The sequence below is a fragment of the Pandoraea vervacti genome (assembly GCF_000934605.2).
GTDB classification, from domain to species: domain Bacteria; phylum Pseudomonadota; class Gammaproteobacteria; order Burkholderiales; family Burkholderiaceae; genus Pandoraea; species Pandoraea vervacti.
In genome coordinates this window covers 2,069,824-2,185,166 of sequence record NZ_CP010897.2, presented here as the reverse complement: position 1 = coordinate 2,185,166, position 115,343 = coordinate 2,069,824, and the positions used below count along the sequence as shown (strand labels likewise).

The window sequence follows — 115,343 nt, the reverse complement described above, 5'->3', positions numbered from 1 at the left end:
CGATCAGCGCGGTGTATTCCGTCGAGGGCTTGCTGATCCACGAGCTTCCACAGGAGTTGGGCGACAAGTTCAAAGTGTCGTTCATCGACACGCACAACAACGAGTTGGCCACCACGTCCACGCGACCGCCGTTGCCCCGCGACGTGTCTTATGAATTGCTGCTTGACCCGCCGGGACACAGCCTGGCGGTGCGCATCTACTCTTATCCCGCCGTCGGCAATTTCGTGAACAACACGCTGGTCTGGCTTATCGCCGGCTTGTCGTGCTTCGTGCTTTGGAGTTTATGGAGTCTTTGGCGCCACACCCGCCAGCGATTCGAAGCGCAACAGGCGCTGTTCAACGAGACGTCATTCCGCCGAGCGATGGAAAACTCCATCGTGATCGGCATGCGGGTGCTCGATCTTCAAGGGCATATCACGTACGTGAACCCGGCATTTTGCCGAATGACGGGTTGGGACGAACCCGATCTGATGAACCGTGCGCCGCCCTATCCTTATTGGCCCAAGGACGACATTCACGAGATGCAGCGCCGCATCGATATGACGTTGCGCGGCAAAGCACCATCGCACGGCTTCGAGATTCGCGTCCAGCGCAAGGACGGCACGATTTTCTACGCCCGCATGTTCGTCTCGCCGCTTGTGGATGCGCATGGCCGCCAGACGGGCTGGATGTCGTCACTGACCGACATCAGCGAGCCCAAGCGAGCGCGCGAGGAACTCGCCGCCGCCCATGAGCGTTTCACGACCGTGCTCGAGAGCCTTGATGCATCGGTGTCCGTGCTCGCCGTCGACAAGGCCGAGCTGCTCTTCGCCAACCGCTACTACCGGCAATTGTTCGGCACACGACCGGAAGGCCACCTCGAACTGTCGGGCGGCGGAGAGCTTTCTCCGACCTCGCTCGATCACATCGACATGGTCGACGCATTCGCCGGCCTGCCCGCCGCTTCGCTGACGGACACGGCCGCGGAAACGCAGGAAATTTACCTGCCGACGCATCAGAAATGGTTCGAAGTCCGACGCCAGTACATTCAGTGGGTGGATGGGCACCTCGCGCAATTGCAGGTTGCCACGGACATTACGGCGCGTCGTCACGCGGAAGAACTGGCGCGTCAGGAAGAAGAGCGACTGCAATTTACGGGACGTCTGACGACGATGGGCGAAATGGCGTCCTCCCTTGCTCACGAACTCAACCAGCCGCTCGCGGCGATCAATAACTATTGCATGGGCACCGCTGCGCTGGTGCGAGCGGGAAGGACATCGCCGGAAACGCTGCTACCCGCCCTCGAAAAAACGTCCCAGCAGGCGGTTCGCGCCGGCATGATCATCAAACGCATTCGCGCGTTTGTGAAACGCAGCGAACCGAAGCGTCAACCCTCGTCCATCTATGAAATCGTGGCGGACGCGGTCGGCCTGGCGGAGATTGAGGCCCGCAAACGTCGCATTCGCATCGTGACGGAACTTCCGGCAGGACTGCCACAGATCAATGTCGACCCGGTGCTGATCGAGCAAGTCCTCATGAACTTGCTCAAGAATGCTGCGGAGGCCATGCACGGGTACACGCCGCCGCCCGGTCAACGCCGTGATCCGACCGTCCGTTTACATGTAGAACGGCGTGATAAGTCTATCGAGTTCCAAGTGTCCGATCATGGACCAGGCGTCGACGAGGCAACGATCGAACGACTGTTTGAACCGTTCTTTAGCACGAAATCGGACGGCATGGGCATGGGCCTGAACATCTGCCGCTCGATCATCGAATCGCACCACGGCCGTCTGTGGGTAGAAAACAATGAAAACGACGGCGTGCGGAATGGTTGTACTTTTTGTATTCTGTTACCGTTAGAAAGCGATACGACATCCGGATCCGGGGGAGGACTATGACGACACCCAACATCAATACTGATCAAGAAACTGTCTTTGTCGTCGATGACGACGAGGCGGTCCGCGACTCGCTTCGCTGGCTTTTGGAAGCCAACGGCTATCACGTGCGAGGATTTGGCAGTGCAGACGATTTTTTGCGGTTTTGCGCTGACGTCACGCAAAGCAACCGGCCGAGCAATCTGGTGGGCTGCCTGATTCTCGACGTACGCATGCCCGGCATGAGCGGCCTGGAACTCCAGGACGCGCTGATTGAGCAAAACATCAATCTTCCGATCATTTTCGTGACGGGCCATGGCGATGTGCCGATGGCTGTCGAAACGATGAAGAAAGGCGCCATGGACTTCATCGAGAAACCTTTCGACGAAGCCGAACTGCGCCTGCAGGTCGAAAAGATGTTGTCGAAGGCTCGTCAGGAAGCGAGCAGCCATCGAGAACAACAAGCCGCAGAAGAATTGCTCAGGAAGCTCACCAGCCGCGAGCATCAGGTGCTGGAACGCATCATCGCAGGTCGATTGAATAAACAGATCGCCGACGATCTGGGCATCAGTATCAAGACGGTCGAGGCGCACCGCGCCAACATCATGGAGAAGCTGAACGTCAACACGGTCGCCGATCTGCTTCGCCTCGCGCTGTCCAAGCGCTCCAGCGGGTCGCCTCGCCCCTGAGTTTTCGGATGTGCCGTTGAGTCGGCGCTGCGCCCGTCCTTCGGCCAGCGCCCGAACCCGCCGACCGACCGGCGCAACGCCGGTCGTCTTCCTTGATAAGCGCCGAGACGCTTCGCGTCTTGCCCGCTAGGCCGGGCCTCTCCCGCGCACTTCCGCGCACCGTTATAATACGGTCTTTGCGTTCGTCACCCCGCTTGACGCGCACCGCCGCACCCGGCCCATGGCCAGCCCCCATTCTTCATACGACACCCACGCATCATGACTGCCACCCTCATCGACGGCAACGCCCTCGCCAAACGCATTCGCGCCGAAGTCGCCACCCGCGCTGCCGCCCTCACCGCTCGCGGCCATCAGCCGGGCCTCGCCGTCGTCCTTGTCGGCGATGATCCGGCCAGTCAGGTCTATGTACGCAACAAGGTCAAGGCCTGCGAGGACAACGGGCTGTATTCGTCGCTCGACCGTTATCCGGCCGACCTGACCGAAAGCGCCCTGCTCGCTCGCATCGACGAGCTCAATCGCGATCCGAAGATCAACGGCATTCTCGTGCAATTGCCGCTGCCGAAGCACATCGATAGCCACAAGGTGCTTGAGGCGATCGCCCCGGAAAAGGACGTCGACGGTTTTCACGTGTCGAACGCCGGTGCATTGATGACAGGCGCCCCGCTGTTCCGGCCCTGCACGCCGTATGGGTGCATGAAGATGCTGGAGTCGGTGCAGTTCCCGCTCCGGGGGGCCGTTGCGGTGGTGATTGGTGCGTCGAATATCGTGGGCAAACCGATGGCGATGATGCTGCTGCAAGCCGGCGCCACCGTCACGATCTGCAACAGCAAGACGCGCGATCTCGCCGCACACACACGCAACGCCGACGTGATCGTGGCCGCCGTGGGCAAACGCAATATCGTCACCGCCGACATGGTCAAACCCGGCGCTGCCGTGATCGACGTCGGGATGAACCGTGACGACGAAGGCAAACTTTGCGGCGACGTCGACTTCCAAGGTGTCAAGGAAGTCGCGGGCTTCATTACGCCGGTGCCGGGTGGCGTTGGTCCGATGACCATTACGATGCTTCTCGTCAACACGATCGAAGCCGCAGAACGCGCATTGGGCTAATCTGCCACGCATCAACTGCACGCGTTAGTTGCCGCTCGTCGAGGCGCGCACGGCCCACCGGTCGGCGCGCCTTTTTCATTCCGCAATTGCCGTGAATCTGGCCAGGGACCGACGGAAACCGCCGAGTCTGACCTCGGATCATCCCGAAAAAGGCGCCTGTGGCGAGTGACGAAACATCGCGCCGTCGCCCAGACATGGCCACATGATGTCGGCGAATGCCTTTTGCGATAAGGCAGTGCCGCGTTTCCGTCATCGCAGCAACCCATCGTTCCAGTTGAAAAAAACGACTGGAAAAATCCACAGGTTGCCCCCACACTCTTCGTAAGCCCCTTCAAGTGGATAACGAACGCATGAATACGCCGCAAACCAATCCTCTTCTCGACATCGAAGGACTCCCCCGCTTTGCCGACATCCGCCCCGAGCACGTGACGCCAGCCATTGACGTCTTGCTGGAGCAAGCGCGCGCAGCGGTGGACCGAGCAGCGGACCCGGCCACGCCGGCAACCTGGGCCAATATTCTTGACGCCGTGGAAGACGGCACCGAAGGCCTCGGGCGCGCATGGGAGATTATTGGACATCTGAACGCCGTCGCAGACACCCCAGCGCTGCGTGCCGCCTACAGTGAAAATCTGCCGCGAGTCACCGAGTTTTCGGCAAGCGTCGGGCAAAACCTGGCGCTCTTCGACAAGTACAAGGCGATTGCCGCCGGACCGGAATTTGCCGGACTTTCGGCCGCACGCAAGAAAATCCTCGACAACGAAATGCGCGGATTCCGCCTGGGTGGTGCAGAACTGCCCGAGGACAAGAAACCGCGATTCGCCGAGATTCAGGAGGAACAGGCGAGCCTCGCCAAGAATTTCTCCGACCACGTTCTCGACGCGACCAACAAGTTCTCACTCGTCGTAACGGACGAGCAGGAGATTGCCGGACTTCCTGAGGACGACAAGGCCGCAGCCCGCGCGGCGGCCGAACGCGACGGCGTCGAGGGCTGGAAATTCACGCTGCATTTCCCCTCGTATTTCCCGGTCCTTCAATACGCCGATAATCGAGCGCTTCGCGAGAAGCTTTATCGCGCCAACGTCACGCGCGCCTCGGAGTTGGGCCCTGAATTCGGTGATGGCGATCCCGGATGGGACAACACCGAGATCGTCGTAGAGCAGTTGGCACTGCGTCGTGAAGAAGCCCAGATGCTCGGTTTCAAGAACTACGCGGAAGTATCGCTTGAACCCAAAATGGCTGAATCACCGGCACAGGTCCTTGAGTTCCTAGAGGACTTAGCCCGCCGTGCGCGTCCGTACGCCGAGAAAGACTGGGAAGAGCTCCAGGCCTTCGCAGCCAAATCGCTTGGCATCGAGACACTGCAACCGTGGGATACGGCCTACGCTTCCGAAAAGCTGCGCCAGCAACGATATGCATTTTCGGAAACGGAAGTTCGCCAGTATTTCCCGCTGCCCAAGGTGCTGGAAGGTCTGTTCCGCGTGGCAGGGACATTGTTCGGCGTCACGATTGAACCGCAAGAAGCAGAAACCTGGCATCCGGACGTGCGCTTCTTCCGTATTGAGCGCGACGGCGAACTGGTGGCGCAGTTCTATATGGATCTGTTCGCGCGGGAAGGCAAACGCGGGGGTGCATGGATGGACAGCGCGCGCACGCGCAAGCGTCTTCATGACGGCAAGCTGCAAACGCCGGTGGCCTATCTTGTCTGCAACTTCCCGGCGCCGGTGGGTAACAAGCCAGCATTGCTGCCGCATGATGATGTCATCACGTTGTTCCACGAATTCGGCCACGGCCTGCACCACATGTTGACTCAGGTCGAAGATGCTGGCGTCGCGGGGATCAATGGCGTCGAGTGGGACGCTGTCGAATTGCCGTCGCAGTTCATGGAAAACTTCTGCTGGGAATGGGATGTACTCGAACACATGACGGCACACGTCGATACCGGCGCCACACTGCCACGCGCCCTGTTCGACAAAATGGTGGCTGCCCGCAATTTCCAAAGCGGCCTGATGATGTTGCGTCAGTTGGTTTTCTCCGACTTCGACATGCATCTGCATTACGACTTCGACCCGCGCGGCAAGGAGTCCGTACTGGAGGTGTCGCGTCGCATCAACGATCGTCTGCACGTCACCCCGCAGGCGGAGTTTTCGCGTTGGCCCAATACGTTCAGCCATATCTTCGCTGGCGGCTACGCAGCAGGCTATTACAGCTACAAATGGGCTGAAGTGCTGTCCGCAGACGCGTACGCCGCGTTCGAAGAGGCAGCCAAGGTAAGCGGATCCGTTCTCGATACGGCAACAGGCGCACGTTACCGTGATGAAATTCTTGCGGTGGGCGGTAGCCGCGAAGCCATGGAATCGTTCATCGCATTCCGCGGTCGCGCGCCGCAGGTCGATGCGCTGCTGCGTCATAGCGGCATGTCGGCAAGTTAGCGCCAGTCATTCGCTGACGAAAGCGGGCGTTCGACGCGAGACGGCGCCCGCATTTTGGATAGCGAGCAATACGAGAATGGGATGCGGCAGCGCGCCCCGATTCAACTGTCGCCTTCGTCGCAACCGTTTGGCCGCCACACGTAACGCTGCGTCTCCTTGTCGAGACATTTCGCGGCTTGAAAGCGAATGGTGCAACCGTTCTCGTACGTTCGAACGCATTCGCCATTAAGGCACTGCGTTCGGGTCCGGACCACCTGGCCCGTCGGGATTCGACACTGCGCCGGAGACGACTGCGCCGCTTTCGGTGGGGGTAAACGCATTCCAGGACGCTGCCCGCTATCGAACCACACTTGCACGCGTTCCAGCGAGCACGGCCCTCCCCGCTGGCACGCGATGAGCGCGTCCTGCACGGCCGCTTCCTCGGTGTCACCCAGCGCCATTCCAATTTCACCGTTACTGGCACGCACGACCGCCCAGTAGGCCGGACCGTTTCCCGCCATCAGCACCTCGCATCGGCCGCCCCGGCTACCCGACGCCAATCGGGATCTGCATCGCTCCAGGGCCGCCAACTTGGCTTGTAAGCGCCCGGCAAAGTCCGGGGTGAGCTCAATCAGGGGACAGGTGGTACCCAGTTATGCGGAAGCAATTCGGCGATCTTATCGGCCCGCTGTGTCGGCAGCCGCGTGAGGACGTCTTTCAAGTATGCGTATGGGTCGTGCCCATTGAGCTGTGCGGAACGCACCAGACTCATAATGGCCGCAGCTCGTTGACCAGCGCGTAGAGAACCTGCAAATAACCAGTTCGCCCGTCCGATTGCCCAGGGTCTAATTAGATTTTCGATTTGGTTGTTATCGATGGGCACGTGGGGATCGTCAAGATAGCGCGTGAGCGCCTGCCAACGCTTGAGGTTGTAGTCCAATGCGTTGGCGATCGCCGATCCCTCAGAGACGAGTTTGCGCTGTGCGAGCATCCAGACGTGCAACGCCTGTGCAATTGGCCGGCCTCGCTCCTCACGAATCGCTCGTCGTTGCTCAGGGTCTAAGTCGGCGGCTTCGCGCTCCACGTCGTAAAGCGCCACGAAGAATTTCAATGCCTGCTCGGCGATCTGACTCTTCTTGCTTGCATGCAGATCGAAGAACTTTCTCCGTGCGTGTGCCATGCATCCGATTTCCGTGATGCCCAGCTTAAATCCTGCTTTATAACCGCTGTAATCGTCGACGACTAGCTTGCCACGCCAATTGCCCAGGAAGGCGCGAGCATGTTCGCCAGACCTACCGTCGGCGAACTCGTACACGACCGCGCGCACCTCTGCGTACTGGGTCGAGGAGTACGCCCACAAATAGGCGCGATGTGTCTTCCCTTTGCCGGGGCTCAACATCTGCACTGGCGTTTCGTCTGCATGTAGGACGCTGTGGCGCAGTAGTTCCTCGCGAAGCGCGTCTACCAAGGGCTGCAAACGCACACCACATATGCCCACCCAGCCGCCGAGCGTCGATTGTGGAATTGCCAGGCCCGCGCGGGCGAAGATGCGTTCCTGCCGGTACAGAGGAAGGTGGTCGCCGTATTTGGCGACCAACACCTGTGCGAGCAAGCCATTCGTTGGAATCCCTTTGTCGATCACATGCGGTGGCACCGGCGCCTGGATCAACGTCTCGCACGCTTTACATGCCCACTTCCCACGGATGTGGCGCTCAACAGTGAATACGCCCGGAGCGTAGTCGAGCTTCTCGCTGATATCCTCGCCAATACGCACGCGCTGGCAGCCACAGGGGCAGTTCAACTCTGTCGGCTCGTGATGAATGTCGGTGCGGGGCAACTGGGGCGGCAACGGCAAGCGTTTGGCCTGCTTGCGAGGCTTCTCCTGCGGCGCGTCCGAACGAAGTTCATTCAACTCGGCCTCAAGCGCTGCCAAATCTTCGTCAATCGCTTCGTCGAGCAGGCTCAACTGCTCGGCAGTGAACTGTTCGCTACGTTTGCCGAATTGCAGGCGTTTGATGACCGAGAGCTCGTGGGTGAGCTGGTCAATGCGCGTTTGGCGGTAGTGCGATTCACGCGTCTTCTCGTCGACCTGAGTCATCAACTGCCGCGCGAGCGCGCGCAGTTGATCGGGGTTCAGGGCATCGAGATCAGTGGGTGAATTCATGCATCAAGTTTGCCAGCACCTGCACGCCGGGGGAATCAAAACTGTTTACGTCATTTGCTATACCACCGCGATTACGTGGTCGTGCGCCAACGTCTGCCAGGGCAGCCCGATCACGAGTGCGCGCAGTTGCTCGAGATTTAACGTCTCAGAAATATCACTATGACCATTGGCCCAAACGAAATGACCTTTGTTCAAGCGTCGTGCAGCAAGCCAGACGCCAAATCCGTCGTACACGAGGACCTTCATGCGCGTCGAGCGCTGATTGGCAAACAGATATGCATGATGTGGCCGTGCGGACCCAAATACCTTCACCACGCGAGCAAGAATGGTATCAGCGCCGGCACGCATATCGAGGGGTTCGGTCGCAAGCCAAATGGCGTCGATGCGGATCATCGCAGCACCTCCCGAACCCAAGCTGCGCTGTCACTCAAGCAAAGCTGCGGCCACAGCACTGACACCGTTGTGCCATTGCGCTGAATGTCGATACGCACGTTCGCTTGCGCCGCGTCGGGCGCTTGTGGTGTCGGCACGGTCATTGGCAACGCGACGAAGGCAGGCTTTACGTCGACAACAACCGATTTGAGTGCAGGCGGTGCAGCGTCGCTCGAATCCGCGGCATCTTTAATCCAACGCCGCAGCACATTGGGGTTCAGACCATGCGAAATCGCCACGGCTGAACATGAGACGCCGACCTGGCGACATTGTTCGATAAGCTCTGACTTGAACGAACTGCTGTAGGTGCGCCGTGTGCGCCCGGTCGGAATGTCTTGGGAAATAGTGTGCACGTGTCCGCTTCCTGATCGTGGAAACGTATGCTCTTACGCCAAAGAATAGAAAACCAGATGAGATTGCCGGGTGCTTACCTTGGCTTTCGCCATCGACGTCTGGTTCATCACAAACAGGTACTGCATCCCGCTCACCGATCGCACGCCGGCGACCGCAGATGCGGCATGACTCGATGCGCTCGCCATCGCCATCAGGCCAGCGACGCCGACGATGCAAACCGTGTGAAAAAGTCGAAACGACCGGATCATGAAGAAGTGAATGGCACGGACTCCAGAGATGGCGGGAGCGATGCCCCATCTCACCACAGTGGGATCACGCCTGAAGCGCCGAGCAAAGGGGAAATTGCCGGCCTTATGATGTCTCTCGGGCAGTGAGGCACCTTACGCGTCTCGGCATCGGTCATCTCGATACGAGTGCAGGTTCCTGCGAGAACGGGCAGCAACGGGATAAGACACGCCGAACGACCAAAACAAAACAGGCGGCGCATCTTCCGATGGCACCGCCTGAATGCGGCCTGAGGAAGGCTCCCCGGCCAATGGCGTACCCTGAAGAGGCGCGCCCGATACTTCAGACCCGGTCAGGTCCCCCGCTTGATCCAAGCCGACAGATTATGCGGGCGGAGCGTGTCGTACTCTTCGAACGGCTGATGAATCCATGGATTCGTCGGCAGGAAATCGACAGCATAGTCCGGCGCCACCTTCGAGCAGGCCTTGTGCCAGAGCACCGCCGAGCGCACGTCCGTCACCTTCGGGAAACGCTCCTTCAGATGCTTGCCAACGCGCTCGAGCGTCACGCCCGAATCGACCAGATCGTCGACCAGCAGAACGCGGCCTTCCAGCTCGCCACGCGTGATGGTGATGTACTGAGCGATGTCGAGGTCGCCACGAACGGTGCCTTCTGCCTCACGATACGAACTCGTCGCCAGAATCGCGAGCGGCACGTCGTAGATGCGCGCGAGTTGGTCACCCACACGCAAGCCACCACGGGCCAGACACAGGATCTTGTCGAACTTCCAGTTGGACTCATAGACCGCGAGCGCCAAGCGTTCAATCAGTCGATGGTACTCGTCCCACGAGACCCAGAGGTTCTTGTCGTCGTTTTGGGGCTGATTCATGGTGTGTCTTGCCAGTCCTGCTGTTTTTCAGTTCTTGAAGGGGTGACGCAAAAGGATCGTCTCGTCGCGGTCCGGACCGGTCGACACCATGTCGATCGGAATACCGCTCACTTCTTCGATCCGCTTCAGGTAGTTCTGCGCCTGGACCGGCAATTGGTCCCACGAAGTTACCCCGACGGTGCTCTGCGACCAGCCCGGGAAATCTTCGTAGACCGGCTCGCAACGAGCGACGTCCACAGCGCCGCGCGGCAGAATGTCGACCGACTTGCCGTCGATCTTGTACCCCACGCAAAGCCGCACGGTTTCAAGACCGTCGAGCACGTCGAGTTTCGTCATGCACAGGCCGGTAACACCGTTGATCTGAATCGAACGCTTGAGCGCGGCGGCATCCATCCAGCCCGTGCGACGCGGACGACCGGTCACCGAGCCGAATTCCTTGCCGACCGTCGCCAGCTGCAGGCCAATGGCTTCCTGACGCGCGGGATTGTCGGCGTCGTACAGTTCGCTCGGGAACGGACCGGCGCCAACGCGTGTGCAATAGGCCTTGGTAATGCCCAGCACATAGTGCAACTGTTGCGGACCCACGCCAGCGCCCGCCGATGCGGCGCCTGCAACGCAGTTGCTGCTGGTCACGAACGGGTACGTGCCATGGTCGATGTCGAGCAGCGTGCCTTGCGCGCCTTCGAACAGCAGCTTGCCGCCCGCAGCGTTTGCCGCATAGAGTTCTTGCGACACGTCGGCGATCATCGGACGCAGACGCTCGACGTAGCTCAGCATCTTGTCCAGCGTTTCCTGGAAATCGACAGCTTCTGCGCCCAGATACTGGGTCAGAACGAAGTTGTGATAGTCAAGATTTTCGCGCAGACGCTCAGCGAACGCCTTCGGATCGAAAAGATCCTGAACGCGCAGGGCACGGCGGCCCACCTTGTCCTCGTACGCCGGACCGATACCACGACCGGTCGTACCGATCTTGCCGGCGCCGCGACGGGCTTCGCGCGCCTGGTCGATGGCGACGTGGTACGGGAGGATCAGGGTGCAAGCTTCTGAAATACGCAGACGGCCACAGACGTTCAGGCCGGCGCTCTCGAGCTCTTCGATTTCCTTGAACAGGGCTTCGGGCGACAGCACCACACCGTTGCCGATGTAGCACGTCACATCCTTGTGCATGATGCCCGACGGAATCAGACGCAGGATGGTCTTTTTACCGCCGATGATGAGCGTATGTCCGGCATTGTGGCCCCCTTGGAAACGCACCACGCCTTGCGCATGATCGGTCAGCCAGTCGACGACCTTACCCTTACCCTCGTCGCCCCATTGGGTTCCGATAACGACGACGTTGCGTCCCTGATTCAAAGCATTGCCGGACATAACAATAGTTGGTTTGGTTAAAAACGTATTCTACCCGTGTTGGCGCAGGCGAGTGCCGCTTTTTTCAGCGAATTCACCGGGGTGTCACTACCCACTGGCCATCTTTCTCGACAAGAACGCGGTCCCCCGTGAACTCCTCGAAATCCTGAGCGTGGCCCGGCAACATCCGGATGACCACCTCGCCTGCATCGCGCAGGCTATCAATCTTGGCACGCAGCCCCGGCACGTCGTCAGCAGGCGCCAAAATCGCATTACTACGCGCTTCTACCGGCGAAATTGCAGCCAACTCACGCAAATCGAGCGAAAAACCCGTTGCCGGGCGATCTCGACCAAATGCCTGACCGACCTTGTCGTAGCGACCGCCCCGGGCGATCGCGTTCGGGATGCCATCCACGTACGCCGCGAACATGACCCCACTGTGGTACTGGTAGCCGCGCAGGTCGGCGAGGTCGATGGATAGCACCGCCGGACCAACCTTGCCCTGCGAATCTGCCAGATAGGCGAGATCGTCCAGCGCGGACTTCACGCCGGGAAGGTCCGGCAACACCTTGCGGGCACGGGCAAGCGTATCGGCGGGCTCACCATACAATGTGGTCAGACTCAGCAGCGCATCACGCACGTGCACGGGGAGATCGCGGGTGAGTTCCTGCAATTGCGGCACGTCTTTGGTCGCGAGCGCCCCGAACAGCTGGCTCTCGATGGCTTCGGCCGCCGGCACCCCCTCCAGTAGTGCTTCGAGCACGCCAGCGTGGCAGAGGTCGATACGAATTTGCTTCAGACCGGCCAGTTGCAGGCAGAACAGCAGCAATTCCTGAATCTCGAGATCGGCTTCCAGCCCGCTGTGACCGAAAATTTCGGCGCCAATCTGGAACGGCTCGCGCGTGGCTAGCAGATTGCGCGGGCGCGTGAACAGCACGCTGCCCGCGTAGCACAGACGTGTCACCCCCTTGCGGTTCAGCAAGTGAGCGTCGATACGGGCGATTTGCGGCGTGATGTCGGCGCGCAAGCCCATCGTGCGTCCCGAAAGCTGATCGACGAGCTTGAACGTGCGCAGATCGAGGTCATGGCCGGTGCCGGTGAGCAGCGACTCGACGTACTCGAGCATCGGCGGCATCACGAGTTCGTAGCCATAGGTACGGAAGCGATCGAGCATGAGACGGCGCAGATCTTCGATCTTGCGCGCCTCGGACGGCAGCACGTCGGCGATATTTTCGGGAAGTAGCCAGTTCGGCATGGGTATTTCGGGATTCAGACGGCGCGAGAAAGCGCCTTTTTTAATCGGCCAGCAGCATCAGGATCAGCCCCAGCAGGACGGCGGCCAGACCAAAGAAGCGAATCTGGCCGGACGGCATTTCCGTTATTTTACGAAAACTTTGCCGCCACCGGTCTGGCGCGACGAACGGAAACAGGCCCTCCACGATCAGCATGAGGGCAAAAGCGAGAATGATTGTGCTGCTGGTCACTGGGGGACTCGGCCAAAACGCCACCGCCCGCGTTGACGCGGGCGGTGGCAGCTACTCGGATGTCAGAGGCGTTATTTTCCCGCTTTTCCGGCTGACGCGCCAGCGCCACCGGAGCCCCGCATAAATCGGAAGAAATCGCTGTTCGGGTCGGCGATGATCACGTCTTTCTTGTCCCGGAATGTTGCCTTGTACGCTTCCAGACTCTGATAGAACTGCGCGAACTGCGGATCGCGGCCAAATGCCTGCGCATAAATGTTTGCGGCAGCGGCGTCGCCCTCACCCTTGACCTGCTGAGCCTTGGCATATGCCTCAGCCACAACCACGTCGCGCTGACGGTCCGCATCGGCACGAATTTGCTCGGCCTCGGCGGCACCGGTCGAACGCAGTTCGTTCGCCACACGCTTGCGCTCGGCAGCCATCCGGCTATACACCGAATCACTGATGCCGGCTGCCAGATCCACTCGGCGCATACGCACGTCAACGATCTCGATACCGACCTGTGCGGCCTCGTCGCCAACCTTCTGCTTGACCCACTGCATCACCTGATCACGCTGTGTCGAGACCACTTCCGTGACGGTGCGCTTAGTGAAGGCTTCCTGCAATGCCGACCGAATCTGCTGCGTCAGGCGGTCCTGAGCGAGGCGGTTATCGCCCTTGAAGCTCACATAGAACTTGCGCGGATCGATAATGCGCCACTTTACGTACGAGTCGACGATCAGGTTCTTCTTCTCAGCCGTGATGAAGCGCTCGGGCTCCGGGTTGTCGATGGTCATGATCCGCTTGTCCAGATACAACACGGTCTGGAGCGGCGGCGGCAACTTGAATTTCAGGCCTGGCTGGTTGTAGACGTCCTTGATCTCGCCCAGCGAGAACACCACGGCATAACGGCGCTGATCCACGACAAACATGGTCGAGGCGAGCACGATCAACAAGACGATCAGCGCGACGATAACGGTTCCAATACGGTTCATGCGCTTATCCCCTTAGCGTGAATCGCGGTCGCGGTTGCGCAGTGCCGCGCGCGATCGATCATGGTCGACATCGTTGTTGTCATCAGCAGCCGACGTACCCGCTGCCGCCCCCGTAGCCGCACCGGAAGCCGGTGCGGGGGTCGACGCGTCGCTACGCGAGCGCTCCATGATCTTGTCCAACGGCAGATACAACAGGCTGTTGTTCTTCGAGTCCACCATGATCTTGGTGGTACGTGAGTAGATCTGTTGCATCGTATCGAGATACATGCGCTCGCGGATCACGCCAGGCGCCTTGGCATAAGCTTCCTGCACCGACTTGAAGCGATCCGCATCACCTTGCGCTTGCGATACCACACGCGCCTTGTAACCGGCTGCCTCTTCCGTCAGACGCGACGCGGTACCCTTGGCACGCGGAATCACGTCATTGGCATAGGCCTGCGCTTCATTCTTTGCACGCTCCAGATCCTGACCGGCTTTCACGGCGTCGTCGAAGGCGGCCTGCACCTGTTCGGGCGGCTGCACGCTCTGCATGGTCACACTCGTGACGAGAATGCCCGTCTTGTAGCTGTCCAGAATGCGCTGAATCGAAGTGACGAGTTCGTTGGCGATCTCCTCACGGCCGGCATAAAGCACGAAGTCCATCTTGCTCTTGCCGACGATCTCGCGCACCGCCGTCTGCGCTGCCAGATTCACGGACGATTCGGCATCCACGTTATTGAACAGGAATTCGGTCGCGTCCTTGATGCGGTACTGCACGGCGAAGCGAACGTCGATGATGTTCTCATCGCCCGTGAGCATCGACGAGTCCTTCAGATCGGTGTCGCGAATCGTATTCGAACGACCGATTTCGACCGAGCGAATCTGCGACATGTTGACGACCTCGACCGACTGGAACGGGTACGGCAGGCGCCACTGAATGCCCGAAGTCGTCGTGTACTTGTATTTGCCGAACTGGGTCACGACACCGACCTGACCTTCCTGGACGATGAATATGCCCGTCGCCAGCCAGATCAGGAAGGCCAGCGCGACAACGACGCCGACACCGATGCCCGACCCGCGCGAGCCGCCCGAGAAATTGTTCGAGCCGCCATTACCGCCGCCACCGTTCTTGCGGCCAAAGATACGATTCAGGCGGCGATTGAAATCGCGCCATAGTTCGTCGAGATCGGGAGGGCCATCCTGCTGCGGGCCCTGCGGTCCGCGCTGCGGCTCCTTCTGATCCTGCGAATTTGGATTACTCGCACGATCCGGGCGGTTCGGCTCCTGATTGCCGGACGGCGCATCGCCGCCGCCGTCCCGCCCCCAGCGCGGGTCGTTCAGGGAGAAAATCAAGCCAACTCGTCTCATCAAAGCTCTTGGAAGCATAGGTAGAAGCGTGGTGACTGAAGCGGGTTGGGCGTTGCGATCGGCGCGCCTCGCATCGGAGCGCGCATGTTGCCGGTTCGCGCGTGGTTCCCGAATCTGGTTTGCCGATCGGCGACCGTGCCGGCCTCCGTCTAGTCTCTTGCCAGTTCGTCGCCCGAGTCGGATGGTGCTGCCGGTATTCCCCGTGGCAACCCGCCCTTCACGGTGCGACGTCTCGTGTTATCTGTCTTCTGCGCGCGGCACATCGTCCCAACGGTCGATGAGCCGGACATCGGGCGCTTCGTGCTGCGATTGTAACCCACCGGTGCCAGCCACAACCGCCTCGCTGATGGCCTCGCGCAGCAGGTCGAGGCCCTGGCCGGTACGCGCGCTTAGAAAGACACGCGTGACACGCCCGGCCTCGTCCCGTTCAATTCTCGGCCCCTGTGCGGCCAGTTCCGGCACCGCGTCGATCTTGTTCCAGACGAGAATCTGCGGGATGTCGGCCGCATCGATCTCGGCCAGTACGGCATTGACCTCGGCCATTTGCTCCTTGCGCACCTGGCTCGACGCGTCCACCACATGCAGCAACATGTCGGCGTGCACCGTCTCCTCGAGGGTCGCCCGGAATGCCGCCACCAACTGGTGAGGCAACTCGCGGATGAATCCGACAGTATCAGACAGCACGATGTTCCCCACATCGCCAAGATAAACACGACGCGAAGTCGTATCCAGCGTGGCGAACAGCTGGTCCGCGGCGTAGGCATTGGCCTTCGTCATCGCGTTGAACAACGTGGATTTGCCCGCGTTCGTGTAGCCCACGAGTGAAATCGACATCGTGCCGCTGCGCTGACGCGCGCGACGCTGCGTGTCGTGCTGACGCTGAAGCTTCTCGAGACGCGCTTTGAGCGACTTCACGCGCTCACCCAGCAAACGACGGTCGGTTTCCAGCTGCGTTTCACCCGGCCCGCGCAGGCCGATACCACCCTTTTGCCGTTCCAGGTGGGTCCAGGCGCGCACCAAACGCGTGGATAAATACTGCAACTGCGCAAGTTCGACCTGAAGCTTGCCTTCATGACTCTTCGCACGTTGGGCGAAAATATCGAGAATCAGGCTGGTACGGTCGACGACACGGCGTTGCAGAAGGTGTTCCAAATTACGCTGCTGACCCGGTGTCAGCGCATGATTGAAAATCACCAGTTCGACATCGAATTCCGCAATGGCGTCGCGCAGTTCCTCGGCCTTGCCACTGCCAATGAACAGCTTGGCGTCCGGGCTGCGGCGACGACCGGTAATGGTCACGACAGGCGTGGCGCCTGCGGATTGCGTCAGAAGGTCGAGTTCCTGGAGACTGGCTTCGAAATCGAGTTTGCCGAAATCGATACCGACGAGCGCGGCGTTGGTGGTCAAGCTACGCTGGGAATGGGTGTTGGGACTGTTGGACAAGAGCGGGCGACGGGGAGAAGAAATTCGCCCGGCCGGAGAGACTCCCGGTCGGGCGAGCCTGAATCAGGACTGCTCGGCTTCCGGATGGAAATTCACCGGACGCGCAGGAACGACCGTCGAAATGGCATGCTTGTAAACCATTTGCGTGACCGTGTTGCGCAGCAGGACGACATACTGGTCGAACGACTCGATGTTTCCCTGCAGCTTGATACCGTTGACCAGATAGATCGAGACGGGAACATGCTCCTTACGCAAGGCGTTCAGAAACGGGTCTTGTAGAAGTTGCCCTTTGTTGCTCATAAGTTACTCCATTGTATTTTTAGCAAATGACCGTAAGCCAGGGCGTGTGCGCGCTTCCCGCCCTGACCTCCACACTATAGCCGATTTTGCTAGCGTCGCCAGCAAAACCCCGCCCCGGACTGGCTTTCACTCGCCCTTGGCGTAAGGGTTCGCGCTGTTGCGGAACTCTATGCGTAATGGAGTGCCCTTCAACTTAAAAGTTTCGCGGAACCGGTTCTCGAGATACCGGCGATAGCTATCGGTCACGCCATCCAGACTATTCCCGTGGATGACGATAATCGGTGGGTTCGAGCCCCCTTGGTGTGCGTAGCGCAGCTTGGGACGCGAGAAACCGGAACGGCGCGGCTGCTGATGCTCCACCGCTTCGATGAGCGCCTTGGTCAGCTTCGGCGTGGGCAGCTTGCTCATCGCCGCCGCGTAAGCTTCGTCCACCGAACGCATCAGCGGACCAATGCCCGTGCCTTTCGCCGCCGAAATGAAGTGGAAGTTCGCAAACCCGAGGAATTTGAGCTTTCGCTCCAATTCCTGCTTGGCCTGGTCACGGGTGTACTCGTCCAGCCCGTCCCACTTGTTCACGCCCACGACGACTGCACGGCCCGACTCCAGAATGAAGCCGGCAATGTGGGCGTCCTGATCGGAAATGTCCTGGCGAGCGTCGAGCATGAGAATCACGACGTTCGCGTCAGCAATCGATTGGAGCGTTTTCACAACCGAGAACTTCTCGATCGCTTCAAACACCTTGCCGCGACGACGTAAGCCTGCCGTATCAATGAGCGTGTAATTCTTGCCCTGACGCTCGAAATCGATATGAATCGAATCGCGCGTGGTCCCCGGCATGTCGAACGCAATCACGCGCTCTTCGCCGAGCAGCGTATTGACCAATGTCGATTTGCCGACGTTCGGACGCCCGACGATGGCAATCTTTACGCGCCCGTCATGCTTGTCGTCGTCCTCATTTTCATCAGGATTCGCGTAAAACGGCGCGATCGCCTCGTCGATGACTTCCTTCACGCCGTCGCCGTGCGCAGCCGAAATCGCCAACGGATCGCCGAGGCCAAGCTCGTAGAAGTCGTTGGCGACGGTCGTGTACTTCATGCCCTCGGCCTTGTTGACCACGAGCATGATCTTGCGTCCCGTCTTGCGAAGATAGTCGGCGATGATCTGATCTTGCGGCGTGAGACCCTGACGGCCGTCCACGATATAGATCACGACGTCGGCCTCGACCACCGCCTGGCGCGTCTGCTTGGCCATCTCGTGGAAGATGCCCTCTTTGGCGACGGGTTCAAAGCCGCCGGTATCGATCACCAGATACGGATGCTCGCCAACACGCCCCTCGCCATAGTGACGGTCGCGCGTGAGCCCGGGCATGTCGGCGACGAGCGCGTCGCGCGAGCGGGTCAAACGGTTGAATAGCGTCGATTTGCCGACGTTGGGGCGCCCTACGAGCGCGATCACGGGTTTCATGAATAAGCCCTAAAAACGAATACGGCCGGCGCGCTGCCGGCCGTTCCCGGAAAATGCCCGGGTGCTTGCCGGTTACCGGTTATTCCGGACGGAAGCCATAAATATTGCCGTCGCGGGTTTGCACAACCAGCGTCTGGCCGGCGATGACCGGCTGCGCGCTGATGGCTCCGCTCAGCTTGACGCGGGCGAGGAACTCGCCGTTGTCACGCGACAGGAAATGCAGATAGCCCTGCTTGTCGCCCACCACCACAACGCGGCCGAGCGCCAGCGGCGCCGACAGGTCACGGTACTTGAGCTTGTCGTTCTGCCACAGTGTACTGCCATCGGCTGCGTTGAACGCGTACACAGCGCCGTCGGTATTCACCGCCGCCACCACACGCTCATCCTGCGACACCCCGTTCGGAGATGAGAAATCACGCGCCCACAGGCCGTTACCCGTCTGCACGTCGGCGCAGCCAACACGCCCCTGGAACGTCGCACCGCACACCTGACGCCCGAACACGACCGGCGAGCCGGTCACATCATTCACGCGCTCGACCTCGGTCACGCCCTTCGGGTACGACAGCGGCGTGACCCATTGCGGGTTGCCCGTGTTGGCGTCGAGCGCCACCAGCTTGCCGCCGGGGAAACCCGTGATCACCGAGCGATCACCCACGAACGTCATTCCCGTGCCCGTACGCAACGTGAGCGTCGTGGCCGGTTGCGAATACGACCAACGCACCGAACCGGTGCCCGCGTCAAACGCCGTCACACGGTTGTTGATGGCGCGCACCACGACCAAACCGCGCCCCACCAGCGGCGCGGTCAGCACTTCGCTGCCGGCATTCGCCTTCCACGCCGCCTTGCCATCGTGATCGAACGCGATCACGTCACCCTTGTGCGTAGCAACGACGGTCGTCTCGCCATCGCTGCCCGGGCCAGCGGTGATATTCGTATCCGCCTTGGCCGACCAGTTCGACGCTCCCGTTTCCGCATCCACGCGCACGATGCTGCCGTTTGCACCCGCCGCAAACACGGCGTTGCCCACCGCAACGGGTGCAAAGCTGTACGCCCCGGACTTGCCTACGCTCGCCGTCCAGATTTGCTTGACGGTCAAGGCCTGCTTGATCTCCGTGAGCGGCGTCGGTTCGTGCGCCGGCTTGCTGCCGAAGAGCCCGCAACCACCCAGGGTGCCGAGCACGGCGAGCGTCATCACGGCGGTGCCCGCACGCTTGAAAATGCCACGGCGCGAGACCGTCGGCGCAACCTGCACGGACTGTGACGTAGCCATCGTTTGCGGCATCGATCGACGGAAGTCGTTAAGGATCATCATGTACCCGGTTATGCGTTATGGGAGGGTAATACTTGCCAACGGAATGCCGACGCGCGTCAGGCCCCCAGCGCGTCGAGCTTGAATTGCACGAACTGACGCATGCCCGAATCCTGCTTGTCGAGTTTGTCGAGCGCAAGCTTGTAGGCGGTCTTGGCATCGGCCACCTTGCTCTGGGCGACGAGCACGTCGCCACGACGATCGGCAAACAGTCCGGCGTAGGGCGCCGGCGGGTTGTCGAGCAATTTGAGCGCCTCGTCATACGCCTTCTCGTCGAGCAGCACACCGGCCAGACGCAGCTTCGCCAGTTGCTTGTACTCGTCGTCCCTGGCGTTCGACACGGCCCATTGGAGTTGCGCCTTCGCCCCTGCGGCGTCGCCAGCATCCGCAAGCGTCTTCGCGGCGAGCAGCGCGGTCATCTGCGCGTAAGGCGTGCCGCTGAACTTGCTCTCCATGTCGGAAGCAATACGCGCAACCTTCGCCTTGTCCTTCGCATCGACGGCACTTTCCAGTTCGCCATACAGCACACCGGCTTCCACCGTCTGCTTGCGTTCGTAATAGCGCCACAGATTCCAGCCGCCATAGGCCAGCATGATGACGACGAGCGTCCAGATAACGTAATTGCCGTACTGCTTCCACCAGGCCTTTACGTTCTCGATCTGTTCCTGTTCCTCGTGATAGCTGCTCATTCGCCGGTATTCTCCGTGTCTGGCGTCTTGAATTAATGAAGGGTTTCGTTGCCCGGACCTTCGTCGCCCAGGCTTTCGTTCACGCTCTCGTCCGCGCTGGCGACGATGGCGTCGATCAGATACTCGGCAAGCCCGTCGAACGGCACGCTCGCCTGATTGTTCGTCTGATCGGCCGCACGCAGGTGCTTGACCTCGGCGGTGCCCGAAGCCACCTCGTTTTCACCGATGATGACCGCAAAGTTCGCACCGCTCGCGTTCGCGCGCTTCATCTGCGACTTGAAGCTGCTGCTCTTGCCATCCGGGCTGCAATGGAAGACGACGTTCAGACCAGCATCGCGCATACGCTCAGCGGCGATCAGCGCGGGCGCAACGGCCGACTCGCCCTGATGCACGACATAGACATCCGCGCCTTCGGCCTGCGGCACGAGATCGTCTTCGCGCAGCAGTTCGAGAATGCGTTCAACGCCCATCGCCCAGCCACACGCCGGCGTCGCATCGCCACCCAGTTGCTCGATGAGCGGATCGTAACGACCGCCACCGGCCACCGTGCCCTGCGCACCCAGTTTGTCGGTCACCCATTCGAACACGGTCAGATTGTAATAATCCAGCCCGCGCACCAGACGCGGATTGATCGTGAACGGAATGTTGTTCGCCTTGAGCAGCGACTGTACGCCTTCAAAGTGCTTGATCGACGCCTCGCCGAGATAATCGATGAGCTTCGGCGCACCTTCGACCATCGCCTGCATCGCCGGGTTCTTCGTATCGAGCACACGCAGCGGATTGGTGTACAGACGACGCTTGCCGTCCTCGTCCAGCAAATCGGCGTGCTTCTCGAGGTAAGCAATCAGATCGGCACGATGACGCGCACGCTCTTCGCCCTGCCCCAGCGAATTCAGTTGGAGATGGATGCCGGTCAGACCCAGATCGTCCCACAGGCGCTGGCACATCAGAATGATTTCGACATCGGCATCGGGCCCCGCCAGACCGAGCGCCTCGACGCCCACCTGGTGAAACTGACGATAGCGACCGCGCTGCGGCTTCTCGTGACGGAACATCGGGCCGAAGTACCACAGGCGCTTCGGGCCACCGTACAGCAGGTTATGTTCGAGCGTCGCACGAACGGCCGCTGCCGTGCCTTCGGGGCGCATCGTGAGCTGCTCGCCGTTGAGCGAATCGGTGAAGCTGTACATCTCTTTCTCGACGATGTCGGTGACCTCGCCGATGCCGCGCGTGAACAGCTGCGTGTGTTCGAGAATCGGCGTACGAATCTGTTGGTAGCCATAAGCGCGCAGCATCGCGCGCACCGATTCCTCGAAAAACTCCCACAGGGCTTCGTCCTGCGGGAGGATGTCGTTCATGCCTTTGACCCCGGCCAGTTTGGCGGGGCGATTCTTCTTTGCGTCAGTCATATTCTCTTGTGTTCTGCCCGGCTTGCAGCCCGCTAGCTGCCAGCCTCCTGCCGAATTACCGTGTTACGCGGCGACCGCGCCTTGCGTTTGACCGTAATGCGTCTTCACGTAATCGTCGACGATCTGCTGGAACTCTTCGGCGATATGATCACCGCGCAGCGTACGCACCTTTTCACCATCGACGAACACCGGTGCGGCAGGCGATTCGCCCGACCCCGGCAAGCTGATGCCGATGTTGGCGTGCTTCGACTCGCCCGGGCCATTCACGATGCAGCCCATCACGGCGACGTTCATGTTCTCGACGCCCGGATATTGAGCCTTCCACACCGGCATTTGTTCACGCAGATATTTCTGAATGCTCGCCGCCAGTTCCTGGAACACCGTGCTGGTCGTACGTCCGCAACCCGGGCAGGCGATCACCATCGGCGCAAACGCACGCAGGCCCATCGTCTGAAGGATTTCCTGCGCGACCACGACTTCGCCCGTACGCGCGCCACCTGGCTCGGGCGTCAGCGAAATACGGATGGTGTCGCCAATCCCCTCTTGCAGCAGCACCGACAGCGCAGCCGTCGATGCAACAATCCCCTTCGACCCCATGCCGGCTTCGGTCAGTCCAAGGTGAAGCGCGTAGTCGCAACGTTTGGCGAGTTCGCGATACACGGCAATCAGATCCTGGACCGCGCTCACCTTGCACGAGAGCAAAATCTTGTCGGCCGACAAACCGACGCGCTGTGCAAGCTCGGCCGATTCGAGCGCCGACGTGATCAGCGCTTCGTACATCACGCTTTGCGCGTCCCACGGCGTGGCACGTGCCGCGTTCTCATCCATGATGCGCGCCAGCAACGACTGATCCAGGCTGCCCCAGTTCACGCCGATACGCACCGGCTTGTCGTACTTGATCGCCATCTCGATCATCTGCGAGAACTGCGTGTCGCGCTTTGCGCCCTTACCGACGTTACCCGGGTTGATGCGGTACTTGGACAGTGCTTCAGCGCAGTCCGGATAGTCGGCAAGCAGCGTATGACCGTTGTAATGAAAGTCGCCGACGAGCGGCACCATCACCCCCATGCGGTCGAGCTGGTTGCGAATCTCCGGCACGGCGGCTGCCGCTTCCGGCGTATTCACCGTAATGCGCACCAACTCCGAGCCGGCTTGCGCCAGTTCCTTCACCTGGATGGCCGTGCCGATCACGTCTTCCGTATCGGTGTTGGTCATCGACTGCACGCGAATCGGCGAATCGCCACCGACCGTCACGAGCTGGCCGCCCCAGCGAATCCCGACCTTGCGGGACTGACGACGAGGCGCCGGACCACCGATGATCGGCATGCATTCTACAGAAGCCATGATTACCCTCTTTCGGTCTTACTGGAGCGTCAGACGCGCCACGTTGCCCGCATTGCGAGACTTGATCTCGACCGGTTTACCGTTGAATTCCAGCGATTCGACGCCCGCGACGTTACCCACAACGATCTTGAACGGTGCGTCGCCCGTAATATCCTGTTCGGCACCTGCGCGCATGAGCTGGGAGAACAGCACCTTGCCGTCCTTCGAACGAACTTCGACCCAGCTATCCGCCTTCAGGCGCAACGCAATCCTGCCATTGCCCGGCGCACCCACGCTCGACGCCTTCGTGTCGGCCGGCGCCACCGGCGCGGCAGCCGACGCCGTGGCGGCACTCGCGATCCCGGCGACCACGTGCGTCGGGTCAACGGCAGCGATCAGGCCAGGCCCCGCAGCCGCCGCGCTGGCCGATGCGCTATTGACTGTGCTTTCCGTGTTGCCAATGTTCGAGGCGTTCGCGACGTTCGCGCCATCCGCACCCGGCGGCGTGCCGTTGGCATCGGCGACCACCGGCTGGCTAGCCGGCTCGGCACCGTCTGCCGCTCCCTGCGCCGCAGCCGCGCTCGCCAGTTCCGCCGGCTCGGTCGCACCGCGACCGCTCTTGTGCGAATTGCCGAAGTACCAGGCGGCTGCGGCGATCACCACAAGGGCGGCCAGCGCCCACGGCCACTTCGCCTGCGATGCGGCGACCGGCGAGCGGAAACGCACCGGGCTCTTCGGAATGCTCGGCTGACCCGCCTGCGGTTGCGGAATATCGATGGCGACCGACGCCGGACCGCCGACGCGGCGCAGCGATTCGATCATCGGCTCGGGGTCTCCCCCGACCATTCGGGCATAGCTACGCACCACGCCCTGAATGAAAGGCATCTCCGGCAAGGCATCCCACTCACCGGCTTCAAGACGCTTGAGCTTTTGCACGGAGACTTTCAGGCGCGCCGACACGTCTTCGATCGACATGCCGCGCTTCTCGCGCAATGCGGCCAGTTGCGCTCCCACTTGCGCGCCCAGCTCAGCCCATCCGGCAGGTGCTCCCTGCGGCAATCCCTGGCCCTGAGCCTCGGCTTGTCCGCCTGCATCCGCCTGATTCTGGTTATCCATCGATACGCCCCCGTTCGTAAGCAGCCGCCCGCAGCGGCTGAGGATATGCTGACGACAGCTCCGCTGCCTTATCCGCCGTGCACGCGGCATGAAAATCTGCGCGGTGCATCGGAAGCGTCGACGAGGAACTGACGGAATCGCGCCGGACGAAGCACTCGCCCTGCGCAAGGAATGCTGTAGTGCAAGACTGATCCGACGAGCGGCATGGCACGCGCGGGGCCGACGGCCCTCGCCACGGTCCGCGCCCGCCCATGCGCAACGTCATACGGTACGCACCTCGACCGCGATTTTCCCGAATTTGCCACGCTGTGCAAGTCGCGTGCGATCCTGCACTTCGCCGGCAAGCTGACCACATGCGGCGTCGATATCGTCTCCGCGCGTCTTGCGCACGGTCGTGACGAGACCTGCGTCGAGCAAAATCTGCGCGAAACGCTTGATCTGCGGATCTTTCGAACGCAGCAGACCTGACTCGGGGAACGGGTTGAAGGGGATCAGATTGAATTTGCACGGCACGTCGCGCGTCAGCGCGACAAGCTCGCGCGCATGCGCTTCGGTATCGTTCACACCGTCGAGCATGCAGTACTCGAATGTAATGAAATCGCGCGGCGCCACTTCCAGGTAGCGCTCGCACGCGCCCATCAGCTCGCGTAACGGGTATTTTTTATTGAGCGGCACGAGCACATCGCGCAGTGCATCGTTCGGCGCGTGCAGCGAGACGGCCAGCGCCACGGGCAACTCCTGGCCCAGGCGATCCATCATCGGCACCACGCCGGAGGTCGACAACGTCACGCGACGACGAGACAACCCGTAAGCGTTGTCATCGAGCATGAGGCGCATGGCGCCGACCACGTTATCGAAATTGAGCAACGGTTCGCCCATGCCCATCATCACGACATTGGTGATGACTCGCTCGTTCTTGCCCTCGCGACCAAGGTCGCGGCGCAAAGCAAATTCGGCCATCCACAACTGGCCGATGATCTCGCCAAGCGACAGATTGCGCGAGAAACCCTGCTTGCCGGTCGAACAGAACCGGCAGTTGACGGCGCAGCCCGCTTGCGACGAAACGCAAAGCGTGCCACGCGTCTCCTCGGGAATGTAGACGGTCTCGACGGCATTGCCATTACCCACATCCAGCAACCATTTACGCGTGCCATCCGCCGACAGATGGTCGGTGATCGCAGCAGGCGCAACGATGTTCGCGCGCGTTTTCAACTTCTCGCGCAGCGATTTGGCCAGATCGGTCATGCCGTCGAAATCGGCGGCGCCCATCTGGTGGATCCATCGCTGGAGCTGGCGAGCACGGAACGGTTTCTCACCGAGCGTGCCGCAATAGGCGGCCAGACCGTCCGGATCGTAATCAAGCAGATTCGTGAGGTTGGTCATGGCCCTGGTCCGTCAACATCCCTTCGGTATCTTCCTGCGATTGAGCGACTATACGCGGCTTAGCGCGAGTAGACGTTCATGCCCGGGAAGAAGAAAGCCACTTCCACGGCAGCCGTTTCAGCAGCGTCCGAGCCGTGCACGGCGTTCGCGTCGATGCTGTCGGCGAAGTCGGCGCGGATCGTGCCCTTTTCCGCCTTCTTCGGATCGGTCGCACCCATCAGTTCGCGATTCTTCGCGATGGCGTTTTCACCTTCCAGCGCCTGGATCATCACCGGACCCGAGATCATGAAGTCGACCAGATCCTTGAAGAAGGGACGCTCCTTGTGCACGGCGTAGAACTGTTCGGCTTCAGCGCGCGACAGGTGCACCAGCTTGGCAGCGGCGATCTTCAGGCCGGCGGCTTCGAAACGGCTGTAAATCTGGCCGATCACGTTCTTGGCAACGGCATCGGGCTTGATAATCGACAAAGTGCGTTCGACTGCCATGAAAAACTCCAAAAAATTAAGCAGTTATATAACCAACATGAACCCGTAATTGTAGCACGAAGGCTGTTATGATGGGGATGGAACCTACAGTGCGCGTACCGCTCAAACGCAGGACGGCCGGGACTGTTCGGCTTTTCGCGAAGTGGATGCGAGACGGCGTTCCTCTTTCCTTTCCATAATGGAAGGGTTTGAGGGAGGGCAGGGATTGAAATTCGGGCGATTGCCCAGAAATTTTGAGAATCGTCCGAACGTCTTCCGGGATATCTTTCGGTATCCTCGAACTTCGACGACAAGCCGGACTAACGGCTGCGGGGGACCGACCGGCCACTGTGCCGGTCGTCGTACGCGTCATCTGGCGCCTGCCGGCCCCGCCAACAGGCACAACGACCACGGAGAACACAATATATGAACCAGGATTTCCAACGCTTCGGTTACGGCGGCACGGGCGGTGTCTCGACCGCTCAGGTGCGCAACAAGGTACTGCGCAATACGTATTGGCTGCTCGCGCTGTCGATGCTGCCGACGATTGCGGGGGCCTGGCTGGGTGTGACTTACGGCTTCGCGCTGTTCGCGGGCAGCCCGATGGTCAGCGTCATCCTGTTCCTGGCCGTCGCCTTCGGCTTCATGTTCGCGATCGAGCGATTCAAGAATAGCGGCGTCGGGGTGGCCCTGCTGCTCGGCTTTACGTTCTTCATGGGCCTGATGCTCACACGGTTGCTGAGCTTCGTGCTGGGCTTCTCGAACGGCGCGTCGCTCATCATGCTGGCATTCGGCGGCACGGCCGTGATCTTCACGGTGATGGCTTCGGTCGCCACGGTCAGCAAGCGCGACTTCAGCGGACTGGGCAAGTGGCTGTTCATGGGCGTGATCGTGATTCTGCTCGCCTCCGTCGCCAACATCTGGCTGCAACTGCCGGCATTGATGCTGACGGTGTCGGTGCTCGCCATCGCCATCTTCTCCGCGTACATCCTGTTCGATGTGCAACGGGTGGTGAACGGCGGCGAAACCAACTACGTCACGGCAACGCTCGCGATCTACCTCGACCTGTACAACATTTTTACCAACCTGCTTGCCATCCTCGGCGTGCTGGGCGGCAACCGCAACTAAGGCAGCGTTGCCCGAGCCGATCACCGGCAACGGGCAACGGGCAACGGGCAGTCGGCGACCCTTGTCCGTTAGCGCCGCCAAGTTGTCTGACACAAAAAAGCCAGTCCCTCGGGACTGGCTTTTTGCATTCGGCTTGCGATTCTGCCGAACCCTTGGGGTCGGCACGCGGGTAGTCCTTTGGCAATTACCGAGCACCAAAGCACGCAAGCCGCGCACCCATCCAACGGGATCAGGCGTCGTCGTGTATCACGCCATCGCCGCCCACCGCGCCCGCGATCGCCTCTCCACCGGCATCCCCCTCGCCACTGACGCCATCCGTTGCGTCCGACGCCGACACCCGGAGACTCGGCACCCACGGCTGGCCGATGCTCTCGTGCTCGAAGACCGCCATCGACTCCACGTGAGAGGTATGGGGGAACATGTTCACGACACCGGCAAGCGTCAGGCGGTAGCCCGCTTCGTGCACGAGCAAACCCGCATCACGCGCCAGCGTGGCCGGACTGCACGACACATAGACAATGCGCTTGGGCAGCCCCTCATACCCCTGCTGCGCCAATTCGGCCAACGCTTTCGACACGGCCAGCGCCCCCTCGCGCGGCGGATCGATCAGGTAACGGTCGAATGCGCCCAGCGCACGGATATCGTCCGCCGTGATATCGAACAGATTGCGGCACGCGAATTCGGTTCGCTCGGCAACGCCATTGCGTTGCGCATTGGCCAGGGCGCGCTCGGTCAGCGCAGTGCTGCCTTCGATACCCATGACGGTTCCGGCGCGTCGCGCCAGCGGCAAGGTGAAATTCCCGAGACCACAGAACAGGTCGAGCACGCGCTCATTCGATTGCGGCGCGAGCAAGCGCAACGCGCGATGCACCAGCACCCGGTTGATCTGATGATTGACTTGCGTGAAGTCCGTCGGCTTGAACGGCATCCGGATCTGATATTCCGGCAGCGTATAGTGAAGCTCGGGCGCCAGCGGGTAAAACGGGACTGCCGTATCGGGTCCCTTGGGCTGCACCCAGAACTGAACCTGATGGGCGTCTGCGAACGCACGAAGGATGTCTTCGTCAGCCGGCGTAAGCGGTTCAAGAATACGTAACACGAGCGCCGTCACGTCTGCACCGATCGCCAGCTCAATCTGCGGCAAACGCTCGCGAATCGACAGCGACTCCACCAGACGGCGCAGCGGCACGAGCATGTCCGACACGTGACGCGGCAGCACTTCACAGGAATCCATGTCGGCCACGTAGCTGCTCTTGCGCTCGTGGAACCCGATCAGCACCCCGCCCTTCTTCGGCACGTAACGTACCGTCAGGCGAGCCCGAAAACGATACCCCCAGTCGGGCCCCTGAATCGGGCGAAGCATCGCTTCGGCCTTCACCTTTCCAAGACGTGCCAGATTGTCTTCCAGCACACGCTGCTTGATGGCGATTTGCGCGCGCGCCTCCAGATGCTGCATCGAGCAACCGCCGCACTTCCCGAAGTGGGGGCATTGCGGTCTGGCGCGCATCGGGCTGGCGCGCAACACGCTGACCGTTTCGGCCTGCTCGAACTTGGGCTTACGGCGATAGCTCAGATACGTGACTCGTTCACCCGGCAGTGCCCCCTCGACGAAGATCACCTTGCCGGGCTTGAATTCAGGCGTACCCGGCTCACCCTCCGGCGCTGTGCGGCCAACGCCGCGCGCTTCCATGTCGAGCGATTCGATATCGATAATGCCGGGCTCGGCGCTGGGCCGATTGCGCGAGGAGTTTCGGGAGGAGCGGGTCACGTCTTTGTTCTCATGTGCGACAGCAAACCCGGCATTTTAATCGATTCGTCCGCCAGGTATGCACTCGGGAGTGTTTGCCGCCCGTTGCCGCTTTCCGAACCCGGTGAAATCTGCGCAAACTACCGCCACGCGTCGAGATATTCCTTCCAGTGCGGCGCGGATTCCTGTTCGAGCGAGCGCTTCACGAATTCAATCTCCTGCTCGTACTCAGCCTGACGCAGACCTCCGCGCATCAATTGATAGCGGCAATAGACGAGGTACGTGTTGACCACATCCGTCTCACAGTAGTTACGGATCTCTTCAAGCTTGCCGCCGCGATACGCTTCCCACACTTTGCTACCGTCCATCCCCAGCTTGCCGGGAAAACCGCATAGCCTGGCCAGATCGTCCAGGGGTGCGTTCGCGCGCGCCTGATACATCGCGAGCAAATCCATCAGATCCAGATGGCGCTGGTGATAGCGGCTGATGTAGTTATTCCATTTGAACTCGCGGTCATCCTCACCCATGTCCCAGTAGCGCGGTGCGGAAATGCCGTGGATCATCGCCCGGTAGTGCAATACCGGCAGGTCGAAACCACCGCCATTCCACGACACGAGCTGCGGCGCATACTTTTCGATGGTGCGATAGAAGCCGGAGACGAGCGCACCTTCGCCGTCTTCGAGCGTGCCAAGCGACTTCACGCGGAAACCGTCGCGATCCCGGAACACGCATGAGATGGCCGCAATGCGATGCAAATGGAGTGGCAGAAAGTCATGCCCCACTTTTTCACGACGCGCCGCAAAAGCCGCTTCGGCGACAGCGTCATCCGTCAGGCCGGCATACGCGGGCTCAAGCTTGCGCAAGCCGTCGACGTCGGGGATCGTTTCAATATCGAAGACGAGAACGGGAGATACCATGGTCAAGACCAGAAGAAAAATCAGAAAGTGACGCCATGCGACGTCAAACGGGCGCCAATCGATGCGGCAAGCGCTACGCCGACGACGACAAAACGCTACGAGAACACGATATGACCGATCAGGCCAGTCGAGCCGGTCGCGCCCATCTCAGAGCACGGCGTCCTTGCGCACGCCGTTGGACGCGAAATAGCGTTTGAGTTTGACGAGCGCCTCTTGCTGGATCTGACGTACGCGCTCGCGCGTCAGCCCCATTTCGTCGGCCAATTCTTCCAGCGTGGCGGGTTCCACGCGATTGAGGCCGAACCGGCGCTCGATGACGTAACGATGTTTGGTGGACAAGCGCGAGAGCCACAACCGCATCAGATCTTCCAACTCCCGATGTTGCACCTCGTGCTCCGGCGCCTCGCTGCGGTCGTCGGAGAGCAGGTCGAGCAAACTGCTGCCCGGATCGATCTCGAGTGGCGCATCGAGTGAGGCCACGTGCTCGTTGAGCGCAAGAATGTCGGTGATCTCTTCGGGCGTCTTCCCTGTCAGATCGGCAATATCCTCGATTTTCGCGTCGCGCTGCTCGCCGCCGTCGATATACGCGGCGCTCTTTTCCAGGTGACGCTTGGCACGCAGCACCTGATTCAGCTCGCGAATGACATGCACAGGCAGGCGCACCGTGCGCGCCTGATTCATGATGGCGCGCTCGATGCTCTGACGAATCCACCACGTGGCATAGGTCGAGAAGCGGAACCCGCGTCCCGGGTCAAACTTCTCGATGGCGTGCATCAAGCCGAGATTGCCCTCCTCGATCAGATCGAGCAACGGCACGCCGCGATTGAGATACCCCTTGGCGATGCTCACGACCAGGCGCAGATTACGCTCGATCATGACCTGCCGCGCGGCAAACTCGCCGGCTTGCGCACGCGTGGAGTAGTCGAGTTCCTCCGCCGGCGTCAGGAGCGGCTTGACGCTGATGCGGTTGAGATAATGCTGGACAGTGTCGGCCGTGAGTTCGGCCTGAAGAACGGTGCCAAAGTCGTCGCCGTCGGCGGATTTGCGCTTGCGGCCGGAGGAAGGGGCCCCCTCCTCGGCGTCGTCTCTCGCATCGGAGGATGACGCGTCATCCTCCTCCGCCTCGCGCTCGTCGAAAGCGTCGTCCACGTCCTCGTCCTGCCGGGATTGCCGATCGTCTACGTCCTGATCTGGCTCCGGGGCAGCGAGGTCTTCCTCTTGCGAAGTACGACGCTTTCTCTTGAGCATTCGACCCTGCCTAGTTTATTGAGGCGGCAAATACTTCATCGGATCCACAGGTTTACCGTCCTTGCGTACCTCGAAGTGCAGCATGACGCGATCAGCATCCGAGTTACCCATTTCGGCAATTTTCTGACCCCGCGTGACGGAGTCGCCTTCCTTGACCAACAGTTTGCTGTTGTGCGCATACGCCGTCAAGAAGGTCGCGTCGTGTTTAATGATGACGAGGTTGCCATAGCCGCGCAGGCCCGCCCCCGAGTACACCACCTTGCCAGCACCTGCGGCAAACACGTCCTGCCCCGCGCGCCCGCCAATGTTTACGCCCTTGTTCTTCGAATCGTCGAAGCGCCCGACGATATCGCCCTTAGCTGGCCACGACAGACGCAAGTCGCCGCTGGAAACCGCGGAAGGCGCTGAGGCCGCGGCGCTGGCAGGCGGCGCGACGACGGCCGCCGCGCTGTTGTTCGACGGCGCGCTGGCGACAGGTGGCGGCAATGGGGTGCCGGAATCGCCGACAGGCGGCTTCACGCGCAGCACCTGACCCACTTCGATCTGGTCAGGGTTCTGGATGTTGTTCCAGCGCGCGATATCGCGGTAGTTCTGGCCGTTCTCCAGCGCGATGCGATAGAGACGATCTCCCGGCTGAACCCGGTAATACCCTGGCGGCACCGGCGAATTGTCGACCACCGGCGCGCTCACGCCCGGCACACTGCTATCGGTCGTCGCGCCGCCTACGGTACGGTCGACGACCGGCGCCCCGACTTGTCGCGATGCGCACGCTGCCAGCATGCTCAGCAACAGGACACTGGCGACGCGTTGTTGGAAACCCGCTCGCAAATTCACTCAAATCCTCCGCAGAATAGGCCCGTCGGGCTTAGATGATGCCCGATTTTAAGGGGACGAATAACACCCTATCAAGCTGCGTCTCGCGCCATTGGCGCGCACCGATGCGCTCGATGAGGGTCAAAATTTGTTGCTCACCACCCACAGGGGCGACAAGACGCGCGCCGATCGCGAGTTGATCGACCAGCGCGTCAGGAATCTCGAGACCGGCAGCGGCGATCACAATGCCGTCAAACGGCGCCACCGCAGGCAGGCCCAGTCGTCCGTCGCCGTAATGCAGGCGAATATTGGGCACGCGCAGGGGACGCAAATTGGCTTTGGCACGCTCGTGCAAAGGCCGTACCCGCTCGATCGAATAGACATCGCGCGCCACACACGACAGCACGGCTGCCTGATAGCCGCAGCCCGTGCCGATTTCGAGCACCTTTTCGAGGGGACGTCCGCCTGAGAGCAGAAGCTCGATCATGCGCCCCACGACAGACGGCTTCGAGATCGTTTGCCCGTGACCAATGGGCAGCGCTGCGTCCTCATAAGCCTGATTGGCAAGCGCCGCGTCGACGAAACCATGACGCGGCACCGTGGCGAGCGCCGCCAGCACGCCCGGGTGTTTAACGCCCGACGCCGCCACCCGTTCAGCCATACGCGCGCGCACGCGCTCGGACGTCAGCCCAATGCCATCGGGCGAACCGCTGCCGGACGGCGCGTTCGCGCGCGTGCCGCGCGTGTCCTTCCCCATGCTGACCATGCTGACACCCACGCTCATGCTCGCGGTCGTGCCTGCGCCCGGCCCCGCGCCCGAACCTGATAACGCCTTTCCCGTCGTCACGGTACGCGCCGGGCTTCTGCCAACGGCACCGCTCGCCACTGCATGCTTTTGCACGGCACTTGTGCCTTGCGCCTTCGCGCCGGGCCTCGGCGCGCCCTTTCCTGCATGCGGCGCCGGTTGTGCGTGAGGCGTCGCCGCAGGGCGGGCCAGCCCCTTGTGCACCACGGCATGCGACGTCTGCGCACCCGCCGGGCGGGCCGAGGCGCCAGCCATCGGCGTCGACGCCGGACGCAAGTTGTTGTTTCCGCCGGACGACGTTTTCCCTTGTCCCTGATGCACCGACGAGCCGGCAGGCGTCGCCGCAGGCGCCTTGCGCGTCATCGCCGCCGGCGGCGCGCCGGCGGGACTGGCGCGCGACGCCTTGTCCAACACCGGCGCCTTGCGCTGCCGGCGGGTCATGACTTCGGCCAAAGGAAGAGGAAAACGCTTGGGCGGTGTCGTCATCGTTGGGCCACCCCTGCGCTGGCCAGCCAATCGTGCACGACGCCAAGTCGTGCGGTATGCGTCAGATCCAGTTGCAAGGGGGTGACCGAGACGTAATCGTGCGCCACGGCGTGGAAATCGGTGCCTTCGCTGCTGTCGCGTGCGTCGCCGGCGGGGCCGATCCAATAAATCGTTTCGCCGCGCGGATTCTCCTGTCGGACAACCGGCTGCGACTGATGTCGCTTCCCGAGTCGGGTCGCGAGCGCGCCCTTGAGGCGCTCATAGGGCAAATTGGGAATATTGACGTTCAACAAGAAGGGCGCGCCCAACGGCCGCTCCATATAACGTTCGACCACCTCACGCGCCACGCGCGCTGCACTATCGAGGTGATCCCAGCCCTTGTTGACCTGCGAGAACGCGAACGACGGAATCCCGAAGAGGAATCCCTCGGTGGCCGCCGCCACAGTACCGGAGTACAGCGTGTCTTCGCCCATGTTCTGGCCATTGTTGATGCCCGAGACCACGATATCGGGCCGCTCGTCGAGCAAACCAGTCAACGCCACGTGGACGCAATCGGTCGGCGTGCCGTTAATGAAGGTGAAATCATTGGCCGACGTAAAGACGGAAAGCGGCCGTTGCAGGGTCAGAGAATTGGACGCACCGCTACAGTTCTGTTCGGGCGCCACCACGGTAATGTCACCAAGCGGTGCCAGCGCCTCGTAAAGCGCGGCCAGGCCTGGCGCCTGATACCCATCGTCGTTGCTGAGCAGGATTCGCATGCGGCAATTGTAACCGAGGAAAGGTACTCGGATATGACGCCATGTCGGCATCCCTGGCGTGCCGCCCCGCTCGCTTCACAGCATTGTCATGCCTGCGACACGCCGACGGGATCGTGTCCGGCGTGCCTGCGATCCAACGTCAATTTCGCGTGAATACGTCCCGAAAAAGCAGCCTGAAAGCGTGCAGCCTGAAGCGTGGTTGACACAGAACTGGCATCCGGCGAGTGGCGCACGTCGCGCCGAGAGCGCAAACGCCGTCATGGCGGCGTTTGCGCGAACGCACCGGTTGTCGCCGCACGGGTTCACATCTTTTCGGTTTCCCCGGCCTGCGGCTGCCAGACGAGCAATCGTCGTTCTACCACCCCCACAAGGCCGTCGAGGACCAGTGCGAATGCCGTGAGGATGAGCACCCCTGCAATCACGGCATTGATGTCGAAAGTGCCTTCCGCTTGCAAGATGAGATATCCGACACCGCGCGACGAGCCCAGATACTCCCCGACGACCGCACCCACAAACGCGAGACCCACCGAATTGTGCAAGCTTGAAAACACCCAGCTCGTGGCGCTGGGCAGATACACGCGGCGCAGCAATTGGCGCTGATTCGCCCCCAGCATGCGCGCATTGGCCAGCACGACCGGACTGACTTCCTTCACGCCCTGGTAGACGTTGAAAAAGACGATAAAGAACACGAGCGTGACGCCGAGCGCCACCTTGGACCAGATGCCCAGCCCGAACCACACGCCGAAAATCGGCGCGAGGATCACACGCGGCATTGAATTGGCGGCCTTGATGTACGGATCGAGCAATGCGCCGGCGCTCGGCGACAAGGCCAGCCACAGCCCCACCCCCAACCCGAACACGGTCCCGATGGTAAATGCCAGCACCGTTTCGAGCAGCGTCACCCCCAGGTGCAGGTAAATTTCACCGCTGGCAAACCATTGCCAGATCTGGAGCAGCACCTTTTGCGGCTCCCCAAAGAAGAAAGCCGCCTTGTCGGGGCTGTCGAAATAGAACGCGGGCAGCAGCGTCGGGCTCGTGAGGACGTACCAGACGAGAAAGGCCACCACCAGCAGCAGCCATTGCCAAAGGCGCAGGTGCCGCATGATCGAACGATTACGCATGACGAACGAATTCCGGGAATATCAGACGAGCGACCGGCGGCCTCATCAGACAAGCCAGTCGAACAAGCCAAAGCCGTCCGGCAAATCGAACCAGTCCATCCAGTCCAGCCAACCCGGCCAGTTGAGCCAGCTCAGCGAGACCGTGAGAATGCCAGCGATTTGCCACATGACGATTCAGACCGCCTTTAACTGTTGGGCATAGCCCTTGAGGACTTCCTCGCGAAGCACGTCCCAAATCTGGGCGTGCAACTCGGTGAAGCGCGGATGATTCCGTATTTCCGCCACGTCACGGGGGCGCGGCAAATCGATTCGGAACTCCCCAATGGGATGCGTACCCGGGCCCGCCGCGAGCACCACGACACGGTCGGACAGTGCGATTGCCTCATCCAGATCGTGCGTGATGAACAACACGGCGCGCCGTTTGGCGGCCCACAGATCCAGCAACTCGTTTTCCATCAACTGACGCGTCTGGATATCGAGTGCCGAAAATGGCTCGTCCATCAAGATAATGTCCGGGTCGAGGATCAGCGTTTGGGCCATCGCGACGCGTTTGCGCATCCCCCCGGAGAGCTGATGCGGATAGCGATCGCCAAATCCCCCCAGCCCCACGCGCTTGAGCCACTCGTGTCCGCGCGCCTTCGCTTCCTCGGGCGCGACGCCACGGAACTCCAGCCCGGCGGTAACGTTGTCGATCGCGTTACGCCACGGCATCAGCGCTTCGGCCTGGAACATGTAGCCCGCTCGCGCATTGATGCCCTTGAGCGGTTCGCCGAACACCTTGATCGAACCGGAAGACGGCGTGAGCAACCCGGCCGCAACATTGAGCAGCGTGGATTTGCCGCACCCCGTCGGCCCGACAACCGAGACAAACTCGCCCGGCGCGATATCGAGCGTCGTATCGGCGACGGCCGTATATCGCTTCGAACGGTCGTCCCGAGCGACGAACGTACAGGTAATGCTTTCGAAACTCAGAGCCGGCGCAGTCATCATTTGTACTTGGCGTCGGCCTTTTTCGTGAATTCGTTCGTAAACGTCTTCGACAGATCGATGGGCTTGCCCTTGACCGTTTCGTCGAACGCCTGCAAGGTGCGCAGCGCCGTGGCCGGGCCATCCGCGGGGATCAGGCCATCCGGCGACATGGCTTCCTTCACGCGACTCCATGCATCGAGATAGAGCGCGCGGTCGCCCAGCAGATAGGCGTCGGGGACCGTCTTGATCAGTTCGGCCTGCCCTGCCGTCTGCAGCCAGCGCAGCGCGCGCACCATGGCGTTGGTCAGCGCCTGCGTGGTATTCGGATTCTTCTGAATGAACGATTCGTTCGTGTAGAGACAACCGGCGGGCATGTTGCCGCCAAACACCGACACGGTCTCCTTGAGCGTGCGCGTATCCGAGATCACACGAATCTCCTTGTCGCGCTCCAGCATGGTGATCACGGGGTCGAGATTGACGATGGCGTCGATATTGCCCGAGCGAATCGCGGCCAGCGCGCCGGACGAAGCGCCCACACCCACGAAAGCTACCTCGTTGGGTTTGATGCCGCCTTTGGCAAGCACGAAGTTCGCCATGATGTTCGTCGACGAACCCGGCGCGGTGACACCAATCTTCTTGCCACGCAGGTCGGCAATCGACTTGTAATTGGGCATCGTCTTGTTCGATACGCCAAAGACGATTTGCGGTGCACGACCCTGCAACACGAAGGCCCGGATGTACTGATTTTTCGCCTGCAACAGAATCGTGTGCTCGTACGCGCCCGACACCACATCGGCGCTGCCGCCGACCAGGGCCTGCAGCGCCTTGGAGCCACCGGCAAAGTCGGAGATTTCGACGTCGAGCCCTTCGTCCTTGAAGTAGTTCAGACGTTCGGCGATCGTGAGCGGCAGGTAATAAAAGAGGTTCTTTCCGCCGACCGCAATCGCGACCTTGGTCTTCTCGAGCCTGGCTTGAGCGAAGCCCGGACGCATGCCTGCGCCGATGAGGCCGGCGGCGGCCAGTGCCGTGACGAATTCACGTCTTTGCATGGTGATGTTGTCTCCGTGGTTGCAGCGTTCTTTCTTTGTTTATTCGACGTGCTTGATTGATGCGCGTAATCGACACACTTGATCCGATGCGCTTGATCCGACGCGCATCATCGACGGGCCGCAGTCACAACCGCGCCCCGTCGCGCCTCGCGCGAGTGTGCTGAGTCAGATGACACCGTTCTCGCGCAACGCTTCGATTTGCTCGGCATCATAACCCAGTTGCGCCAGCACTTCGTTCGTGTGGGCGCCCAGCTCAGGGCCGAGCCATTGGGTCTGCCCGGGGGTCTGGGAGAGTTTCGGCGAAATGTTCGGCAGGTCGATCGGCGTGCCGTCCGGGAACGTATGGCGCTGAATCATTTGACGCGCAATGAATTGCGGGTCCTTGAACATGTCGGCCACGGTGTAGATCCGGCTCGCCGGAACATCCGCCCCCTGCAACACGGCAAGCGCCTCGTCGATAGATCGCGCCTGCGTCCATTGACCGATCGCCTCATCGATTTCCTGCGTGCGCGGCACCCGCCCGTCGTTGTGAGCGAGGCCGGGGTCTTCTGCCAGATCCGCGCGGCCAATGGCCTGCATCAAACGTTTGAAGATCGGATCGCTGTTCCCCCCCACCACGATCATGCCGTCGGCGCAAGGATAGGTGTTCGACGGTACGATGCCCGGCAACGACGCCCCGGTGCGCTCACGCACCATGCCCGCCACGCTGTACTCCGGCACGACACTCTCCATCAGGTTGAAGACCGCCTCATAGAGTGCGACGTCCACGACCTGACCTCGGCCGCCATTCACATTGCGGTGGTGCAGCGCCATCATTGCGCCGATCACACCATGCAACGCGGCAATCGAGTCGCCAATGGAAATGCCGATACGCGGTGGCGGCAGGTCCGGGTACCCGGTGATGTGACGCAGCCCGCCCATCGATTCGGCGATGGCACCGAAACCCGGCCGATCCCGATACGGCCCTGTCTGACCGTATCCCGACAGACGCACCATGACCAGCCCGGGGTTTTGCGCCGACAGTTGCTCGTAACCCAACCCAAAACGCTCGAGCAGCCCGGGGCGGAAATTTTCGACGACGATGTCGGCCTGCGCCGCGAGCTTGCGCACGATTTCCTGTCCCTCGGGGGATTTCAGGTTGATCGTGACCGACTTCTTGTTTCGCGCCTGCACCGCCCACCAGAGTGAGGTGCCACCCGCATCGGGATGCAGCTTGCGCCACTTGCGCAACGGATCGCCGTGCTGCGGATCCTCGATCTTGATGACTTCGGCACCGAACTCGCCGAGCATGCGCGCGGCAAAGGGGCCGGCGATCAGCGTACCGAGTTCAAGCACTTTCACGCCGGCAAGCGCGCCGAAGCCCGGCATGCCCGACGAGGCGTTGGCGGAACCCTGAAGCGAGAGGGAGGACTGCGCGGCGGATGCCGCTGACGCCGAAGCAGAACTCTGCGGCGGCGAAGATGCGAACGGCGAGGACGACTTGGACAACGCGTGGACTCCTGAGCCTCGTCGACGGTGATCACCATCGACGCTCGAAACACCGCCATTGGGCAGCGTCTCGGCAAATGGGTGGCAAATGAAGTTCGTATAGTAATTCGACAGTCGCTATCGGCCAATAACCTCCGGGGTATTCCCGGAATCTTCCGAGAGACTTTGTCGCCCGATCCGATGCCGCCGCCTGGCGGGCCAGATGTCGCGCGATATTCCGTGCCTCACGCCGAACGCATCAGGTCTCGAACAGGTGCCGCGCACCACGCTGCGCAGCAATATAGATCGCCTCGCCGCGGTTGCGCGCCCCGAGGCGCCGATACAACGCGGATACGTGCGTCTTCGCAGTCCCTTCGGAAATCACCAACTGCTGACAGATCGTCTTGATAGAGAGACCGCGCGAGAGCAACGCCAGGATTTCATACTGACGCTGAGAAATGCCAAGCAATGCGGATTCCGCAAGCTGCGTCGCCTTGTCGCCACCCAGTGGAAAGACGGGCAGGCGCGACAGCGGCAAGGCTTCGCCCAACGCCTCCTGACGCCAAAGCACCAGCAATGCGGAGAGCGCCTCCTCGGGCACGAAGCGACCGCCCGAGAATGCAAGATCGAACACCGAACGGATACGTGCAACGGAATTCGGCCATGGCAGGCAGGCCGCCACACCGGCCTGCAACCAGCGAATGATCTCATCGGGAAAACCCGCATCGCCGACCACGATGACGGGCACCGGCGGGACACATTCGGTGGCCAGCGCGCACAAAGTATCGACCGCAGGCGTGCGCGCCACGGACTCATCGAGCACGAGCGCACGGCGCGATGGCAACTCGCGCAACCACACCCAGTCCGGCGTCGTCACATTGTCGACATGCCGCAAGACCGGTGGTGTCACGTTGGCTTCGGTTTGCAACGCGACTTGCAGGCCGCCCAGCCAGGGGGCCGCCTCACCTACGACCAGCACACGCATGATTTCCCCTGTCATTCCGGTCGGCATTCCCACGCCGCCGCCCCGCTTTTTGTCATGCTCGCCGCACCTTCGGCCTCTGTTTTTTTGCCGGTCCGTCGCATTCGCGACCGCGTGTCCGACCGGGACGAAAACCGAAGAAACCCTCCAGCGTTCGTCATGATTCACGCATCAGGCGTCACCTTGCTTTCAAGGCAGTTTATGCGCGAAGACCGCATGGTGGCGAGTCCGCACCTGTCGGAGCCCTATCCCTGTTGCCTGAGCGCGACAAACCGCAATCTGCGTAAATTATTTACTCAATTTTCGGCGATTCCGCTATTACTTTTTCCCTTCCCTTTCTCGAATCGCGCAATAGAATACAAAAGTCTGATAGGACAGTTTGCGCAGGCCGGGGGGCACGCTATGTTCAAGATCACCGTCAGTACGACGCGCAGCGCGACGCTTTGTCTTGCCGCTGTGTGCTTCGCGAGTGCCGCGCAGGCCGACATCATGGGCGCCGCCCGCCTGGGCGGCATCGCTGGCGACGCAATGCCCGCGACCGTGAGCGACGCGTTGCTCGCCAGCGCCCGCGCGGCCAATTTGCAGCAGAGCCTGGTGACACGCATGGGCAACGCCGCGCAGGTCACGATCGCCCCCGTGAATGCGACGACGACCGTCGCCAACAACGTCCGCCTGTGGGACGAAGTCATCCCACCCGCCCCGTCGCCCAAACCGACACAAGCCGCAGCGCCCGCCTCTGCACAACCGGCTGCGCTTGCGCGCACCTCGGTTGCCGTCGCGCAGATGCCGACGACGACGCCTGCCATGATGCAGACAAGCGTCAAGGTCAATGCCGCCACCAGCGTCGCCCGTACGACGCCCGGCGCACGCTGAGCGGCCCTTCCCTCAGTCTTAGCTTGCTTTACCTCAGCTTGCTTTGCCTTGGCTTGCTTTGCCTTGGCTTGCTTTGCCTTGGCTCGGCCTGTCTCGGCCTACCTATCCACAGCCTTGCAAGTCTTCCGACAGCACCCGGATCGTCCCTTCAAGGTGGCCTGACGCTTGCGTGAACCAACGAGTGCGCGCCGTCGTGCATTGACGCGCCTCGCCGTTTTCATCCATCACGCCACTCCCCCAGCGCGCCTTAGAAGGTGTACGGGAAGCGAACGCCGATCACGTAGTTGGGCGCGTCCGGCGACATGCCTGCGTTCACGTAACCGTTGACCGTCCAGTGCTTGTTGATGGCGTAGTTGATACCGAAGTTGAGCGACGCGGCGTTGGTCGTGCTGCCGGCCACGGTCGTCCAGCTCGCGCCCGGCGAAGCAGTCTTCGTGGCACGCGAGATGGCCGTCGAGTACGAGATCGACAGCGCTGTCTTGTCGTTGAGCGCCAGCGCCATGCCCGCGCCGACCTGCACGATGTCGCCGAGCTTCACCTTGGCCGGTTGCGTCGTGCCCTCGATGGTCGATATGTCGTCGAAGGACTTGGCCACGTTGTAGGTGTAAGCGACGTTGGCGAACAGCACGATCGGGTCGTACGTGCGCAGGAACGACAAACCGGCGGTGATCGCCCAGATGCCGTTACCCGTGGGCAACCGGGACGGCGTCGTCAGGTTGTTGTTCGTCGGATCGGGCGTGCCGAGCTTGATGCCGAACGGCGATGTTCCCGTCGGCGCCGTCACACGCAAGGACGCCACGATGTCCGGCCAGTTCGCATTCTCCTTGACGATCTGGTAATACAGCGACAGGTTCACGTCGCCGATATTCGCCGAGTTCTTGCTGATGTCGCTGACCGAGGAAGCCGCGCCGCCCACGCCGCCGGAGATGAAGTCCGAATTCCGATAGAGGTACGGCACGTCGAACGCCACGCTCATGCGGTCGGTAATCCCGTAGCGCGTGTTCACGTCGAACGTCCACACGTTCGCCTTGGTCTGGCCGAGATTAAGTTGACCGAGGAAGATGGCGTCCAGCGCCAGGAAGCCGCTCAACACCAACTGACGCCGGTCGTAGTAGCTGTAACTGATACCGGCATCGATGGTCAGCTTGCGGTCGAACAACGGCGCGTGCTGCGCCTGCACCACGGCCTCTTCCGCCGGCGTACGCTGCGAGTCCGTCTCGCTCTTTTGCATCTGCTGCGTCTCGCCGATGGGCGTGGCGGACAGCGGTCCGGCCGCCCCGGCGGCGCCGCCGCCGGGGGTGCCTGCCGAACCGGCGGCCGAGCCATCGCCGGGCGAGACCTGCGCGATCTGCGCGGTGTCCCATGCGGTCAGGCCGCGCCCGCGTTGCGCCATCTCGATATCCGTGAGGCGCTTCTTGAGAGAAGAAATTTCCCGCTGCTGCCGGTCGACCATGTCCATCAACATCTGGAGACGGTCATCCGGCGATGGGTTCGTATGCTCCTGAGCCTGGGCCGATAGCGTGAAAAGCAGTACCCCCAACGGAATAGCGGCAACGGGAAAAAAGCGGTGAGTGTTCATGATCCCCCCCGGGTGAAAAAGCGGACGGGCGTCCGCGCGCAATCCAACCAACACGTGAAGCCGACAACGGTTGTCCTTGCTGCTCGACTGCGGGGTGATGCGTGCGAAACCCGGATCGGGTCCTGCCGACATCACCTTCTTGTACGCCGCAAAGGTTCTGCGGCAGCGCCCCACTTCTTGTTGTTATCAATGCCGCACGGCGACCATGTTCGCCATCGCATTCTGAATGCCGAGTTGACGCAGACCGGCAGCCGTCAGCGCGTTCGTTTGCAGGTTCAGTTGCAGGGTGTTCATCACTTGTTGCGCATTGCCTGCGACCTGCACGACCTGCATGATCTGGTTCATCGCGCCGCCCGCCCCGCCGGCGATGCTCTGCCCGAGGTTGCCGTTCGGCGTGTTGAGCGAGAGCTGCATGCCCGCCGACGAAATCGCCACGCTGGCGCTCAGATTGCCGACGGTCGTCGATGAACTGCTGTTGCTCTGGTTGCTGATCGGCACGAGCGTTGCGACCACCACGCCGGGGCCGTACTGGATGATGGCCTTGTTCAATGCGTTGTTGGCGTCGCCCGCTACCTGCGTGACTTGCGCGACGCCGTTCATCAACACCTTCGCCGGGCCGCTCACGGTCTGCGTGGTCGGAGCAACCGCATTCACCACGCCGGGGATGATGGTCGTCGAGCTGCCGGTCTGTACCTGACCGTTGGTCACGCCGAGCACGCCGGTAGCCATCAGGCTGGCGCCGGTCGGCATTTGCCACTGCGACTGCATGACGAGCTGAAAGCCCGTGATCATGTTCTGTTGTGCGTACTTGCCGGTCGCGTGCGAGAGCACTTCATCGCTCACAGGCGTCCAGCTCTCGGGCACCACGCTCGACGCGAATGCCGGCGCGGCACTTGCGAACAGCGGGATGGCCAGCATCGGGACATATCGATTCATGATGGTCTGGTCTCAAAACAGGTCCGCCCGGATGATGCCGAAGTCCACCATCGGGGTCGGTGACGTCCCGGTGGCCAGCGCGCTGTCGCGCAGCTTGGACGCCAGGGATTCGTTTCCTTTGAGCAGCGGTGAATCCTCCAGAAACGGCTTGCCGATGACCGCCAGCACCAAGCCGTTCCACTGCTTGGCAAAATCGGCTTGCTCGATGATGCGATTGCCCAGCGCCGGATCGGAGACGAACACGCGCCCGTCCTTCGCTGCCTTGATGACCACAAAGTGCTGATAGCCGTTGACATCGATGAGCGCGATGACCGGGATCTTCAGGTCGTAAAGCGCGCTGACGTCAACTTTGAAGCCGCGCCCCTCGAGTCCGAGCGTCTCCACGAATTTCTTCATGTCGAGCATCGAGAAGCCGTTCTTGATGACCGTTTCCGGGTTGGAGAACGCCATCATTCGCTGAATCATTTCGGTCTCGGGAATGTCGATCCCGTAGCCATATCGCAGCAGCGTTGCCAGTGCTGCGGACCCACAACTGAAGTCGTATTCCTGCTGGACCAGATTCACGTAGTGCATCGACTTGAACGAGCGCATCTTCTTGACCGCCGGTACACCGGTCGAAGACTCCAGGTTCACCGATGCATACTGCGCGTGCCCGGCCACGCTTGCGCACGCCAGAGCGCAAACAGTAGCGATCCTCACTGCGGCACGACGCGCATCACTCATGACACACCTCATGAAAAAACCGGTCCGGGAAGATTCCCCGGACCGGTCGACTGCATCACTTGATTGCCGAGATGGCGAGGCTGTTGGCCTGAACGTTGCCGATACCGGCTGTCACGTTCACACCCACGTTGCCGCTGGCCCACTGCAACGCACCGTTGCCGAGCGAGGCGTTGGCGACGAAGTCACCCGAGGCGTGCATGCCGGCCATCTGGTCGGTTTGCGCCGTCGAGTTGGCAGCACCGCCCTTGTACCAGCCGTGTCCACCTTGCGAGACGGCCGCAGCCAGGCTGTTGCCCTGCACGTTGCCGACACCCGATGCGACGTTCACTCCAACGTTGCCGGTCGCCCCTGCGAGGGCGCCATCACCCACGCTGGCGTTGACCATGAACTGCGAGATGCTGGCCGACCCCTTGGACGACTGGTTCGCGAACACCTGCGCCGAGGCATACACCGGCTGTGCGTTGAGCGAAGCGATCGCGACGCTGTTGGCCTGAGCGTTGTCGGCACCTGCCGCCACGTTCACGCCGACGTTGCCGTTGGCGTTAGCCAGCGCGCCGTTGCCGAGCGTTGCGCCCATCGTCTGGTACTGGGCGGTGTTGAAGTGATACGTGATCGCGCCCTTCGTCCAAACCGACGACTTCGTGTAGGTGTTCGAGAAGCCCCAAAGCGCGCCGGCGGCAATCGAATCGCTCTCGATGGATGCATTCCCGTGGTTGAGCGTGGCGTGGAACGCCGCATCGAAGCTCTTCTGCGTATTCAGGAAGCCTGCTGCGAGGAAGCCCGCCGCTTGCTGCGCCTGCTGTGCGTAGGCATAGCCGCCCCATGCCGAAGCCTGACCGCCGCCTGCGTTGGCGAAGAGGTAACCGCCATACAGCGCCGCGCCGAGCGGCGGCAGCACAATCACGCCGCCACCGATGATGCCGAAGCCTGCCGCATAGTTCGAATACTGATACCCGCCACCGGTGACGAAGCCACCTGAGCCGGAGCTCGACTGCGCTGCCACATAACCCGCACCCGCCTGGAACGACTGGCTCGTGTTGAGGTGGCCGTTGGCCGTTGCGTTGACCCACGACGTGGAGTCGTCGAAGTGCGTCGTCGTCTTGCTCGCGACCAGATAAGCGCTGCCCTGATCCGTCACCGTCGTCGTCTTCGAATTCACGCCGTACGTCACATGACCCGTGACATAGTTACCGAGCAGCGGGCCCTTCAGGTTCACACCGTGTACATCGACGCTCTGATTGCTCTGCACGACGGCGTTGCCGGTGTTGTCCACCGTCACGCAACCGCGAATGCCAATCAGACCGAAGATGCCGACCAGGTTCAGAACGTTGGTCTCGTTGCCGATGAACGAGAAGCTATATTGCTGGTGATTGGGTGACGCCATGGCGGTACCCGTTGCTACCAGCAGTGCAGCCGCTGCAATTGCTTTCGTTTTCATGACCATCTCCTTGACGAGAGAGTTACCCAGTTAAAAAGATGTGCCCGCCGGGGGACGGAGCACAAAAACATTTGCGGTTACATTGCCTATCCCAGCCGACTGGTTCACTTGCAACACACCGCTCGCCCCGCGGAAGGCATCGCTCGAAATCGATGCCGTGCGGAACTGATCGTTGAGGTTGTTGTGGCCAGCCGGGCCACCCTTGGAGATCGCAGCGGATAGTGCCGTATCCGATACGCTCGCCACTCCAGACGCATCGCCACTCACAATGACGGTCGCGTTGCGTTGAAGATTGCCGGCACCGCTCGTCTGGTTGATTTGCATCAGCCCCGAGGTGCCCGAAAATGCGTTGCCCTGAATTACGGCGCTTGCCGCGCCCGTCGTCGTCGCAACGAACGCCTGTTGATTCGTGCTCGTCGCACCGGTCGTGAGTCCGCCGCCGTTGGCGACGACCGCGCTGTTGGCCTGCACGTTATTCACGCCGGCGGCCTGATTCACCCCCAGCGCTCCCGACACGCCCACGGCGACGCCGTTTTCGATGGTGGCGTGGGTGCCGGCGAGCTCACCGTTCACGATCCAAACATCCTGGGCTTGCGAGGCGCCGGCAATCGCGGCAAACGCCGTGGTGGCCGTCAGCGCGATGACGCGCCTTGCGTTGCGATGGGCGCTCATTTCGCGGCTCCTGCTGCACCGATGCTGGTGAGCGGCGCGAGCGCCGAGCTGATGACGGACGGCACCAGCGTGCCAATGCTGCCGATACCGCCACCGCCGCCCGAGCCGGCGCCGAAGCCACCGCCGACGCCGTTGGTCGTATTCAGACCGTTGCCGCCGCGCGCATTGCCGACGAGCACGCCCATGACCGGATTGATGCCCGACTGCACGGAACTCGTGATGAGCCCCGCGTTGGCGCGACCGGTGAGTTCGTTATCCGTGACCTGACTCACTGCGCCCATCGCCGTATTGAAAGGTCCGGTCGGGAACGCCGGGACGGCGATGCCGATCGGATTCTGTTCGCGAGGCAAGCCGCGATAGGCAATCTGCGGGCCGATGTTGCGCTCGATCACCAGATCGCCCGGCGTGGCCGGTTCGGCCTTCGCGTGGCCGGGCAGCATTGCCGGCGTCATCGCCACGAGCATCGTGATCAAGGCTGTCGGCGTAAAAGTGAGTTGGGTCATGTCGTTCACCGCGTGGTGTAGGTCACACGCGTCACCTGGACGTTGCCCACGCCGTACGACACTTGTTGCGGACGCGGCGTCGGCGTAATGCCGCCAGGCAGCTCGTCCCACAAGGTCACGCCATTGGCGAGCGCCATGCCAGGCGACTTGACCATCGCGGCGCCCTGAAGATTGCGCCCGCGCTGGCTCCCAAGTTGTTCGTCATCGATACGGGCTGCGGCAAGCGGCATTCCCGAGGCGCCGATGGTCTGGCTGTCACCGTTCTCGGCGATCTCGTCGGTAGCCGCTGCAGTCGATGCAGTGTCCGCCACCGGAGTTGCCGCCACGGGGGCAACGTCGGCATCGGAGATGGGCGCCGCCGACAACGTGGGCGTCTTGAACGATGCCGGCACCATCGAGCCGGTGAGCATCGCCACCTGCATGAACGGCGAGCGCGAGAGGTCCTGCGCCTGTGCCGGAGCGGCACACAGTCCGAGTGTTACGACGATGACTGCGCTCAGAGCGCCTGCGCCTTGTCGTACGCGGTACTGCATTTCGGTGGTAAGAATTCGCATCGCTTTGCCCTCCTTGCCCGGACCAATAAAGCGACTTCCGTGCCACCCGCCTTAAGTGATTGAAAACATTGGCGTTAATTTTTTCGCGCGGTGAGCACGCCCGGGCGGGGGGTCGAAAACGTTTCAGCATTGATACGTGCGGGGTGCTCGCCCCCCGACGTCATTTCATCCACGCATTGCGAAAACATTCCGAACTGCGAACGATATCGGCGTGAGCCGAGACGCGTGCGGCAAACGCCCGGTTTACAAGGGTTTCGCGTGACAGAAATGCGGCACATTGCGCGCATCGGACGAAAATGACACGCAGCCGTCACGTGCCTGGAAATTTGCGCGGACGGCGTTGCGCGCTCCGGATGTTTCATCTTTGATGTGGCCGCGGGTGAACCCTCGGCGTATGCGATGAGGGAATGCTTCGAAAGTCGAGACAACGCATTGCGTACGAAAAGCAGGCGTCCACACACGTCAACAAAATGGCCGAAATCGCCCGTCGTTATTGGCGATGGCAGAATTCGCGAAACACGTGGATATGGGAAAACGAGGGCGAAAACAGGTCAGCGAGATGACACTTTCGGTGAGATTTTTCCCTGCCGCCGAGCGCGACGCTGGCGCATTCGATTCTCGATCTTTCGCAATCCTCAGGACCCCAAAAAGAAACGACCGCCCTGCTCATCGCAGGACGGTCGCCCTCTCTTCGCCAGAAGATATCAGGCCGGCACGCCCGATTCGTCACCGCGCAGTCCGTACCGGCACATGAGGCGGTACAGCGTGATGCGCGAAATACCCAACTCTGCGGCCACGTCCGTGAGACGGTGACAGTGGCGCAGCAACGCCTGCTCGATGGCCGTTCGTTCGGCCTCCGCGCGAATTTCCTCCAGCGTGCGCACCAGCGTCGGCACCCATGGAAGCAGATCGAGATCCTTGGCCGAGATCATGCGGCTGTCGGCCATCACGATAGCGCGGCGCACACGGTTGATCAGCTCGCGCACGTTGCCCGGCCAGTGATACTCGTACATCGCCTGGACCGCACACTGCGTGAAACCGCGGATCTTGCGATGGTTGTCGCCCTTGAAGCGTTGCAGCACATGATGCGCGAGGATTTCGATGTCCTGACCGCGTGCGCGCAGCGGCGGTTCGTCCACGCGCAATACGCACAGGCGATGAAACAGGTCCATGCGGAACCGGCCCTCTTTCACCGCGGTTTCCAGATCGACGTGCGTGGCGGAAATGATGCGCACGTTGACCGGAATCACTTCATGGCCGCCCAGGCGCTCGATGGCGCCCTGCTGCAGAAAGCGCAGCAGGCTCGCCTGGCTCTCGATGGGCAGGTCGCCGATTTCGTCGAGGAAGAGCGTGCCGCCGTTGGCGGACTCGACGCGACCGATCTTGCGGGCGTTGGCCCCCGTGAAAGCACCACGTTCGTAGCCGAATAATTCGGACTGCATCAGATGTGGCGGAATCGCGCCGCAGTTGATGGCGACGAACGGCCCCTTCGCTCGCAAGGAGCGCTCGTGAATCGCTACGGCGCTCAGTTCCTTGCCGGTGCCAGATTCGCCCGAGATGAACACGGGCGCGTCGGTGTTGGCGACTTTGCGAATGGTGCGAAAAAGCTGCTGCATCGCCTCGCACGTACCGACCATCTCCTGATCGCCGCCGACTTGCGGCGTGATGATGGGGACCTCCGAGAGCGACGCCATACCCCATGCGTGCCCGATCGAATGCGCGAGCTGATCGTTGGTGCAAGGGACATTGACGTAGTCGAAGCAATAGTCGCGGATGAGCCGACGGATCGACGTCGTCGTGAGTTGTTCGGGGGTTGTTGCGGCGACCCAGCCTACCGTTGCGGGCTGCATGCAGGACTCGAATGCGCCCATCTCGCGGTCGCTGTAACCGCTTGCCAGGTCGATGAGTGCTGCGCTGGTAATCCCCGGATTGAGAATGCGACCCACGTCGCTGGCGCTCTTGGCCGGCACCACTTGCCAGCCTTGCTCTCCCAAGAACGACAGCAAACCGTCGTTGTGTTTTCGGGAAGCGTAAATCAGGGTGCGCCCGGTATCGTTAGCCATACCTTAACTCCCTGCCTAAGCAGTGCCTGCACGCAGTTTTTTTGGTCGATGACCGGTTCTGCGCGACAGGTATACGGCCCCACGCCGCCTGGGCGTTATGGTGTTCCCCCGTGTCGGTGGGTACCCAAGTCGGCAGGTTCAGTCTAGAAGACGGGGATATGCGCAGATATAGCGAATAACAGCTAATCCGATTGGATGAGAGTACCAGTACCTACGCGCAGAGGAGACCGTCGTCATGCGCGCGTCATGCTCAGAGCGTATGTCTATCGAGCACGGCTCGGGCGATGGTGCCAGCGTCCACATACTCCAGTTCGCCCCCCACCGGCACGCCTCGCGCGAGCCGGCTCACGCGCAAACCGCGCGCCTTGAGCGTCTGTCCGATGTAGTGCGCCGTGGCCTCGCCTTCGTTGGTGAAGTTCGTCGCGAGCACGACTTCCTTGACCACGCCGTCAGTGGCGCGGCGGATCAACTGCTCGAAATGGATTTCGCCCGGGCCCACGCCATCGAGCGGCGAAAGGTGCCCCATGAGGACGAAATAAAGGCCCTTGAAGGTCATCGTCTGCTCGAGCATATTCTGATCGGCGGGCGTCTCCACCACGCATAGCAGGCTCGTGTCGCGCTCGGGATCGAGGCACGTCTCGCAGATTTCCACTTCGGAAAAGGTGTTGCAGCGCGCGCAATGGCGAATCTGCTCGGCGGCATGCACCAGCGCCTCGCCCAGCCGCACGGCGCCCTTGCGGTCGCGCTGAAGCAGGTGGTAAGCGATGCGTTGTGCGGACTTCGGACCGACGCCCGGCAATGCGCGCAGGGCGTCGACGAGTTCCTGCAAGCTCGAGAGCTGGGGCTGGGGCATGCGTCGTCGTTCTGATGAGATCTGGGCGGGGATGCTCAGAACGGCATCTTGAAGCCCGGCGGCAGCGGCAGACCGGCGGTCAGGCCGCCCATCTTTTCCTGCGCGGTGGCTTCCGCCTTGCGCACGGCGTCGTTGAACGCGGCAGCCACGAGGTCTTCGAGCATATCCTTGTCATCGGCCAGCAGGCTCGGATCGATGCTCACGCGACGCACGTCGTTCTTGCAGGTCATCACAACTTTCACGAGACCGGCGCCCGACTGACCCTCGACTTCGATCTGAGCCAGCTGTTCCTGCGCCTTCTTCATGTTTTCCTGCATTTGCTGAGCCTGTTTCATCAGACCCGCGATATTTCCTTTCAGCATCATGACTCCTGTGTCAAACGTGTGGGGTGCTAGTCGCGTTGCGTAACGGGGCATACGGCAAGCCTGACGATCGTCGTCGGCCGAACGCACGCCGGGCGCATGCTAAACGCATGTTTGGGTGCCGAATTCGAAAATCCGGGTCCATTTACGAAAGCGAACTTGCTTATTGTACCGGGCGAATGCTTCCCGGAAGGATCTGGGCGTCGAATTCGTCGATCAATTCGCGCATGACGGGGTCGTTGGCAATCGCTTGCTCTGCGGCGCGCTGGCGGGCTGCGGCCGCTTGCGCGGCGAGCGACGCCGCGGTCGTGCCGACCTGCCCCAGTTCGACGTGCAACTGCACATCGGTGCCGAAGTGCTCGGAAAGCACCTGCCGCAGTTTGTCGGCCGTCGCGGCGTCTGCCAACTGGCGAAGGGGCACGCGCAAGTGCAGCGCGCGTCCCGCCACTTCCGTCAGCTCGCTCTGGAATGCCAGTTGCTGCGCCAGGCCGCGAGCCGGGAGTTCGGCCGCTAGTGCAGGCCATTCGCCGGTGAACACTGGCGCGACGCCGTCGGCTTCGCGATAGACGCAGGCGCGCGGCGGCTCGACGGGGACGGATGCACCAAGCGCGGGCGCAGATCCGGCAGGCTCGGGCTCCGGATCCGCGCCGGCCGGCGCTTCGTCCGACGCGCGTGCGGTGCTGCCGCGAGTGGCGCTCGCCGCCCCACCGGCGCGACCCGCCGCGCCCGCCGTTCCTTTGCGTCCGGCGTTGAGGGCAGCGAGCGCTGCACGTGCCGGGGACATCGGTGCGCCGTCGGTCGGTGCGCTGCTGCGGGCAGCGGGCGCGCGGCGTGCTTCGGGTTGAGCGGCCGGTGCCGAGGGTGCAGATGGTGCAGACGGCGCCGATGGTGTGGAGAACGAGGACGCTGCGCGCGGCGCCGCATCTGCCATCGGCGCACGCGACGGCGACGCAGCCGTTGTGCCGCCCGCCCCCCCAGCCGTACTGCGTGCGGCCTGCGGCGTCGGCGGCTCGGCGAGCGTTCCGCCCGCGAGCAACGGCGTGAATGCCGCCATGCGCAGGAGCGCCATCGAAAAGCCGGTGTATTCGTCCGGCGCGAGGCCGAGTTCACCGCGCGCACGCGTAGCGATCTGGTAATAGAGCTGGACCGCTTCGGGCGAGAGCGCGTCGGCCAGACGTCGAACGTCCGCCGCCTCCGGCCAGTCGTCGGACACTGCCTGCGGTGCGTACTGCGCCAGTGCGATCTTGTGCAGCAGGCTGCCAAGATCCTGCAGCCCGGCGGCGAACGAGAAGCTGCGCTCGGCCATTTCGTCGGCAATGGCCAGCAGGTCGGTGCGCGACTCGTCCTTGAGCGCGTCGAGCAAACGCACGAGCACGCTTTGATCGATCGCGCCCAGCATGCCGCGTACGGCCGTCTCGGTCAGCGGTCCGGCGGCATACGCGATCGCCTGATCGGTGAGCGAGAGCGCGTCGCGCATGCTGCCGCCCGCCGCCTTCGCGAGCAGACGCAGCGCCTGCGGTTCGTTTTCGATGCCTTCGTCGCCGAGAATGTTCGTGAGGTGCGAGACGATATGTCCGGCCGGCATCTGCTTCAGATTGAATTGCAGGCAGCGCGAAAGCACGGTCACCGGAATTTTCTGCGGGTCGGTCGTCGCGAGAATGAACTTGACGTGTGCGGGCGGCTCTTCGAGCGTCTTGAGCATGGCGTTGAACGCGTGGCCCGTGAGCATGTGCACTTCGTCGATCATATAGACCTTGAAGCGCGCATCGGCCGGCGCGTAGACCGCCTTCTCGAGCAGCGACGTCATTTCGTCGACGCCCCGGTTCGACGCCGCGTCCATCTCGACGTAGTCGACGAAGCGCCCTTCGTCGATGGCACGGCAGGCCTTGCAAACCCCGCAGGGCTCGGCGGTAATCCCCGTCTCGCAATTGAGCGCCTTGGCCAGAATGCGCGAAAGCGTCGTCTTGCCAACGCCACGCGTGCCAGTAAACAGGTAGGCGTGATGCAGGCGCTGTTGCTCGAGCGCGTGCGTCAACGCACGCACGACATGCTCCTGGCCCACCAGGGTCGAGAAGCCTTTGGGGCGCCATTTGCGCGCGAGTACTTGATAGGTCATGCCAAATTGTAACAGTTCGGCGTTGGGCTTCCGCACCGATGTCAACGCCCGATCAGGCGTCGACCGGGCATCAATTTCCTGCCGGATTCGGCTGGCTATCGATGCGATAGGAAAAAATGTTGCGCGATTCTACCAAGCCCGCCTGCCCCACGCGAGGCGCGTGCGGAGATGGCGTTCCCGATGGCCAAAACGCCAGAACGCAAGATGCCAATGTCATCGCGCCCACCGACATGGGGGTGATGCAACAACGTTTCAAGCAGTGAGAGATTTGCGCAGAACGCGCGAGAACATCGATAAAACAAGGAGGTAGGTGACGAGCCTGACCCTCGGCACTGGTAGAAAACGGCTGTGGCTGCTTCGTTCCCGACCTGACCAGATTGGCCGCGCCACCATGCGAGGAGGCCCGTCAGAAAAAGATTCTACCAGAGTCGACGCGCCAACAGAAGACCATCGCGCCAAATTCCGGCTCGCCGCACCTCGAGGGCAGCCCTTTTCCCATGAGCCGCTGGATGGGAGCAAACGCAACGGCATTGCGTCTAGCATGAAATTGCGCTGTTTGGAGAGGCCGAGCCACGCGCCTCGCCGGCAGCCTACCGGAGATAGTCCCGGACCGTCGGACGGAATCTCCGTTGCCATGAACGCCGTCGTTCCAGGACGCGGCTTCCCGATTTTCCGAAATTTGAGACGAGGCAATCTCACTATGAATAACGTCACCGCCATCCAGAATCACAAACACTTCGAGGCTTGCCTTTCCGAGTTCAGTACATTGCAGGTGGCATATTTCTATACGCCGTGGTCTAAATCGTGCCAATTGTTTGCCCAAGAATTCGTCAATGTCACGAATAAGTTCCCAGATAGCGTGCAGTTCCTCAAGATCGACATAGAGCGTTGCGAAGAGACCGCGCGCGCCCACCGCATCTGCTGTACGCCCACGTTCGTGTTCTATGTGCAGAACGAAAAGGTGGCCGAGTTCTCGGAGCCAAATGGCGAGGCGCTGACGGAACTCATCGAGCGTCACAAGAGCGAGTGAGCCAACATCCATTGCCACCGAAGACCGTCGTTTCAGAAGACGGCTTTCCCATTTTCCAGAGTTTGCGACGAGGTACCTCCTATGAGCCGCATTATCGACATAAGCGACGACGCGCACTTCAAGAGGAATGAAAACATAGCCACATTTTGCCCCCCCCGGATCGTGAGGAACTGACAAAACTCATTGAGCATTTCAAGGACTGAACCGACGGACGGTTCCTAGGCACGGCCCGAAGTCGTGCCCGCTCGCTGTTTATGGGTGCGCCGCCGTACTTGAGGTTGCCTCAGGCAAGCATTGGTAAATTCCGCTAAGATGAGCACAAACTGCATTGGCGAGGGCTATTGAAGCGCGCGATTGCAGCCTCCATATGGAGAATGCACGCCCGGGAATGCTGGGTGACATCTCCAGCGTCGGTGAAAGCAAACGGCGTATGGCGCCATTTTCATCGGACGTTTCCGAATAGTCAGACGAGGCAACAATACTCATGAGCGAATCTATCAAGTACATCTCCGACGCCAGCTTCGATGCGGACGTTCTGCAATCCGACAAGCCCGTGCTGCTCGACTTCTGGGCGGAATGGTGCGGCCCCTGCAAGATGATCGCCCCGATCCTCGACGAAGTCTCGAAGGAGTACGGCGACAAGGTGCAGATCGCCAAGATCAATGTGGACGAAAACCAGCAAGTGCCGGCCAAGTTCGGCATTCGCGGCATTCCGACCCTGATTCTGTTCAAGAACGGTGCAGTGGCTGCCCAGAAGGTCGGCGCCCTGTCGAAGTCGCAACTGACCTCGTTCCTCGACGGCAATCTGTAAGCCATCGTCGAGGCAAAGTGCCGGGGCCTTTGTCGCCACAGTGCGACACCCCGGCGCCGGGCAGGCAGCGCAGTGCTTGCGCATGACGCTGCTTGCTATATAATCCGCCCAAAAGCACCCCAAAGTTCTTCGAGCGTTCGCTCACTTTTCCCTGATCCTTCACTTGTCGTCCAGCGGACGGCACCTCCGTATGCATTTATCCGAACTAAAGTCCCAGCACGTCTCCGAGCTGCTAGAAATGGCGAACGGTCTCGAAATCGAGAACGCCAACCGTCTTCGCAAGCAGGAGCTGATGTTCGCCATTCTGAAGAAGCGCGCAAAGTCCGGCGAAACCATCTTTGGCGACGGTACGCTCGAAGTGCTGCCGGACGGCTTCGGTTTCCTGCGCTCGCCTGAAACGTCGTATCTGGCCAGCACGGACGACATCTATATCAGCCCGTCGCAGATCCGCCGCTTCAACCTGCATACCGGCGACACGATCGAAGGGGAAGTGCGTACGCCGAAGGACGGCGAGCGTTATTTCGCGCTGGTGAAGGTCGACAAAGTCAACGGTCACCCGCCCGAGGCCTCGAAACATAAGATCATGTTCGAGAACCTCACGCCGCTGCACCCGAACAAGCCGCTGCTGCTCGAGCGCGACATTCGCGGCGAAGAAAACGTGACGGGCCGCATCATCGACATGATCGCCCCGATCGGCAAGGGCCAGCGCGGTCTGCTGGTCGCCTCGCCCAAGTCCGGCAAGACGGTGATGTTGCAGCACATTGCGCACGCCATCACGGCCAACCACCCGGAAGCCAAGCTCTTCGTGCTGCTCATCGACGAGCGTCCGGAAGAAGTGACGGAAATGCAGCGCTCGGTGCGCGGCGAAGTCATCGCGTCGACGTTCGACGAACCGGCAACGCGTCACGTTCAGGTCGCGGAAATGGTGATCGAGAAGGCCAAGCGCCTGATCGAAATGAAGGAAGACGTGGTCATTCTGCTCGACTCGATCACGCGTCTGGCCCGCGCCTACAACACCGTGATCCCGGCATCGGGCAAAGTGCTCACCGGCGGGGTCGACGCCAACGCCCTGCAACGTCCGAAGCGTTTCTTCGGTGCGGCGCGTAACGTCGAAGAAGGCGGCTCGCTCACGATCATCGCTACGGCGCTGATCGAAACCGGCAGCCGCATGGACGACGTGATCTACGAAGAATTCAAGGGCACGGGCAACATGGAAGTGCACCTGGAGCGTCGCCTCGCGGAAAAGCGCGTCTATCCGTCGATCAACCTGAACAAGTCGGGCACGCGCCGCGAAGAGTTGCTCATCAAGCCGGAAATCCTCCAGAAGATCTGGGTGCTGCGCAAGCTCATCTACGATATGGACGAGGCCGAAGCCATGGAATTCCTGCTTGGCAAGATCAAGCAGACGAAGAACAACGCCGAGTTCTTCGACCTGATGCGCCGCGGCGGCTGATCTTACCGATCGCCCCCCCACGCATCACGAGAAAAAGCCGCGACAGCCCGTCGCGGCTTTTTCATTGCGCCTCATCCGAGGCCCAGCCCTCCCCCCGTCCAATCAGCGTCGCCAGCCATGTCGCGCGCACCGCACCCCGCCGTGCGCGACGCCGATTGTCACGATGCCTGTTATATGATGGGACGTTACCGGCCGCGGCAGCGCGCTATACGGTCACCCCCGACGCAGCCACCGGTACGCCTTCCCCCAAAGCGGTTCCCGAAGGAGAAATTGCAATGTCCGAGAAAGACGAATTGATGGCGGAAGCCTTCGCCCACCTGGAAGCCGGCGATCCCGAAACGGCCCTGGAAATCGGCAAACGGCTGGAGTCGATGCAGTACTCGGGCGCCTATGAGGTTCAGGCGATGGCCTACGCCGACCTGGACGACGTCGAGCAGGCCATCGCCGTGCTCGAAGCCGGCGTCGCCCATGCCCCCGGCGTCTGGCTGCTTTGGCAGTTGCTCGGCAACTACCGCTCCGATCTGGGACGCTTTCCCGCCGCCATCGAAGCCTACGAGGCTGCCGCGAACTGCGCGCCTGACGAAGACCTCGTCATCGTCGATTTCAATCACGCCAACGCCCTCGCGCGACAGGGAAATTTCGCTGCGGCACAGACCCAGCTCGACCGTACGTTCGAAAGCCCGCACCTCGCGCAAGCCGGGCGCGCCTTCATCGAGAACGCCATCGCGCTGCGCATGCATCTCTTCGTTGCACAGGGCGAGCCGAAGGCCGCCATTGCTACTTACGAGGCGCTGGCAAAGCAGGAACACGACGAAGAAGGCAGCAACGTCTCGATGGCCGACGTGCTCGCCGAACTCTCGCACGCCTACAAGCAAACGGGCGACAACGCCAAAGCCATGACCACGGCGCTGGAAGCCGTGCAGCACTACAAGTGGAGCGATGCCGCCCTGTGGGCGCTGCGCGCCGCGCGTGATGAGCAGTCGGAAACCGCGCGCGCCATGCATCTGATCGTGGAGGGCCAATGGTATGAGCCATTGGAAGACGAAGATCCGGACGGCCCCGCCCCCGAATTCGTTACCACGTACGATGTCGTCGCCGAGAACGAAGAAGAAGCGCTGCGCCTGATCGCCGAATGCGAGCCGCCGCAAGTACGCGAATCGCTGCGCATCGCCGAGACGCATCCCATCGAAAACGACGACGGCGCATCCGCCACCGCCTTCAAGGGTGTCTATGCCACTGGCGACTACCACATGTATCAACCGGGCGAGGAAGGCGACCTGCTTGACGATTGACGTATCGCCAATCCGACGCGCTCGCCGCACACGCCACGACGGAACATCGCCGCCGACTGCGCTACCGGCATCGGTGTTGTAAACGCCAAAGGGCGCCGGATCCATGAACTGCCCCCCAAGAGTTGGACATAAATCCAACCCTTGGGGGTTTTTGCATGACGAAGTACGACGAGGCGTTCAAGCGCCGTGCAGTTCGTGAATATCTAGACGGTGGGCGTGGCAGCCGGCATGTAAGCCAGAAGTACGGTGTTGGTTGTACGGTGCTACGGCGTTGGGTGAATGCTTATCGTGAGCATGGCGACGCAGGGCTTCGCAAGAAGCACGAAACCTATAGTGCCGAGTTCAAGATGTCGGTGCTCCAGCACATGTGGCATCACGAGCTGTCGTACCAGCGGACATGCGCGGTGTTCGATTTACGCGAAGGCAATAGTGTCAGCCGTTGGGAGCGCCAGTATCATGAGGGTGGTTTCGAAGCTCTCAAGCCTCGCCGTAAAGGCCGGCCACCCAAGATGTCCCAACCCAAACAGCCACCCCAGCCGACGACGCCCGGCGACGAGCGTGCGCGTGAAGACCTGCTCAAAGAAATCGAATACCTGCGCGCGGAGGTGGCGTACCTAAAAAAGTTGGACGAACTGCTCCGGGCCAAGGAGCAGACAGCGCCAAAGAAAAAGCGCAAGCGGTGAGCACATTGCGTGAGCGTCACCCGCTCGGGGCACTGTTAAAGATTGCTGGCTTAGCGCGTAGCACGTTCTATTACCAGATGACGGTGGCTAAGGCCGGAGATCGTCATAGCGAGCTCAAGGCGAAGATCGCGCAGGTCTTTGCGTACCACAAGGGTCGCTACGGCTACCGCCGCGTGACAGCCGCGCTGCGCCAGGACGGTACTTCCGTGAATCACAAGACGGTGCAACGCTTGATGGCACTACTGCGGCTCAAGTCGCTTGTGCGCCCTAAGAAGTACCGCTCCTATCGGGGAGAGATCGGGCGTATCGCGCCGAATCTACTGGCTCGTCAATTCGAGGCCAAACGACCCAACGAGAAATGGGTGACGGATGTCACGGAATTCAACGTTGACGGTAAGAAGCTATATTTGTCCCCGGTTTTAGATCTCTACAACGGCGAGATCGTAGCTTGGCAGACCAGTGAGCGGCCTGATTTTGCACTCATCCAAGGCATGCTGGACAAGGCCTTTGTGCGTTTGGCCGAGGGCCAAGCGCCAATGCTTCATTCCGACCAGGGCTGGGCTTATCAAATGCGGGCATATCGCGAACGGCTTGCCGCACGGGGCATCTCACAGAGCATGTCTCGCAAAGGCAATTGTCTGGATAATGCCGCCATGGAGAGCTTTTTCGGCACGCTCAAATCCGAGTGCTTTCGCCTGGCGCATTTTGACAGCGTTGATCAACTACGCCGAGCGATTTCCGAGTACATCCGTTATTACAACCACGATCGCATCAAGCTCAAGCTAAAAGGGCTGAGTCCCGTGCAGTACAGAACCCAGCCCTTAGCGGCATAACATACCCGTCCAACTTTGCGGGGTCACTTCACCATTCCGGCGCCCTTCGTCTTTTCTCAGCGCCACGAAGGTCATCCGCGGCCTTCGCCTTGCACCGACTTATTTGTAGCCCGCGCGGTCGAGAATGCGCTGCGCTTCCGGCAGGTTCTTGGCAATGGTGCCGATGGAGACGTCCTCCGCCTTGAACTCGCCCAGCGACGTGAGCGCCGGGTTGTCCAGCTTGGTCGTCGGCACGGCGGGCCATTCGTTGTTGCCGTTGGCGAAGTATTGCTGCGCTTCGTCGCTCGCCAGGTACTCCAGGAACTTGACCGCGTTGGCATGGTTCGGCGCATGTTTGGCGATGCCGGCGCCCGCCACGTTCACGTGCGTTCCCTTGCCCGCCTGATCCGGCCAGATGAAGCCGACCTTCGACATCAGCGCCTTGTCTTCCGGCTTGTCCGAGCGCGCCATGCGCACGTAGTAGTACGAGTTGGCCAGCGCCACGCCGCACTCGCCAGTCGCCACGGCCTTGATCTGGTCGGTATCGCCACCGCGCGGCGCACGCGCGAAGTTCGCCACCATGCCTTCGGCCCACTTCTGCGTGGCCGGCGCGCCATCGCGCGCGATCAGCGCCCCAACCAGCGAGAGCATGTACGGATGCGAGCCCGAGCGCGTGCACACCTGTCCCTTGTGCGACGGCTCGGCGAGCGACGCGTAAGTCTGAACCGTTTTCGGATCGACCTTGTCCTTGTTGTAGACGATCACGCGAGCGCGCGTGGAGAAGCCATACCAGTCGGTGCCTGCCTTCGTGTTGGCGGCGTGCAATTTGGCGGGAATACGGGAGTCGAGCGTGGCCGACTTGGTCGGCTGGAACAGGCCGGCTTCGTCAGCCTTTGCCAGACGCGCCGCATCGACCATCAGGATGACGTCGGCCGGGCTCTTCGCCCCTTCGCTCTTCAGACGCTCAAGCAGTGCGGCGTCATCGGCTTCGATGCGATTGATCTTGATACCCGTTTGCTTCGTGAACGTGCCGTAAAGCTGTTCGTCGGTCTGATAGTGACGCGCCGAATACAAGTTCAGCACGCCGTTGTCCGCCTGTGCGCCAAATGCCGCCGCCAGCGTCGAGCCGAGCACCGTCAGTCGCGCCAGTTTGCCGATCGTCTTTGCCTTCATGGGCCGTTCCCCTCGCAATCATGGTTTCGTAGAGGAGAACAGCATAATGAAAAAATCGAATTAACACAAATGATTCCCATTTGCATCAATTCAGATGTTCATTATTGAGGTCGAAGAAGCCGACGGGGGAAGGAAAGACGGGACGTGCGAGAACGCTGACGGTGAGATCGGCGCGCTGCCTGAGCGCGTCGGCGCGGCGCGGCGCTGCCCAGTGACAGCCGGTGATGCCCGATGATGCCCCATCACATCCGGTGACGCGCTCGCGTTGCGGCTGATAAGACGAGACACGTCATGAAAGGTTCCATGACAAGTTGCCGCACACTGATGACACCCTCGAAAAGTGAACTCAAGGGTGCCCGCCACGCTCCAATCGCCGTAAAATTGCGCGTCGACGCACGCGCCTGCCCGTTCCATTTCCAGGGATCCCGGGATACCGCATGCGTCTGTCCTGCCCTGCCGGAGTTTCCCCTTGTTGTCGCTGATTCGAATTCTGCGTCGCGCTGTCGCTACGACGGCCGCCGATGCCCCCGCCGTGCCCGCCGCCGCCCTGCCGCTCGCTCCGTCCATCGCGCCATCCGCCCCGTCGTGCGCCACGTCATCGGCCACGTCGTCCGTCGACCCGATCGGTCGGCGCATGGCGACGACACCCCGCAAGTCCGACAGCCCTCGTCGCTCCCGCAGCCTCATTCCATCGCTCACCTCGGTGACAACGATCTCCGCTGTGGCCGTGCTCGCCGGATGTGCAAGCGCGCCACCCATGGACTCGGGCAATGCACCGGTCACTTCATCGACGACCCCGCCGCTGGTCACGCAAACGCCAGCCGTACCTGCCGCACCGATAACACCCCCAAGGGTCGTCCGCCCGCTGAAGATCGGCCTCGCACTGGGCGGCGGCGCCGCACGCGGATTCGCGCACGTTGGCGTGATCAAGGCGCTTGAAGCGCGCGGCATTCATGCAGACATCGTTGTCGGCACCAGCGCGGGCAGTGTCGTGGGCGCCATGTACGCCTCCGGCCTGAACGGTTTTCAGCTCAACCGCCTCGCGTCGACGATGGACGAGGCGTCGATCAGCGACTGGACGATGCCTTTCCGCTCGCGCGGCATGCTGCGCGGCGAAGCGCTCCAGTCATACGTCAACAAGGTGCTCAAGGACCGCACCATCGAGCAGATGCCGCGTCAATTGGGCATTGTGGCCACCGACCTGCAAAGCGGCGCGCCCATCCTGTTCCGTCGCGGCAATACCGGGCAGGCCGTGCGTGCGTCGAGCAGCGTGCCAGGCGTGTTCGAACCCGTCCACATTGGGAATCGCGATTACGTGGACGGCGGCCTCGTCGCCCCCGTGCCGGCGGAGTATGCCCGGCAGATGGGGGCAGATTTCGTGATTGCCGTCGACATCTCGGCCAACCCGACCGCACAGGCGACACAGGGTCAGTTCGACATCCTGATGCAGACGTTCACGATCATGGGCCAGTCGATCAAGCAGTACGAACTGGAGAAAAATGCGGACGTGGTGATTCGCCCGTCGCTGGCAAAAATGGCCGCCTCGGACTTCCAGGGTCGCAACCGGGCAATTCTGGCTGGCGAGGAAGCGGTCGCAAAAGCGTGGCCGGACATCCAGCGCAAACTGGCCGAGGCCCAGACGGACGCCGCGCGTGGCGCAGCGCAGGCCGCGCGCTGAACGAAACATCGCAGCCATTCCGACGCACCAACAAAAATGCCGCCCCAAGGGCGGCATTTTTCATGGCACGGTTGCACCCGCGAGCGTTGCGGGCACCGGCCCCTTACATCGGGTGATCGTTCTTGAAGAGCTGCTCGACGCGCGTGAGTTCGGCGCTGGCCTTGAGCGTCTCGACGCGGCGTGCGCCATTGTAACGAGCCGACCAGTACGACTCGCGCAGATCTTCCACGCGAATCTTGCCGCCGGTGGCCGGCGCATGCACAAACTTGTCACCGCCAATATAGATACCGACGTGCGAGAAGCTGCGACGCATGGTGTTGAAGAACACCAGATCGCCCGGCTTCAGATCGGTCTTGGCGATACGCTCACCCACCTGGCTCATTTCTTCCGAACGGCGCGGGAGCATGAAATTGAGCGTGTCCTGGAACACATAGCGCACGAAACCGCTGCAATCCAGACCGCTATCCGGTGTATTGCCGCCGTACTTGTAACGAACGCCAATGTAGTTCAGCGCGCCGAGCACGACATCCGACGCCTTGTCGGTCACGTTCGAGAGCAGCTTTTGCGCACGTTGCACCCGCGACTCTTCGACGACCGGCGACGCGGTGTCTGCCACGGTGGCAACGTTTGCGGTGTTCTGGGAAGCATTGCTGGCCTGATTGGCCGCGGCGGCGGCACGCGCAGCAGCGGTCGGACCGTTGTTGTAGTCGTCAGCCTTCGCCGTCAACGAGGCGGTGACGAGGCCGGCGGCAGTGATCGCGAGAAGGAGGGTCTTGCGGGTGCGCGGAGGTTTCGTCGTCTGCATTGGTCGCCGGGTTGGTTGAGTCGGATGGCCGATGAGTAGCTCGTCAGTTGCAACAGGATGCTGCTGTGTTGAAGACCTTCGAGTCACGCCCGGCAGACCCACCGCCGAACTTGATCTAGGAACCGACCGATACGCGGGTCAGTTAACTCGTTGAATAATCAACTTAATTGGTACGCGATAGTAATGTGAACGTCACATGATGTCAAAAGGTAATAGAAAAAAACAATCAGCACAATCAGAAAATTTTCATTAACAATCAAGCCTTTGCGATTTGGCCGATGTTCCGCGACGTTGTGTGACGTTTCATGGCAATGTCACGCCCCTACAGCATGGCCGCCGCGACCAGCTCCCGCGTGTAGTCGTTTTGCGGATCAAAAAATACCGATTCCGTATCGCCCTGCTCCACGAGATGGCCATCCTTGAACACCAGAACCCGATGCGCCATCGCCCGCATGACCGCCAGATCGTGGCTGATGAACAGGTAGCTCAAGTTGTACTTGATCTGCAATTGCGCGAGCAGATGGAGCACTTGCTGCTGGATCGAGACGTCGAGCGCGCTGGTCGGCTCGTCCAGTACCAGAATCTGAGGATCGACCACGAGCGCGCGTGCAATCGCAATCCGTTGCCGTTGACCGCCCGAGAATTCGTGCGGGTAGCGTGACATGGCTCGCGCATCGATCCCCACTTCACGCAATACTTCCGCCACGCGTGTGCGCCGTTCGCCTTCGCTCAATTGCGGACGATGCAGCGCCAGCCCCTCGCCTACGATTTCCTCGATGGTCATGCGCGGCGACAGGGAACCGAACGGATCCTGAAATACGATCTGCATGCGCGAGCGCAACGTACGCTGTGCCGCGCCACGGTAGGACGCCAACGGCTCGCCCTGAAACTCGATCTGTCCGGCGCTGGTGTGCTGAAGTCCGAGCATGGCCATCGCGAGCGTCGTCTTGCCCGAACCCGACTCCCCCACCACGCCCAGCGTCTCGCCTTGTCGCAGCGACAAATCGACCGGATGCACGGCACGGAACCGCCCCCGCTGAAACCAGCCGCGAATACCAGGTTGCGCCGTGGCGTAGTCCACGGTCACACCGCGACCTTCGAGCAGCACCGGCGCGATCGGGAGCACCGGATGAATTTCGCGCACGGGGCGACTGTCGATCAGCTTGCGCGTGTAGGGATGCTGCGGATTCGTGAAAAGCGTCTCGGTGTCGGCGCACTCGACCAGCACGCCCTTCTCCATGACGGCGACGCGCTGCGCAAACTTGCGCACCAGATTCAGGTCGTGCGTGATGAGAAGCACCGCCATGCCGCGCTTCTCGGCGGCGTCGCGTTGCAATTCCAGCAGCAGTTCGATGATCTGTGCGCGAATGGTGACGTCGAGCGCCGTCGTCGGCTCGTCTGCGAGCAGCAGCTTAGGGCGGCAAGCGAGCGCCATCGCGATCATGGCCCGCTGACGCTGACCGCCCGACAACTCATGCGGAAAGTGCGAGACACGGCGCTCCGGCTCCGGAATGCCTGTGCGACGCAGCAGTTCGATGGCCCGCACTTTGGCGTCCTTCGCGGATAGCCCTTCATGCAGCGCCAGCGCCTCGGCAATCTGCTCGCCAATCGGATAGAGCGGATTGAGCGCGGTCATCGGCTCCTGAAAGATCATGGCGACATCGTTGCCACGCAGCCCGCGCATCTCGCGCTCGCTGACCGACGCCAGGTCCGTGCCGTCGAGCAGGATCCGCCCCCGGATATCCGCGTCCTGCAACAAGCGCAGAATCGCCAGCGCCGTCACGCTCTTGCCGGAGCCGGATTCGCCGACAAGCGCCACCCGCTCGCCCCGTTCGATGGCGAAACTCACGTTCTTCACGGCTTCGGTATCACCGAAGTTCACGCTGAGATTTTCGATACTGAGCAGCGGCGCGTTCACATCGCCCCCCCGGCCGCAGCCTGCTTGTCGGCCACACGCGTATCGAGTGCGTTGCGCAAGGCGTCTCCCATGAAGGTCAGCAACAACAGCGTGAGCACCAGCACGACGAACGTCGCCAGGGAAATCCACCACGCATCCAGATTCGCCTTGCCCTGATTGAGCAACTCGCCGAGACTCGGCGTGGGCGGCGGCACCCCGAGCCCGAGGAAGTCGAGACTCGTGAGCGCCAGAATCGCCCCGCTCATGCGAAACGGCAGGAATGTGATGACCGGCGTCATGCTGTTGGGCAGCACATGCCGTCGGATGATCTGCCAGTTCGACAGCCCCATCGCGCGCGCGGCACGCACGTAGTCGAGCTGACGATTGCGCAGGAACTCGGCGCGGACGTAATCGGACAGGCCGATCCACCCGAACAGCGACAGGAGCACGAACAGCAGCCATAGATGCGGCTCGAAGATCGACGCGAAAATGATCAGCAGATACAACTCAGGCAACGATCCCCAGATCTCGATGAGGCGTTGCAGCGTAAGGTCCACGCGTCCGCCATAAAATCCCTGTACCGCGCCGGCGAGCATGCCAAGCAGCGTGCCGGATACCGTCAACGCCAGCGCAAAGATCACGGACAACCGGAAGCCATAGAGCAGGCGTGCGAACACGTCGCGCCCGCGATCGTCCGTGCCCAGCCAGTTTTCCGACGACGGCGGCGCCGGATTCGGCACCTTCGCGAAGTAATTGATGGTCGCGTAGCTGTAGCGCACCGGCGGGTAGATCGCAAAGTTCTCGCCCGAACGGATACGGTCTTCGATGAACGGATCGAGGTAATCCGTGGGTGTCGGGAAGTCGCCGCCAAAGGTCGACTCCGGATACGTCTTCACGAGCGGGAAATACCATTGCCCCTCATAGCGCACGACCCAGGGCTTGTCGTTGGCGATGACCTCGGCAAAAAGGCTGATGCCGAACAGCACGACGAATGCGACCAGACTCCAGTAGCCCAGTCGATGACTGCGAAAGCGCCGCCATACGCGCCAGCGCGGCGAACGCGCTGCGGCGGTATACGACGACGTGTGTGGGGATGGCGTGGCGGATCGGGTCACGTCAGTGCTCCACTCGATCGAATTGAATACGCGGGTCGACCAGCACGTAGCAAAGGTCGGAGATGAGCTTGGTCACCAGCCCGATGAGCGTGAACAGATACAGCGAGCCGAGCACGACCGGATAGTCGCGACGCTGCACCGATTCATACGACAGACGGCCCAGCCCGTCGAGCGAGAACAGCGTTTCGATGAGCAGACTGCCGGCGAAAAACGCGCCGATGAATGCTGCCGGGAAGCCCGTGATGAGCGGAATGAGCGCGTTGCGGAACACATGCTTGAACAGCACCTTGCGCTCGGAAAGTCCTTTGGCACGCGCCGTGAGCACGTACTGCCGACGGATTTCGTCGAGAAACGCATTCTTCGTGAGCATGGTGATGACCGCAAAACTGCCCACGACCGACGCCGTCACGGGCAACGTGATGTGCCACAGGTAGTCGGTAATCTTTGCGGGCCACGACAGCTCGCTCCAGTTGTCCGAGACGAGCTCGCGCAGCGGGAACAACTGCCAGAACGTGCCACCGCCGAACAGCACCAGCAGCAAAACGCCAAGCACGAAGCCCGGGATTGCGTAGCCAATGAGCACGACCAGACTCGTGAGCGTGTCGAAGCGCGATCCGTTGCGCACCGCCTTGGCGATGCCCAACGGCACCGATATCAGATAGGTGAGGAAAAATGTCCAGAGCCCGAGGGAAATCGACACCGGCAGCTTGGAGACGATCAGCGACCAGACGCTCTGATGATGGAAATAGCTTTGCCCGAGATCGAAGCGAACGAAGCGTTTGAGCATCAGCCAGTAACGTTCCATCGGCGTTTTGTCGAAGCCATAGAGCGCCTTGATCTGCGCGAGTTGCTGCGCATCGATGCCGCGACGTCCGCGATAGTCGCTGCCGCCACCGCCGCCGCTCGCTTCACCGCCGCCGCCACGCCCCTTGAGTTCGAGCATCACCTGCTCGACCGGGCCGCCGGGTACGAACTGAATGACCGCAAAGGTCAGCGTGATCACACCGAGCAACGTCGGAATCATGATCAGCAATCGCTTGAGAATGTAGGACCACATGATTAACGGTCGACTCCAGTCGAAGCTGCCGGGGCCTTTTGCCCGGCCCCTGAGCGCGAATCCCACCACATCGACACCAGCCAGCCTTCGGCGGTGAAGTACTTCGGCAACGTTTGCGGGTAACGAAGTTCGCGCTTGAACGCCATGCGATGCGTCGACGAGAACCAGTGCGGCACGATGTAGTAGCCGTGCATCAGCACCCGATCGAGCGCGCGGGCGGCGGCGATCAGGTCCTCGTAGGTGTGCGCGCGCACCAGCGCCCCGAGGAGCGCGTCGACGGCGGGGTCTTTCAGACCGATGACGTTATCCGAGCCGTCCACGTTGGCGGACTGACTGCCGAAACGATCGAGCAGTTCGGTGCCGGGAATCTGCGAGTCGGGATAGCGCAGCGAGATCATGTCGAAGTCGAACGTCTCGAGACGCTTCTGATACAGGGCGAAATCGCTCGTACGGAAATTGAGCGTGATGCCGAGTTTGGCGAGATTGCGCGCGTAGGCCGATGCGACCGGGCCCATGGCGCCGCCATCGTCGAGGAATTCGAAGACGAACGGCTCGCCTTTGGCGTTGCGCAGTGCGCCGTCACGATAGGTCCACCCGGCTTGTGCCAGCAGCTCGCGCGCTTCACGCAGGTTGTCGCGCAGACTCGCGGGCGGGGTCGTCGTGGGCTGCACCACCATCGGCCCGAACACCGCCGGATCGAGCGTCTTGCGAAGCGGCTCCAGCAGCTTGAGTTCCGCCTCGCTCGGCATGCCGCGTGCGGCCAGGTCACTGTTGGTGAAGTAGCTGTAAATGCGCTGATACTGGTTGTAGAACAACTGGCGATTGAGCCATTGATAGTCCAGCGCGAGGTCCAGCGCGCGACGCACGCGCACGTCGCGGAACAGATCGCGCCGCGTATTCAGGATGAAGCCCTGCATGCCCGCGGCATTGTGATGCGCGAATTCGCGCTTGATCAGTTCGCCATCCTTGAAACGCTTGCCGACGTAGCTTCGCACCCAGCTGCGCGCGCGGTATTCGGTAATGACATCGAACTCACCCGCCTTGAATCCTTCGAGCCGCACGATGTCGTCGGAATAGAGCTTGTAGACGATGCGCTCGAAGTTGTACGTGCCGCGCCGCACCGGCAGGTTGTTGCCCCAGTACTCCGGATCGCGCCGGAAGGTGATGCGCCGTCCGCCGTCGTATGACTCGATCAGGTACGGGCCGCTCGCAACGGGCGGCTCGAACGTCAGCGCATCGAAGGCTTTGCGCTTGCCGTCCGGCCCCGCACTCCACTTCGGCGAGAACACCGGCACCGACGATACGAGCAGCGGCAGATCGGGACTCACGCGACGAAAATCGAAGCGCACCCGGCGCGGGTCGATCACCGTCACCCCCTTCACATCGGCGAGCATCACCTTGAAGCCGGGCGCCGACTGTGGACTCATCAGCGTATCGAACGAGTATTTGACGTCCTGCGCCGTGACCGGGTCGCCGTTATTGAAGCGCGCTGCCGGGTTGATGTGAAACGTGACGGAGGTGCCGTCCGGCGCCACGGCGATATCGTCGGAGAGCAGACCGTACACCGTGGCGGGTTCGTCGGCGCTGCCGATGCCCAACGTCTCGAACATGAGGCCCGAGACGCCCGGCGCGGACGTGCCGCGCAACGTGAACGGATTGAATTTGTCGAAGCTGGTGCGGCGATCGGGGTTCGCGAGCGTTAGCGTGCCGCCACGTGGCGCATCTGGGTTGACGTAGTCGAAGTGCGTGAACCCCTGGGGATACTTCGGCTCGCCGTACTGGGCGATAGCGTACTTGGCCTGGGCGACGGGCGCGGCGAGCAGGCCCGCGGCAAGCACAGCGACGATGAAATGGCGGAGCGAGCCCCGGGTCGTGTGTGGGTGCTGCCGTGTCTTGCGCGCGTTCATGCGTCTCCTGTGATGGTCGGCGAGCGCCAGCCTGTCGGGGCTCGGACGCATCCAGCCCCACCCCTTCGATCCGTGCGAAACATCTCGTAACCCGCGTCTCACGCACATTTCCCGCATGAGACTTGGCGGCGCGGCCGGACCGCGCGACAATTGTACCCAAAAGCCCGGCGTTCACCGCACTGAAAGACACATACCCGCCGGCCCGGTTCCCCCATCCCCACCCTGGAGGCCGACGTTGAGTGCTACACGATCGCCTGTGCAGAACCCTAACCGTACCCTGCCCCGCTGGCTCGCCAAATTTTTCTTTCAGTGTGTGGAAGCGGCGCAACGCAGTATTGCCCGCCACTCACTGGTAGGCGACAAGCCCATCTTCGACAACGCGCAGTTCCCATGGGTCGAAGCGATCGAGGCGCAGGGTCCGGCGATCGCGAAGGAACTCGAAGCGGTCCTCGCCAACCCCGGCCGTCTGCCGGCGTTCCACGAGATTTCGCCCGACGTTGCGACCATCACGCAAGATCATCAGTGGCAGACTTTCGTATTCCTGGGCTACGGCATGCGCGCGGAGCGAAACCTTGCCCGCTGCCCTGCGACGGCAAAGGCGCTGGATGACATTCCCGGCCTGCGCACGGCCTTCTTCTCGATTCTGTCTCCCGGCAAGAAGATTCCGCCACATCGCGGCCCGTACAACGGCGTGCTGCGGCTGCATCTCGCCCTGAAGGTGCCGCGCGAACGCGAGAAGTGCTGGATCGAGGTGGACGGTCAGCGTTATGTCTGGCAGGCCAACCGCGCCGTGATTTTCGACGACGCTTACGAGCACCAGGTGCACAACGACACAGATGAGACGCGCGTCGTGTTGTTCGTCGATTTCGAACGCCCTTGCAAGGCCCCCGTCTCGTGGCTCAACAAATTGTTGCTTTCGTTCGCGCCGCTCACGCCGGAGCTGCAGCAGGCCAAGGCGAATCACGAAAAATGGGAGCGGGATTACTACGCGACGCCAGCCGCAACGGCGAGTCCATCGGCGCCGACGTCGTCGGCTCACGCGAGCGCGACGATGGCCGATCCGGCGAAACGCGCCGAAACGGTGGAAGACGAACGCGCCCACGGATAAATGCGTCGCGCATGAAAAAACGCCAGCGAATGACGTTCGCTGGCGTTCTTTCATGTCAGGCCATGCCGGCCAACCGACAGGTCACGTCATTCGCGCGGAGCGGCCGATGTGCGGCGACCGGATTGTGCGAGCACGTCCTGCGGCGGCGGCACGAAGTTCGCAGCGAGCACGGCCACGAGCGCTGCCGCGAGCATGGCGCCGATACCAAGTGCCGCATCGCCGAAGTGCAGATACGCGAACTTCATGGCTTCGATCACCGCCACGGCCACGACGATGGTGATCATGCTGAGCATGCCCGCGACTGTCGCGCGGTTGGGGCTGTCGACGGCAAACAGCGACTGGCGATAGACCACGCCGTAGCTCAGGCCCATGCCGAAGGCGTGCAGCGTCGTACCGATCAGCAACGCCGGATAGCCGGGCGCCAGAATGGCCGTGCCGACGAGCGAGACGGCCGCGCCGATCAACATGGCGGCCACCCCTGTGGCCAGCAAGCGACCATTCGACCAGCGCCCGACCTGGCGCGCGAGCACCACGTTCCCGAGAATCAACGCCGCGAAGACCGGCACTTGCAGCATGGCGTACTGCATCTGCGACAGACCGGCACGCTCGATCAGAAACACCGGGCCAAGCGCAATCCACGTGAGCAGCGGCGTGACGGCCAACCCCGTGAGTACGGCGCCTCGCCAGAAGCGCGCGCTCGAGAGCGGGAGTTTGTAGCCCTGCCACAATTGCGTGGCGTTCAGCGCATTGCGATCATGGCGCGAGAGTTCCGGCATCGTCCGATACAGGCCGATGAACGACACCACGGCCACGATGGCAATGAGCCAGAAGATGCTGCGCCACGGCCAGAACGACACCACGGCAGCGCCGGCGAGCGGCCCGAACAACGGCGAGAGCAGCGAGACGTTCGCCATGAGCGCCATTACGCGTACCGCCGTCTTCTCTTCGAAAGCTTCATGCACGGTGGGATAACCGACGGTGAGCACGAAGCAGCAGCCCATGCCCTGCAGAAAGCGCAAGAGGATGAACTGCGGCATCGTTTGCACGTAGTGCACGGCCAGGCACGCAACGATGAACATCGCAAGCCCCGAGAGCAGCACGCGACGGCGGCCGAACCGGTCGGCGAGCGGGCCCAGCAGCCATTGCAGGCTGGCATTGCCGAGCATGGCGGCGGTGAGCGCGAGCGTGGTCGCTTCGGCGGTGGCGCCGAACTCGCGTGTGACGAGCGGCATGCCGGGCATGATCATGTCGTTCGAGATGTAGACCGCGAACTCGAAGAGCACCAGCGAGAAGGGAAACCAGAATCGTGAAACGGGGGATGCTGAGTGAGACACCTCGTAAGAACTCCTTTGTGTCGCCAAGGCTCGTGACATCGGCACACATAAAAAACAACACCCCCGGTGCCTGCGAGGCACCGGGGGTGTCTGTCGCTTCGTGCCGCGATGTGCGGCGTTCGATGCTTCAGACTTCCAACAGATCGACCTCGAAGACCAGGGTGGCGTTCGGCGGAATCACGCCGCCTGCACCGCGTGCACCGTAGCCAAGTTCGGCCGGAATAATGAGCTTGCGCTTACCGCCGACCTTCATGCCCTGGACGCCTTCGTCCCAGCCACGAATGACCATGCCGCCGCCGAGCACGAAGGCGAACGGGTCGTTGCGGTCCTTGCTGGAATCGAACTTCGTGCCGTCGGTGAGCCAGCCGGTGTAGTGCACAGTGACGGTCTGACCGGCCTTGGCTTCGGCGCCATCGCCCACTTGCAGGTCGTCGTATTGCAGGCCGGAATCGGTAGTGATGGTCGACATGGTTGTCCTCGCTCGAAGTTCGACGGAAAGATGACGGGGGTGCTACTTTACCGCATCCTGCTGCGGCTGGAAACGAATGCGGCAAAAGACCGCCTGAGATAGCTAAAAAAGAAAAGCCCCGCGAGTCCTCGAACTCGCGGGGCTTTGTCACCGCTTTTGGCGGAGACGGAGGGATTCGAACCCTCGATCCAGGTTTTGGCCCAGATGCTCCCTTAGCAGGGGAGTGCCTTCGACCTCTCGGCCACGTCTCCCAAACTTGTCGTCGCACCAGGGAGGTGATGCAACGAAGCCGTGATACTACCTACTGTTCTCGATGCCGTCAAACATTATCCGCATCGAAATCCAACTTTTTTTTGCGTACGTGTCATGCCTTCGACACGTTCAGAGGAAATTTCCCGCATCACTGCACGAATTTTCCGCTGCGCGCCGCATGCATGAAGCTCGCATGCGGCTCGTCGCCCAACCACACTGGCGACGTTCGAACGCCGCGATGGCTTACGCCTGATCCAGTTCGAATGCCTTGTGCAGCGCGCGCACGGCGAGCTCCATGTACTTCTCGTCGATCAGCACGGAGATCTTGATTTCGGACGTGGAGATCAACTGAATGTTGATGCCCTCTTCCGACAGCGTACGGAACGCCTTGCTGGCGATACCGACGTGCGAGCGCATGCCCACGCCAACGATCGACACCTTCGAAACCTTCGGATCGCCGAGCACTTCGGCAGCGCCGATATGGCCCTGCACGTCGTTTTGCAGCAGCGCCATGGCACGCTGATAGTCGCCACGCGGCACGGTGAACGTGAAGTCGGTCTTCCCATCGACGCTCAGGTTCTGGATGATCATGTCGACGTCGATGTTCGCGTCGGCAATCGGGCCGAGGATCTGGTAAGCGATGCCCGGACGATCCGGCACGCCGCGCACGGTGATCTTGGCCTCGTCACGCTGGAACGCGATACCCGAGATGATGGCCTTTTCCATTTGTTCGTCTTCCTCAAAAGTAATCAGCGTGCCCGAGCGCGCTTCTTCGTCGAGCGCGATCATCGGGTCGGTCAGGCTCGACAGCACGCGAGTCTTGACCTGGTACTTGCCGGCGAATTCCACCGAACGGATCTGCAACACCTTGGAGCCGAGGCTGGCCATTTCCAGCATCTCTTCGAAGGTGACCTTGTCGAGGCGGCGGGCTTCGTCGACCACACGCGGGTCAGTCGTGTACACGCCATCGACGTCGGTATAGATCAGGCACTCGTCGGCCTTCAGCGCAGCTGCCACCGCCACCGCCGACGTGTCCGAGCCGCCGCGACCGAGCGTGGTCACGTTGCCGTTCGGATCGATGCCCTGAAATCCGGTGATGACGACCACGCGGCCAGCATCGAGATCGGCCATGACGCGCTTGTCGTCGATTTCCGAAATGCGGGCCTTGGTGAAAGCGCTGTCGGTCTTGATCGGTACTTGCCAGCCGGCGTAGCTCACGGCGTCGACACCCGCCTCTTTGAGCGCCATCGCCAGCAGGCCGACGCTCACTTGCTCACCGGTGGCGGCAATCGCGTCGAGTTCGCGCGGATCCGGGTTCGGCGAAATCTCTTTGGCCAGGCCCAGCAGACGATTGGTTTCGCCGGACATTGCCGACGGCACCACCACCATCTTGTGACCGGCTTTATGCCACTTGGCCACGCGCTTGGCGACATTCTTGATGCGCTCCACCGAGCCCATCGACGTGCCGCCGTATTTGTGTACGATCAGAGCCATAACATTGCTAACACATTGATTTAAAACCGTTTATGAATCCTGCGCGGATGCCCTTCATTTGGCATCGGAGACGTTTCGATTCGCGGAACTTTTGATTATCGCACGAATGTATCGCGTTGGCGTCGGTTTGACGCAGATTGCACTGTCTTGGCTTCTGTACACCGCATCTGACGGCAGATTGTGCTGCGATTTGCAGAGGTTTCCTACTTTCACACCGCAGCCGAGCTATGCCTGCGCTCCGGCACTCTGCCGCTCCAGTGCTCCGGCAATCCAGCACGCCAGAGATCAAATTCCCTGCCCTCTCCTAACACCCATCGCCATCCCACTCCCCCCACCGCCCTTGACAAGCATCCGGGCAGCGGGGATTGGCAGCACTCGACTAGGCTCCACCGAAAGTCGCTACGTCCGAGCGCCACCAATCCCCGCCACTCAAACATCCGATCCCCTCCGCTACACCCCCGTGCCCACGCCACACGTCATTGCACCTCGCGGCGCCGCTTTCTTCCGCTTCCTTCCGCTTCCTTCCACTTCCTTCCGCTTTTTTCCGGTTCATCGTGGAAAACCGTGGAGGTTTTCAAGGCAATTGATAATCTGACGCCAATAGAGACGGTGTTCGGAGGAGCAATTGCTAGATCGAAAAGCGCTGGAAGCCCTCGGTTGCTGGACGGGATACCGAGTTGAGCGAGTGGAGTGGCCTTCGCAGGACAGTCGGACACTGTCGTTGTATCTGAAGCCATTAAGCCGAGTGATGCTGTGCGAGCAATGCGGCAAGCGTTGCTCGCAGATCCACGAGACGACGGTGCGCCGGGTTCGGGATCTTCCCTTGTTTGAATATCGAGTGGTGCTGCATGTGCCGCGTCGTCGGCTTTGGTGCGAGCACTGTGGTGGCCCGAGGCTGGAGAAATTGGACTGGCTCGGGCGCTACCAACGGGTCACAGCGCGCTTTGCCAAGGCCTGTGAAATTCTGCTCAAGTCGACCAATGTCCAGGCCGTTGCAGCGTTCTACGGTTTGGATTGGCATACCGTTAAAGCGATCGACAAAGCGAGTTTGCGAGCAAGCATCGCCGAGCCGGATTGGACACAGGTTCGATATTTGGCGATGGACGAATTCGCTCTGCACAAGGGCCACCGTTACGCCACGGTGGTGGTCGAGCCGCTCAGTCGGCAGGTGCTATGGATTGGGAATGGCCGTTCGCGTGAAACTGCCCGAGCCTTCTTTGACCAGCTTCCCGAGGGCGTTGCAGAGCATATCGAGGCTGTTGCCATCGATATGACAACGGCCTACGAGTTGGAAATCAAGGCGAACTGCCCGCAAGCCGAAATCGTCTACGACTTGTTCCATGTCGTTGCCAAATACGGACGCGAAGTGATCGACCGGGTCCGAGTCGATCAGGCCAACCGACTCCGAGATGACCGGCCAGCACGCAAAGTCCTCAAATCAAGCCGCTGGCTGCTCTTACGCAATCAAAAGAATCTACGGCCGGAACAGTCCGTGCACCTGAGTGAGCTGCTGCAAGCCAACCAGCCTCTGTTGTGCGTCTATTTGCTACGAGACGAACTCAAGCGACTGTGGTTCTACCGAAAGCCAGCTTGGGCGCAAAAGGCATGGGAGCAGTGGATTACTCAAGCCAACGACAGCGGTATCGCTGCGCTGAAACTATTTGCGCAGCGCCTGCAAGGCTATTGGCACGGCATCCTGGCCCGCTGCCGACACCCACTTAACACCAGCGTCGTTGAAGGCATCAACAACACCATCAAGGTCATCAAGCGCCGGGCATACGGCTACCGTGACGAGGAATATTTCTTCCTCAAAATCCGCGCAGCTTTCCCCGGCAATCCACGATGAACCTTTTTTCCGCCCCCCGTTACTATGTTCGCACCTCGATAATCGAGGTTTTGGCCAGCCAGGCCCGGCATGATTCCCGCCCCCAGTCGTAACCATGATCCGGGGGGTGTTGTCACCGGGTCTGGTGGGTGGCTGGTGATCGCTGATAGGGGTTTGGCACGGATATTCCGACGCCGTCCGTAACGTGGATGCCGAGACTTGCCACCAGGGTTCTTGCAGGCCAATTCACTTTTTGTGCCAACTGCAATGCATAACTTTCCACTTCATGACGCCGTCGATGTCTTCATCGGCGTCGACGTCGGCAAAGGCCACCACCATGCCGTCGCTCTCGATCGCAACGGCCGTCGCCTCTACAACAAGGCCCTGCCTAACGATGAGACCCAACTGCGCGCCCTCATCGATGAGTTGAAAGCCCACGGCCAGCTCCTGTTCGTCGTCGATCAGCCGGCTACCATCGGCGCACTGCCGCTGGCCGTAGCCCGCGACGCCGGTACGCTAGTCGCCTACTTGCCAGGTCTGGCTATGCGTCGCATCGCCGACCTGCACGCAGGCGAAGCCAAGACCGACGCGCGCGACGCCGCCGTCATCGCAGATGCCGCACGCACCATGCCGCATACGCTGCGCTCATTGCGTCTGGCCGATGAGCCGCTCGCCGAGCTCACTATGCTGTGTGGCTTCGACGACGACCTGGCCGCCCAAGCCAACCAAACCAGCAACCGCATTCGCGGCCTGCTCACGCAGATTCATCCCGCGCTTGAGCGCGTGCTCGGACCTCGCCTGGATCATCCCGCCGTGCTCGATCTGCTTGAGCGCTACCCCTCACCCGCAGCACTGGCGGCCGCGGGCCAAAAAACGCTGGCGAATCGCCTGATCAAGCTCGCACCACGCATTGGCAAGAGCTTGGCCGCCGACATCGCGCAGGCGCTTACCGAACAAACCGTAGTCGTGCCGGGTACTCATGCCGCCACGCTGGTGATGCCGCGTCTGGCCCAGCAACTGGCCGCCCTACGCAAGCAACGCGACGAGATCGCCGCCGAGGTCGAGCGCCTGGTGCAAAGCAACCCTCTTTGGCCGGTCCTGAGCAGCATGCCCGGAGTCGGGCTCAGGACCGCAGCGCGACTCCTGACCGAGGTGGCGCACAAGGCCTTTGCCTCGGCCGCCCACCTGGCGGCCTATGCTGGCCTAGCGCCGGTGACCCGGCGCTCTGGCGCCTCGATTCGCGGCGAACACCCCTCTCGACGTGGCAATAAGGTACTCAAACGCGCCCTGTTTCTCTCGGCCTTTGCGGCTTTGCGAGACCCGATCTCAAGGGCTTACTACAGTCGAAAAATCCAGCAGGGCAAGCGCCACAACCAGGCACTTATCGCGCTGGCTCGCCGGCGCTGCGACGTCCTTTTTGCCATGCTACGCGACGGCACTTTTTATCAACCCAAAACGGACCCCAGTGCTTGACGAACTACATAGGGGCACCCCCCTTCCGTGCTCACGCCTCGTCGCGCCACGCCATTGTCCAACGCGTGCCCCCCTCTTCGCTCTGCACGCCGCCATCCACCCCCAGTCTGGGGACGAACACGATGATGTCCTTCTGCCACACCACCGGCACATGCCGAAGCCACGCCGCCACCCCGCGACTCTGATACCAATGCTTCAGCGACCGCGAACGCCCATCCGCACGCGCACGCCATCGCTCACCACCCACCCTCGCCTTCGCCACCAATGGCCCGGCTCGCAATACGTGCTCACCGATGTCCCCCTGCGTCGGCTCGCCTTCAGGCACCGGCGTGAATACGATGCTGCCCCTCCACTGCGGCAAGCGCCACTCCCGCTCTCCCGCCCAATGCAGGACCGCGTCCGGAATCACGTCGTCCGCGCGCGCAACGTCATACACCGCCGTCCACTGCAATTCGTCTCGATACACGCGCAAGACGGCATCGCCATGCGGCAATTCCAGCGATGCCTGCGCGTGCGCGTCGCGAATCTGACGCACCCACTCGTCGAGCCGCGCCTCCGGCGGCATCGGCAACCCCCGACTTGCCGCCCAGTACCGCAGCAAGTTCGCCAGACGTGGCGCGTCCAACCCTTGCAAGCGACTGCGCTGCAAACGGTCGTCCCCTTCCTCATGGCCCGCACCCACCTCACGTGCCGCACGCGCCACACGCGCCATCTCGAAGTCTACTTGCGCCAGTTGATCGAGCAACGTCTGCGCCTGCGCCGCATGGCGCGCAAACCGCGCCAGCGTCTCGCGGTACGCGGGCACGTGCGACGCAATCGCAGGCATCACGTCATGACGTAACGCATTGCGCAGGTAATGCCGGTCCTCGTTCGAGGGATCTTCCACCCATGTCAACGAACGCGCCGTAGCGTAAGCCCGCATCGTTTCGCGCGAGACGTCGAGCAGCGGGCGCAGCAAACGCACATGGTTCGACTCACGCGCCGCCAACGGCAAATCGCCTTCGATAGCCATCGCGGCCACCCCCGGCAACCCCGCACCTCGCAGCATCTGCAACAGCACGGTCTCCGCCTGATCGTTTGCATGATGTGCGCTCAGCAGCCAGTCGACACCATGCCTCCGACAGCTCGCCGCCAACGCTTCGTAGCGCACGGCGCGCGCGGCGCCCTCGATCCCCTGACGGGCGCCGCGCGGCACACGCACGCGCTGCGCTTCGAATGCGAACCCGCGCAAGCGCGCTTCGCGCTCGCACACGGCAAGCCACTCGTCGGCATGCTCGGACAAGCCGTGATGGACATGAATGGCCAGCGGCTGCGCACCGGCGTCGCCCCGCTCGCGCCGCTTTTGCCACCAATGCGCCAGCGCATCGAGAAGCACCATCGAATCGAGACCGCCGCTCAGGGCGAGCGCCAGCCGCGGCAGGACAGACCGTGCGGAGGAAGTGGAGGAAGTGGAAGGAGCGGGGGAAGTTGCCGCAGCGTCGGCAGAGGAGACATGCGTGACATCGTGCGGCGAGACATGGGCCGTCAACGCCAGACGCAAAGCGACGTCCACATGAGCCACTGCCGCGTCGCATCGGGCAGATGCGAACGCGGCAGCAGAGGAATCGTGATGAGCCATCGGATTCGGCGTCATCGCCACGACAGACGACGACGCATCGGCAGACGCTTTACTTCGCGACGGCTTCCTTGAATTTGCCATAGCTCATCAGGCGCTCGAAACGGCGCTCCAGCAATTCCTTGTGGCTGATGCCCTGGAACTGACGCAGCGAGTCGGCCAGCGCACGCTTGAGCATGCCCGCCATGCCGAGCGGATCGCGTTGCGCGCCGCCGAGCGGTTCGTTGACGATCTTGTCGATCAGGCCAAGCGCCTTGAGGCGGTGCGCCGTCAGACCCAACGCTTCGGCAGCCTCTGGCGCTTTGGCAGCGCTCTTCCACAGAATCGACGCGCAACCTTCCGGCGAGATCACCGAGTACGTCGAGAATTGCAGCATCATGACCGTATCGGCAACCGCCACGGCCAGTGCGCCGCCCGAACCACCCTCGCCGATGATGGTGGTGATGATCGGCGTCTTCAGCTCGGCCATCACGTACAGGTTGTGACCGATGGCTTCCGACTGACCGCGCTCTTCAGCGTCGATACCGGGATAAGCGCCTGGCGTGTCGACGAACGTGAAGATCGGCAGACCGAACTTCTCAGCCATCTTCATCAGGCGCAGCGCCTTGCGATAGCCCTCGGGACGCGGCATACCAAAGTTGCGCAGCGCACGCTCTTTCGTGTCGCGGCCCTTCTGGTGGCCGATGACCATGCAGGCCTGGCCGTTGAAACGGGCCATGCCGCCCACGATGGCGTGGTCGTCCGCAAATGCGCGGTCGCCATGGAGCTCGTGGAAGTCGGTAAAGATGTCGCGAACGTAATCGAGCGTATAGGGACGCTGCGGATGACGCGAGATTTGCGAAACCTGCCAGGGCGACAGGTTCGTGTAGATGTCCTTGGTGAGCTGCTGGCTCTTTTTGGAGAGGCGCTCGATCTCTTCGGAAATGTCGACGGCGGAATCGTCCTGCACAAAGCGCAACTCTTCAATCTTCGCTTCGAGTTCGGCGATCGGCTGTTCAAAATCCAAAAAGGTGTTCTTCATCAGGTTTCCCCGGAAATGCGGCAGCGTATTGTACCGCCGGTAACGTCTACCCGAACAAGATAGGCAACTTTCATCGCCTCTCGCATCGCGATAGCTGTCAAAAATGACTGTTGAGACGGAATGGACGCGGATTATACGTCCTCGGGGATAGGGAAACCGTAAACGATCGAAATGATCGCAATGATCGTCGGCCTCCCCCAGGGACGATTCTCCGCGACCGGCATTCGGTCAGTATTCGACCGGCACCGGCTCGAGACTGCGCCACATGTACCAGGTGGCAACGGAGCGCCACGGCTCCCAGTTGGCAGCCACTTCGCGCGCCTCGCTACGCGTGACGGGTTCGCCGCTGAAGTAGTTGACGCTGATCGCGTTAATGAGACCGACGTCGTCGAGCGGCAGGACATCGGGGCGCAGCAGGTTGAACATCAGGAACATTTCAGCCGTCCACCGGCCAATGCCGCGAATGCCGGTCAGCTCGGCGATCACGGCCTCGTCGTCCATGCTCGCCCAGGCGTCCACGTGCAGCGCACCGGACTTGAAGTGGGTGGCGAGATCGAGAATGTACTCGGCCTTGCGACGCGACAACCCGCAACCCGCGAGCGCGTCGTGCCCTGCCTTGATGAACTGCGACGGCGAGAGCTTCGGACAGATCGCAACCACACGATCCCAAACGGCCTGTGCCGCCTTCACGGAAATCTGCTGGCCGACGATCGAACGCGCGAGTGTGACGAACGGCTCCCCGCGCCCGGTCAGGTGGGCCGGACCGAATTGGGGAATCAGCTTCTTGAGAATGCGATCGCGCTTCATCAGATCGGCGCATGCCTGATCCCAGAAATCGGGGCGCGACGCCCCCGGCGCGACCGGCAGCGGCACCACGCCCGTCACCGCCGCATCGACAACCTCGTGCTCGATGCGCTCAATTTCCGGGGTGACGATACGCGTCTCGCCATCGCGCTTGGCCACCACGCGACGCGTCGTCGCTGCGGCCGTTTCCGGATTGGCGGCGGGCTTGCGCGGCGCTCTCGCACCGACTTTCTCCCCGACCTTGGCACCAGCCTTCACTGCGGCCGTCTTTGCGACTTTGCGCGCCGCCTTTTCCGTCGAATCGGATCTTTCGGCCTTCTGGCTCGCCGTCTTGCGTGCAGCGCCAACCCCGGCAGTCTTCCCCGGCGCTTTCACGGCTTTCACCGGGACTTTGCCAGCCGCAGTCCTGCCTGCCGCCGCGGTCGCCGCCGCGACTGCCTTGCGAGGTGTGCGACGTGCCGCGTCATCTGACGTGGACGCAGGCCGAACGGCCTTCGTCACACCCTTTGCGGCACGCTTGCTCGCCGTGGTCTTGGTCGCGACCTTCGCGGCTACGGATTTACGAGTCACCATGAGATTTGCCTCGATGCGTCGCGCTCAGGCACGACGCCATTCGGTGGCGCCTCCGGGACGATCTTCCAGCACGATGCCTTCGGACAACAATTCGGCACGAATACGGTCAGCCTCGGCAAAATTGCGATCGCGTTTGGCCTGCGCCCGTGCTTCGATACGCGCTTCGACCGACGCCCGCAAGGCATCGCCATCGCCCGCATCGTCCGCGCCCGCCGCTCCTTGCAGGAACGACTGCGGCTCCCGGCCGAGCAGGCCCAGCGTGCCCGCCAGCCCCTGCAACTGACGCACCAGCACAGGATCACGCTGCTTGTTGATTTCGCCCGCGAGTTCGAACAACACGGAGATCGCCACCGGCGTGTTGAAGTCGTCGTTCATGGCAGCGGCAAAGCGCTGCGCGAACGGCTCGTTCCAGTCGAGCGGCGCGCCGTCGCCCGCCGCATCCTTGAGCGCCGTGTAAAGCCGCGTCAGACCGCCGCGTGCGTCGTCCAGGTGCGCATCGCTGTAATTGAGCGGGCTGCGATACTGCGCGCGCAGGATGAAAAAGCGCACGACCTCCGCATCGAACTTCGCCAGCACCTCACGGATCGTGAAGAAGTTACCCAGCGACTTGGACATCTTCTCGTTGTCCACGCGCACGAAGCCGTTATGCATCCAGTAATTGACGAACGTCTCGCCCGTCGCGCCCTCGCTCTGCGCGATTTCGTTCTCATGGTGGGGGAATTGCAGATCCGCGCCGCCGCCATGGATGTCGAAATGGTTGCCGAGCAACTGGCAGCTCATGGCCGAGCATTCGATATGCCAGCCAGGACGACCGGCGCCCCACGGCGACGCCCATTTCGACTCTTCCGGCTCGGTGTCCTTCGCGCGCTTCCACAGCACGAAGTCGAGCGGATCCTGCTTGGCCGTGTTGGCCGCCACGCGCTCGCCCGCGCGCAGGTCCTCGATGGACTTGCCGGAGAGCTGACCGTAGGTGGCGAACTTGCGCACCGCGTAGTTCACGTCGCCATCGTCGGCCTGATAGGCATAACCGTTGCGTTGCAGCGTGCCGATCATGTCCACCATTTGTGGAATGAAATCGGTTGCACGCGGCTCGTGATCGGGACGCTGTACGCCGAGCGCATCGGCGTCTTCATGCATGGCCGCAATGAAGCGCGTCGTGAGCTCGCGCATCGTCTCGCCGTTTTCGAGCGCGCGCTTGATGATCTTGTCGTCGATATCCGTGATGTTGCGCACGTACGTGACGCGATAACCCAACGTGCGCAACCAGCGCTGCACCATGTCGAACACCACCATCACGCGCGCATGACCGATGTGACAGTAGTCGTACACCGTCATCCCGCAGACATACATGCGGACTTCGCCAGCGACGAGGGGTACGAACGGCTGCTTATCTCGCGCGAGCGAGTTGTAGACACGGAGTGAATCCATAGATATGCGCTTGACCGGGCGGCAACAGCGCCGGACGCTGCGACGATATCCTCACGTGAAACGAGAGCGATATCGCGAGGCGGGCTGCGCGCCGTGCGGTAGAAAAAACGAACCTGCGAACCGCCGCCACTGCCATATCGAGAAATGGCGCGGGCCGGGCGCAGGTGTTTTGTTAGAATGCGGCCGAGTATAGCATCTCTTGTGCACCTCTCAGGTATCCCAAGCACCCACTATGACGCAACGAAGCCGGTCAATTCCGCACCCGTCCACGCGCATTTCCTCGCGCCTCGACTCTCGCCTCGCTTCTCACCTCGCCTCTCGCCTTGTCTCTCGCTTGCGCCCGGTCGCCGCTGCGGCTCGCAGCGCTCGCACCCTGGCGCGCGCATCGGTGCTCGCAGGCGCCACCCTGGGCCTGGCCGGCGCACTGTTCGCCCTGCCCGCCGGGGCGCAGGCCATCACCGATCCGCCGCCGCCCGCGCCGCTGCAAACACCGCAGCAAGCCAGCGAATCGGCCATCAACAAGCTGGTCGACGCAGGCAAATTCAGCGACGCCCTGACCAAGATCGACGAGCATCTCAAGCAGTACCCGCGCGACGCCCAGGTGCGCTTCACACGCGGCCGTGTGCTGATGGAGATGGGCCGTAACGCGGAAGCGATCGATGTTTTCACGGCGCTCACGCAAGACTTCCCGGAGTTGCCCGAACCGTTCAACAACCTCGCGGCGCTCTATGCGCAGGCAGGCGAATACGACAAGGCGCGCGCCGCCCTCGAGAGCGCAATTCGAAACAACCCCGGCTTTGCCGTCGCTTACGCCAATCTCGGCGATATTTACGCCAAGCTCGCGCAACAGGCTTATCAGAAATCCCTGAAGCTCGCGCCGACGGCACGCGTGTCGAACCGCGAGAAGATCCTGTCCGGCATGCTCGCGCCGCAGCGCGCAGCGCCGGTTGGCCAGGCGCCGTCGCCGGCCAGGACCGGCGAAAATGCCGATCTGAAAAACGTCGGCAAGTCGGGCAACTAAGCTCAGCGCTTCGACTCGAAGCGATTCCCCTTTCGTCATGGAGACACGCATGTCCTTTCCGAATCGTCTGCGCCGCGCCCTGCTCGGCGGCGTCGGCGCCGCGCTCAGCGCAGCGGCGCTCGCAGGCACGAGTCTGCCGGCCTTCGCGCAGAGCGCGCAACCGCAGGTGCAGTTCAAGACGTCGCTCGGCAACTTCGTGGTCGAAGTCAACCCGAAGGCGGCGCCCAAGACGGTCGAGAACTTCCTGCAATACGTCAACGATGGTTTCTATAACGGCACCATCTTCCATCGCGTGATCAATGGCTTCATGATCCAGGGCGGCGGTTTCACGCCGGCCATGGAGCAAAAGCCCACGCGCGCCGCGATTCCGAGCGAATCGAAGAACGGCCTGAAGAACACGATCGGCACCATCGCGATGGCTCGTACGTCGGACCCGAATTCGGCAACCGCGCAATTCTTCATCAATGTGAAGGATAATGCGTCACTGGATTACCCCAAACCGGACGGCGTCGGCTATACCGTATTCGGCAAGGTAGTGTCCGGCATGGATACCGTCGAGAAGATCAAGGGTGTGGCCACGACTCGCAAGGGCATGTATTCCGACGTGCCCGCCACGACGGTCGTGATCGAATCGGCCAGCGTCGTCAAGCGCTGATCCTCCTCCGGCCCCCCGGGACCATTTCATCAGAAGGAAAGCATCATGGTTGAACTGCACACCAATCACGGCGTCATTCGTATCGAACTCGACGAAGCCAAAGCACCGAAGACGGTCGCGAACTTCCTCGAATACGTCAAGAAAGGCTTCTATGACGGCACGGTGTTCCACCGCGTCATCAACGGTTTCATGGTTCAGGGCGGCGGCTTCGAAGTCGGCATGAAACAAAAGCAAACCGAAGCGCCGATCGAAAACGAAGCCAACAATGGCCTCAAGAACGACAAGTACACGTTGGCCATGGCGCGCACGAACGATCCGCACTCGGCCACGGCACAGTTCTTCATCAACGTGAACGACAACGAATTCCTGAACCACAGCTCGCCGACGCCGCAAGGCTGGGGCTACGCCGTGTTCGGCAAGGTCGTCGAAGGCCAGGAAGTGGTCGACGCGATCAAGGGCGTGAAGACCGGTTCGAAGGGCTTCCACCAGGACGTGCCGGTCGACGACGTCGTGATCGAAAAGGCCGTGATCGTCGCCTAAGCGCACGCACTGCGCGAACTGCGAACGGCGACACTCGATGCCAGTATCGACTGCGCGGTGCCCGCAATGCCCCGTGACACCACGGGGCGACGGGCCCGCGCTTTTCATTTCCGATCTCCACCTCTCACCGGCGCTGCCGCGTACGGTGCAGGTCTTCGAAGACTTCCTGCGCGGTCCCGCGCGTGAAGCCTCCATCCTTTTCATCCTCGGCGATCTGTTCGAATACTGGATCGGCGACGATATGCTCGACGCCGACCGCGCCGGCGCCGGCGACGACAACACGCCAGACGCTTCGCGCGCGTCGGGCGCGACCTCCCCCGCCACCGAACCGCTCGGCGCCTTTGCACGCCGCATGACGGCCGCCATGTCGGAACTCTCAGCGAGCGGTGTCCCCATCGCGGTAATGCGTGGCAATCGCGACTTCCTGCTCGGCAAACGCTTCGCCCGTGCCGCAGGCGCGGTCATGCTCGACGACCCGTGCGTGTTTTCGTTTCTCGGCCAGGCACTGGTCCTCAGTCACGGCGATCAGCTGTGCACCGACGATGTGGGCTACCAACGCTTTCGCCGCATTGCCCATTCGCCGCTCGGCAAGGCATTTTTCCTGATGCTGCCGCTGCGGGTGCGCATGGGCATTGCCGAACGCATCCGGCAACGCAGCGCGGCCAAGGGCGCGCATCGCATGGCGTATGCCGATGCCAATCCGAACGCCATCGCCGCGTTGCTCGACGCCGCCGGCGAACGCACACTCGTGCACGGGCACACGCACCGCCCGGCACGACATGCCGACGGACGACGCGTGCGTTGGGTGCTGCCCGACTGGGAGTTCGATGTGGCGCCGTCGCGCGGCGGCTATCTGCAATGGGACGCCAACGGGTTGCGCGCCATCGATCTCGCGCCTTCGGCCGACGTCACTGCCGCCCGCTGACGTCGTCGTCCCATCGACGCTTCTCGCATCACCGCCCGACCCTGGCCGCTTCACCTTGGCCGCTTCACATTCGCCGCTTCACCTTCGCCACATCACTGTCTCCCACGGCATGCAAAACGGCCCGCTCGAAAGCGGGCCGCCCCGTACGTCCGGACGTCTTCGCAGGTCACATATCCTGAATTTCCTTGCCGAGCTTGCGCAACTCGGCGGTGTCGATCTTGCTCGCACCGAGGGCTTCGAGATGCGCCCCAAGTTGATTGAGCGCCGCCACCATCACATCGATCTTGTGCGCCTGATCGGTCGCATTTTCGATCAGGCCGTGGATCGCAAGTGAGACGGGATCGTCGGCGTTCGGCGCAATGCCGTAAGCCGAGAATTCCACCTTGCGCGCGGCGCCTGCCGACTTGGCGTCAGCGCCGCCCGCCCCTTCGCGCGGCGCTTCGGCGCGCACGATCCGGGCCGGGTTGCCCACGGCCGTGCCACCGGCCGGTACCGCCTTCACGACGACAGCATTCGATCCGATCTTCGCGCCCTCGCCGACGGTGAAGCCGCCGAGCACTTTCGCGCCAGCCCCCACGATCACCCTGGCTTCGAGCGTCGGGTGACGCTTTGCGCCGCGCGCGAGCGACGTGCCGCCGAGCGTGACGCCCTGATAGATCGTGCAGTCGTCGCCGATCACCGCCGTCTCGCCAATTACCACGCCCATGCCATGGTCGATGAACACACGCCGCCCGAGCGTCGCGCCCGGATGGATTTCGATACCCGTGAGAAAGCGGGCGTACTGCGACACGTAACGGCCCAGCCACTTGAAACCCGACGTCCAGCAACGGTGGGCCACGCGATGCAGCATCACGGCATGCAAGCCGGGATAGCAGGTGAAGACCTCCCAATTGCTGCGAGCGGCGGGATCCTTTTGCCGGATGGCGGCGATATCTTCGCGAAGATGGGTGAACATAAGCCTGAATGCGGTCCTGTCGTACGTCGTCCGGCCATCTTTTTATGGGGGGATCGACGTGAATAAGGGGGATGCAAGGGCAGCGCGAGCCGATGCAAACCGGCGGGCACTGCGAGGCGGTGACGCACGCCACACGGGCGCAGCATCACGCATGTCAGCGCGGGGCTAACAACAGTGAACGTGATAAGGCAGGGAAGCCGCGCAACGCTGGCGCAAACGGTTCATATCCGCGAGAGGCTGATAAGCTTGTGACTCACGATTGTATGGGATTTTTTCCCATTCAGCGACGGGTTCGGCGCTCCAGAATGTGCTTCGCGATGCCTCGCAGAATGTTGACTTCCTCGCGCTCGAGATGACTCTTCGCGAACAGGCGGCGCAGCCGCGTCATCAACTTCTTCGGATTGTCGGGATCAAGGAAATCCAGATCGACCAGCGCCCGTTCCAGATGCGCGAGCATGCCTTCGATGTCGTCGCGCGTGGCGAGCGCCTCGTGGGGCGTGGAACCTGACGACGGCGTCGGCACGACCGCCGCGCGCTCAACGGTCTCCTGACTCGCGTCACCTGCGAAGTCGCCACGCTCATACGCCAGGCACGCCATGCGCATCTCCCACGCAATCAATTGCACTGCCTGTGAGAGATTCAGCGAGCTGTACACCGGATTGGCCGGAATATGCACGAGCGCGTTGCAGCGCTCTACGTCAGCGTTCGACAGCCCCGTGCGCTCGCTACCGAAGATGAACGCCACCGAGCCTCCCTGCCCCGCATGCTGCACGGCAATGGCCGCACTCTCGCGCGGTTCGGCATTGGGTGGCCCGTACTCGCGCGAACGTGCCGACAGCGCCACCGCCCAGCTCACGCCCTGCAACGCCGCATCGAGATCCGGCACCACGAGGGCGCTGGCCAGCACGTCATCCGCGCCGCTGGCCAGCGCAACCGCTTCGGGATCGCGCAACACGTCGGCCCCGGCACGCGGCGCGGCGAGCACCAGTCGGCCGAAGCCCATCGTCTTGATCGCACGCGCAGCAGAGCCAACATTGCCGGGGTGACTCGTTTCGTTGAGCACGAAACGCACTTGATCGAAGATGGACGGCGAGGCGGTAGCAGCAGACTGGGACATGTGACAGCGATGAGGGCAATGACAGCGATGACGGGCGACGAGGCGCGAGGCGGGCGAAGGAGATCGACGGAGAAACGTCGCTATTTTGCCTGAATCGACGTGCGCGGGGGCGCGATCGCCGCCGTCGCACCGAACGTCGGCCTCACCGGGGCCCATTGGGCACGGAAGCCGACGTAATGCCCCCGGGGTGAAAAAGGGTCAGAACATCTGGATTCCAGAGCGCGTTGCTCGCATTTTTGGTAAAATGCGCGTTTTCGTCCCTGCAAACGAGCCGCCACACTGCCAGTGTGCGTGCGCGGCGCTTGCCGGGCATCGCTCTTGCTCAATTTGTTCGCTTTGTCCGCCACGCTTGCCGGCCGGCCCAATGGGGGCCGTACGTACCGTCAGCAATGGCCTTAACAGGAATCTGTCATGCAGCATCCCATGCTCAATATCGCGGTGAAAGCCGCGCGCCGCGCCGGCAACATCATCAGCCGGGCCTCCCTCGACATCGATACCGTCAAGGTCAGCAAGAAGCAGCACAACGACTTCGTGACGGAAGTGGACAAAGCGGCTGAGCAAGCGATCATTCAGGTTCTCCTCGAAGCCTATCCCGACCACGCCATCCTCGCCGAAGAATCCGGCGAAGAACACGGTAATGCCGACTCGGAATTCCAGTGGATCATCGACCCGCTCGACGGCACCACCAACTTCATCCACGGTCTGCCCTATTACTGCACGTCGATTGCCCTCTCGCACAAGGGCATCGTCTCGCAAGCGGTGATTTACGATCCGACCCGCAACGAACTGTTTACCGCCTCGCGCGGGCGTGGCGCGTTCCTCGACGGCAAGCGCATTCGCGTCTCGCGCCGCGACCGTCTGGCCGACGGCCTGATCGGCACGGGCTTCCCGTTCCGTGACCTGCAAGGCGTAGACAACTATCTGAAGATGTTCGGCACGATGACCGAGCATTGCGCGGGCATCCGCCGCCCGGGGGCTGCCGCACTGGACCTGGCCAACGTGGCTGCCGGTCGCATGGACGGCTTCTTCGAGCAGGGTCTGAACCCGTGGGACATGGCCGCGGGCAGCCTGCTGATCAGCGAAGCCGGGGGTCTTGTCGGCAACTACACGGGCGAATCGGACTTCCTGTTCCAGGGCGAAATCCTGGCGGGCAACCCAAAAATCTACGCACAGATGGTCAAGCTGCTCGAGAGCTATTCGCTCACCAAGCGTCCGGCCGCCTCGTCCAAGGCGGGCACGACCCTCTCGCTGAACGCGGACCCGCAAGCGTAAGCCCACGCGGGCATGCATCGACCCATGCGTGCCGTGTAAAAAAACCCCGGCGATGCAGACGCATCCCGGGGTTTCTTGTTTTCGGCACCGACAGCACCGCCAAAGCGGCGCCGCAACCGCATGAAGGCGACCGTCAGGCGCCCAGACGGGCGAGTACGGTATCGCGGCCCAGCAATTCGAGCACGGCATCGATGGCCGGCGTGTGCGTGGTGCCGACCACGAGCAGGCGCACCGGCATCGCGAGTTGCGGCATCTTCATGCCATGCTGCGCGAGCGTTGCCTTGAAGGCCGGTGAAATCGCTTCCTTCTTCCATTCGGGCAGCGCGGCCAATGCCGCAGCCAGATCCTTCACGGCAGCACGTGCGGCGTCCGTCATGTGCTGCGCCACATCGTCGGCCGACGGTGCGGGCGCACGGTAGAACATCTCGGCGCTGGCCGCAATGTCCTTGACGGTATTCGCACGGTCCTTGAACAGACCGACCACACCGGCCAGCGACGGACCGCCCTCGATCGAGACACCCGCCTTTTGCAGGAACGGTTCGGTCAGACCAGCCAGACGCGCATTGTCGGCCTGCTTCAGATACTGGTTGTTCAGCCACTGAAGCTTTTCCGGGTTGTGCTGCGCCGGCGACTTGCCCAGGTGCTCCAGATCGAACCAGGCCACGAACTGCTCGCGGGAGAAGACTTCGGCGTCGCCATGTGCCCAGCCCAGACGGGCCAGGTAGTTCACGACCGCTTCGGGCAGATACCCTTCTTCGCGATACTGCACCACGCTCATGGCGCCGTTGCGCTTGGACATCTTCTCGCCCTGATCGTTGAGTACCGTGGGCAAGTGCGCGTACACCGGCGGCTGCTTGCCGAGCGCCTCGAAGATGTTGATCTGGCGCGGCGTATTGTTCACGTGATCGTCGCCGCGAATGACGTGCGTGATATCCATGTCGATGTCGTCGACGACCACGCAGAAGTTATACGTCGGCGTGCCGTCGGGACGCGCGATCACGAGATCGTCGAGTTCTTCGTTCGAGATTTCGATGCGCCCCTTCACGGCGTCTTCCCACACGACGCTGCCGCTCAGCGGGTTCTTGAAGCGCAGCACCGGCTCCACGCCGGCCGGCGGCTCGGGCAGCACCTTGCCCGACTCCGGACGCCAGCGACCGTCGTAACGCGGCTTCTCGCCGCGTGCGCGCTGCTGCTCGCGCAGCTCGTCCAGGGCTTCCATGCTCATGTAGCACGGATAGACGTGACCACCTGCCTTCAGTTGCTCGAGCACTTCGCGGTAACGATCCATGCGCTGCATCTGATAGAACGGACCTTCGTCGTAGTCGAGGCCCAGCCATTCCATGCCTTCCAGAATGACCTGCACGGCTTCCTGGGACGAACGCTCGAGATCGGTGTCTTCGATACGCAGGACGAAGGCGCCGTTGTTGTGACGCGCGAAGGCCCACGGATAGAGAGCGGAACGGATGTTGCCCAGATGGATGAATCCGGTCGGGCTAGGCGCAAAGCGGGTGCGGACAGTGGTCATGGTTTGGCTTCGGTGCATCGCGTCGGCGACAAACAAAAACGCCCGCGGCGGAAGGTCTCGCGCAGGCGGGTCGCCAACATTGGGAAGCCGTCATTATATCAGCCGAGTGCGTGCATTCGCGGCACAGTCCGAGACGGGGCTCGGAATTTCCTGCATCCTGCATCGGACGTCGCCCCCGCGTGCGTCCGATGCAGGATGCAGGAAAACAGGAAAACGGATGGCCGTCGAGCGCGCACCGCGTCGCCGGCGATGTGGCCTCAGAGCTTCGCCAGCGAGACCTCGGTGGCCTTGACCAGCGCCACGACTTCGGAGCCGACATCCAGACGCAACTCGTCGATGGAGCGCGTGGTGATGACCGACGTCACGATGCCGCTCGGCGTTTCGACGTCGACTTCGGACAGCACGGGGCCGCGCAGAATTTCGCGAATGCGTCCCTTGAACTGGTTACGGACGTTAATGGCAGTGATACCCATGGTGAACTCCTGTGTTGGCAATATCGGGTGGATCGGTTCGGAAAATTGGCGATTCGGTTCAAACGGCCCAGCGCACCGTTGCCGCCGGCCAAAGCGGCTCGGCTGCGGGGGCATGCGAGGACGGCGCGACTTCGGTTTGCAGAACGCGCGCGAGCACCTGGGCTTCGAGCCCGGCGAAGTCGGCGCTGCCCCTCGCGCGCGGGCGCGCCAGCGACACCGATTGGTCCAGCCCGAGTTGTCCCTGCTCGATGAGCACGACACGATCGGCCAGCGCCACCGCTTCCTGAACGTCGTGTGTCACGAGCAATGCGGTAAAGCCGTGAGCGCGCCAGAGCCGTTCGATCAGCGCATGCATTTCGATGCGGGTGAGCGCATCGAGCGCACCCAACGGTTCGTCGAGCAGCAGCAGGTCCGGCTGATGCACCAGCGCGCGCGCCAATGCCACACGCTGACGCTGACCGCCCGACAGTTGGCTCGGCCAGTCGTTGGCGCGCTCGGCAAGGCCCACTTCGCGCAGCACTTCAAGCGCCTGCGCATGCGAAGATTTCGGCAAACCGATGGCCACGTTCTCCAGCACCGTGCGCCACGGCAGCAAGCGCGCGTCCTGGAACATGATGCGCGTCGCGACCTTGCCCGAGGTGCCGTCCAGCGCATGGCCGTCGAGCGTGATGCGACCGGTGTCCGGCGTCTCCAGCCCGGCAATCAGACGCAACAGCGTCGACTTGCCGCAACCGCTACGCCCCACAATGGCGGCGAATCCGCCGCGTGGAATCGTCAGCGAAAAATCCGACAGCACCGAGCGTGCGCCATAACGCTTGCCAACGGCGTCGATACGCAAGCCACCGGCGGCCGCGTTGGCGACAGTCGTGTCACTCGCGGGATGCACCACTTTGAGATTCGTCCCCGGGGTCGTACGTTGCGAGCCGATGTGGCTACCCAACGGCAGCTGCGTGCCGAACGGGTCGGCGTGCGGATCGAGCGGCAATCTGCCTGAGCCTGACGTCGCGCGTTGTTCGGCCGTCCATTCGGCTTCGATATCGGCGCCCGCGACCGGGGCCAGTTGTTGTGCGCTCATGCGGCGGCTCCTCGTTGAAAGGCCGGATGCCAGCGCAACCAGCGAAATTCCAGTTCCTTGGCCAGCACGTCGGCCAGCTTGCCCAGCAGCGCGTACAGCAAAATCCCCACAAGCACGATGTCGGTTTGCAGGAACTCGCGGGCATTCATCGTCAGATAGCCGATCCCCGATTGGGCCGAGATGGTTTCCGCCACGATCAGCGTCACCCACATCAGCCCCAGGGAAAAGCGCACGCCCACGAGAATCGATGGCAGTGCCCCCGGCAAAATTACGTCGCGATACAGCGCCCAGCCACGCAGGCCGTAACTGCGCGCCATTTCGACCAGCGCGGGATCGACGGCGCGAATCCCGGCGTAGGTGTTGAGGTACATCGGGAAAAACACGCCGATCGAGACAAGGAACAGCTTGGCTTTCTCGTCGATACCGAACCACAGGATCACCAGCGGAATCAGCGCCAGATGCGGAATGTTGCGCAGCATCTGGAATGAGGAGTCCAGCGCCGTTTCCGCCACGCGCGACAGACCGGTCAGCATGCCCAGCAGCAGGCCGAGGCCGCCGCCGATGACGAAACCGATGACGGCGCGTCCCGTCGAGACGCCAATGTCGCGCCAGATCTGACCGGTGATTGCCAGTTGCCACGCGGCTTCGACGACCGCAGACGGCGCCGGCAACACACGTGTCGACAACCAGCCCGCTTCCGCAGCGAGTTGCCACAGTGCGACCAGCGCAATGGGGACGGCCCACGGCGCGAGGCGTCGTGCGAGCGTGCGCCGGTAGCGTTGCAACGTATCCGGTGCGGCGACATTACCGGCTGCGCTTGAAGCGACAGTGCCGGTGGTGTTGGCCGTGGCGTCGGTCAATGGCGTTGAAGTGGTTTGGGTCATGCAAATTCTCCCGGAGCATTCACGTGAGTCGGCCGGAGGGTTTCGTTCGAGGTGAAGTCGATGCGACGTCGAGCGGCACAGCGCAACGCGCCATGTGGCCGGCGCTCAGCTCTGCGACGCCTGCGGCACGATGTTGTTGGCCATGACCTCGCCGACGGGACCGGACAGCGGCACCTTGTCGAGGCCACCGAGCTTGCTTCGCACCCGCTCCGGCAGATGCGGAAAAACGAGTTCGGCGAAGCGATACGCTTCTTCGAGGTGCGGGTAGCCCGACAGAATGAAGGTGTCGATGCCCAGATCGGCGTACTCGCGCAGGCGCGCCGCCACCGTCGGACCATCGCCCACGAGTGCCGTGCCGGCCCCGCCGCGCACCAGCCCCACGCCGGCCCACAGGTTGGGCGCGACCACGAGCTTGTCGCGGCGTCCGCCATGCAGCGCCGCCATGCGTCGCTGCCCTTCCGAGTCCATCTTCGCGAACTGAGTCTGCACGCGCGCGATGGTCTCGTCGTCGAGTTTGCTGATGAGCGAATCGGCCGCGCGCCATGCGTCGTCTTCCGTTTCGCGAACGATCACATGCAGGCGCAGCCCGAAGCGCAGCGTGCGACCGAGTTTGGCTGCGCGTGCGCGCACATCGGCGATTTTTTCGGCGACGTCGGCCAGCGGTTCGCCCCACGTCAGGTAGACATCGAGCTGTTCTGCCGCGATCTGACGCGCCGCTTCCGACGAGCCGCCGAAGTACAGCGGCGGGTGCGGTGTCTGCACCGGCGGGTAAAGCAGCTTCGCGCCCTTCGCGCGCAGATGGTCGCCCTCGAAATCGACGCTCTCGCCCGTATGCGACTTTTCCAGGATCGCGCGCCAGATGCGCAGGAACTCGTCGGTCACTTCGTAACGTTCGGCGTGGTCGGCGAAGAAGCCGTCGCCTTCGAGCTCGCCGGCGTCACCTCCTGTCACGACGTTGATCAACAGTCTGCCCCCCGACAGACGATCGAACGTCGAAGCCATGCGCGCCGTCAGCGCGGGCGATGCGATTCCCGGGCGGATGGCGACGAGAAACTTCAGGTCTCGCGTGGCGCCGATCAGGCTCGACGCCGTGACCCAGGCATCTTCGCAAGACCGCCCCGTGGGCAGCAGCACCCCTTCGTAGCCGAGCGAGTCGACGGCGCTGGCGATCTGACGGGCGTAATCGAAATCGAACAGGCGTCCACCGTCGGAGGTACCGAGATAGCGCGTGTCGCCGTGCGTCGGAATGAACCAGAAAACTTGCATACGAACTCCGGCGATCAGGCAGCGAGCGTGGCGCGGTTTGCGCTACGTGCATTGCGAATGCCCTCGGCCGTCTTCGCAGGCCACTGACGAATCACCTCGCGCTCATGCAGCCATTGCGAGAGTTGATCGACGGTCGCGCCGAGTCGCTCGGCGATGGTCGCGTCCAGCGTGGCGCCCTCTTCTTTCGGCACCTGCTGATCGACCGCGAACACCCCTCGCAGAATGTGTTGCGCGCCGAGCGCGGAGAGCACCGGCTTGAGCGCATAGTCGAGGGCGAGCAAATGCGCGGGGCTACCGCCCGTGGCAAAGGGGGCGACGAGCTTGTCGGCCAGGCCGTCTTGCGGCAATACGTCGAGGAATGCCTTGAGCAGACCGCTGTAGGCGGCCTTATAGACCGGGGTGGCGACGACCACGGCTTGCGCCCCGGCCACTTGCGCCAGCGCGTAGCGCAGGTCGTCGTGCGACGTATCGGCCGCGAGCAGCGCCGCAGGCGACAAGGCGCGAATGTCGATGCGACGAACCTCGATACCGGCCTCGACCAGTTCGGATTCGACGAAACGCAGCAACCGGGCGCTGCGCGAGGCGGCCGACGGGCTGCCCGAGATCGTAACGGCGTATGTCATACTTCCCTGCCAAAGACGGGCCGCAGGCCCGGAGGAATCGAAGCGCATCGCGCTCACGGCGGGCGGTTGCCTGCGCTGGCGCGACGCCGGCCGGGGGTCTCCGGCCACTGGAGAACCAGTGTAGCGATCCGTTCTGCGAGGTCGAACCAATCAATCCGGGATAGCTTTGCGCGTTTTCTCATAACCTGAAGTCATGCACCTCTCCCGCCTTATTCCCCTGAATGGTGCTAACGTCCGATTTCCTGACGATTTCTCCGATTTCTCCGATATCTCCGATATCTCCGCTTCTGCCCCTTAGCCGACGTCTTATGGCCGCCCCCGCCCCGATTCTCGAACTGCGCGAGTACCGTCCCACCGACAGCACCGACACACACGACTTTCATCAGGTCGTCATCGGTTTGTCCGGGCGCATGTCGCTCTCGCTCGACGGCAACGCCGCGCAGTCGGGGCGCGTCGGGGCGCGCAACGGCGTGGTAATTCCCGCGGGCGTGCGACATGACTATCGCGGCGACGGGCCAAACCGCCAGGTCGTGCTGGACGTGCCTTCGCAGGTGGCCCGGCAGACCGGAACGGAGCGTGCCTTCGCGCATGCGGCGTTCTTTGCCCTGGATGGGAAACTGCTGGCGTTGGCGCACCGGGTGAGCGCGGGTGTCGACACGAGCCGACCGCTCGACGCCGACGGTCCCGCCGTGCGCGACTGGCTGGCAGCGCTCACGGCGCGGCTGGCCCCGGCGCGCCATGCGTCACGCACCGTCCGACTGGATCTGGCGCAGGTCGACCGGCGGCTGCAAGCCGATCTGGCCACGCCGCTCGACACTGCGACGCTCGCGCGCGAAGCCGGCATGAGCGTTCGCCACTTCCACGACTGCTTCGTCGCCATGACCGGCGAGACGCCGCATCGACACCTCATGCGTCTGCGCCTGACGCAAGCGGCGTCGCGGCTCATCGCCGACGACACGCCGCTCGCCGACATCGCGCTCGACGTCGGCTTCAACGATCAGAGCGCACTGACGCACGCCTTTCGACAGCACTATGGCCTGACGCCAGCCGCATGGCGTCGGAAGCATGCGGCCACGCAACGCCCCGGGCACTGCGTGAAACGCTGACCCGCACCGCTCGGCGGTTGCTGGTTGCCGGTCGCTCGTGATCACTTTCGTCGCGCCACCGGATCGCCGTCTGCCGGATTTCACAAGCCGCGCCGCCGTGCGCCACGTTACGCTTCGGGCTTCATTCATCGACCACCGCCTGGAGCCACCATGACCGACGCCGTCAGTCCCGCCGACACCGCACCGCCTATCGAATGGCAGGACTTCGAGAAGATCGAGTTGCGCGTGGGCACCGTCGTGGCGGCTCGCCTCAATGAGAAGGCCAGGAAACCGGCCTATGTGCTGGAGGTCGATCTGGGCGAGATGGGCGTGAAAACGTCCAGCGCCCAGATCACCGTGCATTACCGCCCGGAAAGCCTCGTTGGCCGTCAGGTGCTGTGCGTGTGCAACTTCGCGCCGAAACGCATTGCGGGCGTGGTCTCGGAGGTGCTGGTGACGGGCTTCGCCGATGCCGAGGGCGCGATCGTGCTGGCCGGTGTCGAGCGGCCTGTGCCCAACGGGGCTCGCCTGCACTGACGTGCCGACGCGTCAGGTTCCCGCGAAATCTCGGAAAACCGACTGGCGTTCGTCCCAAAAATTAGCACCTCAAGAACCGAAAATCCCGTTTCCCGGTCGAATCGCTGCCGCCAAGCGAGGCTTGCGGGCTTCGCGTCATGATCACGCGTGGGCGAGCAACGATAGACAGGCACGCCGCGACGTGCCGGCAGCATTGGGGGACGTTCATCTTGAGATCACTTCTTTACCGGCTGGGCATCGGGCTGGGCGGGCTGGCCATGTTCTGGGCGCTCGGCATGCTCAGCGGGAGCGAATACGGCAAGAGCGCCGCGATCATGGCGACCGCCCTGCCCGGTCTGGCAGGGCTGTGTCTGTTGCTGCGGGCGCGGCCCGCGTGGCTCAGCGCCACGACGCTTGGCGTCATTGCCGTCTTTTTCCTCGACGCCGCCGCCAAAGGGTTCCTGCGCGATTACTTCGGATTACGTCCGAACCATCTCCTGGTGTTGCAGGCGGTGTTCAACACCAATGCGTCGGAGACCGGCGAATTCTTCCGGCATAACTGGCGCGACGTGGTCGAAGCGAGCGCCGCCTTCGTCCTGCTGATGACGGCGGCCACGGTGCTGGAGCGGCGCCTCACGCGTATCGAGGCATCGCGTGCGCTGCCCCCGCTGCGGCGCCGCAGCAAGCTCGCCATCGTCACGCTTTTTACCGGCTTTTTCGCCCTGCATCTGAACCCCACCATGGCCAAGGAGAATCCGCTGCTCTACTGGCCGATCCGCTATCTCGATTACAAGGGGCAGTTGGCGCATGCCGACGAACTGCAACGCGAACTCGAGCGCAACATGGCGCAGCGCGCCGAATGGCAGGTGCGGTATCGCGGACCGTCGCGCAAGACGGTCGTCTGGGTCATCGGCGAGAGTCTGAACCGCAACAACATGTCGATCTACGGCTATGCGCGCAACACCACGCCGATGCTCGGCTCGATGCGTGACGAGCTGACCGTGTTCCGTGACGTCGTCTCCTCCGAGCCGGCAACGATGGCCTCGCTCATGAAAATGCTCACGCCCGCGAGCCTCGACGACCCCGAGGCGTGGACCCGGCAGCCCGACCTCGTGATGCTCGCCAGGGAGGCGGGATATCGCACCTACTGGATCTCGAATCAGGTGCCCAACGACGGCTGGCTGGGACTCGTGGCCAATCGTGCCGACGAGCGCACCTTCATCAACAAGGGCTATGGGCGCGGCGAGAACAATTTCGACGGCAACCTTCTGCCGGTCGTGGACGCCGCACTCGCGCACGACGCCCCGCGCAAGCTCATCATCGTGCATCTGCTGGGGGCACACCCGACCTACGACATGCGCTACCCCGACGAATTCGCACGCTTCGACAACACCAACGACAGCGTCATGGCCGATCTCGAGGCCAGGGGTCGCTCGCTGTGGGTGCGTCATTCACGCAACGATTACGACAACGCCATCGCCTACAACGACTACGTCGTCTCGAACCTGATCCGCAAGACCATGGCGGCGTCGACGCAATCGGAGGCGAGCCTGCTGTTCAGCTCGGATCACGCGCAGGAGGTCGGCCATACGCGCAATCACACCGGGCAGTCCGTCTCGGATGCCTCCGGTTACGAGATACCGATGATCGTCTGGACGCGCCAGACACCGGATGCCGACACGCGCGCTGCGCTCGAAGCGCGCCCCTATCAGACGGATCGACTCGAACATACGATGCTCGGGCTGCTCGACATCGATACGCCGTATTACAACGCGGCGCACGACGTGATGAGCGATGCCTTCACGCCGACGCCGCGGCGCATCAACGGCGAGGCTTACGTGCCGCTCACGGCGCGAAATTGATTCGATAGCAAGAAACGGAGCGCCATCTGCGCCGGCATCGTCCAACCTTCCTTCGAGACAACGATCCCGAAGGAATGCGCCATGCCGGACGCCAGCCGCTTCACCGCACGCGACGCCTCGTCGATAGATTCGCTCGTCACCTCGCTCTCGCGCGCGAATCTCGCCGCGCAGTTCAGCGAACAAATGACGCTCGCCGTCATTCCTATCGTCGCGGTCATGGCCTTGCATGCCTCTGCGCAACAGACAGCGTCGCTGCAAGCCGCGACCACACTGCCGTTTCTGCTGCTGTCGTTGCCTGCGGGCGTGCTGGCGGATCGTTACCGCCGCAAACCCCTCATGATCGGCACGGAGTGGCTTCGGGCCGCCGCGTTGCTGCTGCTTTTCGTCTTGTTTCAACTTCAGTGGCTCACGCTGAGCGCGCTGGGCTTGCTCGGTTTCGCCATGGCGACGGGAACGGTCGTCTTCGGGGCAGCCGCCCCGTCGCTGGTGGCGACACTCGTCGCGCCGGCGCATCTGCTCACCGCAAACCGGCGGCTGGAGACGGCACGCAGCATCGCCTTCACGGCGGGGCCCGCGATTGGCGGCGTGCTCGCCGGCGTGGCGTCGGGCATGTTCGCATTCGCGGCGGCCTTTGCCCTGTCGCTCGCCAGCGCATTCTGGCTATCGCGGTTGCCAAACGAGGTAGCACGCACGAGATCGCGCCGTCACTTTGTGGCCGAGCTCGGCGAAGGCATTCGTTTCATCGCGACGAACATTCATCTGCGCCCGATCGTCGCGACCGCGTTCGTGTTCAATACCTCGTGGTATCTGCTGCTCGCGATCTTTGCCTACTACGCGATCGACTCGCTCGGATTCTCCGCGCAAGCGGTCGGCATCGCACTAGGGGTGTACGGCTTCGGCATGGTGTGCGGGGCGATGGGTTATGCACGTCTCGCGCAGCGGCTGCGGTTCGGGCGGCAGATCCTGCTGGGGCCCGTTAGCGCGGCGCTGGCGGCAGTGGCGATGGCGTCGACCGCGTTATCGAGTGGCGCAAGCGAGGCTGTGGGGGTTCACGCCGTCGTGTTCACCGCATTCTTCCTGTTCGGCTTCGGCCCCATCGTCTGGACGATCTCGACGACATCGCTGCGCCAGGTCGTCACGCCGGGCCAGTTGGTCGCACGCGTGTCCGCGGCGACCATGACGGCGACGTTCGGCGCCCGGCCGCTCGGCGCGTTTCTGGGCGCATGGATCGCCTCCGCATTCGGCGTGAAGGCCTGCCTGATCGCGATGGCCGCCGGGTTTCTTCTGCAACTCGCGATCATCGCGCGCTCGCGTGCGGCACGGTTGGATTCTCTTGGGGATGGGCAGCGTCCGGACCTGTGAACTTCTGAGGCGGTGAGTCCGGGTGACGTGCGTGCACCTCGTTGCCAGGCATCAGGGCCGACGCGATGTCGCACCGACCCGTTCCCACCGGCCGATGCCACGTCTGCTACGAGAACGCCGGTGACAGACCCTTCATTCGGGGCCGCCACCGGCGTTGGGTGCCTGCGTCATCTGCTACATGCGGGTCGCGCCGTAACATTCCCCCCGCACTCAAGCGCAAATCACGCCTTCGGCAATATCTCGCTCAGCGCATCCGTCAACGCCACGCACTCGGCATCCGTGCCCACGGTAATTCGCAGGAACTGCGCGATGCGCGCATGCTTGAAGTGACGCACGATGATCGAGCGCTCGCGCAGCGCGGCAGCCAGTTGCGCGGCGTCGTGTGACGGATGGCGCACGAACACGAAGTTCGCCCGGGAAGGCAGAACCTCGAAGCCCAGCGCCTCGAGCCGTGTCGTCAACGCCTCGCGGCTTCGAATCACCGCGTGACGCGTCTCGTCGAAATACGCCTCGTCTTCGATGGCCACCACGCCCGCCGCCTGCGCGAGACGGTCGAGCGGGTACGAGTTGAAGCTGTTCTTCACCCGTTCGAGCGCTTCGATCAGATCCGCGTGACCGATAGCGAAGCCAAGGCGCAACCCGGCGAGCGAGCGCGACTTCGACAATGTCTGCACCACGAGCAGATTCGGATACTTCGCGATCAGCCCGGCCGCCGTCTCGCCACCGAAGTCGATATACGCCTCGTCGATCACGACCACCGAATCCGGATTGCCCGCGAGCAGACGCTCGATCTCGCCCGACGCGAGCGCACGCCCCGTCGGTGCATTCGGATTCGGGAAAATGATGCCGCCGTTCGGCCTGAGGTAGTCGTCGACGTCGATCTCAAACGTATCCGTGAGCGGCACGTTCTCGAACGCCACGCCATACAGCCCGCAATACACCGGGTAGAAGCTGTACGTGATGTCCGGATACAGAATCGGCTTGTCGTGCTTCAGCAACCCTTGAAACACATTCGCCAGTACCTCGTCCGAACCGTTGCCCACGTGCACATTGGTCACGTCCAGACCGAAACGCGCTGCAATGGCCTGCTTGAAGCTTCGCGCATCCGGATCCGGATATCGCTTGAGCGCGTCGGCATCGTCGCCGAGCGCGTCGCGAATCGCGGCGAGCACGCGCGGCGACGGGCCGTACGGATTTTCATTGGTGTTGAGTTTGATGAGCCGCTGCATCTGCGGCTGCTCACCGGGGACATAAGGCGTCAGATCGGCGACGCCCGCACTCCAGAACTTGCTCATGTCGTGCTTATCCCGCTCAGCGCTTGAAACCGCGCGCCAGATCGGCCTGAATGTCGGCCGGCGACTCGAGACCCACGGCCAGACGGATCAACCCTTCGGTAATGCCGGCGGCTGCCCGGGCTTCGGGCGTGATACGGCCATGCGTGGTACTCGCCGGGTGCGTGATGGTCGTGCGGGTATCGCCGAGATTGCCCGTGATCGAGCACACGCGCGTGCTGTCGATCACGCGCCAGGCATTCTCGCGCTGCTCGGCAGGGGTCTGCCCCTTGAGTTCGAATGCAACGATCGCCCCGCCCGACTTCTGCTGACGCTTGGCGAGTTCGTACTGCGGATGCGACGGCAGGCCGGGGTAGAACACACGGCCGACCTGCGGCTGCTGCTCCAGCCACTTCGCGACTTCGAGCGCGTTCGCCGATTGTTTCTCGACACGCAGCGACAACGTCTCCAGCCCCTTGAGCAGCACCCATGCGTTGAACGCGGAGAGCGTCGGGCCGGCGCTGCGCACATACGTGAAGACCTTGCCCATGATGAAGTCTTTCTTGCCGACGATGGCGCCGCCCAGCACGCGCCCCTGACCGTCGAGATACTTCGTGGCCGAGTGCACCACCACGTCGGCGCCGTACTCGATCGGACGCTGCAACACCGGCGTACAGAAACAATTGTCGACGACGAACAGCGCCCCGGCTTCCTTCGCGATCTTGCCGATGGCTTCGATGTCGGCAATGTCGGTGAGCGGGTTGGACGGCGTCTCCAGGAAGAACATCTTCGTGTTCGGACGGATCGCGGCGCGCCATGCGTCGAGGTCGGTCGGATCGACGAAGGTCGTCTCCACACCGAAGCGGCTGAAGATCGTCGAGAAGACGTTCAGCGTCGAGCCGAAGATGCTTTGCGAGCTCACAAGGTGATCGCCGGCCGACAGGGCCGACATCACGACGGAGACGATGGCGCTCATGCCCGAGGCCGTGGCCATGCACGCCTCGCCGCCTTCAAGCGCTGCCAGCCGGTCCTGGAACATCGATACGGTCGGATTGGTGAAACGCGAGTACGTAAAGCCCTCTTCCGAATGCGCAAAGCGCTCGGCCGCTTCGGCCGCGCTCTTGAAAACGAAGCTGGAGGTCAGATACAGCGCCTCGGAATGTTCACCAAACTCGGAGCGTTGCGTGCCCGCGCGCACCGCCAGGGTATCGAAGTCGAAGGAATCCATCGTGTGTCTCGTCATTGGGTCGGCTCGCTCGCCGGCCAAAAAAAGAAAAGCCCGTTTCGCTTGTCAGCAAAACGGGCTCGAAATCCATCTGTCTAGGCCTCGCTTTAGCTGTTTCGGGGAGATTCCCCCACGTCCGCAAGCTGAAATCAAATCGACGTGAGAAGCAGTGTAGCACGTTGGCGGCGCGCTGGGAAAACGTCCGCCGCCCTGACCGGCCGTCCCTGCAGACTGCCGCCGACAGGACTCGGGCAACGCTCGGGGGCCGCGGCTGACCGCCCCCCGAGCGCCGCTTGCCAGGCGGCAGGATTACAGACCCAGCTGCGCGCCGCGCGGCTCGTTTTCATCGCCTTCGCCGGACTCGACGACCGGCGCCTTGGGCGCCTTGCGCTGCTGCTCCAGACGGTTCAGGTACTCCGGCGTGACGTCGCCCGTGATGTAGTTGCCGTCGAAGCACGACGCATCAAAGTCGGACAGCGCCGGGTTGATGTCGCGCACTGCGGCCTTCATGTCCTCGACGTCCTGATAGATCAGTTCGTCGGCGCCGATGATGCGGGCCACTTCCTCGTCGCTACGGTCATGCGCGACCAGTTCGCTACGCGTGGGCATGTCGATGCCATACACGTTCGGGAACTTCACCGGCGGCGCAGCGGAGGCGAAGATCACCTTGCGGGCGCCCGCGTCGCGCGCCATCTGCACAATTTCCTGGCTGGTCGTGCCGCGCACGATCGAATCGTCGACGATCAGCACGTTCTTGTCCTTGAACTCCACGCGCATCGCGTTGAGCTTCTGGCGCACCGACTTCTTGCGCATCGCCTGACCCGGCATGATGAACGTACGGCCGACGTAACGGTTCTTGAAGAACCCCTCACGGTAGTTCAGGCCCAGACGCTTGGCGACCTGCATGGCCGCCGGACGGCTGGAATCCGGAATCGGCATGACGACGTCGATGTCCTTGTAGTCGATCTCGCGGCGGATCTTCTCGGCGAGGTAATCGCCCATGCGCAGACGCGCGTCATAGACCGGCACACCGTCGAGCACGGAATCCGGACGCGCCAGATACACGAGCTCGAAAATACACGGATGCATCGACGACGCGGCCGAGCATTGCTTGGACGTCAGTTCGCCATCGTTACTGATGAAGATCGCCTCGCCCGGCTTGACGTCGCGCTCAAACGCGAAGCCCATGCCTTCGAGCGCCACCGATTCCGACGCCACCATCCACTCTGTGCCGTTCGGGCCGTCGAAACGACCGATGCACAGCGGGCGAATGCCGTTCGGATCGCGGAAGGCCAGCAGACCGAAGCCGGAGACAATCGAGACGATGGCGTACGAGCCGCGCAAACGGCTATGCACCTTGGTCACCGCCTGGAACAGCGACTCGACGGACAGGCCGTCGCGCGAGCTTTCCTGCAATTCGTGCGCGAGCACGTTGAGCAGGACTTCCGAGTCGGAGGTGGTGTTGATGTGGCGGCGGTCGACGCGGAACATCTCGTCCTTGAGCTGTTCCCAGTTCGTCAGGTTGCCGTTGTGGGCGAGCACAATGCCGTACGGGGCATTCACGTAGAACGGCTGGGCCTGCGCGGCGCTCGACGACCCTGCCGTCGGGTAGCGCACCTGACCGATACCGACCGTGCCCGGCAAGTCGCGCATGTTACGCGTGCGGAACACGTCGCGCACCATGCCGTTGCCCTTGTGCATGTAGAAGGACTGGCCATCCGTCGTCGCGATACCGGCGGCGTCCTGGCCGCGGTGCTGCAGGAGCAGCAAGCTGTCGTAGATGAACTGGTTGACCGGGGATTTGGAGACTACACCGACGATGCCACACATGGCATGAATCCTTCTAAAAACATCGAAATCTGCTTCAAACGGACAGTATTATCCGTCATTCGGAAACCTTGTGCAGGCCGGTCGACGGCGTGGGCGATCCGCTCGATCCACCGCTGCGCATTCCCCATCCCTGCTGCGGGGCGCCAGCGCCCTCGCCTGCGGCCTGAGCGTTCAGACCGGTACCATTGGTGTCGCGCAATGCGCCGCCGCCCATCAGGTTCGACAAGCGCGTCGACATCGCTTTCGTTGCCGTATTCCTGACTTCGCTTGTTACTTCGCTCGTCGCGCTCGTCACTTTATTCGTCACTTCCGTGGCCACCCCGGTGACGCCACGGTTCACAGCGTCGTTCGTCGCGCCCGTCCGGCCACCGTCCGGCCCGCCCTGCGCCCCCGATTCCGGCACGCTGCGATAGGGATCGGGCGCCGAACGGGGCGTCGAATAAGGTTCCAACCGTGGCAAAGGAACCGTCGTTCCCATCGGATTGACGTTAGGCACCGCTGTCTCGGGTTTGCGCAGGTATTGCTGCACGGCCTCGGGCAGATAAGGCATCAGGCGCTCGAGCCCGGCTTCCACCCATGGACGCGTCACCGACTGCTGCCAGACCGGTTGCTGCGGCAATGCCGTTAACTTGGCGGCGACCATCAACAACATCAAGAGCAGAATGCCGCGAACGATGCCGAAAAGCATGCCGAGTCCGCGATCGGCCGGACGCAAACCGATCAGATCGGTCATACGCCCCACCAGAGCACTCACGATACCCGCACCGAACACGACGGCAATCAGCACCAGCAAAAAGCCAAGCGCCCCTTGCGTGAGTTCGCCACCGGGCAAATCGGCGGGCAGCCAGTGCGCCACGCTCGGGCCGAAGGCGCGCGCCACGAAGAACGCCACCACCCAGCCGACCAGATTGAACAACTCGCGCACGAGTCCGCGCAGCATGCCCAGCAACATCGAGCCAAGCAAAATGGCGATGGCTGCGTAATCCACCACGGTCAGCAGACCGCTATGCACCGTATCGCCCAACTCAACCCGCCTCGGCGACCTGCGCCGTCAGGCCGGCGTCGCGAATCTTCTTGCCAGCCGCTTCGGCGGCGTTGCGATCCGGGAACGGACCGGCCCGCAACAGGTAAAGCTCCCGGCCATCGACCGTGCTTTTCACCATGTAGCTCGGCACGTTGACCAACTTGAGCTTGACGAGCCACGCCTGCGCGCGATCCTGCGTCGAGAAGGCGCCGATGCGCACCAGATACTTGCCGTTCGAGGCCGTCTTCTGCGCGTTGTCGTGATTGTCCGCCGGTTTGGCGGCAGGCTTGGCGGTGGTGTTGTTCTGCGCGAACTGTGCGATCGGATCTGCAACGTTGTTGTTCGGCTTGGGCTGCGTCTTGGCCGTGTCGTGCGTTTCCGGCTTGGCCGCCACCTTCGTGTCGGCGTGCGATTCCGGCTTCTTGACCTCGGGCCTGGCGTCCGGCTTGTGTTCGGGCTTGACCTGCGCGACTTGCGGTTCCGGAACGGTGGCCACCGGCCCGGGCGTCGGCGTGGATGTCGAACCCGCAGCCGCAGCCGCAGACGGCGGCACGGCGCTCGGTGCAGGTGCCGGTTTGGCGGACTGCGCCAGCGTGCTGCTGTCGACGGCCTCTTCACCCTTGTCGAGCGACGCGTCGGCTGGGGGCATCGCAGCCGCTTTCGGCTTCACACGCACGGGCGGTGAGTTGGCGTCCTTGCCGGGAATCTGAATGGCGATGTCGTCGGCAGCCGGTTTCGGCTCGGGGGCGAGCACCATCGGCAAAATGATGACCGCCGCGAGCACCAGTGCGAGTGCGCCGACGAGACGGCGGCGCGCGCGTTGCTTTTCGGGCAGCAGCGGGTCGAGTTGCTCGTGCTCGCTGTACTCGCCCCCTCCTCCCGCCGTACGGGTGCCGGTTCGGCCGCTCCTGCGGCTACCGCGCTTCGGGGAAACGGCTTCGGCGTCTTTCTTGCGGAAGGAAAACAATCCCATAGGCCCTTGGCTCAGGTCGAAACTTGCGTCGTTGGACTGATCATCGCGCATCTGGTGCTTCGTGCGCATGACATTTCTCGTAAGCAAATGTCACGGCATGGGCACCGCTACACCTCAGTGGCGTTGCAATTTGCGGTGCGACATCACGCCCGCCACCGTAAAGAACGATCCAAAAACCACAATTCTATCATTCTCGCCGCACTGCTCGAGCGCGGCAGCATAGGCTTTCTCAGGGGATTCGAAGGTTTCGACCGAATGGTCGGCATCTTCGACGAACCCAACGGCCCGCAACTTCTCTTCGAGCAACGCCGGGCTCGCGGCACGCTCGGTCGGCAGCCCGCACAAACGCCAGTGATCGACCTTGTCGACGAGGTGGCGCAGCACGCCTTCGATGTCCTTGTCGGCCATCGCGCCGAACACCGCGTAGGTGTACGGGAAGAAGCCCATGCCGTCGAGGTTGTGGCCCAACGCCGCCGCCGCGTGCGGGTTATGGGCCACGTCGAGCACCACGGCCGGGCGTCCCGGCAGTACCTGAAAGCGTCCGGGCAACTCCACGGACGCGAGCCCCAGGCGAATGTCCTGTGCCGAGACCGGCAACACGTCGCGCATCGATTCGAGCGCCGCGAGCGCCGCCGAGGCATTGAGCAACTGATTGGCGCCACGAAGCGCCGGATACGCCAGCGCAGGACGACGCATGTTTCGCCCGCCATAGCTCCATTGCTGCTTGTCGCCCTGGTAGTTGAAGTCGCGCCCGAAAAGCCACAGGTCGGCGCCGATGCGCTGTGCCTCGGCAATCAGCGTGTCCGGCGGCATGGGATCGCCGCAGACGGCCGGCTTGCCCGCGCGGAAAATGCCCGCCTTCTCGGTCGCGATCGCCTCGCGGGTATCGCCCAGATATTGCTGGTGATCGATATCGATGCTGGTGACGACGGCGCAGTCGGCGTCGACGATGTTCACGGCGTCCAGGCGGCCGCCGAGCCCGACCTCGAGAATCACGGCGTCGAGACCCGCCGTGGCGAACATGTGCATGATCGCGAGCGTGGTGAATTCGAAGTACGTGAGCGAGACCGGCTCAGCGAAGCTCGTGCGCGCCTTTTCCACCGCCTCGAAATGCGGCAGCAGCGTGGCGTCGTCGACGTTCTCGCCATTGATGCGAGCCCGCTCGTTGAACGAAATCAGATGCGGCGACGTATGACAGCCCACGCGGTAACCGGCGCACAGCAGAATCGCTTCGATGATGGCGCAGGTCGAGCCCTTGCCGTTCGTACCGCCAACGGTGAAAACGGGACATGGGAATGTCAGCCCGAGGGCGTCTTTCACACGGCCAATGCGCGCAAGACCCATATCGATGCCCACGGGGTGAGCGGTTTCCAGATGGGCGAGCCAGGCGTCGAGAGTGGAGTATGTCGGCATGATGTGCGTGCAGAAAAACAAAAACGCGGACGTCACTCACGTCCGCGCTTCATATCCTGCTAAGTGATGCATTCAGGCGCCGCGGGTGCAGCGCTGCGTGGCGTTGCGTCATTCTACGCCGTTGCACCGCCCCGTGGGGGCTGCAACGGCGCGACCGTTCCCGGACTTACGCGACGGCGTCCGCCGGCTGGCACTGCATCAGCGCAATCAGGCGAGCGATTTCTTCGCGCAGCTTGCGACGGTCGACGATCATGTCGATCGCGCCCTTTTGCAGCAGGAACTCCGAGCGCTGGAAGCCTTCCGGCAGCTTCTCACGCACGGTCTGCTCGATCACGCGCGGACCGGCAAAACCGATCAGCGCCTTCGGTTCGGCGATCACCACGTCGCCCAGGAAGGCGAAACTGGCCGACACACCGCCCATCGTCGGATCGGTCAGCACCGAGATGAACGGCAGCTTGGCGTTGGCCAGCTTGGTCAGCATGGCCGTGGTCTTCGCCATCTGCATGAGCGAGAGCAGGCTTTCCTGCATGCGCGCACCACCGGATGCGGTCACGCAAATGAACGGCACCCCCTGCTCCAGCGCATTTTGCGCGCCGCGCACGAAGCGCTCCCCGACGACCGACCCCATCGAGCCGCCCATGAACGAGAACTCGAAGCAGGCCACGACGACCGGCAGCGTGTGGATTGCGCCGCCCATCACCACCATGGCATCGGTCTCGCCGGTGTCGTCCATCGCTTCCTTGATGCGATCCGGGTACTTGCGGCTGTCCTTGAACTTCAGCGCGTCGACCGGCACGATTTCCTGACCCAGCTCGTAGCGGCCTTCCGCATCGAGCAGCGAGTCCAGACGCGCACGCGCACCGATTCGCATGTGGTGATCGCACTTGGGGCAGACGTGCAGATTCGCTTCGACGTCGGCGCGATACAGCACCGCTTCGCACGACGGACACTTGATCCACAGCCCTTCCGGGATGCTCTTGTTGCGCTGCGTCGGATCGGTTTGCTTGATCTTCGGGGGCAGCAGCTTGTCGAGCCAGCTCATAGTTTCTCCTTGCCAAACGCCCGCTCGGCAGGGAGCGGGCGCTTTCGGGGGCATTTCCAGGCAGCCGTACCGCGGGAACGATACGGTCGTTTCAATTCAGCGTTTTACCGGACGGCAACTACGCCGTAACACCATTCGCGGCCAATTTCTGCCGCGAATTTACGCGGATTTGGCGCCCGAGTCGAGCGCCTGACGGATACCGCCGATAAATTCAGCCAGCGATTTTACCGCGTTCTGGCCCTCCAGATCACGCGGCGTGTTTTCCAGCAACTGGACGATGGCGCTGCCGATCACCACGGCGTCGGCCACGTTGGCCACCGCACGGGCCGTTTCGGCGTCGCGAATGCCAAAGCCCACGCCCACCGGCAGCCTGGCCTGCGCCTTGATCTGAGGAATCTTGGCCGCCACGCTGGCCGTATCCAGGCTTGCTGCGCCCGTTACGCCCTTGAGCGAGACGTAGTACAGATAACCGCTGGCCTGACGCGCCACGGCCGCAATGCGCTCGTCGGTCGACGTCGGGGCGAGCAGGAAGATCGGATCGATGTTGTGTGCGCGCACCGCACTGGCGAACCCTTCGGCCTCCTCCGGCGGATAGTCCACAACCAGTACACCGTCGACCCCGGCCGTCGCGGCACGCTCGGCGAAGGCGTCGAGCCCCATCGCCTCGATCGGGTTGGCGTAGCCCATGAGCACGACGGGCGTGCGGTCGTTCGTCTGACGGAAAGCGGCCACGTAGCCGAGCACTTCGGCCAGACTCACGCCGCGCGCCAGTGCGCGCTCGGAAGCACGCTGAATGACCGGGCCGTCGGCCATCGGGTCCGAGAACGGCACGCCGAGTTCGATGACGTCGGCGCCGCTGTCGGCCAGTGCATGCATCAGCTTGACCGTCCAGCCCGGCTCGGGGTCGCCGGCGGTGATGAACGGAATGAGGCCCTTTTTACCCTGCGCTTGCAAGGCTTGGAACGTCGCTTGAATGCGGGACATGATCGGAAAGTCTCTGAAGTCGTTGATTAGCGAGCGCGTGGTAGTGCGCGTTGAGCTCATAGCCGACGAAGCGTCGGCCGTGCAGCGCGCAAGCCACAGCAGTCGTGCCGCTGCCCATGAACGGGTCGAGCACGAGACCGCCGGGCGGGCAACTGGCCAGCACCATGCGCTCGATGATATGCAGCGGTTTCTGCGTCGGATGATCGACGCGTTCGGGGTCTTGCCGGTGCAATCGCGAGATCGACCACAGATCCTTGGGGTTGTAACCCAACTCCAGCCATTTGCTGCCCTCGAAGATGCGGCGCGAACGCGCCTTCTTCGTGGCGGCGTCGTACGGCACACGCACGGCATCGAGGTCGAAGTAATAATCCTTCGATACCGCGAAAAAGCCGATGTTGTCGTGCACGGACGAGAACCGCCGCGTACTGCCGCCCATGCTGGGCACGCGGCGATCCCAGATGATCTCGTTGATCATCAGCATGCGCTGCTTGAGGAACACGAACAGTTCCGGGGCGTACTGCCACGTGCAGAACAGGTAGAGCGAGCCGCGCGGCGCGAGCTTCGGAATCGCCGCTTCGAGCCAGCCGTACGTCCAGCCGAGAAAGTCCTCGCCGGAGCGCTTGTCGGAGTCGTTGCCGTAGTCCTTGCCGAGCCCGTAGGGCGGGTCGGCAAGGATCAGGTCGACGCTGCCGTCTTCCAGTTCGTGCAGATGTTGCAGGAAGTCCGCATGACGCAACGTGATGTCGCCCGGCGCCCAACGCGCGCGCAACTCGCCGGCCGCTTCCATGGCCTCGAGACGTGCGGCGGCGGCTTCGGTGGCGTCCACGGGACGCTCGGTCCCGAGGGCGTCATTCTGAGCCTTGCGATCAGTCAGATCGGTCATGCTGGTTCTGGTGTCCTTAACCTGAGTCGGGTACTTGCGCTCTGCGGTGTCTCGCGTCTCGCCTTATGCGCGCGTCGGCTCTGGCTTGGCCAGCGCCATGACGGTGTGCATGTCCTTGTCGCCGCGCCCCGAGAGATTGACCAGAACGATCTGATCCTTCGGCAACGTCGGCGCCAGCTTGCACGCATAAGCGAGCGCGTGGCTCGACTCCAGCGCCGGAATGATGCCCTCGATCCGGCAGCAGTCATGAAATGCCCGCAGCGCTTCCGTATCGGTAATGCCCACGTACTCGGCACGCTTGATGTCGTGCAGCCACGCGTGCTCGGGGCCGACCCCCGGATAGTCCAGACCGGCCGAGATCGAGTGCGTCTCGGTGATCTGTCCGTTCGCGTCCTGCAGCAGATACGTGCGGTTGCCGTGCAACACGCCCGGCGTGCCGCCGATGATGGACGCCGCGTGACGGCCGGTCTCGATGCCGTCCCCCGCCGCTTCCACCCCCACGAGCTTCACGTTCGGCACGTCGATGTACGGGTAGAAAATGCCCATGGCGTTCGAGCCGCCGCCCACGCAGGCCAGCACGTAATCCGGCTGACGGCCGGCGAGTTCCGGCATCTGCACCTTGCACTCTTCGCCGATCACGCTCTGGAAGTCGCGCACGAGCATCGGGTACGGATGCGGGCCGGCCACGGTGCCAATGATGTAGAACGTGCTTTCGACGTTCGTCACCCAATCGCGCATGGCTTCGTTGAGCGCGTCCTTGAGGGTCTTGGAGCCGGACTCCACCGGCACGACGGTCGCGCCCAGCAGTTGCATGCGGTACACGTTGGCGGCCTGACGCTTGACGTCTTCCGAGCCCATGTAGACGACGCACTCCATGCCGAAGCGTGCCGCAATGGTCGCCGTCGCGACCCCGTGCTGACCGGCGCCGGTCTCGGCGATCACACGGCGCTTGCCCATGCGACGCGCGAGCAGCGCCTGTCCGATCACGTTGTTCACCTTATGCGCGCCCGTGTGATTCAGGTCTTCGCGTTTGAGGTACACCTGCGCGCCGCCGAGTTCCTGGCTCCAGCGCTTGGCGTGATAGATCGGCGACGGGCGGCCGACGTAGTGCTTCAGTTCGTAGTGGAATTCTTCGAGGAAGGCCGGATCCTGCTGATACTTGGCGTAAGCCTCGCGCAGTTCGTCGAGCGCGTGAATCAGCGTCTCGGCCACAAAGACACCGCCGTATTGGCCGAAATGGCCATGGGCGTCAGGCAAATCGTACATGGTCGTCACTCTTCGCGTTACCGGGGAGACGGGCGTCTCGGGCGCTGGCCCTGGCGGCCACCCCGGCGGGTTGCATTAGCTTTCGGCGTCCGCGGCGTGCACCGCTTGCACGAACGCCGTCATGCGGGCGTGATCCTTCACGCCCCGCGACGCCTCCACACCGCTCGATACGTCAACGGCGTAAGGCGTCACCCGACGGATGGCATCAGCAACGTTGTGTGCGTTCAAGCCACCACTCAAAACGGCCCGACGCGCGATGTCTTTTGGAATAAGTGACCAATCGAAAACCTTTCCTCCACCGCCATAACCTTCGACCAGGGCGTCGAGCAAGATGCCTTGCGCGGCGGTGTATGCATTGGCGAATTGTAGCAAATCGCCGCTGTCTTTCGTCTCCGGGCCGATACGCATGGCGCGCAGGAACGGACGGTTCCCCGCCGCTGCCGCCAGCGCCTCGCATTGCGCAGGCGTTTCATCGCCGTGAAATTGCAGCGCGGTGAGCGGCACAGCCTCCACGGTGCGGGCGATCTCGTCGACGCTGGCATTGACGAACAGGCCGATCACGCTCACGTACGACGGCACCCGGCGCGCCAGTTCGGCGGCCCGTGCGAGGTCCACGTAACGCGGGCTGGGCGGATAAAAGACGAGGCCGATGGCGTCGACCCCCAGCGCCACGGCATGATCGACGTCAGCCGGCTGCGAAAGGCCGCAAATCTTGATTCGGGTACGAGATTTCATGAGCTTGACCACGGCATCGGGAACGGCCATGCGGCCCAGTTGGGCTCCGGCACGTTGAATTCCTGAGGATACCCCACGCGCGCCAGATAGAGGCCGTCGGGCATGAACGTGGGCGCCGCCTGACGTCGGTCGCCGCTGGCGAGCACGTGCGTCATCCAGCTCGCCGGTTGGCGCCCGCGGCCGATCGAGACCAGGCAGCCCATGATGTTGCGCACCATATGATGCAGGAAGGCGCTCGCGCGAAAGCGGAAGATGAAGAAGTCGCCCTGCTGCTCGATGTCGATGGCGTAGAGGTGCTTGACGGGCGTCTTCGCCTGACACTCCGACGACCGGAACGCCGAGAAGTCATGCTCCCCGACGAGCACCTGACTCGCCGCACGCATCGCCCCGAGATCGAGCGGCGTGTGCAGCCAGCCGGTGCGACCGTGCAGCAGCGGCGAGCGCACCGGATTCGCGTAAAGCACATAGAAATACGTGCGCTCGAACGCCGCGAAGCGGGCGTGAAAGTCGTCCGGCATCGCTTGCGCCCATTGCACCGCAACCGTCTTGGGCAGGAAGGCATTCACGCCGCGCACCCAGGAGAACATCGCGCGGTCCAGGTCCGTGTCGAAATGCACGACCTGGCCGATGCCGTGCACGCCGGCGTCGGTGCGCCCCGCCACCGTGGTCGGCAACGCAACGCCGCCGAATTCGCGCAGCGCGGCTTCGAGCGCCTGTTGCACGGTGTTGCCATGCGGCTGCGATTGCCAGCCGGAGAACGCCGTGCCGTCGTAGTGGATGCCCAGTGCGATTCGCATATGAAAAAGAAAAATGGGCGCTCAACCAACGAGCGCCCAAAAACTACGGTCAATCAGTCTTGTTCAGGTCGTTCGGATCGATTTTCGCGATGCCGATACAACGATACAGCGTCACTTGCCCAACTCGGCCAGCCGCGCGCGGGCGACGGACTGCTGGGCGGCGTCGCCACCGGCGATCACCTCTTCGAGCAATTCCCGCGCGCCGTCGTCGTCGCCGATGGTCTGGTAGGCCGTGGCCAGTTCGAGCTTTGTATGGAACTCGTCCGGCATAGCCGGGGCAGCCGGGACATCCGTTGCCGCTGCGCGCGGCGCGATCGGCTCGGCAGACGGCGCTGCAGCAACTTCCGGCTCGGGTGCCGCCACTTGCTGCGTTTGCGGATAGCCCGGTACCTGCGCAAAGTCCGTCTGCGGTGCCGGGGCGTCCACCGTTTCGTGTGCAACCAGCGCCTGCTCGCCGGGCGCGGCGGGCAACGTCGGGGCGCTCACGCGGGCCGAGGCTGCCGATGCGGTATCATCGCCCTTCAGATCCAGGCTGAAGTCAGACAGGTCGAACGACATCGGCCGCAGCGACGGCGCCTCATGCGCCGCGTCGGTATAGCTGCGCGGCGCTTCCGGGGCGTTGGCGGGCTGTTGGGCCTGCAGCATGGCGGCGTCGAAATCGGCGTCGCTCAATTCGCCGTCGAGATCGTCGGCGTACTCGGCAGCGTCTGCCAGATCCGCCAGATCCGCCATATCATCCATGTCGCCGGACGCCGGTCCCGGCGCCAGACGCGGGTCGCCCGGCGGCGCCATCGTGAACTGGACCGAACCGATGCCCTTGCTGAGCGAGGGCAAGGCATCGCTCGAAATCGTGCCGACGTTCGCCGGCTGGCCGGGAATGCCCAGATCGAGATCGCCCAGCATGCCCGCCACGCCGCCCCCGGGCGTTGCGTCGGCTTTCGGCGCCTGCGGTGTCTGCGTCAAGGCGCCGGACGCCGACGCGTGCGTGGCGGCGACGCCACCGGCCGCCGCAGCGGCGCCAGGCGCCCCGAGCGACGACAGCGTCGCGTCCACCGGTTCGTGGTGCGCAACAGGGGCGTCAGGGGCGTCAGGGGCATCAGCCGCGACAGGCGCCTGCCCCGCCGCTTCGGCGAATGCGGCATCCCAATCGATCTCGGGCTCGCTGGCGGCCTCGTGCAAGGCTTCCGGCCCCGTTTGCGTCGACTCGCTGGCGAGCGGCTCGGGCGCCTCAAATGTGTGCGATTCGCTCGGCGCGGCGGCGGTATCGGCGGTATCGGCGGCATCGAACTGCGCCGTGTGGGAAGACGCCTCGGCCGCTTCATCGCTCACCGGGTCATCCGCCTCACCGCTCACCTGGTCGGCCAATTGACCGGTCAGGGCGTCTTGCTCGGCATCCCACGCATCCAACTCGGCAGCGCCGGCGGCTTCGTTGGCAACCTCATCCGTCGGGATGTCCTCGGCAGTCGCAGCTCCCTCGTCCGGGTCGGTCCACGTTGCGTCGGCGTCAGGGTGCAGATGCTCGTCGGCTTCAGCCTGATTTGCCGCATACAAGGCCGCAGCGCCTGCAACGCCCGCTGCCGCGACACCGGCGACTCCCGCCGCGCCTGCTGCATTCGACGACGTCCGCTCGGCGCTTTGCGCCGAATCGTGCGGGGCGTCCGGCTGAACGTGACCATCGTGGCCATCGCGACCATCGTCGTACGGTCCCGGCTGGCCGACCGGCGGCTCGGCGCGGCGACGACGCATCAGCCACCACAGGCCGAGCAGCACCACCAGCACGCCGGCTCCCGGCAATACGTAAGGATTCTGCGTGAGCGCACGCCAGTTCATGGCGGCATTCGGCGCCGGCTTCGATTCGGCGGCCGGCGCGCTGGCGGCGGCCGCAGCAGAAGCCGCTGCAACGTCGCTTGCCGATGCTGCAACCGCTGCGGCGTCCGAAGCGTTGGCTTGCGCCGAAACGGCCGACGCGCCCTCACCAGCCGCGACACCGGACGCGGCCACAGCGGTAGCGCCACTGGCTGCGGCGTCCGCCGACTTCGCGTCGCTATTTCCGGCCTCGCTTTGCGTCCCGCTTCCTGCTCCCTTTCCTGCTCCCCGTCCTGCCCCGCTGGTGGCCGACGGCGTGGCTGCCGGTGCGCTCACCGTCTTCCCATCGGCCGGTTTCGCCGTCTTTTCCTGTGCAGTCGCCCCGGAAGCGGTGGCGGCCTGCTGCTCCAGATTAGCGACGGCCTGACTCTTAATCGCCAACAGCTTCTGGAGATCTGCTACGTTCTTCTGCAACTCATTCACCCTGCCCTGGGCCTCGGTCTGCGCCTTGCCCTGGGCGATTTGCTCTTCTTCGTTGCCGCCGGCGCGACCGGCCGTGCCGCCCGCGCCCCCCTTGCCGGGTCGCGACAACTTCAATTCATCGCGCGTGGCGGGGGCGGCAGCTTCCGGCGCCTTGCCCGCTTCGATCGCGCCCTGTGCACTGCGGCCGCCGGCCGGTGCTACCTGCTGCGCCGTCGAATCGGCCAGCCGCGCGCGATACGCGTCAAACTGTTCCCGCGCTGCGGACACGAACTTGCGTGCCTGCGCGGCAGGAATGCTCTGCACCTGCGAATCGGCCGGGCGCGTCAACGTTGCGCCCTGACGCAACCGGTTGGGATCGTTGCCGATGAACGCCGAACGGTTCGCCTCGAACAGCGCGGTCATCATCTGCGCCAGTGTCGTGCCGCCCTCGCCGCCCGTGTACTCCCGCGCAATCGACGATAGCGAGTCGCCGCGACCCACGGTGCGCGTGTCGCCCCCCGCCGCCGAACCGGCAGCATTGCCCGCCGCAGCGGACGCCGAAGGCGCGGACGATACGGCGGACGACGCCGCAGGCGCCCGGTTGGCCGTTGCGGCCGCGGGCACAACCGCCTGCGGTTGAGCAGCGCTGGCCTCCGGCATGGCCGACAGCGTGATCGCGTTGGACTGACGTCCGGTGCGCCATTCGAGGACCAGCAACAAATCGAGGAACGACGTGCTGACCGGTTCTGCCGAATCGACATGCACGAGATAGGTGCCGCTGTAGCCTGCTTCACGACCACCGGTCGGCGCAACCGACACGGAGAGCTTCTCGAGCGTGGGGTCGTAGCGCAGACCGGCCTGCCGGAACGCTTCGCGCGGCGCGAGTTTCACCGACAATCCGTCGGCTTCGGCTTGCGATACGTTGCCCAGCACGATCACGGCGCGCAACGGCTGGCCCGGACCCGAGCGCACCTGTTGCGGACCGAACTCGGCGGCCCCGGCGTTCAGAAGCCCGAGGCTCCACAAGACAGC

Annotated in this window: 99 protein-coding genes, 1 tRNA gene, 1 other RNA gene and 3 pseudogenes (1 of these 104 running past the window's edge); 24 read left to right on the top strand and 80 right to left on the bottom strand. The window is 62.7% G+C overall.

All coding sequences use genetic code 11. The features are described 5' to 3' along the window. The 4 genes from UC34_RS09895 to UC34_RS09880 form a co-directional block, all read left to right on the top strand. On the top strand, positions 1-1,877 hold the 3' portion of the coding sequence (locus UC34_RS09895) for a PAS domain S-box protein (RefSeq protein WP_044455400.1). Its footprint begins 607 nt before the window's first position; only the last 1,877 of its 2,484 coding nucleotides appear in the window; the start codon falls outside the window, past its left edge; its stop codon occupies positions 1,875-1,877. Further along, positions 1,874-2,542 (top strand): response regulator transcription factor, encoded by a 669-nt coding sequence (locus UC34_RS09890; RefSeq protein ID WP_044455399.1) that lies wholly within the window; start codon positions 1,874-1,876, stop codon positions 2,540-2,542. The genes UC34_RS09895 and UC34_RS09890 overlap by 4 nt, the downstream gene beginning before the upstream one ends. A gap of 258 nt (positions 2,543-2,800) precedes the next feature. Then, complete coding sequence (gene folD / locus UC34_RS09885) at positions 2,801-3,652, top strand: bifunctional methylenetetrahydrofolate dehydrogenase/methenyltetrahydrofolate cyclohydrolase FolD (protein ID WP_044455398.1); 852 nt, start codon at positions 2,801-2,803, stop codon at positions 3,650-3,652. Positions 3,653-4,002: 350 nt separating this feature from the next. After that, on the top strand, positions 4,003-6,081 hold the full coding sequence (locus tag UC34_RS09880; protein WP_044455397.1) for a M3 family metallopeptidase: 2,079 nt from the start codon (positions 4,003-4,005) through the stop codon (positions 6,079-6,081). 101 nt (positions 6,082-6,182) lie between these two features. Here the strand turns inward: UC34_RS09880 and UC34_RS26165 are convergent, their stop codons facing one another. The 21 genes and pseudogenes from UC34_RS26165 to ndk form a co-directional block, all read right to left on the bottom strand. Further along, on the bottom strand, positions 6,183-6,620 hold the full coding sequence (locus tag UC34_RS26165; RefSeq protein WP_418303926.1) for a hypothetical protein: 438 nt from the start codon (positions 6,618-6,620) through the stop codon (positions 6,183-6,185). A 71-nt stretch (positions 6,621-6,691) separates the two neighbouring features. Beyond that, complete coding sequence (gene tnpC / locus UC34_RS09870; RefSeq protein WP_044455395.1) at positions 6,692-8,224, bottom strand: IS66 family transposase; 1,533 nt, start codon at positions 8,222-8,224, stop codon at positions 6,692-6,694. Positions 8,225-8,281: 57 nt separating this feature from the next. Then, positions 8,282-8,617, bottom strand: a complete 336-nt coding sequence (gene tnpB, locus UC34_RS09865) for an IS66 family insertion sequence element accessory protein TnpB (protein WP_044455394.1) — start codon at positions 8,615-8,617, stop codon at positions 8,282-8,284. Then, positions 8,614-9,009, bottom strand: a complete 396-nt coding sequence (locus UC34_RS09860) for a transposase (RefSeq protein WP_072617460.1) — start codon at positions 9,007-9,009, stop codon at positions 8,614-8,616. The genes tnpB and UC34_RS09860 overlap by 4 nt, the downstream gene beginning before the upstream one ends. A 33-nt stretch (positions 9,010-9,042) precedes the next feature. Beyond that, entirely contained in the window at positions 9,043-9,312 is a 270-nt protein-coding gene (locus UC34_RS09855; protein ID WP_157123125.1) for a hypothetical protein, read from the bottom strand. A 275-nt stretch (positions 9,313-9,587) separates the two neighbouring features. Then, entirely contained in the window at positions 9,588-10,124 is a 537-nt protein-coding gene (locus UC34_RS09850; protein WP_044455391.1) for a phosphoribosyltransferase, read from the bottom strand. A gap of 27 nt (positions 10,125-10,151) precedes the next feature. After that, positions 10,152-11,492 (bottom strand): adenylosuccinate synthase, encoded by a 1,341-nt coding sequence (locus tag UC34_RS09845; protein ID WP_044455390.1) that lies wholly within the window; start codon positions 11,490-11,492, stop codon positions 10,152-10,154. Between the two features lie 73 nt (positions 11,493-11,565). After that, complete coding sequence (locus tag UC34_RS09840) at positions 11,566-12,726, bottom strand: ATP phosphoribosyltransferase regulatory subunit (protein ID WP_044455389.1); 1,161 nt, start codon at positions 12,724-12,726, stop codon at positions 11,566-11,568. 40 nt (positions 12,727-12,766) lie between these two features. Continuing rightward, positions 12,767-12,919, bottom strand: coding sequence for a DUF2065 domain-containing protein (locus tag UC34_RS09835; protein WP_044457977.1), 153 nt, complete (start codon positions 12,917-12,919; stop codon positions 12,767-12,769). A 107-nt stretch (positions 12,920-13,026) separates the two neighbouring features. Further along, entirely contained in the window at positions 13,027-13,926 is a 900-nt protein-coding gene (hflC, locus tag UC34_RS09830) for a protease modulator HflC (protein ID WP_044455388.1), read from the bottom strand. Positions 13,927-13,938: 12 nt separating this feature from the next. Then, positions 13,939-15,258 carry an FtsH protease activity modulator HflK gene (gene hflK, locus UC34_RS09825; protein WP_084070511.1) on the bottom strand — a complete coding sequence of 440 codons (1,320 nt, stop codon included), beginning with the start codon at positions 15,256-15,258 and terminating at the stop codon, positions 13,939-13,941. A gap of 342 nt (positions 15,259-15,600) precedes the next feature. Then, positions 15,601-16,680: pseudogene (hflX, locus tag UC34_RS09820) on the bottom strand (GTPase HflX); the annotation flags it as partial. A 99-nt stretch (positions 16,681-16,779) separates the two neighbouring features. Next, positions 16,780-17,016: an RNA chaperone Hfq gene (gene hfq, locus UC34_RS09815; protein ID WP_010807283.1), complete on the bottom strand. Its 237-nt coding sequence runs from the start codon at positions 17,014-17,016 to the stop codon at positions 16,780-16,782. Positions 17,017-17,142: 126 nt separating this feature from the next. Then, positions 17,143-18,480, bottom strand: coding sequence for a ribosome biogenesis GTPase Der (der, locus tag UC34_RS09810; protein WP_044455386.1), 1,338 nt, complete (start codon positions 18,478-18,480; stop codon positions 17,143-17,145). Between the two features lie 79 nt (positions 18,481-18,559). Next, entirely contained in the window at positions 18,560-19,750 is a 1,191-nt protein-coding gene (gene bamB, locus UC34_RS09805) for an outer membrane protein assembly factor BamB (protein WP_044457975.1), read from the bottom strand. 98 nt (positions 19,751-19,848) lie between these two features. Continuing rightward, complete coding sequence (locus UC34_RS09800) at positions 19,849-20,478, bottom strand: tetratricopeptide repeat protein (RefSeq protein ID WP_044455385.1); 630 nt, start codon at positions 20,476-20,478, stop codon at positions 19,849-19,851. 32 nt (positions 20,479-20,510) lie between these two features. Further along, a complete protein-coding gene (gene hisS / locus UC34_RS09795) occupies positions 20,511-21,887 on the bottom strand; it encodes a histidine--tRNA ligase (RefSeq protein ID WP_044455384.1) in 1,377 nt (458 codons plus the stop codon). A gap of 63 nt (positions 21,888-21,950) precedes the next feature. Then, the gene (ispG, locus tag UC34_RS09790; RefSeq protein WP_044455383.1) at positions 21,951-23,231 is read right to left on the bottom strand and encodes a flavodoxin-dependent (E)-4-hydroxy-3-methylbut-2-enyl-diphosphate synthase; all 1,281 of its coding nucleotides are present in this window, start codon (positions 23,229-23,231) and stop codon (positions 21,951-21,953) included. Positions 23,232-23,249: 18 nt separating this feature from the next. Further along, entirely contained in the window at positions 23,250-24,326 is a 1,077-nt protein-coding gene (locus UC34_RS09785; RefSeq protein ID WP_052810973.1) for a helix-turn-helix domain-containing protein, read from the bottom strand. A gap of 261 nt (positions 24,327-24,587) precedes the next feature. Next, complete coding sequence (rlmN, locus tag UC34_RS09780) at positions 24,588-25,709, bottom strand: dual-specificity RNA methyltransferase RlmN (RefSeq protein WP_044455382.1); 1,122 nt, start codon at positions 25,707-25,709, stop codon at positions 24,588-24,590. Between the two features lie 59 nt (positions 25,710-25,768). Then, entirely contained in the window at positions 25,769-26,194 is a 426-nt protein-coding gene (gene ndk / locus UC34_RS09775) for a nucleoside-diphosphate kinase (protein ID WP_039399079.1), read from the bottom strand. Between the two features lie 405 nt (positions 26,195-26,599). Here ndk and UC34_RS09770 point away from each other — a divergent pair, with 405 nt between their 5' ends. Further along, positions 26,600-27,301 (top strand): Bax inhibitor-1/YccA family protein, encoded by a 702-nt coding sequence (locus tag UC34_RS09770; protein ID WP_044455381.1) that lies wholly within the window; start codon positions 26,600-26,602, stop codon positions 27,299-27,301. Positions 27,302-27,671: 370 nt separating this feature from the next. Here the strand turns inward: UC34_RS09770 and rlmD are convergent. The 12 genes and pseudogenes from rlmD to UC34_RS09715 form a co-directional block, all read right to left on the bottom strand. Beyond that, positions 27,672-28,991, bottom strand: a pseudogene (rlmD, locus tag UC34_RS09765) (23S rRNA (uracil(1939)-C(5))-methyltransferase RlmD); the annotation flags it as partial. 197 nt (positions 28,992-29,188) lie between these two features. Further along, positions 29,189-29,965, bottom strand: a complete 777-nt coding sequence (locus UC34_RS09760; RefSeq protein ID WP_044455380.1) for a 3'-5' exonuclease — start codon at positions 29,963-29,965, stop codon at positions 29,189-29,191. Between the two features lie 147 nt (positions 29,966-30,112). Further along, positions 30,113-31,213, bottom strand: coding sequence for an RNA polymerase sigma factor RpoS (rpoS, locus tag UC34_RS09755; RefSeq protein WP_044455379.1), 1,101 nt, complete (start codon positions 31,211-31,213; stop codon positions 30,113-30,115). Positions 31,214-31,228: 15 nt separating this feature from the next. Beyond that, positions 31,229-31,993, bottom strand: coding sequence for a peptidoglycan DD-metalloendopeptidase family protein (locus UC34_RS09750; RefSeq protein WP_157123331.1), 765 nt, complete (start codon positions 31,991-31,993; stop codon positions 31,229-31,231). Positions 31,994-32,078: 85 nt separating this feature from the next. Then, positions 32,079-33,317, bottom strand: a complete 1,239-nt coding sequence (locus UC34_RS09745; protein ID WP_044455377.1) for a protein-L-isoaspartate(D-aspartate) O-methyltransferase — start codon at positions 33,315-33,317, stop codon at positions 32,079-32,081. Next, positions 33,314-34,075, bottom strand: coding sequence for a 5'/3'-nucleotidase SurE (surE, locus tag UC34_RS09740; protein WP_044455376.1), 762 nt, complete (start codon positions 34,073-34,075; stop codon positions 33,314-33,316). Before surE ends, UC34_RS09745 begins: the two co-directional genes overlap by 4 nt. Positions 34,076-34,377: 302 nt before the next feature. Beyond that, a complete protein-coding gene (locus tag UC34_RS09735) occupies positions 34,378-35,196 on the bottom strand; it encodes an ABC transporter permease (protein WP_044455375.1) in 819 nt (272 codons plus the stop codon). Between the two features lie 45 nt (positions 35,197-35,241). Further along, the gene (locus tag UC34_RS25995) at positions 35,242-35,364 is read right to left on the bottom strand and encodes a hypothetical protein (RefSeq protein WP_257786678.1); all 123 of its coding nucleotides are present in this window, start codon (positions 35,362-35,364) and stop codon (positions 35,242-35,244) included. 6 nt (positions 35,365-35,370) lie between these two features. After that, on the bottom strand, positions 35,371-36,183 hold the full coding sequence (locus tag UC34_RS09730) for an ABC transporter ATP-binding protein (RefSeq protein ID WP_044457972.1): 813 nt from the start codon (positions 36,181-36,183) through the stop codon (positions 35,371-35,373). After that, the gene (locus UC34_RS09725) at positions 36,183-37,214 is read right to left on the bottom strand and encodes an ABC transporter substrate-binding protein (protein WP_044455374.1); all 1,032 of its coding nucleotides are present in this window, start codon (positions 37,212-37,214) and stop codon (positions 36,183-36,185) included. The genes UC34_RS09730 and UC34_RS09725 overlap by 1 nt, the downstream gene beginning before the upstream one ends. A gap of 165 nt (positions 37,215-37,379) precedes the next feature. Next, positions 37,380-38,582, bottom strand: a complete 1,203-nt coding sequence (locus UC34_RS09720; RefSeq protein WP_044457971.1) for a CaiB/BaiF CoA transferase family protein — start codon at positions 38,580-38,582, stop codon at positions 37,380-37,382. A gap of 358 nt (positions 38,583-38,940) precedes the next feature. Next, entirely contained in the window at positions 38,941-39,681 is a 741-nt protein-coding gene (locus UC34_RS09715) for a response regulator transcription factor (protein ID WP_052810972.1), read from the bottom strand. 39 nt (positions 39,682-39,720) lie between these two features. On the opposite strand from UC34_RS09715, the gene UC34_RS25370 reads away from it, so the two are divergent. Next, positions 39,721-40,536: a hypothetical protein gene (locus tag UC34_RS25370; RefSeq protein WP_157123123.1), complete on the top strand. Its 816-nt coding sequence runs from the start codon at positions 39,721-39,723 to the stop codon at positions 40,534-40,536. A 247-nt stretch (positions 40,537-40,783) separates the two neighbouring features. On the opposite strand, the gene UC34_RS09705 is transcribed toward UC34_RS25370, so the two are convergent. The 12 genes from UC34_RS09705 to ffs all read right to left on the bottom strand — a co-directional run bounded on the left by UC34_RS09705 (position 40,784) and on the right by ffs (position 52,743). Further along, entirely contained in the window at positions 40,784-42,115 is a 1,332-nt protein-coding gene (locus UC34_RS09705; RefSeq protein WP_044457969.1) for a hypothetical protein, read from the bottom strand. Between the two features lie 186 nt (positions 42,116-42,301). Next, complete coding sequence (locus tag UC34_RS09700) at positions 42,302-43,051, bottom strand: peptidase C39 (RefSeq protein ID WP_157123121.1); 750 nt, start codon at positions 43,049-43,051, stop codon at positions 42,302-42,304. 12 nt (positions 43,052-43,063) lie between these two features. Then, positions 43,064-43,774, bottom strand: coding sequence for a C39 family peptidase (locus UC34_RS09695; protein ID WP_418303925.1), 711 nt, complete (start codon positions 43,772-43,774; stop codon positions 43,064-43,066). Between the two features lie 55 nt (positions 43,775-43,829). Then, positions 43,830-45,212, bottom strand: coding sequence for a hypothetical protein (locus UC34_RS09690; RefSeq protein WP_052810969.1), 1,383 nt, complete (start codon positions 45,210-45,212; stop codon positions 43,830-43,832). 30 nt (positions 45,213-45,242) lie between these two features. Beyond that, positions 45,243-45,884 carry a hypothetical protein gene (locus UC34_RS09685; RefSeq protein ID WP_044455372.1) on the bottom strand — a complete coding sequence of 214 codons (642 nt, stop codon included), beginning with the start codon at positions 45,882-45,884 and terminating at the stop codon, positions 45,243-45,245. Beyond that, positions 45,881-46,387 (bottom strand): hypothetical protein, encoded by a 507-nt coding sequence (locus UC34_RS09680; protein WP_157123119.1) that lies wholly within the window; start codon positions 46,385-46,387, stop codon positions 45,881-45,883. The genes UC34_RS09685 and UC34_RS09680 overlap by 4 nt, the downstream gene beginning before the upstream one ends. 5 nt (positions 46,388-46,392) lie before the next feature. Beyond that, complete coding sequence (locus UC34_RS09675) at positions 46,393-46,941, bottom strand: hypothetical protein (RefSeq protein WP_044455371.1); 549 nt, start codon at positions 46,939-46,941, stop codon at positions 46,393-46,395. A 704-nt stretch (positions 46,942-47,645) separates the two neighbouring features. Then, on the bottom strand, positions 47,646-49,004 hold the full coding sequence (locus UC34_RS09670; protein WP_044455370.1) for a sigma-54 dependent transcriptional regulator: 1,359 nt from the start codon (positions 49,002-49,004) through the stop codon (positions 47,646-47,648). Between the two features lie 250 nt (positions 49,005-49,254). Next, positions 49,255-49,857 (bottom strand): recombination mediator RecR, encoded by a 603-nt coding sequence (gene recR, locus UC34_RS09665; RefSeq protein WP_044455369.1) that lies wholly within the window; start codon positions 49,855-49,857, stop codon positions 49,255-49,257. Between the two features lie 35 nt (positions 49,858-49,892). Then, positions 49,893-50,219 carry a YbaB/EbfC family nucleoid-associated protein gene (locus UC34_RS09660; RefSeq protein WP_044457964.1) on the bottom strand — a complete coding sequence of 109 codons (327 nt, stop codon included), beginning with the start codon at positions 50,217-50,219 and terminating at the stop codon, positions 49,893-49,895. A 163-nt stretch (positions 50,220-50,382) separates the two neighbouring features. Then, complete coding sequence (gene dnaX, locus UC34_RS09655; RefSeq protein ID WP_044457963.1) at positions 50,383-52,335, bottom strand: DNA polymerase III subunit gamma/tau; 1,953 nt, start codon at positions 52,333-52,335, stop codon at positions 50,383-50,385. Positions 52,336-52,644: 309 nt separating this feature from the next. After that, positions 52,645-52,743: signal recognition particle sRNA small type (gene ffs / locus UC34_RS09650), an RNA gene on the bottom strand. A gap of 292 nt (positions 52,744-53,035) precedes the next feature. On the opposite strand from ffs, the gene UC34_RS09645 reads away from it, so the two are divergent. From UC34_RS09645 to UC34_RS25365, 5 genes are all read left to right on the top strand, one after another. Next, complete coding sequence (locus UC34_RS09645; RefSeq protein ID WP_044455368.1) at positions 53,036-53,365, top strand: thioredoxin family protein; 330 nt, start codon at positions 53,036-53,038, stop codon at positions 53,363-53,365. Between the two features lie 484 nt (positions 53,366-53,849). Continuing rightward, positions 53,850-54,176: a thioredoxin TrxA gene (gene trxA / locus UC34_RS09640; RefSeq protein WP_044455367.1), complete on the top strand. Its 327-nt coding sequence runs from the start codon at positions 53,850-53,852 to the stop codon at positions 54,174-54,176. 190 nt (positions 54,177-54,366) lie between these two features. After that, positions 54,367-55,629 carry a transcription termination factor Rho gene (rho, locus tag UC34_RS09635; RefSeq protein ID WP_039399112.1) on the top strand — a complete coding sequence of 421 codons (1,263 nt, stop codon included), beginning with the start codon at positions 54,367-54,369 and terminating at the stop codon, positions 55,627-55,629. Positions 55,630-55,904: 275 nt separating this feature from the next. Next, entirely contained in the window at positions 55,905-56,921 is a 1,017-nt protein-coding gene (locus tag UC34_RS09630) for a tetratricopeptide repeat protein (protein WP_044455366.1), read from the top strand. Between the two features lie 155 nt (positions 56,922-57,076). Next, positions 57,077-58,437, top strand: a protein-coding gene (locus tag UC34_RS25365; RefSeq protein ID WP_157123117.1) for an IS3 family transposase whose coding sequence is annotated in 2 segments (ribosomal slippage) — positions 57,077-57,551 and positions 57,551-58,437 — 1,362 coding nt in all. Because the reading frame shifts where the segments join, the coding sequence is not laid out codon by codon here. 99 nt (positions 58,438-58,536) lie between these two features. On the opposite strand, the gene UC34_RS09615 is transcribed toward UC34_RS25365, so the two are convergent. Further along, complete coding sequence (locus UC34_RS09615) at positions 58,537-59,589, bottom strand: Fe(3+) ABC transporter substrate-binding protein (RefSeq protein ID WP_044455363.1); 1,053 nt, start codon at positions 59,587-59,589, stop codon at positions 58,537-58,539. 634 nt (positions 59,590-60,223) lie between these two features. On the opposite strand from UC34_RS09615, the gene UC34_RS09610 reads away from it, so the two are divergent. Then, positions 60,224-61,267 (top strand): patatin-like phospholipase family protein, encoded by a 1,044-nt coding sequence (locus UC34_RS09610; protein WP_072617563.1) that lies wholly within the window; start codon positions 60,224-60,226, stop codon positions 61,265-61,267. A gap of 103 nt (positions 61,268-61,370) precedes the next feature. Here UC34_RS09610 and UC34_RS09605 read toward each other — a convergent pair whose 3' ends face one another. From UC34_RS09605 to UC34_RS09585, 5 genes are all read right to left on the bottom strand, one after another. Beyond that, positions 61,371-62,072: a C40 family peptidase gene (locus UC34_RS09605; RefSeq protein WP_072617459.1), complete on the bottom strand. Its 702-nt coding sequence runs from the start codon at positions 62,070-62,072 to the stop codon at positions 61,371-61,373. Between the two features lie 322 nt (positions 62,073-62,394). Beyond that, positions 62,395-63,990 carry an ABC transporter ATP-binding protein gene (locus UC34_RS09600; RefSeq protein WP_044455362.1) on the bottom strand — a complete coding sequence of 532 codons (1,596 nt, stop codon included), beginning with the start codon at positions 63,988-63,990 and terminating at the stop codon, positions 62,395-62,397. After that, the gene (locus tag UC34_RS09595; RefSeq protein WP_044455361.1) at positions 63,987-65,084 is read right to left on the bottom strand and encodes an ABC transporter permease; all 1,098 of its coding nucleotides are present in this window, start codon (positions 65,082-65,084) and stop codon (positions 63,987-63,989) included. The genes UC34_RS09600 and UC34_RS09595 overlap by 4 nt, the downstream gene beginning before the upstream one ends. Before the next feature lies 1 nt (position 65,085). Beyond that, on the bottom strand, positions 65,086-66,141 hold the full coding sequence (locus UC34_RS09590; protein ID WP_044455360.1) for a microcin C ABC transporter permease YejB: 1,056 nt from the start codon (positions 66,139-66,141) through the stop codon (positions 65,086-65,088). Between the two features lie 2 nt (positions 66,142-66,143). Beyond that, on the bottom strand, positions 66,144-68,048 hold the full coding sequence (locus UC34_RS09585; protein WP_044455359.1) for an extracellular solute-binding protein: 1,905 nt from the start codon (positions 68,046-68,048) through the stop codon (positions 66,144-66,146). Positions 68,049-68,304: 256 nt separating this feature from the next. Between UC34_RS09585 and UC34_RS09580 the strand changes: the two genes are divergently transcribed. Continuing rightward, complete coding sequence (locus tag UC34_RS09580; protein ID WP_052810967.1) at positions 68,305-69,156, top strand: aspartyl/asparaginyl beta-hydroxylase domain-containing protein; 852 nt, start codon at positions 68,305-68,307, stop codon at positions 69,154-69,156. Between the two features lie 86 nt (positions 69,157-69,242). On the opposite strand, the gene UC34_RS09575 is transcribed toward UC34_RS09580, so the two are convergent. From UC34_RS09575 to UC34_RS09560, 4 genes are all read right to left on the bottom strand, one after another. Then, positions 69,243-70,490, bottom strand: coding sequence for an MFS transporter (locus UC34_RS09575; protein WP_167370651.1), 1,248 nt, complete (start codon positions 70,488-70,490; stop codon positions 69,243-69,245). A gap of 127 nt (positions 70,491-70,617) precedes the next feature. Then, positions 70,618-70,959, bottom strand: a complete 342-nt coding sequence (locus UC34_RS09570; protein WP_044455358.1) for an FKBP-type peptidyl-prolyl cis-trans isomerase — start codon at positions 70,957-70,959, stop codon at positions 70,618-70,620. Between the two features lie 157 nt (positions 70,960-71,116). Continuing rightward, a tRNA-Ser gene (locus UC34_RS09565) sits at positions 71,117-71,210 on the bottom strand. 244 nt (positions 71,211-71,454) lie between these two features. After that, positions 71,455-72,705: an aspartate kinase gene (locus tag UC34_RS09560; protein WP_044455357.1), complete on the bottom strand. Its 1,251-nt coding sequence runs from the start codon at positions 72,703-72,705 to the stop codon at positions 71,455-71,457. 625 nt (positions 72,706-73,330) lie between these two features. Between UC34_RS09560 and UC34_RS09555 the strand changes: the two genes are divergently transcribed. Together UC34_RS09555 and UC34_RS09550 are read left to right on the top strand one after the other, a co-directional pair. Further along, positions 73,331-74,551, top strand: coding sequence for an ISL3 family transposase (locus tag UC34_RS09555; RefSeq protein WP_044453341.1), 1,221 nt, complete (start codon positions 73,331-73,333; stop codon positions 74,549-74,551). 188 nt (positions 74,552-74,739) lie between these two features. After that, positions 74,740-76,003 (top strand): annotated as a pseudogene (locus UC34_RS09550) (IS110 family RNA-guided transposase). Positions 76,004-76,034: 31 nt separating this feature from the next. Here the strand turns inward: UC34_RS09550 and tilS are convergent. From tilS to cysS, 4 genes are all read right to left on the bottom strand, one after another. After that, complete coding sequence (gene tilS / locus UC34_RS09545; protein WP_167370650.1) at positions 76,035-77,555, bottom strand: tRNA lysidine(34) synthetase TilS; 1,521 nt, start codon at positions 77,553-77,555, stop codon at positions 76,035-76,037. Positions 77,556-77,670: 115 nt separating this feature from the next. After that, positions 77,671-78,639, bottom strand: a complete 969-nt coding sequence (locus UC34_RS09540; protein WP_044455356.1) for an acetyl-CoA carboxylase carboxyltransferase subunit alpha — start codon at positions 78,637-78,639, stop codon at positions 77,671-77,673. 228 nt (positions 78,640-78,867) lie between these two features. Then, on the bottom strand, positions 78,868-80,016 hold the full coding sequence (locus UC34_RS09535; protein ID WP_044455355.1) for an endonuclease III domain-containing protein: 1,149 nt from the start codon (positions 80,014-80,016) through the stop codon (positions 78,868-78,870). A gap of 24 nt (positions 80,017-80,040) precedes the next feature. Continuing rightward, a complete protein-coding gene (gene cysS, locus UC34_RS09530) occupies positions 80,041-81,444 on the bottom strand; it encodes a cysteine--tRNA ligase (protein WP_044455354.1) in 1,404 nt (467 codons plus the stop codon). A 232-nt stretch (positions 81,445-81,676) separates the two neighbouring features. Between cysS and UC34_RS09525 the strand changes: the two genes are divergently transcribed. The 4 genes from UC34_RS09525 (at position 81,677) to UC34_RS09510 (ending at position 84,585) form a co-directional block, all read left to right on the top strand. Further along, positions 81,677-82,465: a tetratricopeptide repeat protein gene (locus tag UC34_RS09525; protein WP_084070499.1), complete on the top strand. Its 789-nt coding sequence runs from the start codon at positions 81,677-81,679 to the stop codon at positions 82,463-82,465. A 67-nt stretch (positions 82,466-82,532) separates the two neighbouring features. Next, on the top strand, positions 82,533-83,120 hold the full coding sequence (locus UC34_RS09520) for a peptidylprolyl isomerase (RefSeq protein WP_044457956.1): 588 nt from the start codon (positions 82,533-82,535) through the stop codon (positions 83,118-83,120). Positions 83,121-83,165: 45 nt separating this feature from the next. Beyond that, positions 83,166-83,660: a peptidylprolyl isomerase gene (locus tag UC34_RS09515; RefSeq protein ID WP_044455353.1), complete on the top strand. Its 495-nt coding sequence runs from the start codon at positions 83,166-83,168 to the stop codon at positions 83,658-83,660. 37 nt (positions 83,661-83,697) lie between these two features. Continuing rightward, a complete protein-coding gene (locus UC34_RS09510) occupies positions 83,698-84,585 on the top strand; it encodes a UDP-2,3-diacylglucosamine diphosphatase (protein ID WP_044455352.1) in 888 nt (295 codons plus the stop codon). A gap of 166 nt (positions 84,586-84,751) precedes the next feature. Here the strand turns inward: UC34_RS09510 and cysE are convergent, their stop codons facing one another. After that, complete coding sequence (gene cysE / locus UC34_RS09505) at positions 84,752-85,540, bottom strand: serine O-acetyltransferase (RefSeq protein WP_044455351.1); 789 nt, start codon at positions 85,538-85,540, stop codon at positions 84,752-84,754. A 280-nt stretch (positions 85,541-85,820) separates the two neighbouring features. Then, the gene (locus UC34_RS09500; RefSeq protein WP_044455350.1) at positions 85,821-86,657 is read right to left on the bottom strand and encodes an RNA methyltransferase; all 837 of its coding nucleotides are present in this window, start codon (positions 86,655-86,657) and stop codon (positions 85,821-85,823) included. A gap of 411 nt (positions 86,658-87,068) precedes the next feature. Here UC34_RS09500 and UC34_RS09495 point away from each other — a divergent pair, with 411 nt between their 5' ends. Further along, a complete protein-coding gene (locus tag UC34_RS09495; protein ID WP_044455349.1) occupies positions 87,069-87,929 on the top strand; it encodes an inositol monophosphatase family protein in 861 nt (286 codons plus the stop codon). Between the two features lie 133 nt (positions 87,930-88,062). Here UC34_RS09495 and gltX read toward each other — a convergent pair whose 3' ends face one another. The 6 genes from gltX to ssuE all read right to left on the bottom strand — a co-directional run bounded on the left by gltX (position 88,063) and on the right by ssuE (position 93,775). Next, positions 88,063-89,454 (bottom strand): glutamate--tRNA ligase, encoded by a 1,392-nt coding sequence (gene gltX / locus UC34_RS09490; protein ID WP_044455348.1) that lies wholly within the window; start codon positions 89,452-89,454, stop codon positions 88,063-88,065. A 257-nt stretch (positions 89,455-89,711) separates the two neighbouring features. Further along, complete coding sequence (locus tag UC34_RS09485; RefSeq protein ID WP_010807342.1) at positions 89,712-89,927, bottom strand: TOBE domain-containing protein; 216 nt, start codon at positions 89,925-89,927, stop codon at positions 89,712-89,714. A gap of 58 nt (positions 89,928-89,985) precedes the next feature. Then, a complete protein-coding gene (locus tag UC34_RS09480) occupies positions 89,986-91,002 on the bottom strand; it encodes an ATP-binding cassette domain-containing protein (protein ID WP_072617456.1) in 1,017 nt (338 codons plus the stop codon). Next, positions 90,999-91,886, bottom strand: coding sequence for an aliphatic sulfonate ABC transporter permease SsuC (ssuC, locus tag UC34_RS09475; RefSeq protein ID WP_084070491.1), 888 nt, complete (start codon positions 91,884-91,886; stop codon positions 90,999-91,001). The genes UC34_RS09480 and ssuC overlap by 4 nt, the downstream gene beginning before the upstream one ends. Before the next feature lie 105 nt (positions 91,887-91,991). Then, positions 91,992-93,152 (bottom strand): FMNH2-dependent alkanesulfonate monooxygenase, encoded by a 1,161-nt coding sequence (gene ssuD, locus UC34_RS09470; RefSeq protein ID WP_044455347.1) that lies wholly within the window; start codon positions 93,150-93,152, stop codon positions 91,992-91,994. Positions 93,153-93,166: 14 nt separating this feature from the next. Further along, positions 93,167-93,775 (bottom strand): NADPH-dependent FMN reductase, encoded by a 609-nt coding sequence (gene ssuE, locus UC34_RS09465; RefSeq protein ID WP_044455346.1) that lies wholly within the window; start codon positions 93,773-93,775, stop codon positions 93,167-93,169. Positions 93,776-94,083: 308 nt separating this feature from the next. Here ssuE and UC34_RS09460 point away from each other — a divergent pair, with 308 nt between their 5' ends. The 4 genes from UC34_RS09460 (at position 94,084) to UC34_RS09445 (ending at position 98,600) form a co-directional block, all read left to right on the top strand. Beyond that, the gene (locus UC34_RS09460; RefSeq protein ID WP_044455345.1) at positions 94,084-94,881 is read left to right on the top strand and encodes an AraC family transcriptional regulator; all 798 of its coding nucleotides are present in this window, start codon (positions 94,084-94,086) and stop codon (positions 94,879-94,881) included. 150 nt (positions 94,882-95,031) lie between these two features. Then, positions 95,032-95,397 (top strand): tRNA-binding protein, encoded by a 366-nt coding sequence (locus UC34_RS09455; protein WP_044455344.1) that lies wholly within the window; start codon positions 95,032-95,034, stop codon positions 95,395-95,397. A 209-nt stretch (positions 95,398-95,606) separates the two neighbouring features. Beyond that, a complete protein-coding gene (locus UC34_RS09450; RefSeq protein WP_157123114.1) occupies positions 95,607-97,238 on the top strand; it encodes a phosphoethanolamine transferase in 1,632 nt (543 codons plus the stop codon). A gap of 81 nt (positions 97,239-97,319) precedes the next feature. Then, positions 97,320-98,600 (top strand): MFS transporter, encoded by a 1,281-nt coding sequence (locus tag UC34_RS09445; protein WP_084070487.1) that lies wholly within the window; start codon positions 97,320-97,322, stop codon positions 98,598-98,600. Between the two features lie 221 nt (positions 98,601-98,821). Here the strand turns inward: UC34_RS09445 and hisC are convergent, their stop codons facing one another. The 13 genes from hisC to UC34_RS09380 all read right to left on the bottom strand — a co-directional run bounded on the left by hisC (position 98,822) and on the right by UC34_RS09380 (position 115,337). After that, entirely contained in the window at positions 98,822-99,895 is a 1,074-nt protein-coding gene (gene hisC / locus UC34_RS09440) for a histidinol-phosphate transaminase (RefSeq protein WP_044455342.1), read from the bottom strand. 16 nt (positions 99,896-99,911) lie between these two features. Then, complete coding sequence (locus UC34_RS09435) at positions 99,912-101,099, bottom strand: O-succinylhomoserine sulfhydrylase (RefSeq protein ID WP_044455341.1); 1,188 nt, start codon at positions 101,097-101,099, stop codon at positions 99,912-99,914. 306 nt (positions 101,100-101,405) lie between these two features. Then, the gene (gene purF, locus UC34_RS09430; protein ID WP_044455340.1) at positions 101,406-102,926 is read right to left on the bottom strand and encodes an amidophosphoribosyltransferase; all 1,521 of its coding nucleotides are present in this window, start codon (positions 102,924-102,926) and stop codon (positions 101,406-101,408) included. A 55-nt stretch (positions 102,927-102,981) separates the two neighbouring features. Further along, complete coding sequence (locus tag UC34_RS09425) at positions 102,982-103,950, bottom strand: CvpA family protein (RefSeq protein ID WP_052810962.1); 969 nt, start codon at positions 103,948-103,950, stop codon at positions 102,982-102,984. Position 103,951: 1 nt separating this feature from the next. Then, on the bottom strand, positions 103,952-104,992 hold the full coding sequence (locus tag UC34_RS09420; protein ID WP_052810961.1) for an SPOR domain-containing protein: 1,041 nt from the start codon (positions 104,990-104,992) through the stop codon (positions 103,952-103,954). 45 nt (positions 104,993-105,037) lie between these two features. Then, positions 105,038-106,336 carry a bifunctional tetrahydrofolate synthase/dihydrofolate synthase gene (gene folC, locus UC34_RS09415; protein ID WP_044457950.1) on the bottom strand — a complete coding sequence of 433 codons (1,299 nt, stop codon included), beginning with the start codon at positions 106,334-106,336 and terminating at the stop codon, positions 105,038-105,040. 166 nt (positions 106,337-106,502) lie between these two features. Beyond that, positions 106,503-107,378, bottom strand: a complete 876-nt coding sequence (gene accD / locus UC34_RS09410) for an acetyl-CoA carboxylase, carboxyltransferase subunit beta (protein ID WP_044455339.1) — start codon at positions 107,376-107,378, stop codon at positions 106,503-106,505. A gap of 159 nt (positions 107,379-107,537) precedes the next feature. Beyond that, on the bottom strand, positions 107,538-108,362 hold the full coding sequence (gene trpA / locus UC34_RS09405) for a tryptophan synthase subunit alpha (protein WP_044455338.1): 825 nt from the start codon (positions 108,360-108,362) through the stop codon (positions 107,538-107,540). Continuing rightward, positions 108,316-109,149 (bottom strand): DNA-methyltransferase, encoded by an 834-nt coding sequence (locus tag UC34_RS09400; protein ID WP_044457949.1) that lies wholly within the window; start codon positions 109,147-109,149, stop codon positions 108,316-108,318. Before UC34_RS09400 ends, trpA begins: the two co-directional genes overlap by 47 nt. A 159-nt stretch (positions 109,150-109,308) precedes the next feature. Further along, entirely contained in the window at positions 109,309-110,511 is a 1,203-nt protein-coding gene (gene trpB / locus UC34_RS09395; protein ID WP_044455337.1) for a tryptophan synthase subunit beta, read from the bottom strand. Between the two features lie 75 nt (positions 110,512-110,586). Beyond that, complete coding sequence (locus tag UC34_RS09390; protein WP_072617455.1) at positions 110,587-111,276, bottom strand: phosphoribosylanthranilate isomerase; 690 nt, start codon at positions 111,274-111,276, stop codon at positions 110,587-110,589. Continuing rightward, a complete protein-coding gene (truA, locus tag UC34_RS09385) occupies positions 111,243-112,043 on the bottom strand; it encodes a tRNA pseudouridine(38-40) synthase TruA (RefSeq protein WP_044455336.1) in 801 nt (266 codons plus the stop codon). The genes UC34_RS09390 and truA overlap by 34 nt, the downstream gene beginning before the upstream one ends. 111 nt (positions 112,044-112,154) lie before the next feature. Then, a complete protein-coding gene (locus tag UC34_RS09380) occupies positions 112,155-115,337 on the bottom strand; it encodes a motility hub landmark protein FimV (protein ID WP_157123112.1) in 3,183 nt (1,060 codons plus the stop codon). Positions 115,338-115,343 lie beyond the last annotated feature (6 nt).

Bases quoted from the DNA above. Each gene is read 5' to 3' on its own strand.
- UC34_RS09890 (WP_044455399.1), top strand. From the start codon at position 1,874: ATGACGACACCCAACATCAATACTGATCAAGAAACTGTCTTTGTCGTC.
- folD (WP_044455398.1), top strand. From the start codon at position 2,801: ATGACTGCCACCCTCATCGACGGCAACGCCCTCGCCAAACGCATTCGC.
- UC34_RS09880 (WP_044455397.1), top strand. From the start codon at position 4,003: ATGAATACGCCGCAAACCAATCCTCTTCTCGACATCGAAGGACTCCCC.
- tnpC (WP_044455395.1), bottom strand. From the start codon at position 8,224: ATGAATTCACCCACTGATCTCGATGCCCTGAACCCCGATCAACTGCGC.
- tnpB (WP_044455394.1), bottom strand. From the start codon at position 8,617: ATGATCCGCATCGACGCCATTTGGCTTGCGACCGAACCCCTCGATATG.
- UC34_RS09850 (WP_044455391.1), bottom strand. From the start codon at position 10,124: ATGAATCAGCCCCAAAACGACGACAAGAACCTCTGGGTCTCGTGGGAC.
- UC34_RS09845 (WP_044455390.1), bottom strand. From the start codon at position 11,492: ATGTCCGGCAATGCTTTGAATCAGGGACGCAACGTCGTCGTTATCGGA.
- UC34_RS09840 (WP_044455389.1), bottom strand. From the start codon at position 12,726: ATGCCGAACTGGCTACTTCCCGAAAATATCGCCGACGTGCTGCCGTCC.
- UC34_RS09835 (WP_044457977.1), bottom strand. From the start codon at position 12,919: ATGCTGATCGTGGAGGGCCTGTTTCCGTTCGTCGCGCCAGACCGGTGG.
- hflC (WP_044455388.1), bottom strand. From the start codon at position 13,926: ATGAACCGTATTGGAACCGTTATCGTCGCGCTGATCGTCTTGTTGATC.
- hfq (WP_010807283.1), bottom strand. From the start codon at position 17,016: ATGAGCAACAAAGGGCAACTTCTACAAGACCCGTTTCTGAACGCCTTG.
- der (WP_044455386.1), bottom strand. From the start codon at position 18,480: ATGAAACCCGTGATCGCGCTCGTAGGGCGCCCCAACGTCGGCAAATCG.
- bamB (WP_044457975.1), bottom strand. From the start codon at position 19,750: ATGGCTACGTCACAGTCCGTGCAGGTTGCGCCGACGGTCTCGCGCCGT.
- UC34_RS09800 (WP_044455385.1), bottom strand. From the start codon at position 20,478: ATGAGCAGCTATCACGAGGAACAGGAACAGATCGAGAACGTAAAGGCC.
- hisS (WP_044455384.1), bottom strand. From the start codon at position 21,887: ATGACTGACGCAAAGAAGAATCGCCCCGCCAAACTGGCCGGGGTCAAA.
- ispG (WP_044455383.1), bottom strand. From the start codon at position 23,231: ATGGCTTCTGTAGAATGCATGCCGATCATCGGTGGTCCGGCGCCTCGT.
- UC34_RS09785 (WP_052810973.1), bottom strand. From the start codon at position 24,326: ATGGATAACCAGAATCAGGCGGATGCAGGCGGACAAGCCGAGGCTCAG.
- rlmN (WP_044455382.1), bottom strand. From the start codon at position 25,709: ATGACCAACCTCACGAATCTGCTTGATTACGATCCGGACGGTCTGGCC.
- ndk (WP_039399079.1), bottom strand. From the start codon at position 26,194: ATGGCAGTCGAACGCACTTTGTCGATTATCAAGCCCGATGCCGTTGCC.
- UC34_RS09770 (WP_044455381.1), top strand. From the start codon at position 26,600: ATGAACCAGGATTTCCAACGCTTCGGTTACGGCGGCACGGGCGGTGTC.
- UC34_RS09760 (WP_044455380.1), bottom strand. From the start codon at position 29,965: ATGGTATCTCCCGTTCTCGTCTTCGATATTGAAACGATCCCCGACGTC.
- rpoS (WP_044455379.1), bottom strand. From the start codon at position 31,213: ATGCTCAAGAGAAAGCGTCGTACTTCGCAAGAGGAAGACCTCGCTGCC.
- UC34_RS09750 (WP_157123331.1), bottom strand. From the start codon at position 31,993: ATGCTGGCAGCGTGCGCATCGCGACAAGTCGGGGCGCCGGTCGTCGAC.
- UC34_RS09745 (WP_044455377.1), bottom strand. From the start codon at position 33,317: ATGACGACACCGCCCAAGCGTTTTCCTCTTCCTTTGGCCGAAGTCATG.
- surE (WP_044455376.1), bottom strand. From the start codon at position 34,075: ATGCGAATCCTGCTCAGCAACGACGATGGGTATCAGGCGCCAGGCCTG.
- UC34_RS09735 (WP_044455375.1), bottom strand. From the start codon at position 35,196: ATGCGTAATCGTTCGATCATGCGGCACCTGCGCCTTTGGCAATGGCTG.
- UC34_RS25995 (WP_257786678.1), bottom strand. From the start codon at position 35,364: ATGTGGCAAATCGCTGGCATTCTCACGGTCTCGCTGAGCTGGCTCAAC.
- UC34_RS09730 (WP_044457972.1), bottom strand. From the start codon at position 36,183: ATGACTGCGCCGGCTCTGAGTTTCGAAAGCATTACCTGTACGTTCGTC.
- UC34_RS09725 (WP_044455374.1), bottom strand. From the start codon at position 37,214: ATGCAAAGACGTGAATTCGTCACGGCACTGGCCGCCGCCGGCCTCATC.
- UC34_RS09720 (WP_044457971.1), bottom strand. From the start codon at position 38,582: ATGCCGGGCTTCGGCGCGCTTGCCGGCGTGAAAGTGCTTGAACTCGGT.
- UC34_RS09715 (WP_052810972.1), bottom strand. From the start codon at position 39,681: ATGACAGGGGAAATCATGCGTGTGCTGGTCGTAGGTGAGGCGGCCCCC.
- UC34_RS25370 (WP_157123123.1), top strand. From the start codon at position 39,721: ATGCTCGCCGCACCTTCGGCCTCTGTTTTTTTGCCGGTCCGTCGCATT.
- UC34_RS09705 (WP_044457969.1), bottom strand. From the start codon at position 42,115: ATGAACACTCACCGCTTTTTTCCCGTTGCCGCTATTCCGTTGGGGGTA.
- UC34_RS09700 (WP_157123121.1), bottom strand. From the start codon at position 43,051: ATGAATCGATATGTCCCGATGCTGGCCATCCCGCTGTTCGCAAGTGCC.
- UC34_RS09695 (WP_418303925.1), bottom strand. From the start codon at position 43,774: ATGAGTGATGCGCGTCGTGCCGCAGTGAGGATCGCTACTGTTTGCGCT.
- UC34_RS09690 (WP_052810969.1), bottom strand. From the start codon at position 45,212: ATGAAAACGAAAGCAATTGCAGCGGCTGCACTGCTGGTAGCAACGGGT.
- UC34_RS09685 (WP_044455372.1), bottom strand. From the start codon at position 45,884: ATGAGCGCCCATCGCAACGCAAGGCGCGTCATCGCGCTGACGGCCACC.
- UC34_RS09680 (WP_157123119.1), bottom strand. From the start codon at position 46,387: ATGACCCAACTCACTTTTACGCCGACAGCCTTGATCACGATGCTCGTG.
- UC34_RS09675 (WP_044455371.1), bottom strand. From the start codon at position 46,941: ATGCGAATTCTTACCACCGAAATGCAGTACCGCGTACGACAAGGCGCA.
- UC34_RS09670 (WP_044455370.1), bottom strand. From the start codon at position 49,004: ATGGCTAACGATACCGGGCGCACCCTGATTTACGCTTCCCGAAAACAC.
- recR (WP_044455369.1), bottom strand. From the start codon at position 49,857: ATGCCCCAGCCCCAGCTCTCGAGCTTGCAGGAACTCGTCGACGCCCTG.
- UC34_RS09660 (WP_044457964.1), bottom strand. From the start codon at position 50,219: ATGCTGAAAGGAAATATCGCGGGTCTGATGAAACAGGCTCAGCAAATG.
- dnaX (WP_044457963.1), bottom strand. From the start codon at position 52,335: ATGACCTATCAAGTACTCGCGCGCAAATGGCGCCCCAAAGGCTTCTCG.
- UC34_RS09645 (WP_044455368.1), top strand. From the start codon at position 53,036: ATGAATAACGTCACCGCCATCCAGAATCACAAACACTTCGAGGCTTGC.
- trxA (WP_044455367.1), top strand. From the start codon at position 53,850: ATGAGCGAATCTATCAAGTACATCTCCGACGCCAGCTTCGATGCGGAC.
- rho (WP_039399112.1), top strand. From the start codon at position 54,367: ATGCATTTATCCGAACTAAAGTCCCAGCACGTCTCCGAGCTGCTAGAA.
- UC34_RS09630 (WP_044455366.1), top strand. From the start codon at position 55,905: ATGTCCGAGAAAGACGAATTGATGGCGGAAGCCTTCGCCCACCTGGAA.
- UC34_RS09615 (WP_044455363.1), bottom strand. From the start codon at position 59,589: ATGAAGGCAAAGACGATCGGCAAACTGGCGCGACTGACGGTGCTCGGC.
- UC34_RS09610 (WP_072617563.1), top strand. From the start codon at position 60,224: ATGGCGACGACACCCCGCAAGTCCGACAGCCCTCGTCGCTCCCGCAGC.
- UC34_RS09605 (WP_072617459.1), bottom strand. From the start codon at position 62,072: ATGCAGACGACGAAACCTCCGCGCACCCGCAAGACCCTCCTTCTCGCG.
- UC34_RS09590 (WP_044455360.1), bottom strand. From the start codon at position 66,141: ATGTGGTCCTACATTCTCAAGCGATTGCTGATCATGATTCCGACGTTG.
- UC34_RS09585 (WP_044455359.1), bottom strand. From the start codon at position 68,048: ATGAACGCGCGCAAGACACGGCAGCACCCACACACGACCCGGGGCTCG.
- UC34_RS09570 (WP_044455358.1), bottom strand. From the start codon at position 70,959: ATGTCGACCATCACTACCGATTCCGGCCTGCAATACGACGACCTGCAA.
- UC34_RS09560 (WP_044455357.1), bottom strand. From the start codon at position 72,705: ATGGCTCTGATCGTACACAAATACGGCGGCACGTCGATGGGCTCGGTG.
- UC34_RS09540 (WP_044455356.1), bottom strand. From the start codon at position 78,639: ATGAAGAACACCTTTTTGGATTTTGAACAGCCGATCGCCGAACTCGAA.
- UC34_RS09535 (WP_044455355.1), bottom strand. From the start codon at position 80,016: ATGGTGACTCGTAAATCCGTAGCCGCGAAGGTCGCGACCAAGACCACG.
- cysS (WP_044455354.1), bottom strand. From the start codon at position 81,444: ATGGATTCACTCCGTGTCTACAACTCGCTCGCGCGAGATAAGCAGCCG.
- UC34_RS09525 (WP_084070499.1), top strand. From the start codon at position 81,677: ATGACGCAACGAAGCCGGTCAATTCCGCACCCGTCCACGCGCATTTCC.
- UC34_RS09515 (WP_044455353.1), top strand. From the start codon at position 83,166: ATGGTTGAACTGCACACCAATCACGGCGTCATTCGTATCGAACTCGAC.
- UC34_RS09510 (WP_044455352.1), top strand. From the start codon at position 83,698: ATGCCAGTATCGACTGCGCGGTGCCCGCAATGCCCCGTGACACCACGG.
- cysE (WP_044455351.1), bottom strand. From the start codon at position 85,540: ATGTTCACCCATCTTCGCGAAGATATCGCCGCCATCCGGCAAAAGGAT.
- UC34_RS09500 (WP_044455350.1), bottom strand. From the start codon at position 86,657: ATGTCCCAGTCTGCTGCTACCGCCTCGCCGTCCATCTTCGATCAAGTG.
- UC34_RS09495 (WP_044455349.1), top strand. From the start codon at position 87,069: ATGCAGCATCCCATGCTCAATATCGCGGTGAAAGCCGCGCGCCGCGCC.
- gltX (WP_044455348.1), bottom strand. From the start codon at position 89,454: ATGACCACTGTCCGCACCCGCTTTGCGCCTAGCCCGACCGGATTCATC.
- UC34_RS09485 (WP_010807342.1), bottom strand. From the start codon at position 89,927: ATGGGTATCACTGCCATTAACGTCCGTAACCAGTTCAAGGGACGCATT.
- UC34_RS09480 (WP_072617456.1), bottom strand. From the start codon at position 91,002: ATGAGCGCACAACAACTGGCCCCGGTCGCGGGCGCCGATATCGAAGCC.
- ssuC (WP_084070491.1), bottom strand. From the start codon at position 91,886: ATGACCCAAACCACTTCAACGCCATTGACCGACGCCACGGCCAACACC.
- ssuD (WP_044455347.1), bottom strand. From the start codon at position 93,152: ATGCAAGTTTTCTGGTTCATTCCGACGCACGGCGACACGCGCTATCTC.
- ssuE (WP_044455346.1), bottom strand. From the start codon at position 93,775: ATGACATACGCCGTTACGATCTCGGGCAGCCCGTCGGCCGCCTCGCGC.
- UC34_RS09460 (WP_044455345.1), top strand. From the start codon at position 94,084: ATGGCCGCCCCCGCCCCGATTCTCGAACTGCGCGAGTACCGTCCCACC.
- UC34_RS09455 (WP_044455344.1), top strand. From the start codon at position 95,032: ATGACCGACGCCGTCAGTCCCGCCGACACCGCACCGCCTATCGAATGG.
- UC34_RS09445 (WP_084070487.1), top strand. From the start codon at position 97,320: ATGCCGGACGCCAGCCGCTTCACCGCACGCGACGCCTCGTCGATAGAT.
- hisC (WP_044455342.1), bottom strand. From the start codon at position 99,895: ATGAGCAAGTTCTGGAGTGCGGGCGTCGCCGATCTGACGCCTTATGTC.
- UC34_RS09435 (WP_044455341.1), bottom strand. From the start codon at position 101,099: ATGGATTCCTTCGACTTCGATACCCTGGCGGTGCGCGCGGGCACGCAA.
- purF (WP_044455340.1), bottom strand. From the start codon at position 102,926: ATGTGTGGCATCGTCGGTGTAGTCTCCAAATCCCCGGTCAACCAGTTC.
- UC34_RS09420 (WP_052810961.1), bottom strand. From the start codon at position 104,992: ATGCGCACGAAGCACCAGATGCGCGATGATCAGTCCAACGACGCAAGT.
- folC (WP_044457950.1), bottom strand. From the start codon at position 106,336: ATGCCGACATACTCCACTCTCGACGCCTGGCTCGCCCATCTGGAAACC.
- accD (WP_044455339.1), bottom strand. From the start codon at position 107,378: ATGAGCTGGCTCGACAAGCTGCTGCCCCCGAAGATCAAGCAAACCGAT.
- trpA (WP_044455338.1), bottom strand. From the start codon at position 108,362: ATGTCCCGCATTCAAGCGACGTTCCAAGCCTTGCAAGCGCAGGGTAAA.
- UC34_RS09400 (WP_044457949.1), bottom strand. From the start codon at position 109,149: ATGGAAGCGGCCGGCGAGTTGCGCGCGCGTTGGGCGCCGGGCGACATC.
- trpB (WP_044455337.1), bottom strand. From the start codon at position 110,511: ATGTACGATTTGCCTGACGCCCATGGCCATTTCGGCCAATACGGCGGT.
- UC34_RS09390 (WP_072617455.1), bottom strand. From the start codon at position 111,276: ATGGCCGTTCCCGATGCCGTGGTCAAGCTCATGAAATCTCGTACCCGA.
- truA (WP_044455336.1), bottom strand. From the start codon at position 112,043: ATGCGAATCGCACTGGGCATCCACTACGACGGCACGGCGTTCTCCGGC.